At 69.4% G+C, this 113,269-nt stretch carries 109 protein-coding genes, 3 tRNA genes and 1 pseudogene (2 of these 113 running past the window's edge); 54 read left to right on the top strand and 59 right to left on the bottom strand.

Translation table 11 applies throughout. From position 1 onward, the window contains the following. The 4 genes from SROS_RS00800 to SROS_RS00790 form a co-directional block, all read right to left on the bottom strand. Positions 1-1,117: the 5' portion of a tyrosine-type recombinase/integrase gene (locus SROS_RS00800; RefSeq protein ID WP_012886964.1), read on the bottom strand. 308 nt of this gene lie to the left of the window's left edge; the window shows 1,117 of its 1,425 coding nt (coding positions 1-1,117); the start codon lies at positions 1,115-1,117; the stop codon falls past the left edge of the window. Between the two features lie 366 nt (positions 1,118-1,483). After that, positions 1,484-2,446 (bottom strand): ankyrin repeat domain-containing protein, encoded by a 963-nt coding sequence (locus tag SROS_RS00795; protein ID WP_012886963.1) that lies wholly within the window; start codon positions 2,444-2,446, stop codon positions 1,484-1,486. Positions 2,447-2,778: 332 nt separating this feature from the next. Beyond that, positions 2,779-2,931: an Imm32 family immunity protein gene (locus tag SROS_RS54310; protein WP_012886962.1), complete on the bottom strand. Its 153-nt coding sequence runs from the start codon at positions 2,929-2,931 to the stop codon at positions 2,779-2,781. 348 nt (positions 2,932-3,279) lie between these two features. Further along, complete coding sequence (locus SROS_RS00790; protein WP_012886961.1) at positions 3,280-3,636, bottom strand: hypothetical protein; 357 nt, start codon at positions 3,634-3,636, stop codon at positions 3,280-3,282. A 706-nt stretch (positions 3,637-4,342) separates the two neighbouring features. Here SROS_RS00790 and SROS_RS00785 point away from each other — a divergent pair. The 3 genes from SROS_RS00785 (at position 4,343) to SROS_RS49020 (ending at position 10,097) form a co-directional block, all read left to right on the top strand. Next, positions 4,343-4,666: a hypothetical protein gene (locus SROS_RS00785; protein ID WP_043651045.1), complete on the top strand. Its 324-nt coding sequence runs from the start codon at positions 4,343-4,345 to the stop codon at positions 4,664-4,666. A 1,826-nt stretch (positions 4,667-6,492) separates the two neighbouring features. After that, complete coding sequence (locus tag SROS_RS49025; protein ID WP_148268905.1) at positions 6,493-8,781, top strand: hypothetical protein; 2,289 nt, start codon at positions 6,493-6,495, stop codon at positions 8,779-8,781. A 53-nt stretch (positions 8,782-8,834) separates the two neighbouring features. Continuing rightward, the gene (locus SROS_RS49020) at positions 8,835-10,097 is read left to right on the top strand and encodes an SEC-C domain-containing protein (RefSeq protein WP_012886958.1); all 1,263 of its coding nucleotides are present in this window, start codon (positions 8,835-8,837) and stop codon (positions 10,095-10,097) included. 415 nt (positions 10,098-10,512) lie between these two features. On the opposite strand, the gene SROS_RS00775 is transcribed toward SROS_RS49020, so the two are convergent. Further along, positions 10,513-10,962, bottom strand: a complete 450-nt coding sequence (locus tag SROS_RS00775; protein WP_012886957.1) for an NUDIX hydrolase — start codon at positions 10,960-10,962, stop codon at positions 10,513-10,515. A gap of 72 nt (positions 10,963-11,034) precedes the next feature. Between SROS_RS00775 and SROS_RS00770 the strand changes: the two genes are divergently transcribed. From SROS_RS00770 to SROS_RS00730, 9 genes are all read left to right on the top strand, one after another. Then, positions 11,035-11,820 carry a GntR family transcriptional regulator gene (locus SROS_RS00770; RefSeq protein WP_012886956.1) on the top strand — a complete coding sequence of 262 codons (786 nt, stop codon included), beginning with the start codon at positions 11,035-11,037 and terminating at the stop codon, positions 11,818-11,820. Between the two features lie 292 nt (positions 11,821-12,112). Next, positions 12,113-12,427: a hypothetical protein gene (locus SROS_RS00765; RefSeq protein ID WP_012886955.1), complete on the top strand. Its 315-nt coding sequence runs from the start codon at positions 12,113-12,115 to the stop codon at positions 12,425-12,427. Between the two features lie 450 nt (positions 12,428-12,877). Then, a complete protein-coding gene (locus tag SROS_RS00755) occupies positions 12,878-13,615 on the top strand; it encodes a GntR family transcriptional regulator (protein WP_012886954.1) in 738 nt (245 codons plus the stop codon). Positions 13,616-13,727: 112 nt separating this feature from the next. Beyond that, on the top strand, positions 13,728-14,159 hold the full coding sequence (locus SROS_RS00750) for a hypothetical protein (protein ID WP_012886953.1): 432 nt from the start codon (positions 13,728-13,730) through the stop codon (positions 14,157-14,159). An 89-nt stretch (positions 14,160-14,248) separates the two neighbouring features. Next, a complete protein-coding gene (locus tag SROS_RS00745) occupies positions 14,249-15,694 on the top strand; it encodes an FtsK/SpoIIIE domain-containing protein (protein ID WP_012886952.1) in 1,446 nt (481 codons plus the stop codon). Continuing rightward, the gene (locus SROS_RS50640) at positions 15,694-15,870 is read left to right on the top strand and encodes a hypothetical protein (protein WP_012886951.1); all 177 of its coding nucleotides are present in this window, start codon (positions 15,694-15,696) and stop codon (positions 15,868-15,870) included. The genes SROS_RS00745 and SROS_RS50640 overlap by 1 nt, the downstream gene beginning before the upstream one ends. Then, positions 15,867-17,600 (top strand): replication initiator, encoded by a 1,734-nt coding sequence (locus SROS_RS00740; protein ID WP_012886950.1) that lies wholly within the window; start codon positions 15,867-15,869, stop codon positions 17,598-17,600. The genes SROS_RS50640 and SROS_RS00740 overlap by 4 nt, the downstream gene beginning before the upstream one ends. A gap of 20 nt (positions 17,601-17,620) precedes the next feature. Beyond that, positions 17,621-17,791, top strand: coding sequence for a helix-turn-helix transcriptional regulator (locus SROS_RS00735; protein WP_043654382.1), 171 nt, complete (start codon positions 17,621-17,623; stop codon positions 17,789-17,791). Next, a complete protein-coding gene (locus SROS_RS00730) occupies positions 17,788-19,158 on the top strand; it encodes a tyrosine-type recombinase/integrase (RefSeq protein WP_012886948.1) in 1,371 nt (456 codons plus the stop codon). The genes SROS_RS00735 and SROS_RS00730 overlap by 4 nt, the downstream gene beginning before the upstream one ends. 212 nt (positions 19,159-19,370) lie before the next feature. Here SROS_RS00730 and SROS_RS00725 read toward each other — a convergent pair. Together SROS_RS00725 and SROS_RS48500 are read right to left on the bottom strand one after the other, a co-directional pair. Further along, a tRNA-Ser gene (locus SROS_RS00725) sits at positions 19,371-19,459 on the bottom strand. A gap of 120 nt (positions 19,460-19,579) precedes the next feature. Further along, positions 19,580-22,279, bottom strand: a complete 2,700-nt coding sequence (locus SROS_RS48500; protein ID WP_012886947.1) for a nucleotide-binding protein — start codon at positions 22,277-22,279, stop codon at positions 19,580-19,582. 115 nt (positions 22,280-22,394) lie between these two features. Between SROS_RS48500 and SROS_RS00715 the strand changes: the two genes are divergently transcribed. Next, positions 22,395-23,351 (top strand): NAD(P)H-quinone oxidoreductase, encoded by a 957-nt coding sequence (locus SROS_RS00715; RefSeq protein WP_012886946.1) that lies wholly within the window; start codon positions 22,395-22,397, stop codon positions 23,349-23,351. Between the two features lie 5 nt (positions 23,352-23,356). Further along, the gene (locus SROS_RS00710) at positions 23,357-23,866 is read left to right on the top strand and encodes a bacterial proteasome activator family protein (RefSeq protein WP_012886945.1); all 510 of its coding nucleotides are present in this window, start codon (positions 23,357-23,359) and stop codon (positions 23,864-23,866) included. Here SROS_RS00710 and SROS_RS00705 read toward each other — a convergent pair. Then, the gene (locus tag SROS_RS00705) at positions 23,857-24,654 is read right to left on the bottom strand and encodes an HAD family hydrolase (protein WP_012886944.1); all 798 of its coding nucleotides are present in this window, start codon (positions 24,652-24,654) and stop codon (positions 23,857-23,859) included. The two genes, SROS_RS00710 and SROS_RS00705, sit on opposite strands and share 10 nt — an antisense overlap. Positions 24,655-24,891: 237 nt before the next feature. Here SROS_RS00705 and SROS_RS00700 point away from each other — a divergent pair, with 237 nt between their 5' ends. After that, positions 24,892-25,095 (top strand): cold-shock protein, encoded by a 204-nt coding sequence (locus tag SROS_RS00700; protein ID WP_012886943.1) that lies wholly within the window; start codon positions 24,892-24,894, stop codon positions 25,093-25,095. Positions 25,096-25,520: 425 nt separating this feature from the next. Here the strand turns inward: SROS_RS00700 and SROS_RS54305 are convergent. From SROS_RS54305 to SROS_RS00680, 5 genes and pseudogenes are all read right to left on the bottom strand, one after another. After that, a pseudogene (locus SROS_RS54305) lies at positions 25,521-25,622 on the bottom strand (FAD-dependent monooxygenase); the annotation flags it as partial. A 91-nt stretch (positions 25,623-25,713) separates the two neighbouring features. Further along, entirely contained in the window at positions 25,714-26,976 is a 1,263-nt protein-coding gene (gene serS / locus SROS_RS00695) for a serine--tRNA ligase (protein ID WP_012886942.1), read from the bottom strand. Positions 26,977-27,115: 139 nt separating this feature from the next. After that, positions 27,116-28,036 (bottom strand): prephenate dehydratase, encoded by a 921-nt coding sequence (gene pheA, locus SROS_RS00690; RefSeq protein WP_012886941.1) that lies wholly within the window; start codon positions 28,034-28,036, stop codon positions 27,116-27,118. A 156-nt stretch (positions 28,037-28,192) separates the two neighbouring features. Next, on the bottom strand, positions 28,193-28,609 hold the full coding sequence (locus SROS_RS00685) for a DUF4446 family protein (protein ID WP_012886940.1): 417 nt from the start codon (positions 28,607-28,609) through the stop codon (positions 28,193-28,195). Between the two features lie 22 nt (positions 28,610-28,631). Further along, entirely contained in the window at positions 28,632-29,945 is a 1,314-nt protein-coding gene (locus tag SROS_RS00680) for a glycosyltransferase 87 family protein (protein ID WP_012886939.1), read from the bottom strand. Between the two features lie 67 nt (positions 29,946-30,012). Between SROS_RS00680 and SROS_RS00675 the strand changes: the two genes are divergently transcribed. After that, positions 30,013-32,226, top strand: a complete 2,214-nt coding sequence (locus SROS_RS00675) for a hypothetical protein (RefSeq protein ID WP_012886938.1) — start codon at positions 30,013-30,015, stop codon at positions 32,224-32,226. On the opposite strand, the gene mptB is transcribed toward SROS_RS00675, so the two are convergent. From mptB to SROS_RS00665, 3 genes are all read right to left on the bottom strand, one after another. Continuing rightward, on the bottom strand, positions 32,108-33,517 hold the full coding sequence (gene mptB, locus SROS_RS49010) for a polyprenol phosphomannose-dependent alpha 1,6 mannosyltransferase MptB (protein WP_245564531.1): 1,410 nt from the start codon (positions 33,515-33,517) through the stop codon (positions 32,108-32,110). The genes SROS_RS00675 and mptB overlap by 119 nt on opposite strands. Before the next feature lie 108 nt (positions 33,518-33,625). Next, the gene (locus tag SROS_RS00670; protein ID WP_012886936.1) at positions 33,626-34,306 is read right to left on the bottom strand and encodes a glycosyltransferase family 2 protein; all 681 of its coding nucleotides are present in this window, start codon (positions 34,304-34,306) and stop codon (positions 33,626-33,628) included. Beyond that, the gene (locus SROS_RS00665; RefSeq protein ID WP_012886935.1) at positions 34,303-34,656 is read right to left on the bottom strand and encodes an STAS domain-containing protein; all 354 of its coding nucleotides are present in this window, start codon (positions 34,654-34,656) and stop codon (positions 34,303-34,305) included. Before SROS_RS00665 ends, SROS_RS00670 begins: the two co-directional genes overlap by 4 nt. Positions 34,657-34,940: 284 nt before the next feature. Here SROS_RS00665 and SROS_RS52565 point away from each other — a divergent pair, with 284 nt between their 5' ends. Then, complete coding sequence (locus SROS_RS52565; protein WP_012886934.1) at positions 34,941-35,492, top strand: hypothetical protein; 552 nt, start codon at positions 34,941-34,943, stop codon at positions 35,490-35,492. Between the two features lie 89 nt (positions 35,493-35,581). Here the strand turns inward: SROS_RS52565 and SROS_RS00655 are convergent, their stop codons facing one another. Beyond that, positions 35,582-36,709: a sensor histidine kinase gene (locus SROS_RS00655; RefSeq protein WP_012886933.1), complete on the bottom strand. Its 1,128-nt coding sequence runs from the start codon at positions 36,707-36,709 to the stop codon at positions 35,582-35,584. Next, the gene (locus tag SROS_RS00650) at positions 36,706-37,401 is read right to left on the bottom strand and encodes a response regulator transcription factor (protein WP_012886932.1); all 696 of its coding nucleotides are present in this window, start codon (positions 37,399-37,401) and stop codon (positions 36,706-36,708) included. Before SROS_RS00650 ends, SROS_RS00655 begins: the two co-directional genes overlap by 4 nt. 115 nt (positions 37,402-37,516) lie before the next feature. Here SROS_RS00650 and SROS_RS50635 point away from each other — a divergent pair, with 115 nt between their 5' ends. The 3 genes from SROS_RS50635 (at position 37,517) to SROS_RS00640 (ending at position 38,713) form a co-directional block, all read left to right on the top strand. Further along, positions 37,517-37,684 carry a hypothetical protein gene (locus tag SROS_RS50635; protein WP_165781303.1) on the top strand — a complete coding sequence of 56 codons (168 nt, stop codon included), beginning with the start codon at positions 37,517-37,519 and terminating at the stop codon, positions 37,682-37,684. After that, entirely contained in the window at positions 37,681-37,947 is a 267-nt protein-coding gene (locus SROS_RS00645; protein ID WP_012886930.1) for a DUF6412 domain-containing protein, read from the top strand. Before SROS_RS50635 ends, SROS_RS00645 begins: the two co-directional genes overlap by 4 nt. A gap of 70 nt (positions 37,948-38,017) precedes the next feature. Continuing rightward, positions 38,018-38,713, top strand: coding sequence for a YidC/Oxa1 family membrane protein insertase (locus SROS_RS00640; protein WP_012886929.1), 696 nt, complete (start codon positions 38,018-38,020; stop codon positions 38,711-38,713). 78 nt (positions 38,714-38,791) lie between these two features. On the opposite strand, the gene SROS_RS00635 is transcribed toward SROS_RS00640, so the two are convergent. Further along, on the bottom strand, positions 38,792-39,229 hold the full coding sequence (locus SROS_RS00635; protein ID WP_245564697.1) for an ATP-binding protein: 438 nt from the start codon (positions 39,227-39,229) through the stop codon (positions 38,792-38,794). Positions 39,230-39,403: 174 nt separating this feature from the next. Further along, positions 39,404-41,326, bottom strand: a complete 1,923-nt coding sequence (locus SROS_RS00630; RefSeq protein ID WP_012886928.1) for a sensor histidine kinase — start codon at positions 41,324-41,326, stop codon at positions 39,404-39,406. Between the two features lie 74 nt (positions 41,327-41,400). Between SROS_RS00630 and SROS_RS00625 the strand changes: the two genes are divergently transcribed. Further along, positions 41,401-41,985 (top strand): methylated-DNA--[protein]-cysteine S-methyltransferase, encoded by a 585-nt coding sequence (locus SROS_RS00625; protein ID WP_012886927.1) that lies wholly within the window; start codon positions 41,401-41,403, stop codon positions 41,983-41,985. A gap of 56 nt (positions 41,986-42,041) precedes the next feature. Here the strand turns inward: SROS_RS00625 and SROS_RS00620 are convergent, their stop codons facing one another. The 4 genes from SROS_RS00620 to SROS_RS00605 all read right to left on the bottom strand — a co-directional run bounded on the left by SROS_RS00620 (position 42,042) and on the right by SROS_RS00605 (position 45,370). After that, complete coding sequence (locus tag SROS_RS00620; RefSeq protein WP_012886926.1) at positions 42,042-43,388, bottom strand: purine-cytosine permease family protein; 1,347 nt, start codon at positions 43,386-43,388, stop codon at positions 42,042-42,044. A gap of 175 nt (positions 43,389-43,563) precedes the next feature. Next, a complete protein-coding gene (locus tag SROS_RS00615) occupies positions 43,564-43,896 on the bottom strand; it encodes a rhodanese-like domain-containing protein (protein WP_012886925.1) in 333 nt (110 codons plus the stop codon). 274 nt (positions 43,897-44,170) lie between these two features. Then, a complete protein-coding gene (locus SROS_RS00610) occupies positions 44,171-44,776 on the bottom strand; it encodes a TenA family protein (RefSeq protein WP_012886924.1) in 606 nt (201 codons plus the stop codon). Between the two features lie 15 nt (positions 44,777-44,791). After that, positions 44,792-45,370, bottom strand: a complete 579-nt coding sequence (locus SROS_RS00605) for a DM13 domain-containing protein (RefSeq protein WP_012886923.1) — start codon at positions 45,368-45,370, stop codon at positions 44,792-44,794. Positions 45,371-45,480: 110 nt separating this feature from the next. Between SROS_RS00605 and SROS_RS00600 the strand changes: the two genes are divergently transcribed. Then, positions 45,481-46,140 carry a GOLPH3/VPS74 family protein gene (locus SROS_RS00600; protein WP_012886922.1) on the top strand — a complete coding sequence of 220 codons (660 nt, stop codon included), beginning with the start codon at positions 45,481-45,483 and terminating at the stop codon, positions 46,138-46,140. 940 nt (positions 46,141-47,080) lie between these two features. Here the strand turns inward: SROS_RS00600 and SROS_RS00595 are convergent. Further along, positions 47,081-48,052 carry an LCP family protein gene (locus tag SROS_RS00595; protein ID WP_148268904.1) on the bottom strand — a complete coding sequence of 324 codons (972 nt, stop codon included), beginning with the start codon at positions 48,050-48,052 and terminating at the stop codon, positions 47,081-47,083. 598 nt (positions 48,053-48,650) lie between these two features. On the opposite strand from SROS_RS00595, the gene SROS_RS00590 reads away from it, so the two are divergent. After that, positions 48,651-50,111, top strand: coding sequence for a hemolysin family protein (locus SROS_RS00590; RefSeq protein ID WP_012886920.1), 1,461 nt, complete (start codon positions 48,651-48,653; stop codon positions 50,109-50,111). Then, entirely contained in the window at positions 50,108-51,142 is a 1,035-nt protein-coding gene (locus SROS_RS00585; RefSeq protein ID WP_012886919.1) for a hemolysin family protein, read from the top strand. The genes SROS_RS00590 and SROS_RS00585 overlap by 4 nt, the downstream gene beginning before the upstream one ends. Positions 51,143-51,476: 334 nt before the next feature. Here the strand turns inward: SROS_RS00585 and SROS_RS00580 are convergent. Next, positions 51,477-51,559 (bottom strand) — tRNA-Leu (locus SROS_RS00580). 156 nt (positions 51,560-51,715) lie between these two features. Between SROS_RS00580 and SROS_RS00575 the strand changes: the two genes are divergently transcribed. The 7 genes from SROS_RS00575 to pknB all read left to right on the top strand — a co-directional run bounded on the left by SROS_RS00575 (position 51,716) and on the right by pknB (position 60,446). After that, positions 51,716-52,456 (top strand): FHA domain-containing protein, encoded by a 741-nt coding sequence (locus SROS_RS00575; RefSeq protein WP_012886918.1) that lies wholly within the window; start codon positions 51,716-51,718, stop codon positions 52,454-52,456. A 17-nt stretch (positions 52,457-52,473) separates the two neighbouring features. Beyond that, positions 52,474-52,941 carry an FHA domain-containing protein FhaB/FipA gene (locus SROS_RS00570; RefSeq protein ID WP_012886917.1) on the top strand — a complete coding sequence of 156 codons (468 nt, stop codon included), beginning with the start codon at positions 52,474-52,476 and terminating at the stop codon, positions 52,939-52,941. Next, positions 52,938-54,263, top strand: coding sequence for a PP2C family protein-serine/threonine phosphatase (locus tag SROS_RS00565; RefSeq protein ID WP_012886916.1), 1,326 nt, complete (start codon positions 52,938-52,940; stop codon positions 54,261-54,263). The genes SROS_RS00570 and SROS_RS00565 overlap by 4 nt, the downstream gene beginning before the upstream one ends. Before the next feature lie 4 nt (positions 54,264-54,267). Then, complete coding sequence (locus SROS_RS00560) at positions 54,268-55,647, top strand: FtsW/RodA/SpoVE family cell cycle protein (protein ID WP_012886915.1); 1,380 nt, start codon at positions 54,268-54,270, stop codon at positions 55,645-55,647. Continuing rightward, positions 55,644-57,101, top strand: a complete 1,458-nt coding sequence (locus SROS_RS00555; protein WP_012886914.1) for a peptidoglycan D,D-transpeptidase FtsI family protein — start codon at positions 55,644-55,646, stop codon at positions 57,099-57,101. The genes SROS_RS00560 and SROS_RS00555 overlap by 4 nt, the downstream gene beginning before the upstream one ends. Continuing rightward, positions 57,098-58,507, top strand: a complete 1,410-nt coding sequence (locus tag SROS_RS00550; protein WP_012886913.1) for a serine/threonine-protein kinase — start codon at positions 57,098-57,100, stop codon at positions 58,505-58,507. The genes SROS_RS00555 and SROS_RS00550 overlap by 4 nt, the downstream gene beginning before the upstream one ends. A gap of 82 nt (positions 58,508-58,589) precedes the next feature. After that, positions 58,590-60,446 carry a Stk1 family PASTA domain-containing Ser/Thr kinase gene (pknB, locus tag SROS_RS00545; RefSeq protein ID WP_012886912.1) on the top strand — a complete coding sequence of 619 codons (1,857 nt, stop codon included), beginning with the start codon at positions 58,590-58,592 and terminating at the stop codon, positions 60,444-60,446. A gap of 425 nt (positions 60,447-60,871) precedes the next feature. On the opposite strand, the gene SROS_RS00540 is transcribed toward pknB, so the two are convergent. Genes SROS_RS00540 through SROS_RS00535 form a run of 3 tightly spaced genes read right to left on the bottom strand, consistent with a single transcriptional unit; the run spans position 60,872 to position 62,233 of the window. Continuing rightward, on the bottom strand, positions 60,872-61,444 hold the full coding sequence (locus SROS_RS00540) for an anthranilate synthase component II (protein ID WP_012886911.1): 573 nt from the start codon (positions 61,442-61,444) through the stop codon (positions 60,872-60,874). Further along, positions 61,444-61,599, bottom strand: coding sequence for a hypothetical protein (locus tag SROS_RS50625; protein WP_012886910.1), 156 nt, complete (start codon positions 61,597-61,599; stop codon positions 61,444-61,446). The genes SROS_RS00540 and SROS_RS50625 overlap by 1 nt, the downstream gene beginning before the upstream one ends. A gap of 10 nt (positions 61,600-61,609) precedes the next feature. Continuing rightward, the gene (locus SROS_RS00535; protein ID WP_043651032.1) at positions 61,610-62,233 is read right to left on the bottom strand and encodes a class E sortase; all 624 of its coding nucleotides are present in this window, start codon (positions 62,231-62,233) and stop codon (positions 61,610-61,612) included. A 209-nt stretch (positions 62,234-62,442) separates the two neighbouring features. On the opposite strand from SROS_RS00535, the gene SROS_RS00530 reads away from it, so the two are divergent. Then, the gene (locus SROS_RS00530) at positions 62,443-62,688 is read left to right on the top strand and encodes a cell division protein CrgA (protein WP_012886909.1); all 246 of its coding nucleotides are present in this window, start codon (positions 62,443-62,445) and stop codon (positions 62,686-62,688) included. Positions 62,689-62,737: 49 nt separating this feature from the next. On the opposite strand, the gene SROS_RS00525 is transcribed toward SROS_RS00530, so the two are convergent. Next, complete coding sequence (locus tag SROS_RS00525) at positions 62,738-63,613, bottom strand: rhomboid family intramembrane serine protease (protein WP_012886908.1); 876 nt, start codon at positions 63,611-63,613, stop codon at positions 62,738-62,740. A gap of 153 nt (positions 63,614-63,766) precedes the next feature. Further along, the gene (locus SROS_RS00520; RefSeq protein ID WP_012886907.1) at positions 63,767-64,303 is read right to left on the bottom strand and encodes a peptidylprolyl isomerase; all 537 of its coding nucleotides are present in this window, start codon (positions 64,301-64,303) and stop codon (positions 63,767-63,769) included. A 286-nt stretch (positions 64,304-64,589) separates the two neighbouring features. Between SROS_RS00520 and SROS_RS45540 the strand changes: the two genes are divergently transcribed. Next, the gene (locus SROS_RS45540) at positions 64,590-65,075 is read left to right on the top strand and encodes a hypothetical protein (protein ID WP_052316832.1); all 486 of its coding nucleotides are present in this window, start codon (positions 64,590-64,592) and stop codon (positions 65,073-65,075) included. 390 nt (positions 65,076-65,465) lie between these two features. Here the strand turns inward: SROS_RS45540 and SROS_RS00510 are convergent, their stop codons facing one another. Next, a complete protein-coding gene (locus tag SROS_RS00510) occupies positions 65,466-66,134 on the bottom strand; it encodes a hypothetical protein (protein ID WP_012886905.1) in 669 nt (222 codons plus the stop codon). Positions 66,135-66,258: 124 nt separating this feature from the next. Between SROS_RS00510 and SROS_RS00505 the strand changes: the two genes are divergently transcribed. Together SROS_RS00505 and SROS_RS00500 are read left to right on the top strand one after the other, a co-directional pair. Next, positions 66,259-66,927 carry a response regulator transcription factor gene (locus SROS_RS00505; protein ID WP_012886904.1) on the top strand — a complete coding sequence of 223 codons (669 nt, stop codon included), beginning with the start codon at positions 66,259-66,261 and terminating at the stop codon, positions 66,925-66,927. A gap of 1 nt (position 66,928) precedes the next feature. Further along, a complete protein-coding gene (locus tag SROS_RS00500) occupies positions 66,929-68,347 on the top strand; it encodes a sensor histidine kinase (RefSeq protein WP_012886903.1) in 1,419 nt (472 codons plus the stop codon). Positions 68,348-68,496: 149 nt separating this feature from the next. Here SROS_RS00500 and SROS_RS00495 read toward each other — a convergent pair whose 3' ends face one another. The 7 genes from SROS_RS00495 to SROS_RS00465 form a co-directional block, all read right to left on the bottom strand. Further along, on the bottom strand, positions 68,497-69,459 hold the full coding sequence (locus tag SROS_RS00495; protein ID WP_043654363.1) for a GNAT family N-acetyltransferase: 963 nt from the start codon (positions 69,457-69,459) through the stop codon (positions 68,497-68,499). 104 nt (positions 69,460-69,563) lie between these two features. Next, positions 69,564-70,004, bottom strand: a complete 441-nt coding sequence (locus tag SROS_RS51895; RefSeq protein WP_012886901.1) for a hypothetical protein — start codon at positions 70,002-70,004, stop codon at positions 69,564-69,566. After that, entirely contained in the window at positions 69,982-70,593 is a 612-nt protein-coding gene (locus tag SROS_RS00485; protein ID WP_012886900.1) for a PadR family transcriptional regulator, read from the bottom strand. Before SROS_RS00485 ends, SROS_RS51895 begins: the two co-directional genes overlap by 23 nt. Before the next feature lie 112 nt (positions 70,594-70,705). After that, positions 70,706-71,929 (bottom strand): hypothetical protein, encoded by a 1,224-nt coding sequence (locus SROS_RS50620; protein ID WP_012886899.1) that lies wholly within the window; start codon positions 71,927-71,929, stop codon positions 70,706-70,708. Continuing rightward, positions 71,926-72,438 (bottom strand): SigE family RNA polymerase sigma factor, encoded by a 513-nt coding sequence (locus tag SROS_RS00475; RefSeq protein WP_012886898.1) that lies wholly within the window; start codon positions 72,436-72,438, stop codon positions 71,926-71,928. Before SROS_RS00475 ends, SROS_RS50620 begins: the two co-directional genes overlap by 4 nt. Before the next feature lie 135 nt (positions 72,439-72,573). Then, entirely contained in the window at positions 72,574-73,110 is a 537-nt protein-coding gene (locus SROS_RS00470; RefSeq protein ID WP_012886897.1) for a DUF6609 family protein, read from the bottom strand. A 50-nt stretch (positions 73,111-73,160) separates the two neighbouring features. Beyond that, the gene (locus tag SROS_RS00465) at positions 73,161-73,370 is read right to left on the bottom strand and encodes a hypothetical protein (protein WP_148268902.1); all 210 of its coding nucleotides are present in this window, start codon (positions 73,368-73,370) and stop codon (positions 73,161-73,163) included. Here SROS_RS00465 and SROS_RS00460 point away from each other — a divergent pair. Further along, positions 73,369-73,716, top strand: coding sequence for a VOC family protein (locus SROS_RS00460; protein WP_012886896.1), 348 nt, complete (start codon positions 73,369-73,371; stop codon positions 73,714-73,716). The two genes, SROS_RS00465 and SROS_RS00460, sit on opposite strands and share 2 nt — an antisense overlap. Positions 73,717-73,862: 146 nt before the next feature. Here the strand turns inward: SROS_RS00460 and SROS_RS45535 are convergent, their stop codons facing one another. Further along, the gene (locus SROS_RS45535; protein ID WP_012886895.1) at positions 73,863-75,425 is read right to left on the bottom strand and encodes a serine/threonine-protein kinase; all 1,563 of its coding nucleotides are present in this window, start codon (positions 75,423-75,425) and stop codon (positions 73,863-73,865) included. A gap of 193 nt (positions 75,426-75,618) precedes the next feature. Here SROS_RS45535 and SROS_RS53660 point away from each other — a divergent pair, with 193 nt between their 5' ends. Beyond that, positions 75,619-77,799 (top strand): sensor histidine kinase, encoded by a 2,181-nt coding sequence (locus SROS_RS53660; protein WP_012886894.1) that lies wholly within the window; start codon positions 75,619-75,621, stop codon positions 77,797-77,799. 133 nt (positions 77,800-77,932) lie between these two features. Here the strand turns inward: SROS_RS53660 and SROS_RS00445 are convergent, their stop codons facing one another. Then, positions 77,933-78,541, bottom strand: coding sequence for a response regulator transcription factor (locus SROS_RS00445; RefSeq protein WP_043654351.1), 609 nt, complete (start codon positions 78,539-78,541; stop codon positions 77,933-77,935). 97 nt (positions 78,542-78,638) lie between these two features. Between SROS_RS00445 and SROS_RS00440 the strand changes: the two genes are divergently transcribed. Both SROS_RS00440 and SROS_RS00435 read left to right on the top strand, forming a co-directional pair. Then, positions 78,639-79,370, top strand: coding sequence for an ABC transporter ATP-binding protein (locus SROS_RS00440; RefSeq protein ID WP_012886892.1), 732 nt, complete (start codon positions 78,639-78,641; stop codon positions 79,368-79,370). Next, positions 79,370-81,793: an FtsX-like permease family protein gene (locus tag SROS_RS00435; RefSeq protein ID WP_012886891.1), complete on the top strand. Its 2,424-nt coding sequence runs from the start codon at positions 79,370-79,372 to the stop codon at positions 81,791-81,793. The genes SROS_RS00440 and SROS_RS00435 overlap by 1 nt, the downstream gene beginning before the upstream one ends. Before the next feature lie 55 nt (positions 81,794-81,848). On the opposite strand, the gene SROS_RS00430 is transcribed toward SROS_RS00435, so the two are convergent. The 3 genes from SROS_RS00430 to SROS_RS00420 all read right to left on the bottom strand — a co-directional run bounded on the left by SROS_RS00430 (position 81,849) and on the right by SROS_RS00420 (position 84,477). Next, positions 81,849-82,802, bottom strand: coding sequence for a CU044_5270 family protein (locus SROS_RS00430; RefSeq protein ID WP_012886890.1), 954 nt, complete (start codon positions 82,800-82,802; stop codon positions 81,849-81,851). Continuing rightward, positions 82,799-83,422 (bottom strand): RNA polymerase sigma factor, encoded by a 624-nt coding sequence (locus SROS_RS00425; protein ID WP_012886889.1) that lies wholly within the window; start codon positions 83,420-83,422, stop codon positions 82,799-82,801. The genes SROS_RS00430 and SROS_RS00425 overlap by 4 nt, the downstream gene beginning before the upstream one ends. Positions 83,423-83,535: 113 nt before the next feature. Then, a complete protein-coding gene (locus tag SROS_RS00420; RefSeq protein ID WP_012886888.1) occupies positions 83,536-84,477 on the bottom strand; it encodes an LLM class flavin-dependent oxidoreductase in 942 nt (313 codons plus the stop codon). A gap of 75 nt (positions 84,478-84,552) precedes the next feature. Between SROS_RS00420 and SROS_RS00415 the strand changes: the two genes are divergently transcribed. Then, positions 84,553-85,278, top strand: a complete 726-nt coding sequence (locus SROS_RS00415) for a helix-turn-helix domain-containing protein (protein WP_012886887.1) — start codon at positions 84,553-84,555, stop codon at positions 85,276-85,278. Between the two features lie 125 nt (positions 85,279-85,403). Here SROS_RS00415 and SROS_RS00410 read toward each other — a convergent pair whose 3' ends face one another. Beyond that, positions 85,404-85,826 (bottom strand): hypothetical protein, encoded by a 423-nt coding sequence (locus tag SROS_RS00410; RefSeq protein WP_012886886.1) that lies wholly within the window; start codon positions 85,824-85,826, stop codon positions 85,404-85,406. Positions 85,827-86,114: 288 nt separating this feature from the next. Between SROS_RS00410 and SROS_RS45530 the strand changes: the two genes are divergently transcribed. Next, entirely contained in the window at positions 86,115-88,376 is a 2,262-nt protein-coding gene (locus SROS_RS45530) for a serine/threonine-protein kinase (protein WP_052316830.1), read from the top strand. Positions 88,377-88,481: 105 nt separating this feature from the next. Then, complete coding sequence (locus SROS_RS00400; RefSeq protein WP_012886884.1) at positions 88,482-88,892, top strand: hypothetical protein; 411 nt, start codon at positions 88,482-88,484, stop codon at positions 88,890-88,892. A 7-nt stretch (positions 88,893-88,899) separates the two neighbouring features. Here the strand turns inward: SROS_RS00400 and SROS_RS00395 are convergent, their stop codons facing one another. Further along, positions 88,900-89,751 carry a DUF72 domain-containing protein gene (locus tag SROS_RS00395; RefSeq protein WP_043651012.1) on the bottom strand — a complete coding sequence of 284 codons (852 nt, stop codon included), beginning with the start codon at positions 89,749-89,751 and terminating at the stop codon, positions 88,900-88,902. A 525-nt stretch (positions 89,752-90,276) separates the two neighbouring features. Further along, positions 90,277-90,729: a MarR family winged helix-turn-helix transcriptional regulator gene (locus SROS_RS00390; protein WP_174435241.1), complete on the bottom strand. Its 453-nt coding sequence runs from the start codon at positions 90,727-90,729 to the stop codon at positions 90,277-90,279. Between the two features lie 110 nt (positions 90,730-90,839). Here SROS_RS00390 and SROS_RS00385 point away from each other — a divergent pair, with 110 nt between their 5' ends. Together SROS_RS00385 and SROS_RS00380 are read left to right on the top strand one after the other, a co-directional pair. Continuing rightward, positions 90,840-91,688, top strand: coding sequence for an alpha/beta fold hydrolase (locus tag SROS_RS00385; RefSeq protein ID WP_012886880.1), 849 nt, complete (start codon positions 90,840-90,842; stop codon positions 91,686-91,688). Between the two features lie 120 nt (positions 91,689-91,808). Beyond that, a complete protein-coding gene (locus SROS_RS00380; RefSeq protein ID WP_245564530.1) occupies positions 91,809-92,519 on the top strand; it encodes a tyrosine-type recombinase/integrase in 711 nt (236 codons plus the stop codon). Positions 92,520-92,634: 115 nt separating this feature from the next. Here SROS_RS00380 and SROS_RS00375 read toward each other — a convergent pair. Then, positions 92,635-92,710 (bottom strand) — tRNA-Ala (locus SROS_RS00375). Positions 92,711-92,979: 269 nt separating this feature from the next. Between SROS_RS00375 and SROS_RS51890 the strand changes: the two genes are divergently transcribed. After that, positions 92,980-93,735 carry a thermonuclease family protein gene (locus SROS_RS51890; protein WP_012886879.1) on the top strand — a complete coding sequence of 252 codons (756 nt, stop codon included), beginning with the start codon at positions 92,980-92,982 and terminating at the stop codon, positions 93,733-93,735. Positions 93,736-94,174: 439 nt separating this feature from the next. Here SROS_RS51890 and SROS_RS00360 read toward each other — a convergent pair whose 3' ends face one another. From SROS_RS00360 to SROS_RS00330, 8 genes are all read right to left on the bottom strand, one after another. Next, on the bottom strand, positions 94,175-96,412 hold the full coding sequence (locus SROS_RS00360; RefSeq protein ID WP_012886878.1) for a family 2 encapsulin nanocompartment cargo protein terpene cyclase: 2,238 nt from the start codon (positions 96,410-96,412) through the stop codon (positions 94,175-94,177). A 258-nt stretch (positions 96,413-96,670) separates the two neighbouring features. Then, positions 96,671-97,294 carry a response regulator gene (locus SROS_RS00355; RefSeq protein WP_012886877.1) on the bottom strand — a complete coding sequence of 208 codons (624 nt, stop codon included), beginning with the start codon at positions 97,292-97,294 and terminating at the stop codon, positions 96,671-96,673. After that, positions 97,291-98,520 carry a sensor histidine kinase gene (locus tag SROS_RS00350; RefSeq protein WP_012886876.1) on the bottom strand — a complete coding sequence of 410 codons (1,230 nt, stop codon included), beginning with the start codon at positions 98,518-98,520 and terminating at the stop codon, positions 97,291-97,293. Before SROS_RS00350 ends, SROS_RS00355 begins: the two co-directional genes overlap by 4 nt. Before the next feature lie 13 nt (positions 98,521-98,533). Continuing rightward, a complete protein-coding gene (locus SROS_RS00345; RefSeq protein ID WP_012886875.1) occupies positions 98,534-99,676 on the bottom strand; it encodes a DUF418 domain-containing protein in 1,143 nt (380 codons plus the stop codon). Positions 99,677-100,011: 335 nt separating this feature from the next. Then, positions 100,012-100,752: an HAD-IA family hydrolase gene (locus SROS_RS00340; protein WP_012886874.1), complete on the bottom strand. Its 741-nt coding sequence runs from the start codon at positions 100,750-100,752 to the stop codon at positions 100,012-100,014. Between the two features lie 29 nt (positions 100,753-100,781). Further along, positions 100,782-100,901, bottom strand: a complete 120-nt coding sequence (locus SROS_RS51885; protein ID WP_211264163.1) for a DLW-39 family protein — start codon at positions 100,899-100,901, stop codon at positions 100,782-100,784. 153 nt (positions 100,902-101,054) lie between these two features. Beyond that, positions 101,055-101,465 (bottom strand): VOC family protein, encoded by a 411-nt coding sequence (locus SROS_RS00335; protein ID WP_012886872.1) that lies wholly within the window; start codon positions 101,463-101,465, stop codon positions 101,055-101,057. 168 nt (positions 101,466-101,633) lie between these two features. Further along, positions 101,634-101,918, bottom strand: coding sequence for a GNAT family N-acetyltransferase (locus SROS_RS00330; protein ID WP_012886871.1), 285 nt, complete (start codon positions 101,916-101,918; stop codon positions 101,634-101,636). 612 nt (positions 101,919-102,530) lie between these two features. Here SROS_RS00330 and SROS_RS00325 point away from each other — a divergent pair. The 3 genes from SROS_RS00325 (at position 102,531) to SROS_RS00315 (ending at position 103,996) form a co-directional block, all read left to right on the top strand. Next, the gene (locus tag SROS_RS00325; protein WP_012886870.1) at positions 102,531-102,902 is read left to right on the top strand and encodes an STAS domain-containing protein; all 372 of its coding nucleotides are present in this window, start codon (positions 102,531-102,533) and stop codon (positions 102,900-102,902) included. A gap of 171 nt (positions 102,903-103,073) precedes the next feature. Beyond that, positions 103,074-103,472, top strand: a complete 399-nt coding sequence (locus tag SROS_RS00320; RefSeq protein ID WP_012886869.1) for an ATP-binding protein — start codon at positions 103,074-103,076, stop codon at positions 103,470-103,472. Positions 103,473-103,585: 113 nt separating this feature from the next. Beyond that, positions 103,586-103,996, top strand: a complete 411-nt coding sequence (locus tag SROS_RS00315) for a GNAT family N-acetyltransferase (protein ID WP_012886868.1) — start codon at positions 103,586-103,588, stop codon at positions 103,994-103,996. 42 nt (positions 103,997-104,038) lie between these two features. Here SROS_RS00315 and SROS_RS00310 read toward each other — a convergent pair whose 3' ends face one another. Then, a complete protein-coding gene (locus tag SROS_RS00310) occupies positions 104,039-104,512 on the bottom strand; it encodes an NUDIX domain-containing protein (protein WP_012886867.1) in 474 nt (157 codons plus the stop codon). A gap of 190 nt (positions 104,513-104,702) precedes the next feature. On the opposite strand from SROS_RS00310, the gene SROS_RS00305 reads away from it, so the two are divergent. Beyond that, a complete protein-coding gene (locus tag SROS_RS00305) occupies positions 104,703-105,776 on the top strand; it encodes a polysaccharide deacetylase family protein (RefSeq protein WP_043651008.1) in 1,074 nt (357 codons plus the stop codon). A 225-nt stretch (positions 105,777-106,001) separates the two neighbouring features. Here SROS_RS00305 and SROS_RS00300 read toward each other — a convergent pair whose 3' ends face one another. Continuing rightward, positions 106,002-107,258 carry an MFS transporter gene (locus SROS_RS00300; protein ID WP_012886865.1) on the bottom strand — a complete coding sequence of 419 codons (1,257 nt, stop codon included), beginning with the start codon at positions 107,256-107,258 and terminating at the stop codon, positions 106,002-106,004. A gap of 538 nt (positions 107,259-107,796) precedes the next feature. Between SROS_RS00300 and SROS_RS00295 the strand changes: the two genes are divergently transcribed. Both SROS_RS00295 and SROS_RS00290 read left to right on the top strand, forming a co-directional pair. After that, complete coding sequence (locus SROS_RS00295; protein ID WP_012886864.1) at positions 107,797-108,813, top strand: alpha/beta fold hydrolase; 1,017 nt, start codon at positions 107,797-107,799, stop codon at positions 108,811-108,813. A gap of 213 nt (positions 108,814-109,026) precedes the next feature. Continuing rightward, positions 109,027-109,782: a class I SAM-dependent methyltransferase gene (locus SROS_RS00290; protein ID WP_012886863.1), complete on the top strand. Its 756-nt coding sequence runs from the start codon at positions 109,027-109,029 to the stop codon at positions 109,780-109,782. A gap of 89 nt (positions 109,783-109,871) precedes the next feature. Here SROS_RS00290 and SROS_RS00285 read toward each other — a convergent pair whose 3' ends face one another. Then, complete coding sequence (locus SROS_RS00285) at positions 109,872-110,354, bottom strand: metallophosphoesterase family protein (RefSeq protein ID WP_012886862.1); 483 nt, start codon at positions 110,352-110,354, stop codon at positions 109,872-109,874. A 167-nt stretch (positions 110,355-110,521) separates the two neighbouring features. On the opposite strand from SROS_RS00285, the gene SROS_RS00280 reads away from it, so the two are divergent. The 3 genes from SROS_RS00280 to SROS_RS00270 form a co-directional block, all read left to right on the top strand. After that, positions 110,522-110,959, top strand: coding sequence for a DUF6153 family protein (locus SROS_RS00280; protein WP_012886861.1), 438 nt, complete (start codon positions 110,522-110,524; stop codon positions 110,957-110,959). 84 nt (positions 110,960-111,043) lie between these two features. Continuing rightward, positions 111,044-111,670: a DUF305 domain-containing protein gene (locus tag SROS_RS00275; RefSeq protein WP_012886860.1), complete on the top strand. Its 627-nt coding sequence runs from the start codon at positions 111,044-111,046 to the stop codon at positions 111,668-111,670. A gap of 1,206 nt (positions 111,671-112,876) precedes the next feature. Further along, positions 112,877-113,269: the 5' portion of a hypothetical protein gene (locus tag SROS_RS00270; protein WP_012886859.1), read on the top strand. It continues 48 nt past the right edge of the window; the window shows 393 of its 441 coding nt (coding positions 1-393); the start codon lies at positions 112,877-112,879; its stop codon lies off the right edge, out of view.

The raw sequence follows: 113,269 nt of genomic DNA, 5'->3' as shown, positions 1-113,269 counted from the left end.
GCGGGTGCGTTGACACGGTCAGGCCGTGTCGACGGCAGCGTCGGTTGGCGTCCTTGAAGAGCTCGCGGTAACCTGCGGCCGATCCGGGCAGCCCAGACTCGTTCAACCACAACGCTGCCGGCTCCCACCCGTGATCGGTGCGGACCAGGACCCGGGCGCGTTCGGCTTGCCTGAGTTTGGTCAGTGGCAGGCGGCGGCCACCGATCCGCACCACCGGTTGGGAGGGATCCTCGATCAGCAGCGGCTCCACGATCCGCTCGTAGAGGCCCAGATCTCGAGCCCGCTCCACCGCGTCCGCGCGCTCGATCTCCACGTAGTCCCAGATATCGCGCAAGACCCCGGTCGGGATGTAGACGTAGCGGGCTGAACCCCATTTCGCGATCGGCGCGGGCAGCCAGGTCCGGCTGTTCAGTATCCCGGCCTGCGTGCGGGGCAGTTCATAGAGCGACAACCCGATCTGCTCGCTGATCCTCAGCCCGGTGCGGATCATCAGGTCGGTGAACGCGGCGTTCCGCGAGGCGAACCTGCCTCTAAACGATGGGTCCAAGGCCCCGTCGGGGGTGTGGCCGCGGATCCCGATGTCCCGCCATCGCCGATACATGCCCGGCGTCAGCCACTCGACATGACGGCGCGCTCCGGTATGCGAGGCCTCCGCCGGGGTCGTCTGCGTGGATCTCCGTCCTGGGCGGGAGCGACGATCCCGGCTCTCCCGCTGCACGATCGGACTGACTTCGATGTAGCCCTGCCGAACCACCCAGGCGAAGAACGCGTTGACCGTTGCGACCTCACGATCCCAGGTGGTGGGCTCTACCCGCGGCCCTGCAGGATCCTTCCGTCGCCACCGCTCATAGGCAGCCCGATCCTCCGGCGTAGCCTCGCGCCACGGCCTTCCACCGCGGTTCGCCCACAGAAAATCCAGGAAGTTCCGCAGGTCCCGGGCGTGCGCCGCCTGTGTGTTCCACGGCGCCGTCGCCATCCCGATCTGCTCGAAGTACCGGTTCAACGCCACGTCGTACTCGCCCTGGGGGCTGAGCAGGAACGGCTGCCCATCCAGCACATCCCGCCGGTCCAGCCACTCGTCCAAGTCGCCGAGCGATCCCAGCAGCGGATCGTCCATCCGTGGCCGGGGCAGCCTCCGCTCCGTGAACACGACACGCCACCCAGTGGTCACCATGAGTGATCATAGTACTGTGGACAACGTCCGTTCCCGCATAAGTAAGCCAGGCCGCTACCTCGATATCACTCTTGAAGTGATCGCCTTCCCGATCGGGACATAGGGGCTCTTCGAAGTGACGCGGGTCGAGCCACCCGCGATGCATCCGGGTGATGGCGCAGCGGGTGTGCAGCCGTCCGCACAGGCGAGGCCCAGCCCGGGACAATCGATATCTCATGGACCCGGGCCTCTCGTTGTCCGGGGGCCACGCAGCCGGTCTCTCTCCGGAGGAAGACCGTACGGCCTCCGCATATGGAAGATCGGTTCTCCTCAGTGCAGGTGTTCGGGCAGTCTCAGCCACACGTCGACCTGGTCGGTGATCGATCGGTTGTCGATCGGCCGCAGCCCCGCTCCGGCATAGCAGTAGGCCTCGGCCTCGCCGTGGTAGAGATAGGTGGCGAGGATCTCCTCTGCCGATTCTTCGGAATAGACGCTGCCACCGCCCGGGTGGGTGTCCCACTCCTCGATGACGCCGTCGCGGGCGACGGCCCCCTGGTTGCCGCTCTTGGGGTTGGCGAACAGCCCGTAGCAGACGGTGCCCACCGACAAGCGCTCTATGACGCCTGGGGTGGAGGCGGCGTATCCCCACGGCTGAACGACGACGCATCCACCGGGCACGTCCGTGACGCCGACGACGGCCAGGCTGTCGTCGAGATCCGACCAGGGATCCTCCATGATCTCTTCAACGTCGGCGTGATCGGCCGGTACGGCCTCCAGGCGCCGTACCGCCTCGGCCGCGGTGATGTCGGCCGTACAGGCGATGCTGTAGCCGTCGTCGTCGAGGCGCCCCAATGCGGCGATCAGACGCCTGGCCTCCGCCACGGCGGCGGTCTCCGGGGTGGACAGGCCGGCCTCGCCGTCGGGAAGAGTGAACAGGCCAGGAGTGGCAGTGGCCAGGCTGAGCCGTCCGGGGGACCAGCCGTTCATCATCGGCCGCCACGGGTCCGCCCCGGCGGCGACCAGGGCGCGGGCGTTGCCGGGGCGGTTGTTGAAGACGGCTTCCCAGAGCGCGGTACGGCCTTCGTGCTCCGCGTCGACGTCGTCGACGCGCCGGACCAGCTCCGCGAGCACCTCGGGTGAACCACGCTCGGCCGCCGCATGAAGCGGCGGTGCGTGAAAGAACACCCCTGAATTCGGGTCGGCGCCCGCGTCGAGCCGGGCGCGGATCAGGCCGAGGTCCGTCCAGCCGTCCCAACCGATGCCGGACCACCCGGATCCATCGTTGACGATCATGGCTCTCCTTGAGGGATATGCGGGATCACGAACGCCGATCATGGCGTACAAGGCCGACAGATTCGGGCCGCGGCCACAGTCGGTCCACGGAGGACGGCGCCCTCCGACGATCGTGGTCCTACCGGCCGGCGAGAGCTGGGCGGAGCCGGCGCAAAGTCAGCGGGCTCTCGGCGCAAGGGCCCGGCCGAGGGCTACAGATGTCATCGTCACGGCACCGGCCGGTATCCGGTGAGCGGACCCGGTGCGTTCCACCAGGGCTTTACCGGAGCGACCCGGGGAAACGCGACCAACATCACTCCGCGCATATCCCGCGAGCCACAGACACCCATCCTTCAGTCGCTGTGGTCGAGGATGAGAGGCATGGACTCATCGTCGATCTCTCCCGGGTCGAGGTGCGCGTGATAGTACGTCGGCCCGTCCGGCTCTGACAGGGCCAAGAGGTGCACCGCGAGAGCTCGTAGTCCGGCTCTGTCAGCTCTGATCATGACCTTCCCATGCGCAGCCGAGACGTGCACGGAGTAGTCCGCCGGCCATGGACGGGCCGGCCCGCCATCAGGCCGATGATCAGGGTCTTGGTCGGCTACTCGCTCACGATTCGCTCACGATGTAATTGTGGCCCATGGCTTCACCAGCGACCTGCAGGGGAAAATTATCAATCGCCCGGTCACACATCCCCGAAACCCGCGGATCAAAAGATCGACCTTACGCTGTTCCAGACAGTTCAATGCAGGACAGCGGATATGTGCGGTCCATCCTGGACGGCTCTGAACGACCTTGTATTGCAACCCGAAGTGCAACGCCGGTATCCGGCGACCTACTGTGATGACTCACCCTCAGCGCTTGGGAACCTCGACTGTGTAGCCGTCCGGAAGCTCGGCCTTGTCGAGCTCTTCGGCAAGCTCCGAGCGTTGATCGCCGGCCTCGCTCCAATAAGAGTGAAAGTGCTTCTTGTCGATTGTAATGATCTCGATTCTCCGCTCGGCCTCGACGAGCTTGGCAGTCGAGACCTTGCCCGAACCGATCTGGTTGAGCACGGTGGACATTTCTGTCTGCCGAGAATCGTCACGATTAAGCAAGAACAGGCCGCCGACGAGTATCGAGCCTGCAGTGACGGAGCACACAATGAACGTCCTGAACCGCGAGGCTTTCTTCTGGTGCTGGTGGGAGGGTGCGGGCTGCTTATCGATCATGCCTACAGAATGCCAGTCCACTCGCTGCGCTTGAAGGCCGTGGGGTCATTCCCGTAAATGGACATGCCGGCATGCATGGCGGTCATGAGAGCAGTCTCGGCTCCAGTGGCACATCACCAGTTCGGCAGATTTCGGCTCATGATCCACTGACGTGCTCTTCCTCTGGTCAGAGGCCGTACGGCCCTGCCCGCGAGTCCCCGCCACTCTCCCTTGATCACCGCCCCATCGGGCACGCGACGGGCACGGGCGTCCACTGGCGACGGTTCTCCAGGGCGTCGCCGTTTTCCCACCGCCCCCTTCCGGCCGCCGAAGCCGCTTCACCGCCCCCGCCTTTACAGGCGAGTCCTCTTCAAGAAGATCAGCAGGAGGCATTCTGGACCGAGCTCGGCGGCTCGGCCACGATGAGGGCATGACGGAGAACGGATCAGCGCAGCCGCCGGCGGCGGGCGGAGGAGCAGGTTTGCGCCTGAACTGGACGGCAGTGAGCGCTCTGGCGGCTGCGGTTGCCACCGTGGTCGCGCTGATCGCCTACCTGATGCCGCCGGTCCCGCCTCCCCAGCCCCAGCCCCAGCCCGACGCGCTAGTCCCCAGCCCAGCCCCGCAGTCATCGTCACCAGATCCGGTCATCACCCGGCCCGCACCGCCGACCCCGAGTCCATCGCCTGAGTCCAGCACGCCCCAGCCACCGATGCCAAGTCCCACGCAAGTGGTCCCGGTTCCCTCCGCACTGCTGTCTCCGGTCCGGCCCGGCGGCTGCGACGAGGCGGCGGCGGCGCTGACCGCATACCGCCGGAACGGCGGGACCATTCGCAGCAGCCAGGCAGCTGCGGCTCACCAGACATACCTCGACCTGATGGGCGCGGTCCTCGACGCGCAAGGAGTCGTGGGGGCGAAGATCAGTCGGCTGGCCGCCGAATTCCGGGAACTGAACTTCCGCTTGACCGGCATGACCGGCGGCGATCCCAACCAGGTGATCGCGGATATCAATACAGACGTCGCGGAGCTCAAGAGGCTGTGCGGATCCGTCTGACCTGACGACACGTCACAGCCGGACTGGCGCGCGACGGCTGCGGAGCAGCGGGGGTCACCGGGTCCGCGCTGGAGCGCCGTTCCCGCGTGCTCATCGCCTCCGCCAGGGCAAACCCGACTCGGTCCCGGGCCGCGTCCAGTTCCGACCCGTCCCGCTGAAGACGCTGCAGGAACGGCAGCGTCGAATGATCGACACGAGGACGGCTGACGTGCGGCTCAGTCTCACCACCCGATCCACCCGATCCACCCGATCCGCCCGCCCCGATCGGCCCGACGAGGACTTCATCGGGACCACCTCTGACGTGGTGGTCCTCCTGGACGGCGCCGGGACCCCGGCGGGACCGAAAACGGGCTGCTCCCATGGCGTCGCCTGGTACGCCCGCACTCTCGGCTCAACCCTGCTGGCCGCGGTCACCCAAAGCGCCGGCCCCCTGGCCGAGATCCTGTCCGAGTCGATCAGGAACGCGGCAACCGCTCGACCTCCTCGGCCAGGACGGTCCCGACGAACTGATCCGCCGTGTCCGAGAGCCCGAACACAGCGATCCGGACGGCTCCCGCCGGCCTCGGGGCAAGATCCATGACGATGCCACTGCGGCGCTCTGGAAATTCTCCTCAGGCATTTCGTCGACCCCCTGAACAGTTCGGCGTTCACGGGGACGGCCGGCTGTTCCGTAACTCGCGCGGTGGCGTGATCCCCATCGGGACCTGCTGCGAGGTGTGGAAGACGGCTCGGACCTTCGCCCCGGCTCCCGAACAGCAGGTCTCACCTTGGCGGCCCGGCCGTACGACCTGCGGCACGCGGCTGTCTCGCTCTGGCCCAACGCCGGTGTTGCCGCTCCCGGCGTGGCCGAGCGGGCAGGGTACGGGGTGGACGTACTGCCCCGGGTCTATGCCAAGTGCATCGACGGAGGCGCGGACATCGCCAATCAGAGGATTGAGGATGCGCTGGTGGCGTGAGTCCACCGGTTACGGTGAGAGGGTCTCGGTCATCCTGGGGCCCTCTCTTTTTGCCTTGCTGAGCTGGGCAAACACGACCGGTTCCATCCCACAGATATCCCACGACCAGCGACATGCGGCGGCTCAGAGCGGCATACGGCTGCGCACCCCGGAAACGATCAACGGCGCCCGGTCCGGGGGAATCCTCTGGTCAGACGCCGTTTCGCGAGCCTGGCGGAGAGCGTGGGATTCGAACCCACGAGGAGCCGCAAAGCCCCTAGCGGTTTTCAAGAGGGCTGCGTTCCAAGCCGCGACAGCGCCTCTGACCAGCGCAGAAGCATCTTCGTTGGCCTTTCTCATAGAAGATCATCCCGCGCATATCCCGCAAAGGCTGCGCGAGCTGCCTTACGCCGAACCACGGCCATCAGATTAGAAGTGGAACGGCTCTCCAGACAAAACCTGGGCGCTTGACCTCGTCGTATGCCTTGAGGAAGCCGAGCGGCCTCGTTAGCTATACCGCGCATAATCCGGATCTTGCCCTGCGGAACCTTCTGCTGTGTATGTCGCAGCCAAGTTGGACATTAAGCCCTAAAGGGCTATGACGGCTCCCCACGCAGCATGGAAGGCACAGATGCCGGACTCGGGAGTAGGATCTATCTCACTAAACAGCACCTGCAGATTGTGCAGCGGAACGTACACTTCGATCATGCAGCCGTAGCAGTGGACTCCGAGATGGGGAACCGGATGGGTAGAAGACGTCGCGCTGACCGTCAAATAGTTACCGGCGACACGGAAATATCGCATGCCCTCTTCGAGAAAATACAAACGATAGTCGGTCGCCTAAATCCAGGGGAAGACTTTCTACAGTATGCGAGGCGGAGAGACTCTATCTTGCGCGACAAGGTGATGACTATCTCAAACCTGGTGGCCCCTTATGACGCCTTTGATGTTATTGACTTAATGCGCCAAAGGGAGATGCCTTTAATTCTCGACGGATACCGAGAAAGTCTCGATGAAGGAAGGGCTGCCGCCATCGAGATCGTCGCTCTGATCCTCCTTGCAAGGGGCCGACGGGAGGGTGGCAGCCCAAATCTCGCAGATGCGCCGAACAGTATCATCCAGGAGTTGCATCACCACACTTTGGAGATGCTCGACGTTGGCACTTTCGCTCTTCTTGCGGAGGGGACGGAGTCCAGTCACGGCCCCTTGGCTCCACTAGCAGCCGATTATCGTAGCAGTGAGCTGAATATTCGCAATAAGCAATACGCGCATATTCATGACCGCTTCAACGAAGCACTATTCGGTTCGCCTGTTTGCGGCAGCCTTATATTGGATGCACTTGGTTTCACATACGAGGAATTTATTGCTGTTCGTGAGTCGATTCGTGATATATATGTGGACGGAATCACATCGAATCTGGACGCACTTGGCGAAGTGGCAATGAACTGGAATGGCGGCAAAGATGGTTATGAGCAGAACGCCGAAGAGATTGAGACAGGGCGAGCTGCGGCGACAAGCATCTTCTTCTTTCCCGGAAATCGCGCCTCAACAAATCCAGAAGCCGTATCACAAAAGAGCGGTGTAGGAATTGATCAAGTAAGGGCGATTCTGCGACTGTTTAGCGTCAGTTTTGAATCTGCAGATCCCGTTCACAGCGTACAAGAATTCTTCGACGGCAAAAACGTCTTCTCTCGCGCTGCTCTCATTTGCGATGGAGCAGATAATTTTCTCACGCTCAGTTCGCCGATCGGAAATGACTGCTTTCGACACGTTGCAGAAGATGCGCTTAAACCTAGCCCCGCATGGAACAAGTATGACCGTCTGAGAACACGAGTAAGTGAGGGGCTCGCCACAGATTATCTCCAATCCCTTCTGGATTGCGAGGCATCCTACACTCAACTTAAATACTTCCGGCCTAAGAAAGGTGTCGAAACTGCTGCACTAGGCGCGGCCGCCGTAGGGCTTACCGAGCTGGCTGATGAGGCAGAAGCCGATGCGCTCTTCCTCATTGAAGATGTAGCCATATGTGTAGAGGTCAAGGGGCGAAGCGTCTCTGAACGTGCAAAGCTTGGCATGGTGAAGAGACTAGCGACCGATTTAGAGGTGACTGTCGGTGAAGCGGCCTCGCAGGCACATCGATTGGAGGAACTTATAACAACCAATGGGGGCATATGGATTTCAAAGGATCAATGGCTTGCGCTTGATCATATAAGCGAGGTTCGGTCTATCGCAATTTGTCTTGACGATATGGGGCCGCTGGCAGTTGCCCTTGATCAGTTGGTCCGTAGTGGAATCCTACAAACTAAGAAGCTCCCTTGGATAGTATCTCTGCATGATCTAGCCGTTATAGCAGAAACACTAGACCGCCCAAGTGAGTTTCTCCTTTATCTGCGGCGGCGATCCGATTCGGATATATCAAAGCACTACATCGCCGTCGACGAGTTGGATATGTTCATGCTTTTTCTGGCCGGCGGTCTATATATCGAACCGGACCCTGAGCTCGTCTATAAACTGCATCCAACGGCAGGCAAACCTACTGGTGCCGCGAGGGCGCGGTATCGAGCGCAAGCTATTCCCACCCGCGTTGGCACACACACCGATGAACTAGACGCTTGGATATATTATCAAGAGGGTGCAAGTACAACCGAACAAACAAAGCCGAGATTCCGGTCAAATGATGACGTTCTAAGAATCGTTGATTTTTTGGCTGATGGCCACAAGCCGGGCTGGCTTCGCTTTGGTGCTGATTTGTTGAATCTTTCTTCCGAAGCGCAGGAGAATTTGTCCACGGGAATGTTAAAGACAATTCGGCAAACGCAAATTGATCACCAGCGACACTCATTGGCTCAAGGCTACGCCGGCGCTTGGGGCTTTCCGTCGCTTTTCATTTGTAGCCAACCTATTGGGTCGAGCCAAAATGATTGTCTTCAATGGATGTCCACCTATATGGTGGCGAAGAAGCATCAGCTACAGTCGGATAGATGTCTTGGCCTTCTCATGTTGGAGAGAGGCGACATATCTGCGGTCAGATACGACAACTCTCCAGTTCGGCAATCGGCTGAGCTTGATCAGCTTGTAGTGGATATGCAGTTGCAGCCGCTCGATAGAATCGGAAGGACCATTCCGCCATCAGCTCGGCGAGCAAAGAAACAGTTGCGAGGAAGTAGGGGAAAGGGCTGATGTAACGCCCTCTAACGGAGTGTTTGATTTAGGTCAGATGAAAGAATGGTGCTGTGAGTGCGGAGACTGCTGGGGATAAGGCAGAGAAGCGGGCACAAGAGGTCGCTGCTCACCTGGGCATAGCAGACTTCGTCTATGGACAGCCTCTTGTACGCAAAGGGAAAGGCTGGCGGGAGGTTGGAGACGGGCTGCTGGTCATTGGAGATCGTGGTGCCATATTGCAGGTGAAATCACGAGAGCCAGCGCCGGGTTTGCGTGACTCCAAAGATAAAGCCGAACGCGTCGTAAGAAAGTATATCGAAGCGGCGATCAAGCAGGGCTATGGGAGCAAGCGCACGATTCAGTTACACCTGGCTAGCGGTAAGCCTTTGAGTGCAACCCCGGTTCGCGCCCTCGATTTTCCTAGTGTGCATAGCTCGATTTTCGCGCTCAAGCTTTCCCGTTCATGTGAGCAGTGGCCAATTATCGTTATCGTGGATCATCCGCGAAATCCGATATTCAGCTTGTCTGTTCCTCCTGGGGTTTTCTGTATATCTCTACTGGACTGGGAGCAACTGCATGAGCATACCCGATCAGTGAGCGGCATTCTGCGCTATATTGACTTGGTGTTCAAATCGCGACTGCCGACAGTGATTGGAAGGGAGGAGGAGCGCTTTTCTAAGCTCGCTGGTTTTGTCCGCCAACCTAATATACCGAATCAATGGGAATCTCATCCATGGTTCTCGACGGCGGCCCGCGATGACCCTCTAGGCGTGAGCGTTTACCGGGAACTTCTGACCAAGGTGTGGACCGGTCTTCCCCGAGGTCCAGGGATCAGCCCTGAAGACATTCGCACGATGCTTGCATTTCTCGACGATGTACCGACGAGCGTAATGGTCGTCATCGGGCGATGGATCCTGCGGAAACGCCGCGAATTCAGAGAGACCGGCAATCTGGCCAGCGGAGGCATGACCACTGGCAACAAAATTCTAGTTTACCTTCACGGTTCAGAGCAGCAATGCTCCGACCAGGCGCAGTGGACGTCGGAGCTCACCTTTTTAACTCTCACTCGTTTGCATGAGTGGACAGAGACTTATAGCGCCAAGGCTGTTGCGCTTGGGGTAGGTACACGTGAAACTGAAAATGGGATCGAGTACACGCATGTCTACCTTGAAGGCGCAGGAGGTTTAACAAAGGAGATTCGAGATATGATCGAATGGAAATATGGCGTGCACAACTATAGGCTCGGCCACGTGCACCACCTTAAATATGGGCGAAATGAAACATGTCCTTGTGGTAGTGGAATGAAGTACAAGCGATGCCACGGTAGCCGATGAACTACCATCCAATAGCCAGCCCGGTGGTGCAGAGCTTGTCTTTCTCCGCTTTACGAGCGATGGATCTCATCACCGCCAATGCCCCGGGCAGAACTTGGCTATGGTGCTCAACCACACTGGTTCAGTGAGCCAGGGTGAGGAACGAACCCTGGATCGTCGATCGCCCCCAAGCACGTACGGCGACCGGCCATGCCGTGGCGATCGTAAGGGCTGCATCTGTGTGGCGGCGCGGCATCTCCGGTCGGAGCGTTCGGCTGGTACGGCGGGGCGGGAGTGCAGCGCCCGGCCCGGGGTGCCGCCGCCGTTCGGGACCGGCCCCCAGGCCGCATGCCCGGACGGCGGGCGGGCGGAGGGCCGGAGGTGCGGCGGCGCGCCGCGCCGCCGCCTTGATACCTATAAGAACAATTCGGCAATGTCACTCGTGGAGCTGTGACGCTCCGAGTAGGCGGGTGCCGTCGTGGTGGCGGATGGCCGGTGCCTGGTCGCGGTGCATGGCGTCGAGGACGCGGATGGCGAATGCCTCGGATGCGAGTTCCTGGACCTCGTCGGCGGTGACCCAGCGGAAGGCGCGGGTCTCGTCGGTTTCGGTAAGACGGCCGCCGATGACCTTGCAGCGGAAGACCAGGGCGACGATGCCGCGGGTCATGTTCTTGTAGACGCCGGTCAAGGTGACGGGCTCGACGTGCAGGCCGGTCTCTTCCTGGATTTCTCGGAGCAGGCCGCTGGTGATGTCCTCGTCGCGTTCCAGGACTCCGCCGGGTGCTTCCCAGTGGCCGTTGTCTCGGCGCTGGGTGAGGAGGGCACGCCCCTGGTCGTCGATGATCACGCCTGCCACGCTGACGGAGTGCGTGTTGTGGTGATCCATCGGATTACCTCCGGGGCTGCTGATCGCTATTGTCGAACTGCGGTACATGTATGTACGAGTTGAGGAGTGGTCGTGGCCGAGCTGCCGTTGCCGGATCTGGACCCGACCAGCGACCGGGCCGTCTTCCGGCAGATCGCCGATCACATCAGGCATGCGATCGAACAGGGCACTCTCGCCGAAGGTGACAAGGTGCCCTCAGAAGCTCAGCTCATGCAACATTACGGCGTCGCGCGGATGACCATCTGCAACGCGCTCCAGGTCCTCCAGGGCGAGGGCCTGACCGTCGCCGAACACGGGCGCGGTGTCTTCGTCCGCTCTCATCCTCCGGTCCGCCGGCTGGCCTCCGACCGGTTCGCCCGTCGCCATCGCGAGCAGGGCAAGGCCGCGTTCATCGCGGAGACCGAGGGAGCCGGCGGGAAACCGACCGTCGACTCCATCAAGATCACCGAAGAGCGGCCCTCGGCGGACGTGGCCGAGTTGCTCGGGATCACCTCGGAAGATCATGTGATCGCCCGGTCGCGCCGATATCTGATCAACGGTCAGCCGGTGGAGACGGCCGTGTCGTACATCCCGGCGGAGATCGCGCGGGACACGCAGATCGCGCAGCCGGACAGCGGCCCGGGCGGGATCTATGCCCGGCTGGAGGAGTTGGGTTACCGGCTGGATCACTTCGTGGAGGAGATCCGTTCGCGGATGCCGCTCCGTGACGAGGTGCGGGCGCTCAAGCTCGCGCCGGGTGTTCCGGTGTTTCACCTGGTCCGTACGGCTTACGCCACCGATGGTCGCGCCGTGGAGGTGTGCGACACGGTGATGTCCAGCGATGCCTACGTGCTCTCGTATGAGCTTCCCGCCCGATAACGCTTGACGAACTCCTCTAGAGGAGTCATAAAGGAGTCGCACCCAAACTCCTATAGACGAGCAGACGTCTGGAGGGGCTGTCTCTGGTGCTGTAGGAACCGGCGGATTCGAAGGGGCGAAGCCTTATGGCCGACCTGTGTGTGTCCTGTGAGGGGCGGGGGTGGAAGTACGTCAGCCCCCGGCGCGGACTGATCGCCGGCCCCGGCGAGGCTGCTCCTTCTCTCCGTGTGCGCGATGACTGCTCCACATGTCAGGGATCTCGCGCCCAGGAGACCCCGCAGAGACGACCGTCATGAATGCGGCCTTCGTAGCGGGAGGCATCTCGCCCCTGGAGACGGCCGAGTCGTTACGGGCCGAGCTCGATCGCTGGAAGATCTCCGCTGATGTTCACGGCGGTTACGGCCTGGCGCTGGTGTCGGTCTGGGTGGGACTGGTCGTCTGGTGCGACGGCGACCGGTTCTGGTGGCGCACCGGCTGGGACGATCGGCGTGAGCGCTTCACCTACGCCTGGCATCCGGCGATCGAGCCGGCCCGCGCTGCTCGTCGGGTCGCGTTCCGGTACAGAGACCTCCGCGACGCGCCGCCGCCGTCTGAGCCGATCGCCTAGAGCGCACCGTGCTCCCGCTCGACGAGTGCCTGAGCCCGCACGTGGCCATGGCCCAGCGCGATCATGTGCGGCTGGACTGGCGGGAACCGCATCGGGCGCTTGAGCGGGTGCGGTCGAGAAGATGGACCTGCGCGTGCCGGGCCACGGTGTACGAGCTGTGTGAGGGCGGGGGACAGGCGTTCATCCGGAGAACCCTCCAGCTCGAAACCGGCCACCAGATCCACGAGACCCACCGATGGTCGATCGCTGAAGCTCGGGCGGCCTGGACAGAGCTACTGTCCGGACGAGCCCGGTAGAACGAGTGTGGCGGTGCGGCTGACGAGGCCGAATGGATGAGGGGGGTCTCAGAGTCCCGCACCGTCACACTCTCCACCCACGCAGTTTGATCAGCTATGCAAGCCAGGTATCCGTGTCTATGCTGACGATAAGTCGAGTAGTTGGGTTGTTGTCATGTCCGTATCTGATGAGGAATATGCCCCGCCGAAGTACGCGCAGATCGTCACAGCGATCCGGCGCAAGATCGCGGACGGCACCTATCCTCCCGGTTCGCAGTTGCCATCCGAGACGCAGCTCGTTCGGGAGTTCGCCGTCAGCCGTCCCACCGTGGTGCGGGCTCTCCAGGTGTTGCAGCTTCGCGGGATCATCGACCGCGAGCACGGCAAGGGCTCCTATGTGAAGACTCCGCCACCGGGTTCTGACGACGCTCCTTCTCGACCTGGCCGCGCCGTACTCGATCGAGTGGAAGCCGCCGAGGGCGGAGCGGTCATCGAGGTGGGATCGCACCCCGCGCCGGCCAATGTCGCGGCGATGCTCTCCCTGCCTGAGAGGACGCCGGTCATGATGCGCCGTGTCCTGCTCAGCGAGGCGGATGAGCCCTGCGAGCTGATCACCTTCTGGTGCCCGATCGAACTGGCCGAAGGAACCGACCTCGGCCGCCAGGTGCCGCTGACGGTGAGCGTTCGCCAGCACCTTCAAGGGGCCAGAGGGCTACGGCTGGATCACGTCGTGGAGCGCCTGGCCGCCCGTCACCCCTTGCCACACGAGGCCAAGGTGTTGGGGCTGGGCAAGTCGGCCGCCGTGCTGGGCGTTCTGGCGCGTGTCTACGACGCTTCGGGCCGTCCTGTGCTGGTCATCGACATCGCGCTTCCCGGTGCTCTGCATGAGTTGGAAGACGCCTACACCTTGTGATGTGACCTAAGTCACATCGACTCTCGGAAACTCGTATTGTCGAGTACTCGTTTCCGAAGTAGCTTGTAACTCGACAGTACGAGTTAGCGACAGCACGACTGGAGAACAGAACATGGCTATCCAAGGCCCCATCCCCGTCAGCTTCGACCAGGTCTTCCCGCACGGCTGCTACATCGTCGGCGAGGTCGAGCAGGTCAAGGACTTCGACGCCTCCTCCAAGGGACGCACCGTCTACGCCAAGGACAAGACCACCGGCGAACCCGTGTGGCAGGTCGCCGTGATGGACGCCGACCCGACCGTCAAGGCCGGCCAGAAGACCGTGTCGGTCAAGATCCTGTCGGCGGTGCAGCCGGTTCCCCCGGCTCCGCTTCCCGGCCTGCCGTTCGTGCCAGTCGAGTTCGACGCCATGACCGTCACGCCGTACGTCGGCCAGAACACCGGCCGCCTGGCCTGGTCCATCCGCGCACGAGCGATGCGCGCTCCCCGCACCACTGCGGCTCCGGCCAAGCAGAGCGCTGCAACCAGCAAGGACATAGCGGCCTGACACGTAAGCGGGGCCGCCAGAAGGTGCAACTTCCGGCGGCCCCTCGGCTCTCCCCGGACAACCACATCAAGGAAGAAGGCTCAAGCCTAATGTTCAAAAAACTGCCCGGCGACGAGGCGCAACAACTCGTCTCCACGACCCCTGACACGGCTGTGGTGTTCCGCCCGGCCGTCGTTCGCACTCCGGCGTTCATCACCATCGTCATCTTCGCGTGGCGGGTGCTGTCCGCTCTGGTGCGGCTGGTCTGGCGTCACCCGATCGCCTCGACCGCCACCGCCGTACCCTGCGCGCTCGGCTGGCTGTACGGCTGGCAGTGGGGCGTGGTCCTGGTCGCCCTGGTCCTCGTTGGCCTCACCGCGTGGCGCTTCGTCGATCGGGCTTCGTTCCTGCGGTTGGCCGGCTGGCGGCTGCTGGCCTGGTGGAGGCTGGTGTGGGTCTACCGGCGGCACTGGCAACCCGTAATGATCATCTCCGGTCTCGGACGGCACGTACGCGGCCGGGACTACCTGCCCCGCCTGGTCGGCGTCTCCTGCACCTCATGGGCCGACCTGGTCACGGTGAGGATGCTCACCGGCCAAGCGGTCACCGACTGGTCCGACCGGATCGAACACCTGGCCCATGGGTTCGGCGCGACCTCCTGCCGGGTGACGGTCTCCCGGCCGGGCCGGCTGCTGCTGGCCTTCCCCCGCCGTGACCCGCTGGCCGTCCCCTTACCCGCCCTGCCCATCCCGGCGGCAGCCTCGGTGGGGCCGGTCGAGATCGGCAAGCGGGAGGACGGCACCCCGTGGTGGCTCAAGGTCCACGGCACACATGTTCTCGTCGCGGGCGCCACCGGGGCGGGCAAGGGCTCGATCATCTGGTCCACGATCCGCGGGCTGCTACCTGCGGTGCGGGCGGGCCTGGTGCAGATCTGGGCGCTGGATCCGAAACTCATGGAGCTGTCCTTCGGCCGGAACCTGTTCGACCGCTACGCCGCCGACCCGGCCGCCTGTGCCGAGTTGCTGGAAGCGGCGGTGAAGGTGATGCAGGAGAGGGCGGGCCGGTTCGCCGGAGTCCAGCGCAACCACATCCCCACCGTCGATGACCCGTTCGTCCTGGTCGTGGTCGACGAGGTGGCGTTCCTGACCGCCTACCAGTCCGACAAGGGCCTCAAGCTCCGCATCTCTGCCGCGCTGGCCACCCTGACCACGCAGGGCCGCGCGGTCGGGGTCGGTGTCCTGGCCGCGTTGCAGGACCCGCGCAAGGACGTGCTGAGCATCCGCAACCTGTTCCCCGACAAGATCGCGCTGCGACTGGACGAGTCCGAGCAGGTGGATATGGTCCTCGGCGACGGTGCCCGTGACCGGGGCGCGCTGGCCGACCTCATCTCCCCTGACCCGGAGCTCGGCGCGGGCATCGCCTACGCCCGGCTGGAGACCTCGCCCGAGCCGATGCGCGCCCGTGCCGGCTACGTCTCCGACGCCGACATCCGCGCCATGGTCGCCGCCTTCGCCGCTGACACCGTGCCCCTGCCGCAGACGGGCGAGGTGGCCTGATGAGAGTCGTCTTCCACGCCACGCTCGCCGAACTCGGCGCGTACGGGCTGCTCGACCTTCACGAGGCAGAGATCCCACCGTGCTTCGAGCTGGCCAATCTCCGGCTCCGCAAAGACCCCTACAGCGACGCCTACCGGCTCTGCGCCGACGTGCTCGACCGAGAGGAGGCCATGTGACCGACACCCTCGTTCACCCGCCCATCCCCTCGACCACCGACCCCGTCAACGCCTCCGACCGCACGCTGCCCCGCCTGGTCCGCGACACCCTGCCGCTGGCCCTGGACGTCGCCGTAGAGGTCGCCAAGCTCAACGGGGTCTGCATCCGCCCCATCGAGATGCGGCGCATGGACACCCTCACCGGCACAACGGAACCATTCGACATCCCCTGCGGGACCACCCATGAGGCCAAATGCCCGCCGTGCGCCAAGCGCAACAAGCAACTGCGCATGGCCCAATGCCGCGAGGGCTGGCACCTCGACCACGAGCCCGTCGCCGAACCTCACCCCTCCACCGAGGATCAGCGGTGGCTGATTGAGTTCCGGGCCGACGTGCAGGCCAAACGTGATCAGGCCGAACGTGACGGCGAAGAGGTCGCCGACTGGGACGAGGCCATCGCGGGCATCGACGCGGAGATCAACGCCGCCGGGATGCGTGGCAACGTCCTGGGCGGACGGACGGCTCCCAAGCGTTCCCGTTCGACGAGGCGGCGCCAGGATGCGCCGGACCTGCCCAAGCGGGCCAAGCAGGACACCACCCTCGGCCGGACCTTCATCGCCTCCGATGGCAGGGTGTACCGGCCGTCGCTGTTCGTCACCCTCACCCTGCCCTCCTACGGCAAGATCCGCTCCGGACACGGCGTGCCGGTCGACCCGGCCAGCTACGACTACGCCCGCGCGGCCCGGGACGCGCTGCACTTCTCCAAGCTGGTCGACCGGTTCGTGCAGAACCTCCGCCGGGTGGCCGGCTACGACGTGCAGTACTTCGCCACCGTCGAACCGCAGAAGCGGCTCGCCCCGCATCTGCACATGGCGATCCGCGGGACCCTGCCCCGTGCGGAGATCAAGCAGATTGCCGCCGCGACCTACCACCAGGTGTGGTGGCCGTCCGTGGATGAGGTTCGCTTCGACGGCGATCACCTGCCGGTCTGGAGCGCACGGGCCGACCTCGGCGACGGGGCCGCCTACCCGGACGGGCAGAGCGGCGACTACCTCGACCCGGCCACCGGGGAACTGCTTCCCACCTGGGACGAGGCGCTCGACCGGCTCGACGCCGACGAGGACGCCGAACCCCTGCACGTGCTCCGCTTCGGTGCCCAGGTCGACGTTCAGGGCATCGTGGCCGGCTCCCCGGACGCTCACAAGCGCATCGGCTACCTGACCAAGTACCTCACCAAGAGCCTCGGTGACCCCCTTGACCCCACCGACGTCGGCAATCACGCCCGCCGCGACCACGCCGCCCGGATGGTCGAGGCGCTGCGCTACGAACCCTGCTCGCCCACCTGCCCCAACTGGCTGCGCTACGGCATCCAACCCAAGGGCGCCAAGCCGGGAATGCTTCCCGGCCGGTGCAAGAGCAAGGCGCACAAGGCCGAACACCTCGGCTACGCGGGCCGGCGTGTCCTGGTCTCCCGCAAGTGGTCGAACAAGACCCTGCGCGAACACAAGCAGGACCGTCGCGCCTGGGTGCTCGACATGCTCGGCCTGCACGACGAGACCACCGACCCGCACCGCTACGTGTGGCGACCGGTCTCCACCAAGGACCCGAACCGAACCCCACTGGCCAAGCGGCTGCTGCGCGGCGTCGCCGACCGGCACCGCACCCGCGCTCGCTTACGCGAACTCGAAGCCAGAGCAGAGGGATTACCCGTCACAGATCTTTCGGCAGTCGAGATGCGGGAGGCAGCGTGAGCAAGGGCCGTGATCAGCTCATGACCGTTCCGGAGATCCTCGACGAGCTCGGCGGAGTGTCCCGGCGTACCTTCTACCGCTGGCGGGAGATCGGCCACGCGCCCCAGGGCCTCAAGCTCCCGAACGGCGAGATTCGCATCTACCGCAGCGAGTTCACCGCCTGGCTTGAGACCCTCCGGGAGGCGGCGTGAACACCTCCTATGACGTGAAGTTCTGGGAGATCCGCCGGAATGCGTCCAGTAAGACACCGTCTTATGTCATTCGCTGGAAAGTCGGCGGGCGGGAGAAGTCCAAGACCTTGCGAACGAAGGCGCTCGCCGAGAGCTTCTTGTCGGACCTGCGGCAGGCGGCCAAGCGAGGTGAGGCGTTCGACCTGGAGACCGGGCTCCCCCTGTCTCTGCTGGCTGTCAAAAGTGCTGTGACATGGTTCAGCTTCGCCATGGCGTATGTGGACATGAAATGGCCTCACGCGGCGGCCAAGACTCGTGACAGTCTCACCGATGCTCTGGCGACCATTACTCCTGCTCTCGTCAATGAGGACGTCCCGGACAAGCCTGATGTCCTGGTCCTGCGGGAGGCTCTTCGGCAGTTCGCCTTTCCCCCGGCCGCTCGGCGGTTTCCTCGCTCGGAGGAGATCCGCTCGGCTCTCGTCTGGCTCGAACGCCACTCTCTCCGGGTGACCGATCTGGCCAAAGTCCGGAACGTGCGGCTCGGCCTCGACGCGCTGACACTCCGGCTCGACGGCGGGGCCGCGGCGGCGACCACGATCGCGCGTAAGCGGTCGGTCTTCTACAACGCCCTGCAGTACGCGGTGGACTTGGAGGAGTTACCCTCCAACCCGATCGACAAGGTGAAGGCATGGAAGCCTCCGAAGGTCCGGGAGGTTGTGGACCGGCGCGTAGTGGTCAATCCGACCCAGGCGCGAGAGTTGCTCACCGCAGTTACCTATGTGGGCCGTCTCAACCGAGGTCGGCACCTGCGGGGCTTCTTCGCCTGCCTCTACTTCGCTGGTCTCCGCCCGGCTGAGGCGCTCGGGCTCCGCCAAGAGGACTGCCATCTTCCGGTTACCGGGTGGGGCCGGCTGATCCTGGCCAAGTCCAAGCCGCAGACCAACAAGAAGTGGACCGACAGCGGGGAAGCCCACGACGATCGGGGACTCAAGCATCGTGCCGAGGACGAGGGCCGTCCGGTGCCGATCCCGCCGGAGCTGGTGGCGATCCTGCGGGAGCACATCGACGAGTTCGGTGTCCACGAGGACGGGCGGCTGTTCCGGACCTCACGCGGGGGTGTGATCTCCATCGGGACCTACTGCGAGGCATGGAAGGCGGCGCGGGCCTTCGCCCTTACTCCCGAACAACAGGCATCCCCGTTGGCGGCACGGCCGTACGACCTGCGGCACGCGGCTGTCTCCCTCTGGCTCAACGCGGGCGTTGCCGCTCCCGACGTGGCCGAGCGGGCAGGCCATGGGGTGGACGTACTGCTCAAGGTCTACGCCAAGTGCATCGACGGTGGTACGGAGGTCGCCAACCGCAGGATCGACGGTGCACTGGTCGCATGATCGAACGTACGGTGAAGGGGCCTCGGGAGCACCGGGGCCTCTTCTGCTTTCCCGGCGCGACCTGGGGAAACGCGACCAACATCATTCCGCGTATATTCCGCGAACACCGGCTGAGAGCCGCTCACGGTGGCGTACGGCTGCGCAGGCCGGAAACGATCAACGGCGTCCCACCGAGGGGAAACCCCTGGTCAGACGCCGTTTCGCGAGGTGAGCGGAGAGCGTGGGATTCGAACCCACGAGGAGCCGCAAAGCCCCTAGCGGTTTTCAAGACCGCCGCCATCGTCCACTAGGCGAGCTCTCCTGGCGACACGCTTCGAAGAACGTGTCAGATTGCACCTTAGCCTCTCACCGCGCGAGGCGTGTACGGGACTCGGCAGGCGCCCGGTCTCCAGGTGGAGACCGGGCGCCTGCCGTACCGGATTCAGAGTTGCGTGCCGGCGAAGCCGTCGCCTACCGAGGCCGCCAGGCGGAGGTAGGACTCGCGGGTGGTGGACTGCAGCCTCTCCAGGTCGATCTCCGCGCCCTCTTCGAGATGGGGGTCGTATGGGATGCGGATCACGGCACGGCACCGGGCCGCGAAGTGGGCCTCCAGGCGGTCGAGGTCCACGGTGGACTTCGAACGGGGGCGGACGCTGCACAGCACCACCGTGGCGGAGCGGACCAGTTCCTCGTAGTGGTGGGCCTCCAGCCAGTCCAGGGTGGCCGAGGCGGCGCGGGCGCCGTCCACGGACGGGGAACTGACCAGGACGAGCTGGTCGGCCAGGCCGAGAACGCCGGACATGGCCGAGTGGAGCAGGCCGGTGCCGCAGTCGGTGATACAGATCGAGTAGAAGTTCTCCAGGACCTGGGCCACCGACTGGTAGTCGGATGAGCTGAAGGCCTCCGATACCGACGGGTCGCGGTCGGAGGCGAGGATCTCCAGGCGGGACGGGGCCTGTGAGGTGAAGGCCCGGATGTCGACATAGCGCTTGATCTGCTGGCGCTCGTTGAGCAGGTCGCGGACGGTGGCGGAGGTTTCGAGCTCCAGCTTGTCCGACAGGGTGCCGCGATCGGGGTTGGCGTCGACCGCGATGACCCGGTCTCCGCGGACCTGGGCGAGGGTGGCGCCGAGGCCGACCGTGGTGGTGGTCTTTCCGACACCGCCCTTGAGGCTCAGTACGGCGACCCGATGGTGACCCGTGGCGACGGGGGTGCGGGCACGGCCGACCAGTTCACGGCGGCGGCGGACCTCGGGGGACTCACCAGGCTTGATCAAGCCTGCTGACGCCTTGTAGATCAGTTTGCGCCAGCCGCCTGCGGGGCCGTTGCGGCGGCCCCTGAGCAGCGATTCGGGATCCAGGCTGTCGGCCGACGGCCTGGGGGCGCCCGGCACCTGCTGCCGGGAGGGAGCGCTGAAGGCGGGTGGTGGGACCGACTGGCGTCGGCGTGCCTGGTACGGCTCCCGCGCCGGCTCGGCCGTATCCCCGCCTGACGCGGAAGGCGTGTCCCGGTCGGCGGCGAAGGGCCTGTCCCGCTCGGACGTGAAGGCCGTCTCCCTGCCCGATGCGGAAGGCGTGTCCCGGCCGGACGCGAAAGGCCTGTCCCGCTCGGCGGTGAACGGCGTCTCCCGCTCGGACGTGAAGGCCGTCTCCCTGCCCGACGCGGAAGGCGCGTCCCGGTCCGGCGTGAAGGGCCTGTCCCGCTCGGACGTGAAGGCGGCGCCCCTGCCGGAAGCCGGGGACGTGTCCCGGCCGGACGCGGAGGCCGTCTCCCCCTCGGGCGTGAAGGCCGTCTTCCCGGCCGGCGTGGAAGGCGCGTCCCGGTCCGGGCCGAAGGGCCTGTCCCAGTCACGTGCGAAGCCCGGGGAGCCGGAGGAGTCCGAGCCGAACGAGCCGGGGGCCCGTTCCGGCGGCGTGGCCTGGTTCGGGCGGTCGGCGCCGAAGGACTCGGGCACCCGGAACGGCTCGGCGACCTCGGGGTCGGAGCGCTCCGGAGCCGGCCGGAGGAAATCGCCACCGGTGAACGGTTCGGCCTTGAAGACCGGCCGGTCGCGGTCGCGATCGTGCTCGGCACCGGCCTTGAAAGCCTGCCGGTCGCGGTCGTGCTCGGCACCGGCCTTGAAGACCGGCTGGTCACGGTCCTGCTCGGCGCCGGCGGAGGCGGACCGGTCCTCGGGCGACTCGGCGCCGGAGCGGGGGGCATCCTGCTCGGCGCCGGAAACGGGCCGGTCCTCGTGCTGTTCCGCACTGCCGGAGCGGGGATCGTCTCGCTCGGCGGAACCGGACCGGTCGTCGCGCTGCTCGGTGCCTCCGAAGACGGACACCTCACGCTCGGCCCCGGCGTTCGGCAGCGCGAACCGGTCACGGTCGGCACCGCCGAAAGTGAACGCGTCACGGTCAGAGCCGGCGTTCGGCAGCGCGAACCGGTCACGGTCGGCACCGCCGAAGGCGAACGCGTCACGCTCGACCCCGGCGTTCGGCAGCGTGAACCCGTCGCGGTCGGAGCCCGTGCCGCCGAAGGCGAACCCCTCGGGTTCCGGGGCCGGGGGCTTGAACGGTTCGAGGGTGGGACCGGCGGGCTCGTCGGGGAGGAACGTGAAGGACTCCGCCGGCTCATCCGGGCGGCGGGGCTGCTCGAACAGGCCGCGAGAGGGCTCCTGCCGGGGCTCGGACTCGGCGCGCGGCGCACGGGCCTCGGGACCGGTGAACTCGCCCGTGGTGTGGCCGCCGCCCTCGTCCTGCTCCTGGCGGGGCAGGGGCTTGAGCGGGGCCAGGAAGCCGTCGTTGTCCTGGCTCGGGGGCGCCGTGACGGAGGGCAGGGTGAAGGCTCTCACCGTGTCGCCCGCCGCCATCCAGTCGGCCGCGTCGGCTTCCTCGGCCGGCGGGTCCGCCATGGTCACGGGCGCGCCCGCGGGGTCGTACGCCGAGTCGACGGCCGTGCGGAACAGCGGCGACGAGGCCACGTCGGGCTCCGACGGCACCGAACTCCACGGGTCCTTCGGGTATGGCGAGATGGCGGCGTCGTCCACCGTGTCCATCGCGGCGCTCTTCACCGTGACGGGAGGCGTCTCCTCCTGCTCCTTGATAGCGTCGAGCCAGGCGAGCTGCTCCTCAAGAGACTCCTCACGATCGTGTCTCGCCACCGTGTTCCCCCTCGGGATGGGCATAAAAGGGCAGCAAACACATAGCAGGTTAACGCCCTGTGTTCTCGTCAATGCGGGCAACCACCAAGTTGAGCCCACCGGATACTTTGGTCACATGCACGCCATCGTGATCGATAAACCTGGTGGACCTGAGGTGCTGACCTGGCGGGAGGTCCCCGAACCCCGCCCCGGACCGGGCGACGTCCTCATCGACGTGGCCGCCTCGGCGGTCAACCGGGCCGATGTGATGCAGAGGCAGGGGCTGTACGGCCCGCCTCCGGGCGCCCCGCCGTACCCGGGGCTGGAGTGCTCCGGCGTGGTCGCCGAGGTGGGCTCGGACGTCGAGGACTTCAAGCCGGGCGACCGGGTGTCCGCGCTGCTCGCCGGAGGCGGCTACGCGGAGCGGGTCGCGGTGCCCTGGCAGCAGGTCATGCGCGTGCCCGAGGGCGTGGACCTGGTCGAGGCGGCCGCCCTGCCCGAGGTGGCGTGCACGGTCTGGTCCAACGTGTTCATGACCGCGCGCCTGAGGAAGGGCGAGACGCTTCTCGTTCACGGCGGCGCCAGCGGGATCGGCACGCTGGCCGTACAGCTCGCCAAGGCGTTCGGCTCGCACGTGGTCGTCACCGCCGGGTCTGCCGAGAAGATCGCCCGCTGTGTGGAGCTCGGCGCCGACGAGGGGATCAACTACCGCGAGGAGGACTTCGCGGAGAGGGTCCGGGCCGATGTGATCCTCGACATCGTCGGCGGGAGATACCTTCCCGGGAACGTGAAGGCTCTCAAGACCGGCGGCCGGCTGGTCGTGATCGGGATGCAGGGCGGCTCGAAGGGCGAGCTGGACCTGGGTGCGCTCCTTGTCAAACGGGCCTCCGTGCACGGCACCACGCTACGCTCGCGCCCGGTCGACGAGAAGGGGGTCATCGTGCGCGGTGTCGTCGAAAACGTCTGGCCCCTGGTCGAGGCGGGGGCGATCCGGCCGGTGATCCACGCCCGGGTGCCGATGAGCGACGCCGCCCAGGCGCACAGGATCCTGGAGTCCGGAGACCACGTCGGGAAAATCCTGCTAGTAAGTTGAGTGCTATGAACGCTGAGGAGAGCACTCCGCACATAGTGGTCATGGGTCCCCAGGGTGCCCAGGCCGAGGAGGACGGCGAGGGACGGTCGATCACCGATCTGGTCGAGCAGCCCGCCAAGGTGATGCGGATCGGCAGCATGATCCGCCAGCTCCTCGAAGAGGTCCGGGCGGCCCCGCTGGACGAGGCCAGTCGCAAGCGGCTCAAGGAGATCCACCAGAGCTCCATCAAGGAGCTCGAAGACGGTCTGGCGCCCGAGCTGGTCGACGAGCTGGAGCGTCTGTCGCTGCCGTTCACCGAGGACGACAACGGCACCCCGCCGAGCGAGGCGGAGCTCCGGGTCGCCCACGCGCAGCTGGTCGGCTGGCTTGAGGGCCTGTTCCACGGGATACAGACCACCCTCTTCGCCCAGCAGATGGCGGCCCGCGCCCAGCTGGAGAACATGCGCAAGGCGCTGCCCAGCGGCATCTCCCTCCCGCAGGAAGGCCACCAGGGCAGCTCGGGCCCCTACCTGTAGAGGTCCTCAAGGACTCTGGCGACCCCGTCGTCGTTGTTGGCCGCGGTCACGTGATCGACCGCGGCCAGCACCTCGGCGTGGGCGTTGGCGACCGCGTAGGAAGTGCCCGCCCACCGCAGCATCGGCAGGTCGTTGGGCATGTCCCCGAACGCGATCACGTCGGCCGACGTGATCGCGTGTCCCTCGGCGAGCGTGGCCAGAGCCGAGGCCTTCGTCACACCGTGGGCGCTCATCTCGATCAGGGCGCGGCCGCTGGAGTGGGTGGGCGTGACCAGGTCGCCGACCAGCTCGCAGACCGTCTCCTGAAGGGCGTCGGGGTCCATCCGGGGGTGCAGGGCCAGGAGTTTGGCACACGGCCGCGAGGTGAGCGTGGACGTCCCGACGCGGAGCCCGGCGACCGCCTTGCCGTCCCAACGACCGAGACGGAAGTCCGATTCGTGGGCGAATCCACCTTCGTATTCCACGGAGAACGCCAGCTCGGGCACCTTTTCGCGGAGCCGTCTCACGACCTCTTCAAGGACATCTGAGGCGATGAGGTGTGATTTGACGATCTGCTCGGTGTGCAGGTCGTAGACAAGGGCGCCGTTGGCGCATATGGCCAGCCCTCTGTGACGTACGGCTCCCGCGACCGCGTGCATCCACCGGGGCGGCCGGCCGGTCACGAAGACCAGCGTGGCCCCGGCTCTCTCCACGCGGGCGAAGGCGGCCGCAGTACGGGGGGAGACGGTTCCGTCCGAGCGCAGGGCGGTGCCGTCGAGGTCGGTGGCGACGAGCCGGGGGCTTCCCATAACAGGTTCCAGTCTGCACTGTGATCCCCGGGGCACCAGACCCGGGATCCGTCTACGAGGAATCTTCCTCATGGCGGGAACACGGGTGCGCCAGATAGTGTTAGATGTGATGGCGTTGTATTAGCTGAATCCCGTTGTGAAAACCAGTTTGACTGAACCACCCCGGGGCTTGCTGTACGACACATGGGGTTCACGAGGTGTGAATCCCAAAGTTTCAAATCCTGAGGGAGAGCTTTAATGGCTCAGGGAACCGTCAAGTGGTTCAACGCTGAAAAGGGCTTCGGCTTCATCGCACCGGACGGCGGTGCACCGGATGTGTTCGTGCACTTCTCCGAGATCCAGGGCAATGGCTACCGTAGCCTCGAAGACGGCCAGCGGGTCGAATTCGAGATCACGCAGGGCCAGAAGGGCCCGCAGGCCTCGCAGGTCCGCGCCGTCTGACGCATAGACCTCTGGTTAGCGAGGGAGGCGGGGTTCGCTTAACGCGAACCCCGCCTTCTTCGCTTTCCGGCAGACCGCCCCGTTCCCGACAGACCATCCCTTTCCCGACAAGCCACCCCTTTCCTGGCGAGCCAGACGGCTTCCCGGCGGGCTAGATGGCTTCCCGGCGGGCCAGACGGCTTCTCAACGGGCCAGACGGCTTCCCGATGGACTAGATGGCTTCCCGGCGGGCCAGACGGCTCCCGGCGGGCCAGACGGCGGCGGAAGCCGGGTCGCGCGCCAGGGCCCGCAGGACCGGAGTTCCGGTTCGGGCGCGGGTGGCGGTTCACGGTGGCCGGCCGGGTTGCACGCCCGGCGAAGGCGACTACCCGTCCGCGACGGGGCCGCGGGCCGCGCGTATGCCTCCAGAGCGCCCTGATCGGCCCTCAGAGCGGCGAGGAGGGCCTCGCCGGGGGCGGAAGTCGCTTGTTCGCTCCCTGGCCGCCTGCGGGGCTGTGGGCGTGTGCCGCGTCGCCCGCCGGTACCGCCCTCCCGCAGGGACCGCTGGTAGCGCCCGTCCCCCGGGGAGAAGACGCAGGCCCCCGCCGGGGTGCGGCGGGGGCCTGCGTCGTGCGGCGCTTACTTGACGGGTTCGAGGACGTCGAGGCCGACGTAGGGGCGCAGGGCCTTGGGGACCACGACGGAGCCGTCGGCCTGCTGGTGGTTCTCCAGGATGGCGGCGATCCAGCGGGTGGTGGCCAGGGTGCCGTTCAGCGTGGCCACGTGCTGGGGCTTGCCGTCCTTGTCGCGATAGCGCACGGCGAGGCGGCGGGCCTGGAAGCCGGTGCAGTTGGAGGTCGAGGTGACCTCGCGGTACTGGCCCTGGGTGGGCAGCCACGCCTCGCAGTCGAACTTGCGGGCCGCCGAGACGCCCAGGTCGCCGCCCGCGATGTCGATCACCCGGTAGGGCAGCTCGACCTTGGCGAGCATCTCCTTCTCCCAGTCGAGCAGGCGCAGGTGCTCCTCGTGCGCGTCCTCGGGGCGGGTGTAGGAGAACATCTCCACCTTGTCGAACTGGTGGACCCGGATGATGCCCCGGGTGTCCTTGCCGTACGAGCCGGCCTCGCGGCGGAAGCAGGTGGACCATCCGGCGTAGCGGTACGGCAGCGAGCCGCCGTCGAGGATCTCGTCGGCGTGGTAGGCCGCCATCGGCACCTCGCTCGTCCCGACCAGGAACAGGTCGTCCTCGGGCAGGTGGTAGACCTCGCTGGCGTGCTCGCCGAGGAAGCCGGTGCCCTTCATCGACTCGGGCTTGACCAGCACCGGGGGGATCATCGGGATGAAGCCCGCCTCGATCGCCTGCTGCATGGCCATGTTGAGCAGGCCGAGCTGGAGCCGCGCGCCGACGCCCCTGAGGAAGAAGAACCGCGAGCCGGAGACCTTCGCGCCGCGCTCCATGTCGATCGCGCCGAGCAGCTCGCCGAGCTCCAGGTGATCCTTGGGCTCGAAGTCGAAGGACGGCTTCTCGCCGACCTCCTCGATCAGCACGAAGTCGTCCTCGCCGCCGGCCGGAGCCCCCTCCTCCACGAGGTTGGGCACCGTGTAGAGCAGGTTGTCGAGCTCCCCGGCGAGCTTCTCGGCCTCGCTCTCGGCCGACTTGACCTGCGCCGCGAGATCCTTGGCCCGGTCGAGGAGGGCGGCCTTCTCGTCCCCGGAGGCACGGGAGACCGTCTTTCCGATGCTCTTCTGCTCGGCGCGCAGCGTCTCGAACCGGCTCAGCGCGCCGCGCCGGCGGCTGTCGAGGTCGAGCAGCGTTTCGACGACGGAGTCGTCCTCACCGCGGGCACGCTGCGACGCCCGTAGCCGGTCGGGATCCTCACGAAGGGTACGCAGGTCAATCACAGATCAAGGCTACCGATGCGAGGCTTGAGCTCGCACCCGCATTCCGTCTCGGCCGGGGCGCCCGCGGGTCGAGGAGCCGTGACACGCCCGTCGAAACCCCTGCCAAGCCACCGCGGGGACCCGCCGGCCGGGCGCCCGATCAGACCTGGCCGGTGCGGATCCTGGAGAGCCAGCCCGTGGCCTCGGTGAAGTCGCCGTTGGCCGTACCGCGCTTGACCTGCGGCGAAAGGCCGTCGGCGCGCGGGTAGCTGCCGAGGAAGCGCACGTCGGCGCAGATCCGGTGGAGACCGGAGATCGCCTCGCCGACCCTGGCGTCCGCCACATGGCCCTCGAAGTCGAAGTGGAAGAAATAACGGCCGATCCCGTCACCGGTGGGCCGCGACTCGATGCGGGTCAGGTTGACCCCGCGCACGGAGAACTCGGTGAGCATCTCCAGCAGCGCGCCCGGGTGGTCGTCGGTGAGGAAGGCGACCAGGGTGGTGCGGTCGGAGCCGGTGGGCTCGGGCAGCGGACCGGGGCGGGACACGCGGACGAACCGGGTCACGGTGTCGGAGCGGTCACCGATGCCGGTAGCCAGCTCGACCAGCCCGTAGTGCTCTCCGGCGATGCGCGCGGCGATGGCGGCGTCGTACGGCGAGCCGGGGAGGGCGACCTCCTGGGCGGCCGCCGCGGTCGACGGGGCCGCGACCACCACGGCGTCGGGCAGCTCGCGGGCGATGAAGGTGCGGCACTGGGTGATGGCCGCCGGATGGGTGAAGACCCGCTTGATGCGGCCGATCCGGGTGCCGGGCCGCGCCAGGAGCGAGAACTCGACGGGGAGCAGCAGCTCGGCGGTGATGAGCAGCGGCCCTCCCCAGGCGAACTCGTCCAGGGTCGTGGTGATGGCGCCTTCGAGCGAGTTTTCCAGGGGCACGACGGCGCCGTCGGCCTCACCTCGCCGGGCGGCGTCCAGCGCCGCGCTGACGTTCGCGCGCGGCAGGCGCTCGGCTTGCGGTGCCAGGATCCGCAGGGCCTCTTCGGTGAAGGTGCCCTCCGGTCCCAGATAGGCGAGTTTGGGCATGACACCAGGCTATCCGGCGCCCATCCGAAAGTGCGCGTAAAGCCGCACATTCGCGCAGCTCACCTCCGCCCGCTCGCGGCCCGCCTCCGCCCACGCGGCCCGCCTCCGCCTGCGCGGCCCGCCTCCGCCCGCGCGGCCCGTCCCCGCCCACGCGCCTCACTCCCTGCCGAAGTGGGGCTCCGCTTCGGGGCCGAGGCCGAGCCTGGCGGCGCGCACCGCGTGCTCCTCCTCCGGGGACAGGGGCTGGCGGCCCTTGCCGCCGCGGAGCGGCCGCACGTAGGTCCGGGCCTCCGAGTGGCCGTTGATCGAGGTCAGGACGATCCCGTCGCCGAGCCCGTTCATCAGCGCGACCGAGAAGGAGAGCTGCCCGGTCATCTCCTCCACCGCGTCGTAGCGGAACACCGCCACGTCCCTGATCGCCCTGAGGTCTCCGGGGCTCCCCGCGCCCTCGACGGCCTGCATCCGGCTGCGGTCTCCCACCGCGCCGCGCGTCTGCCACAGCGCCAGAGCACCGATCACGACGCCGGCGACCCCGGCCACGACACCCACGACGATCCCCACGGTAACGAACACGGCACCCAGAGTAATCGTCAGGTCAGGGGAGTGTCCGGAAAACCTCTCGCCGTCTCGGCAGCCACACCCCGAGCAGCCAGACCAGCGCCAGCGCGCCCAGCCCGAACCCGTTCTGGACGATCTTGCCCAGCACCGGGCTGAGCACCGGGATCTCCGCCGCCTTGATCGTCACCCCCCACCAGGGGATCGGCACCACGTAGTAGAGCCAGACACCGGCCGCCACCCGGACCCGCACCGGGTCGCGCCCGTCGCCGGCCAGCGCGCCGAGGACCACGACCACCCAGGCCAGGTGGTGGATCCAGGCCACCGGCGACAGCAGCACGGCCATCAGGCCGACCAGCGCGACACCGGTCACCGGGTGCCCGTCGAGCAGCGCCCTGCGCGCGTGGCGGAAGCCGTACCAGGCGACCACCGCGACCAGCGCCAGCCAGAGCAGGCTGGTCAGCCATTCGGGCAGGTAGAGCCGGATGAGCATGCCGCGCATCGACTGGTTGGTGGTCGCCGCGTTGGCGCCGAGCCGTTCGGGATCGAGCAGCGCGTGGAACCAGAACTCGGCGGCGTCGGCGGGGATCACCAGGAAGGGCAGCAGGGTGAGCAGCGCGGCGGTGAAGGCGGCCATGAAGAAGGTCCTGCGCTGCTCCGGCCGCGCGCCCGGGCCGAAGCCGGTGATGAGCAGGTAGATCAGGAACACGCCGGGGGTGAGCTTGACGGCGGTGGCCAGGCCGATCAGCATGCCGCGCGGCCACACGGGACGCCGGGCCACGCAGTCGGCCAGGCAGAGCGCGACCAGCAGGATGTCCACCTGGCCGAAGCGGACCTGGTCCCTGACCGGCATCAGGTAGGTGCAGGCGACCATCAGGAGCGCGAAGGCCATCGGAAGGCCGGGGCCGCCCGCCCTGCCCGGCGCGTCCCGGTCCCGCGCCACCCTCCGGCCCAGCGCGCGGCCCAGCACCGCCCGGTACGGCACGGCGTGGCCCAGCAGGGCGCGGAAGCCGTATCCGACGCTGACCGCCAGCGTCACGAAGACGAGGGCCGTCCACGCCCACTGCGCCGCGGGCCAGGACATCGCGGCCAGCGGGGTGGCCAGCAGCGCCGCGATCGGCGGGTAGGTGAACGGCAGAAGCTGCGGCGCGGGCGTGACGAAGTCGTAGACCGGCCGCCCCTCCAGGATCGCCTGGCCGCCGGTACGGTACACATCCAGGTCGACCAGGCGCTGGTCGTCGACGTTGCCGAGCCACTGGAACACCAGCGGGGCCACCGCCACCGCGATGAGCAGCAGTGCGAGCGGCCACCCCCACAGGGGCCGCTCCGTCGTGGTCGCCTCGCCAGTCGTCACGACCAGGCAGGTTACCGTGGGCCTGAAGGAAAACGGCCGCCAACATGTACGGATACGGGAGAACCGGATGGGCGCAGCACACGAGGGCAGGTCACGGCGCACCCGCCACCGGGCGGCCTGCGTGCTCCTGGCCGTCGTGCTCCTGGTCCTCTCCGGCGCCGGTACGGCCGCCGCCTCGGCCCGGTCGCTCCCCGCCGGGGTCGTGGTGGTCGGGGTGCCGGGACTGCAGTGGAGCGACCTGGACCGGGCCCGGACGCCGAACCTGTGGAAGCTCGTCGAGCAAGGCGGGGCCGCGTCGCTGTCCACCCGGGCGGTGCCGCTGCCCGACCGGGGCGTCACCTGCCAGGTCGCGGGCTGGCTGACCGTCTCCGCCGGGCAGCGGGCGGGCGCTCCCGGGACGGACTGCGCGCCGCCCGCGCCGCCGCTTCCGGCGCCGGACGGCGGGGCGAGCGTGCCCGGCTGGCCCGGGTTGGTGACCTACAACACCGAGGAGACCTCCTACAAGCCGACGCTGGGGCTGCTCGGGCAGCTCGTGGCGGACGCCGGGGGGAAGGTGGCGGCGGTCGGGCCGGGAGCCGCACTCGGCGCCGCAGACAGGTCCGGAAAAGTCGGGAAATATGCGGCGACCATCGACGGGCTCGGCGACCTGGCACCGTACCGGCTGGTCATGGTGGAGGCCGCCGACCTCGCACGGGCCCTGACCGGGACGGGCCGCGACGACGGTCCGGCCCCGGCGGGCGGGCAGGACAGGCAGGCCGCGGTGGCGGGCGCCGACCGCCAGGTGGGCGCGGTCCTCGACCGGCTCCCGCCGGAGACCACGGTCCTGCTCGGCGGCCTGTCCGACACCTCGGCCGCCCCCCACCTGCACGTGGCCGTCGCCCGGGGCCCGTCCCCCGACGGCGGGCCTTACCCGCGCGGCTACCTGACCACCACCTCCACCCGCCAGGACGGGCTGGTCACCAACACCGACCTGACCGCCACCGTGATCGCCCTGCTCGGCCTGGAGACCCCGAACGGCGTCGTGGGCCACGCGTGGCAGAGTGCCGGGCCGAGCGGGGAGCCGGCCGCCGCCACGGTGCGGAACCTGGCCGGAGAGGACCTCGCGAGCCAGGTGCTGCGCAAGGTGCGGGGGCCGTTCTTCACGGTGTTCGTGGCCGTGCAGATCCTGTTCTACCTGCTGGCGGCGGTCGCGATCCGGCGGGGCTGGGGCGGTTCCCGGGCGCTGACGGCCACCCGGGCCGTCGCGGTGGTCAGCGGTGCGATCGCGATCGCGACCTTCCTGGCCCAGCTCATGCCCTGGTGGAGCCTGCCCGCCCCGATGGCCGCGGTGATCCTGACCATCACCGGCATCGCCTGCGCGATCGCCGGGATCGCCTTCGCCGGGCCGTGGCGGGCGCACGTGCTCGGCCCGCTGACCGTGGTCGCCGCAATCACCTCGCTGGCCCTGCTGGTCGACGTGATGACCGGCTCCAGGCTCCAGGTGAACGCGGTCACCGGCTACGAGCCCGTCACCGGCGGGCGCTTCTACGGCTTCAGCAACATCGCCTTCGCCGTCTACTCCGCCGGGACGATCCTGGCCCTGGCCGGGATCGCCCAGTGGCTGATCTCCCGGGGGCGGCGCACGCTCGCGCTGGCGGTCTGCGCGGCCTACGGGCTGTTCGCGGTGTTCGCCGACGGCTGGCCGGCGTGGGGCGCCGACTTCGGCGGGGTTCCGGCGTTCCTGGTCGGGGTGGCCGTCTTCCTGATCCTGCTGTCCGGCAGCCGGGTCTCACCGGTGAAACTCGGCCTGATCGGCCTGGTCGGCGTCCTGCTCATCGGGGCGATCGCGGTGGCCGACTGGCTCAAGCCCGCCGCGCAACGCACCCACCTGGGCTCCTTCGTCCAGCAGGTGCTGGACGGCGAGGCCTGGACCGTGATCGGGCGCAAGCTCGGCGCGATGGTCGGGGTGACGGTCGGCAACTGGTCGCTGACCCTGCTGTCGCTGGTCGCGCTGGCGTTCCTCTTCCTGGTGCTGGACCGGCCGTCCCGGTGGGGCGCCTCCGCCCTGGGCCGGGCCTACCTGCTCGCGCCCGCGCTGCGCGCCGGGCTGATCGGCGCGCTGACCTGCGCGCTGATCGGGTTCCTGATGAACGACTCGGGCATCGCGATCCCCGCGATGGCGCTCACGGTCGCGGTGCCGCTGACGCTGGCCTCCTGCGTGCGCGCGCTCCAGCTCTCGCCGCCCACCACGCCAGAACGAGCGTCAGCGCCAGCAGGGACCACGGCACCGCCCGCTCTCTGACGACGGTCTTCAGCCAGAGCAGGTCCTCGGGCCGCAGGGCCTCCCTGGCCGGCAGATACCCCAGGGAGAGGATCACCACCCTGGCCACCATGAAGCTCTCCAGCGCGGGCCAGGAGGCCATCGCCAGCAGCGCGAAGGCCAGCCCGTCGTACCAGGGCAGCGCGTACGGCGCGGCGAAAAGCCAGGCGACCACCATCACCGCGGCGATCACCGGAGCCGTGTCCCGGGGCGCCGCCCGCAGCATCAGCCAGGCCAGGACCGCCAGCAGGAGCAGTGAGCCGGCCTGGATCCAGGCCGAGTACGCGCCGGGCCCGAACGCCTCCTGGAGCCCGATCTTGATGAGGTGCCAGGGCGTGCCGTACGAGACCATCCTGCTGGCCACGCCGACCCGGTCGAGGACGTGCGGCCCGGCGAGGCCGTAGACCACCAGCACGGTGGCCGTGGCGGTGCCCGCCACGACGGCGAGCCTGCCGGGCGAGCGGCGCAGCTCCCAGGCCGGGCCCAGCGCGACCAGACCGGCGTTGAGCTTGACCCCGATCCCCACCCCGAGCAGCAGCCCGGACCCCGCGCCACGGGCCATGAACACCGCGACCATGCAGGCGACGGCCAGGGTGTCCACGTGCATCCCGGCGGCCAGGTGGTAGATCATCAGCGGGTTGGCCGCCCACAGGAGTGCCGCCCGCCGCTGCAGGTCCGCGTCGCCCCTGGTGAAGCGGTGCAGCAGCAGCGCGGTCGCGATGAACGCCGCCGCGTTGAACGCCGCCATCACGAACACCGTCAGCCTCACCGAGTCACCCCCGGCGAAACTCGCCAGCGCCTGTACGGCGGTCGCCACCGGGCCGTAGACGCTCGTCACACCGGCCCATTCCTCCACCGCGCCGGTGACGGGGTCGCCGGGCAGCATGGCGGGGGTGACGGCGTAGGGGTCCCGGCCGAGCGTGACCAGGCGGCCGTAGGCGGCGTAGTTGAGGTGGTCGGCCGATCCCGACGGCGGCAGGAGGGCCGCCAGCGCGGCGGCCACGCAGCCTGCCACGAGCAGCAGGCGCGGATCCGGTCCCCACCGGGACCGCAGGGCGACGGCGAGCCCGAGCCCGCCCAGCACGATCGCCGCCGCGGCCATGGCGATCACCAGATGGCCGTCGGGGCGCAGGTCAAGGGAGTAGGGCGGCTGCCAGGAGGGGCCGGGCAGCCGGGGCACCATGGCCGAGGGGCCCAGCAGCCCGATCAGGATCGTCAGCGTGACCGACAGCCCGACGGCCGCGAACGCGGCGGCGCCGAGCCCCCGCGGCACGCCGGATACGGGAACCCGCCTCTCATCGACAGCCAACGGAACCCGAGTCACCCGCAAATTCCAGCACATCCGGCACAGTGCCCGGTGCGGCGCGACCGGGAGGAGCGCCTACCGGCGGGCCAGCAGGGCCCGTGCGACGTCACGGAACTGCCTGGCCCGGTGGAGCTGGGCCTTCCAGTCGGTGCCGGTGGCCCGGTGGGACATCTCCACCTCGACCTCCCGCACGCGGAACCCCCTGCGGAGCAGATCGATCGTAAGAGCGGTCTCCACGCCGAAGCCGTGGGCCAGGGGCCTGGCCGCCTCGAACGCGGCTCTGGTCAGACAGCGCTGGCCGTTGAGCGGCTGGGTGGGCGTCCATCCGGTCGCGCGCTCGATGCCCTCGCGTGCGAGCCTCACCACGAGCCCGTGACCGCCCAGCTTCACGCGGGTGACGAACACGGCGATGGTCATGTCCGCCTCACCTGCCATGACCGGTTTGATCAGGGGCGCGGCCGCGTGCGCGCTCTCGCCCAGGTCGGCGTCGAGGAACAGCAGGTGCCGAGGCTCCTCGCCGTCGAACAGGCGCACGGCCTCGGCGCCGCTCTCCATGGCGGCGGCCTTGCCCCGGTTACGGCTGTGCCGCACGACACGGGCCCCGGCAGCCTTGGCCACCCGGCCCGTCTGGTCCGTCGATCCGTCGTCCACGACCATGACGAGATCCACACCGGAGAGCGCCAGGGCCGCGGCCACGGTGGCGCCTATCCGGTCGGCCTCATCCTTGGCGGGGATGATCACCGCTGTTCCGGTCATCCCTTGGGTTCGGCGGTCAGCAGCTTCCCGGGCACCGCCTCGTGCACGGTGAACACCGAGTCGAGACCGGTGACCTGGAGAATCTTGCGTACGGCGGGCCGCGGTGCCGCCAGCTCCAGGGTGCCGCCGCGCTCTTTCAGACGCTTGAGCGCGGACAGTAGCACGTTCATACCGGTGGAATCACAGAACTCCACCCCGGACATGTCGATGACCACGTAGGTGGTCGGGCTCTCCTGGAGCAGCCGAGTGAACTCGGACTGCAGGCCAGGCGCGGTATATAGGTCGATTTCCCCGACAATGGTCATGACGGTGTGCCCGGCATGAGATCGAGTTGAGACTTTTAGCTCCACAGCGGGCACACTAGCGGCGCGAAGGCCGCTGGTCACGTTCTCTCGCCCAACCCGAGTCGTCGGCCCTTTGTCCCCCGTTTCGCCCTCACGGAAACCGTGAGTGCGCGAAACTTGACACTGTGCAACACCGGCTCAGCCGGAAAGGGGGGAGACCCGGAATCTCCCGACCGTCCCTGCGCTACGTCAGTGGCGGCCGTTGAGTAGAAACGGGCTCGAACGCATCAATGAACACCGACCTTCCTGAGGATCCCCAACGGCAGCGACTCCGGGAGCACCTGGAGTCAATGATCACCCGCACCGAGAAGGCCACCTCGTGGCACGATGCGGCCAACTCCCTGCGCGGCCTGGTGAACCGTGAGGGCTACGTCCCGATCAGAACCCGCCTGGCGACCGAGGACCTCGACTTCCTCGAAGGAGCGCGCGAGGAGCTGCTCGGCTTCGCCGCACTCGGGGTCAGGCTTCTCGACCTGCACCAGCCCCGCGACGCGGGTGGCATCACCAGCGACGCGGCGCACCCGATCCTGCGCTGCCGCAGCTGCATGTGGCGGTGGCCGTGCCCCACCTTCCGCGCCATGGCCGAGTCCTTCGGCAGTCCCAGGACCCCCACCTCCTGCCAGCACGTCGAGCCCGACGACGGCGAGAACGACGAGGACGCCCAGGTGACCCTCGTCGTCCCCGGCCGCTCGCAGAGCCCCGGCCACGCGAAGGGGCCCGGCCGGCCAGGAGAGGGCGGCCGGGTCGAAGAAGCCGGCCGGCCCGGAGAGGCCGGTCGGGCCGGGGAGGAGATCCGGGTGCTGATGACCCCCCACGGGGTCGTGGGAGACATGACCGTCTGATCTCGTGCGGGCCTCCCTCCGGCCTGTGAAGAACCCTCCCGGGAGTCCCGCGGGTCCCGGGAGGGCCCCGCACTGCCGCGCACCGCTCCTCAGGTGGACAGCGGGAGGCGGATCTCGAAGCGGCAGCCGGGCCCGGCGTTGACGACGTCGATGGCCCCCTCGTGTGCCTCGACGATGCCGCGGGCTATCGCCAGGCCGAGCCCGGCCCCCGCGCCGTCCGCGCTGGGGGTCCGGGCCGCCTCGCCGCGGAAGGCCACGTCGAACACGCGGGGCAGGTCGTCCGCCGGGATGCCGCCGCAGCAGTCGGCGACCTGCAGGCAGGCCAGGCCGTCCTCCACCAGCGCGCGCACCCGGACCGTGCCGTCGCCCGGGGTGTGCCTGATCGCGTTGACCACCAGGTTGCGCAGGGCCCGGGACAGCTCTCCGGCGTCGGCCTGGACCGGGACCGCCTGGTCGACCTGGCCCGCCAGCCGTACTCCCTTGGCCCGGGCCAGCGGTTCCACCCCGGCCAGGGCGTCGGCGACCAGGTCGCTGAGGCCGATCCGCCGCCGGGACAGGCGCAGCGCCCCCGCGTGGATCCTGGAGAGCTCGAACAGGTCGCCCACCATGCCCGACAGCCGTTCCACCTCCAGGCGGATCTGCGTGTGATAGCGGCGCACGGTCTCCGGGTCGGCGACCACGCCGTCCTCCAGGGCCTCGGCCATGGCCCGCATGCCGGCCAGCGGGGTGCGCAGGTCGTGGCTGACCCAGGCGACGAGCTCGCGGCGGGCGCTCTCCAGGGCGCGTTCGCGTTCGTGGCCCAGGCGGAGGCGCTCGTAGGCCTCCTCCAGGGTCCTGGCGATGGTGTCGAGCTCGGCGGGGAGACCGCGGGGCGGGGCGAACTCGCCCGAGGGCGGGACGGCGTGCACGGCGGCGACGAGCTTGCGGCTGGCCGCCACGACGCGGCGGGCGAGCACCGTCGCGACCCCCAGCCCGACCAGGCCGCCGACCGCGACCACGCTGAGCACGATGTCCCTGGGCGTGCCCTCGATGATCATTTTCAGGGTGATGGCGACCACACCTCCCACCGTGGCCAGGACGGTCACCACGGCGACCACCGCGAGCATCACCCCGATCGACCGCTCCCGCAGCAGCCGCATCGCGCCGAGCCCGGCCAGCGCGACCAGCAGGCCGAGCCCCGCCGTGACGGCGACGATGAGCAGGATCTCGGGGATCACGGCTGCGTCAGGGGTTCGTAGCGGTAGCCGACGCCCCAGACCGTGACGATGCGCCGGGGGGCGGTCGGGTCCGGCTCGATCTTCTCGCGGAGGCGGCGGACGTGGACGGTCACCGTGGAGGAGTCGCCGAAGGACCAGCCCCAGACCTGGTCGAGCAGGGCGGAGCGGCTGAAGGCCTGGCGGGGGTTGCGCATGAGATGGGCCAGGAGGTCGAACTCGCGGGCGGTCAGCATGATCTGGCCGTCGCCGAGCCGTACCTCGTGGGCGCCGACGTCGACCACGAGGGTGCCGTCCCTGAGCACGCCGGTTCCGGCCGGCGTCGAGGCGCCGCGCGCCCGCCGCAGCACGGACTGGACGCGCAGGGCCAGCTCGCGGGGGCTGAACGGCTTGGTGACGTAGTCGTCGGCGCCGGTCTCCAGACCGACGACCCTGTCGATCTCCTCCCCCAGGGCGGTCAGCATGATCACCGGAACCGGCCAGCGCTCCCTGAGCTTCCTGCAGACCTGGAGCCCGTCCATCTTCGGCAGCATGAGGTCGAGCACCAGCAGGTCCGGCGGGTCGGACAGCGCGCGCCTGAGCGCTTCGGCGCCGTCTCCGACGCATTCGACCACGTGGCCGTCGCGTTCCAGGTAGCGGGCCACGACCTCGGCCACCGTCGGGTCGTCGTCGACCACCAGAATCCGCGCGCTCATGTTTCCCACGTTAGGCCCGGTGGTGGCCGATCCCTACGCGCGTCACCACTCCGTAAGCACTGGATCGTTATGGTTCGGGCTCCCAACCGGCCGGTCCCGGACGTACGGTGGGATCATGAGTCGTACCGTCATGGCAGTCCTGGGCGTCGTCCTCGCGCTCTACGTCGTGTTCGGGCTCGTGCTGCCCGCTCTGTTCGGGCTGTTCAAGTTCCTGATCGTGCTGGCGCTGGTCGCCTTCGTGGTCGTCGCCGTGGTCACGGTCGCGGGCAAGTTCGCCAAGTGAGCGTGCTGCTCGCCCTCCAGACGCTGTCCGTCTGGATGTTCGACGGCGGCGGGGCCGTGACGGCGACCGCGGTGGTCGGGCTGGGCGTGCTCCTGCTCGCCTGGGCGCTGCGCGCGCTGCCCCTCACCTCGGAGGCGGGCCCACGCTCGGCGCTGTCCCGCCGGGACCGGGCCAGGCAGACCATGTTCGTCCGGCAGCGCGACCCCGACGCGGCCGGGCGGTCACGGCCGAGAGCACCCTCACCGGGCCCGGCGCCCGCGTAGAGCCACGCTCGGACACGTCCGGATCGCGGGCGCCTTCTGTGCTGATTCCATTCCAGTCAGAAGGGCTCCCATGTTCGACCCCGTCATCGAGTTCACCGCCGATCTCATCACCGCGCTCGCCCAGCCGCTGGGCTCCACCGCACTGGCGATCGTCCTGTTCACCCTCGGCGTCCGGCTCCTGCTGCTCCCGCTCAGCGTCATGCAGGCCAGGGGCGAGCGGGTCAGGGCGCGGCTGGCGCCCGAGGTCCAGGAGCTGCGGAGGCGGCACGGGCGCGACCCCGAGAGGCTCCACCGGGAGCTGACCGCGCTCTACGCCGGGGAGAAGGCCTCACCGCTGGCCGGCTGCCTGCCGGGCTTCGCCCAGATGCCGTTCTTCATGCTGATGTACCAGGTCTTCGCCTCCTCGGTGATCGCCGGGCACGCGAACGCCCTCCTCACCCACGGGCTGTTCGGCGTGCCGCTGGGACAGCAGTTCGCGGGCGCGGTGGCCGGGTTCGGACTGCTCAGCGTGCCCACCCTGGTCTTCGCCGGGCTCTTCCTGCTGCTGCTCGCCGTGGCATCGGTCACATCGCGGCGGATGCGCCGCACGATGGGCGAGCAGGTCCAGCCGGAGCTGCTCCGCAGGGTGATGCCGCTCCTGCCGTTCGGGACGCTGCTGGCCGCGGCCGTGCTCCCCCTCGCGGCGGGGCTCTACCTGCTGGTCACCACGGCATGGGCGGCCGGCGAGAGGGCGGTGCTGTACCGCGCGGCGCCCGCCGGAGGGTGATCATGCTGTACGGCGCGGCGCCCGCCGGAGGGTGATCAGGACCTTGTCCCGCTTCACCGGGGTGAAGCGGGACGGGACCTATCCGCATTCCCTCAGGATGGGTTCGGGGATGGAAACCTGACCGTTACCGTTACTCACAGTGCTGACAGTCGTCACCACCGCCCAGACAGTGGTGATCTCACCGTCGTGTCTGACCCCCCATTTCGCGGCCAGATACTCGACGATGCCAAGGCCCCTGCCCCCCAGGGAGGAGAGCGTGGGCCGACCGGCCCTCGGCTCGGTGGCGGCGCCTCCGTCACTCACCGCGACCTCGACATGCCCGTCAGTCCAGCGCCACGCCACCCTGATCTGACCGGACGGTAAAGGATGTGCGTGCCGCAGCGCGTTGCTCAGCAGCTCGCTCACCACGAGGACCGCATCATCTATCGCGGTCTCGTAGACCCCCCATTCCTGCAGGTCAGAGCAGAGGCGTTGGCGTGCGACAGCGACGCTGGACGGTGCATACGGCAACAACACGACGCTCGACGCACTCACCTCCCCGTATCCCTGTTCCCCCTGAGGAACACACCCCAGTACGACCGAAATGCCCCGTTAGATGGTCTTAGAAACCGAGCGCCAATTACAGCTTGTGCACATTCGACAATAGATCAGCTCATCCGTTACCGGGTCGTTACCGCATCGGCGTGTCACTTAGGTAAGGGCGCCTGGCGTGTCGGCAATGCGCAGGGCCAGTCTCATGCGGGTGCCGCCCCCCGGACGAGGGTGGGCCGACACCTCGGCTCCCTGGGCCTGGGCCAGGCTGCGCACGATGTAAAGACCGAGGCCGACCCCGCCGAACCGGCGGCGGTCGCCGCTGTCGCCCTGGACGAAGCGTTCGAAGACGCGCTCCCTGCTGGCCGGGTCGATGCCCACGCCCTCGTCGTCCACGACCACTATCACCCGCTCGCCGGCGGCCCAGGCCTCGACCCTGATGAGGCCGCCGTCCGGCGAATACTTGAACGCGTTCTCCAGGAGCTGGCCGAGCATGATGTCGGTGGCGAGCGCGTCGCCGGAGACCGAGGGCAGATCCTCGGGGATGCTCACCTCGACCCGGTGCAGGTCCGACAGGACCGGCAGGCCCAGCGTGGCGGCCCGGAGCAGCTCGCCGAGGTCGAACCCCTCGATCCTGAGGGTGAGCTCACCCGCCCCGGCACGGGAGCCCAGCAGCAGGTGGTCCATGAGCTGGCCGAGGGAGCGAGCCCGCTCGGCGATGGTGTGCACGGCCGCGCGCCGCTCGGCGTCGGTCATGTTGTCCCAGCGCGAGTCGAGCGTGCCGGCGAAGCCGCGGACCACCGTGATCGGGGTGCGCAGCTCGTGACTGGTGGTGGCGAGGAAGAGGTCCTTGGCCTCCTCCAGCTCCTTGGCCCGGGTGATGTCGCGGAAGTCGACCACGATCTCGCCCGTCTCCACGATCTCGGCGCAGAGCACGTCCAGCCAGGCGCCCGAGGGCAGTTGAAGGGTGAGCTTGTCGCCCGGCTCCGGCAGCTGGAACGGCGGCGGCCCGCCGATCACCTCGGCCGCGTGGAAGCCCGTCAGCTCGGTGGCGGCCGGGTTCCACTGGATGACCCGGCCCGCGCCGTCGAGGACCGCGATGCCGTCGGCGCTGGCGTCGAACACGGCCCGCTCGTGGGCGCGCTGCCGTACGGCCTCCTGGTAGGCCATGGCGTTGGCGACGGCGATCCCGGCGTGCCCGGCGAGCAGTTCGAGCAGCTCCAGCTCCACATGGCCGGCCTTGCGCTTGGCGAACAGGGCGTACAGCGCGCCGTACGGCCGGCCGCCCACCGCGGCGACGCCGAGCGCGATGGTGTGCAGGCCGGGGAGCTGCGACCAGATCAGCTCGTCCAGCCGGGCCTGGTCGCCGGTCTCCAGCATCACTGTCCTGCCGGTGCGCAGGAGCTTGCCGACCAGGCTCGTACGGAGGTCGGCGGTGGAGTCGCGCAGCGAGCCGGGGAGCCGGTGGCTGGCCACGAGTCGGACCCGGTCGCCCTCGATGAGCACGAACCCGCCCGCGTCGGCCCCCGTCAGCTCGGCGAGGCTGGCCGCGATCCGGTCGAGCACGGCGGGCAGCTCCCGCTCCGCGTTGATGTCGGCGACCACGTCGGTGAGCCTGCGGACGAGCTGCGCCCGGCGGGCCACCCGGTCGTGGGCGGTCTCGTCGTCCTGGGTCAGGTGGTAGACACTGACGTAGCCGAGCAGGACCCCCGCCTCGGAGCGGAGCGCGCTGGTGTCGACCCGCACGTCGATCAGGCTGCCGTCCCGGCGGAACCGCTTGGTCCGCAGCGAGACCTGGCCACCGGTGCGGACCCGTTCCAGGACCGCGTTGTGCTCGGCCGTCAGCTCCTCGGGGACCAGCGGGACCCGGCGGCCGAGCAGCTCCCCGGCGGACCAGCCGAACAGCCGCTCGGCGGCGGGATTCCACGTCAGGACCGCCTGATCCCGGTCGATGGCGACGATCGCGTTGGGCGCACCGGCGATGACCGCACGGCCGATGCCGTCGTCACTGGCGGCCCTGTTGTCACCCACGCATCCATAGTGCCGCGTCAACCAGCCTGATCTTGGCACTTTCGTCCGCATGTGCTGACACTCGTTGGGGTGATCCGTCCGATACGCTGCGGTCACCACACACCTGGATACGAAAGGGTGGGGCCATGTCATCCGGTGACATCGACGCACTGCTACGGGTGACCTCGCCCGACTACATAGGGAAAACCCACCCCGACATCGCGTTCGGCACCCTGGACGGCCCTGTGGGGCGGCTCATCCTGGCGGTGACCAACCGCGGCGTCGTGGCGTGCAGCTACGAGGACGAGAACGTCGTCTTCGAGCGCGTCAGCCGGGAGGTCGGATCGTTCATCGGGCCGGACCCGCGGCGGCTCGATCCGGTCCGCCGGGAGCTGGACGCCTACTTCTCCGGGCGGCTGCGCGCCTTCACCATCACGGCGGACCTGCGGCTGGCGACCTCTTTCGCCAGGACCGTGCTGCAGATGATGATCGCCGTGCCGTACGGAACGGTGACCACCTACCGCGAGATCGCCGAGCGGATCGGCAGGCCGAGGGCGCTGCGGGCGGTCGGCAACGCGCTGGGGAGCAACCCCGTCTGCGTGATCGTGCCCTGCCACCGGGTGGTCGAGAACGAGGCCGTCCTCGGCGGTTACGCGGGGGGCGCGACCGCCAAGGGGCGACTGCTGCGTGTCGAGGGAGCCAACGGGAGCCGCTCACCCGGCGGCTCGTAGGCCGCGTTCACGAGAGCTCTGCACGCCCGCGACCGGCGCGCCCGTGGCGCGCCGGTTCACCTGCGGCGGCGGAGCGCGCCGAGGCCGAGGGTGACCAGGCCCGCGACCAGGAACGCGCCGACCGCCGCGCTCATCCACGGCTGCGGGGTGAAGCCGACGGCCTGCCGGACGCCGTTCCAGATCGCCGCCCACCACGGCACGGCCGAGGGCGCGGCGAGCAGCCACCAGGTGGCGAAGCCGAGCACCCACGGGATCACCATGAGCCAGCGGGAGGGCGCGTTCTCGGAGGTGTCCCAGTCCCTGCCGTGGCCGAGCAGGAAGTAGTCGACCGCCAGCACGCCGAGCATCGGCACGAACACCGCGCCGATGATGCCGAGGAACGCCCCGTAGGAGTTGACGTCGACGACGAGGGCGACGCCGGTGGTCAGCACGCCGATGGCCACGGAGAAGATCCGGCGGTCCACCCGCGGCATCAGGTTCTGCAGCGACATCGCCGTGGAGTAGACGTTCGCGAACGACTGGTCGGTCTCGCGCAGCACGAGGATGCCGAAGAACAGCGCGCCGAGCGGAGCCGCCACGAACGGCGCGAACACGGCCGTCGGCTGATCGGACACCGCGCCGTGACCGGCGAGCGCGACCGCGTAGACGCCGACGGCCAGGCAGGCCACCTGGGCGATGGTGTAGCCGCCGACGACGCCGCCGAACGCCGCGCGGCTGGAGCGGGAGTATCTGGCGTAGTCCGCCGCGACCGGCACCCATGACACCGACAGGGCGATGACGAAGTCCACGGCCGGCGCGAAGGCGTCCCAGGAGCCACCCGTCTGGGCGGGGGTGTCACGCAGGAAGACCACCGCGAACCAGATGATCGAGATGACCACGCCGACCGTGACGAAGCGCCGCAGCAGCCTGATCGCGCCCAGCGGGTAGATGGTCAGCGCCGTCGTCAGGACTCCGGCCGCGATCGCCCAGGCCGCGTAGGGGACGGACGTCCCGAAGATCGCCTGTGCGCCCATGGCGACGACCCACAGCTCGAACGCGCCCCAGCCGATCATCTGGATGATGTTGAGCACGGTCGGGACGGCGGAGAGCCGCGCGCCGAACAGCCCCCGCAGCAGCACCATCGCGGGCTGGCCGGTCTGCGCCCCGGGCACCGCGGCGAGACCGACCATCGCGGTGCCGATGAGGCTGCCGACGAGGGAGGCGACCAGCGCCGCGGTGAAGGTGAGCGGGTTGTCGTCGTTCAGCGGGTTGATCAGGAAAAGCGCGAAGGAGAAGCCGAGCAGGCTGACGCCCAGATTGGCCCAGAACGCGCCCTGGTCGAGCGCGCCGAGGGTCTTCGGCGGAGCCTGGTCGAGAGTGAGGGGGGCCTCGGCATGCTTGGCATCGATGACGTCAGACGTCATGAAACGCTCCCTACGCCGGCATTACCCGGACAGGTTCATGCGGTCGGCGGCGCGTCGGAGGGGCCACATGCCCCTCTGCCTGGTTCCGCCCTCTCAGCCCGGTTCCGCCCGAGCTCCCGCGGTAGATAATTCGCCCCGAATTATGTCATCCCTTCCCTTTTCCGCAAGGGCCGGGTCAGGCGACGAACGGATCCTGCCCGCTCTCGCTGACCATGGGCCGACCGGCGACCTCCCAAGACTGCATGCCTCCGCCCACGTTGATCGCGTCCCAGCCGACATGGCCGAGCCAGGCGGCGGCGTGGGCGGAACGGCTGCCGGCGCGGCAGACCACGTAGACGGGCGCGTCCTTGGGCACCTCGCCGACCCGGGCCTGCAGCTCACCGAGCGGGATGTGGACGGCCGCGGGCGCGTGCCCGGCCCGCCACTCGTCGTTCTCTCTCACGTCAAGCAGGAACGCGCCATCCGGCACGTCCTGCACCTCGACCTCAGGAACACTCATGGCATCCATTCTTTCAAGTCCGTCACCGGATGGGGCGCAAAGCGGCTGGACCGCCCGCAACCTCATCAACATATGCGCGCGGGCGCTCATGAGCGGACTCGGGCGCTCCCCGCCGAACGCGCCGGCCTGGCGCTCTCCGCCGCAGGTCAGAGCCGACCGGCGCGGAGCGAGGGCGGAGCGCCGGAAGAGGGCGGGGCACCGTCCGGCCGGGTTCGGGGCATGTCCGTGAGGAGCCGGGCCATGGCCGGAAAGGCCTCCCGGGGCGCGTGCCCGAGCGGCCGGGTCAGGGCACGTCCCAGAAGGCGAGCTCGTGGGCCATCCCCTCGGTGAACAGTGCCCCGGCCCTGCCGAGGTCCGGCACGGCCTCGTCGATCATCACGGCGATGCGACCGGTCAGCTCGGCGAAGCCGGGATGCGCGTAGGTATCGACCCAGGCCCGGTAGCGCGGCTCGGCCGGAGGGTTCTCGGCGAGGACGCGTCCGAGGGTGGAGTAGCCCCACATGCAGGGGTAGAGCGCGGCCAGGCCGTCGGCGTAGTCCGCCGCGGAGTCGAGCAGGAAGGAGGTGTAGGCCACGCAGGCCGGCCCCTTCTTCGCTCCGTCGAGGTCGGCGCCGAACTCGGCCGACAGGGACCGGTGCAGGGCCAGCTCCTCGTGGAAGGTGGCGTGGGCCAGGTCCACCAGGTCGCCCAGGTGCCCGTCCGGGGCCTGCCAGGCCAGCCGTGAGAACACCCGCACGTAGTCGAGGAGGAACAGGTAGTCCTGCTCCAGCCACGACCGGAACACCGGCTCCGCCAGGTTCCCCTTGGCGATCCCCACCACCGTCGGGTGGGCGAGCTGCGCCTCGACGAGCGGGCGGCCGATGGCATGGAGTTCTGCAGAAATGCTCATAAGCCGAGCATTGTCTCAGGTCAGGGCAGCGGCGCCGAAGGAGACGCCGAAGCGCTTGCACCAGATGGTGGCGGTCCTCAGGCTGTCCAGGTCGGCCCCGGCCGGGATGGCGTAGTTGGCGTTGCCCCTGTTGCCCTTGAGCTCGCCCAGTTCGAGGTGCTTGCCGTCGTCGAGGTTGAACCACCCGGCCCTGCCCTCCTTGACAGGCTGGTCGCTCAGCCAGACCCGGAGGTCGGGACCGTCTGAGGTCTCCAGGCCCTCGATCCTGAGCACCCGGCTGCCGTCGGCCAGCTCCAGCACCCTGGCCCTGCCCTCGGTGCTGTGCTCGTGCGAGACGAACGTGCCCGCGGCCAGGGTCCTGGGCCCTTCCGCGGCCTTCGCCCGCCCGTCCGGCGGCCGGGTGGCGGTGGTCCGCCCGCCCGCCTCCGGGGTCGCCCTCGGGGTCACGGCGGCGACCGGTACGGCCTCGTCCACCTCGACCGTGGTGAACAGGCGCCAGGGCTGGAACAGGTACAGGGCGACGCCGAGCGCGACGGCGCCCAGCGTCATGACCGCCCAGGCGGCCGGGTGGCGGAGCAGTCTCCTGATACGCATGATGTCCTCCGGACCCTGTGGTCGTCACGATGTCCAGGGCCTTGGGGCGAAGGTATCCCGGATACCCGCCACCAGCGCTTACGTGGTGCTTACGGCATAGGGTCGGAGGAATGACGACCATCATCGCCGAGGAAGTCCTCCTGCTCGCCTACAGCGAGGTGGAGGGCAAACAACTGATCGGCTCATCGGAGCTCGACGCCGCGCTCGGCGGCGCCCTGCTGGCGGAGCTGGCCATCGACGGCCGGATCGACCTGGCCGACAAGAAGGTCACCGTCCTGGATCCCACGCCCCTCGGCGACGAGGAGCTGGACGCGGCGCTGGCCCGGATCGTCGGGGAGCCGAAGGAGCGCAAGCCCGACTGGTGGGTCTACAAGCTCCACTCGGCCAAGCTCCGCAAGCGCCTGCTCTCCCGCCTGGCCGAGCGGGGCGTGCTGAGCGAGGAGCCGCGGAAGATCCTCGGGATCTTCCCCAGCACCCGCTACCCGGAGCGTGACCCCCGTGTCGAGCAGGGCATCCGGGAGAGCGTCCAGAGCGTGCTGTCCGGGGCCGTCCCCGACGAGCGGGCGGCCGTGCTGATCGCCGTCCTGCACGCGGCCAAGATCGACCGCAAGGCGTTCCCCGGCGCGAGCAAGGAGCGCATCAAGGAGATCACCGAGGGCGAGTGGGCAGGCGCGGCCGTCGCCAAGACGATCGCCGCCATCAACTCCGCCGTCATGACCGCGGTGATCGCCGGATCCATCGCCGCGAGCACCGCCGCCACGAGCGGCTGAGACGCCGGGAGCCGGCGCCCCGCCGCCGATACGGCGGGCCCGGCGGGCGTTCCGGCCGGACCGCCGCCCGCCGGGAGACCCACGGAGCCGGCCACGTCCAGTGGTGTGGTGTACGAGTATCCGATGCCGATGCTGGGCCGAGGGTAAGGCCGGGGGCCGGGGTGGCGTCGGGGCCATTCGCCGTCAACCGGCGCGGCTTCGCCGGGCTGGCAGGTCAAAAGCGCAGCGAGGGCAGGCGGAGTGGCCCGGGGACCGGTTCTTTCGTGCGGCGCCGTACCGGGTGGAAGGTCAAAAGCGCAGCGAGAGGTGAGTGGCGTGGCCGGGGGCCGCTCCTTCCGTGTTCCGTGTGGGCCGGTTTCTCGTGGTCTGGGGGCGGTGCTCAGGAGGGGCGTTGGGCGGGTGGGAAGGCCTGGTGAGGGGGGCGGTGGTGGACCGGGCGAGGCAGGGCGGGCGCCGATGAGCCCCGAGAGCAGCAGGGATCAGGAGTTTTCCTTGATCTGTTGGGATTGGGCGTCCATAGCGCCGCCAATCCCAACAGATCAAGGAAAAACCCCGCACCGCCCCCTCCCGCCCGCGCAGCGGGAGCACTCCGTACGGCGCCGCGCGGATGGGCCGGTCCCCGGCCACCCCACTCACCCCTCGCTGCGCTTTTGACCTTCCACCCCCGTACGGCGCCGCATGGATGGGCCGGCCCCCGGCCACTCCATCCACCCCTCGCTGCGCTTTTGACCTTCCACCCCCGTACGGCGCCGCACAGATGGACGCCTCCTGGGCCGGAACGGAGGTGAACGGAAACCGCTACCGCCGCCCGCCACCGGCGGAAGCCGTCCGCCACATCCGTGGACGCAACCCACGGGCCCCCGCGTGCTCCAGCCGTGCCACGACCCGCCGAGACGCCGGTGGAGCGGTGCGGTGCCCCGTCAGCCTTCAGGCCGGGCCGCTACTTGCCGAGAGCGTCCTTGGGGACCGGCCTGTCCTCGGCCAGGGCGTCGAACATGCGCAGGGCCTTGGCCGTGTCCCACTTGACGACCGCCTCCCCGTTGATGGTCGGCAGGGAGCCGACCGGGACGACCGTGGTCACCGGGTTGTCGCCCATGGCGAGGCCGAGGGAGAGCAGGTTGAAGGCGCCGCTCTCCTCCCCGACGGCCACCGAGTCGGTGGCGCTCAGCGCGAGGGGGATGGAGCGGAAGGGGTTGATCAGGACTCCGGGGCTGGCCGCCTTCTTCACCACCGCGGAGAAGAACTGGCGCTGGCGCTGGGTCCGGTCGAAGTCGGGGATGGCGCCGGTGGCGCGGGTGCGGACGTAGCCGAGGGCCGTGCCGCCGTCCATCGTCTGCAGGCCCTTCTTCAGGTCGATGCCCGCCTTGGGGTCCTTGATGGCCTGCTTGACGTTGATCTCGACCCCGCCGATGGCGTCCACGATGCCCACGAAGCCGCCGAAGCCGATCTCCATGTAGTGGTCGATCCGGAGCCCGGTGACCTTCTCCACGGTCTTGGCGAGGAGCTTGGGACCGCCGTCCTGGTAGGCGTAGGCGGCGTTGAGCTTGCCGCTGCCGTGGCCGTCGATCGGCACGTAGGAGTCACGCGGGAGGCTGACCAGGGTCGGGCGGTCGCCGGTGTCGGGGATGTGCAGCAGCATCATCGTGTCGGTCCGGCGGCCGACGGAGCTGCCGGTGGCGAGTTTCCTGCGCTGGGCCTTGGTCAGGCCGGCGCGGCTGTCGGAGCCGACCAGCAGCCAGTTGGTGCCGGGGGTGTCGGCGGGCCGGCCGTCGTAGTCGGTGAGCGCCTCGATCCGGGTCAGCCGCGAATTGATCACGAAGTATCCGCCGACGGCGAGCACCAGCAGCACGACGAGCAGGCCGATGAGGATCCGTGCGATCAGCCTGCCCGGCCGCTTCGGGCGCCAGGTCATGCTCGGCATCCGGGTCCCGCCTTTCCCTCCGGAGGAGCCGCCGGAGGATCCGTCTGGAGATCCGGCGGGAGGAGCGTCCGTACCGGGGAACGGCCTGACCGGGCCGGAGCCCTCCCTGGCCTTGCCGTATACCCGTGAGGTCGCGCGCGGTCGCGTGCCGTCGGTCGGCGCCTCCTCGTCGGGCCCCGCCGGCCGGCCCCGCCCCTGTGCCGGGTAGGCGGGCTGCCCCGCCGCCCGGGGCGGCGCGGGCTGGGGCGATCGCAATGCCCGTGTGCGATCGTCGTCTTCCGGCCAGTCAGCCACGTCGTATCCCCGCCACTTCTTGAACCCTCGATGAGAACGCCATTATCGACGCTACGTCGTGGCTCCGTCGCGCGCCGACGCCTCTTAAAGGTTTCCCTATGTAAATGTACGCAGAAGGGTACTTAGCCACCAACGATGTGATCGTCGGCCGATCTGGAAACATCGACCCCCACATGGATCGTTACGGTAAGGGACGACCCCTACGCGAAAGGATGATCGTGTCCACTCCGGACTCATGGAGTACCTGCCCGTGCGGACGCACGGGAATAGATGACTCGACCGGGAGAGCCGCCCGGTGAACACGGCTCTCGGCCTGCTGGCCGTACTGCTCCTCACTCTTGCCACCGGCTACTTCGTCGCCCAGGAGTTCGCCTTCGTCGCCGCCGACCGCGGCGTGCTGCGCGAACAGGCCGAAGCCGGGGACGCGGCGGCCAAGCGGGCGCTGGAGGTGACGGGCCGCCTGTCGTTCATGCTGTCGGGCGCGCAGCTCGGCATCACCGTGACCGCGCTGCTCGTCGGCTTCATCGCCGAACCCGCCATCGCCACGGTCATCCGTCCGGGGCTGGAGGCCGCGGGCGTGCCGGAGGCGGCGGTCCCGGGCATCGCGGTGGCGCTGGCCATCGCGGTCGCCACCGTCGTCCAGATGGTGCTCGGCGAGCTCGCCCCCAAGAACCTGGGCATCGCCCGTCCCGAGCCGGTGGCCAAATTCCTCTCCGGCTCGACCATCGTCTACCTCAAAATCGCCGGGCCCGTCATCCGGCTGTTCGACTCCGCCGCCACGGGCCTGCTGCGCCGGGTGGGAGTGGAGCCGGTGGAGGAGGTCGAGCACGGCGCCAGCCCCGAGGAGCTGTCGCGGATCATCTCCGAGTCGGCCACGGCCGGCGACCTTCCCCCGCGGCTCTCGGAGCTGCTGGAGCGGGCGCTGGAGTTCGGCGACCGCACCGCCGAGGACGTCATGGTGCCGCGCCCCCGCGTGGTGCTGCTCCGGGCCGAGCGCCCGATCTCCGACCTGCTCGACGCCGTCCGCGAGCACGGCCACTCCCGGTATCCGGTGCTCTGCAAGGACAACGGCGAGGACGTGGTCGGCGTCACCGGCGTACGGGAGCTGCTCAAGTCCGGCCTGACCGACGGGTCGCTGGAGGAGATCACCCGTCCCGCGCTGCTGGTCCCCGACTCGCTGCCGCTCCCGGTCGTGCTGGAGCGCATGCGCGCCGCCGGCGACGACCTGGCCTGCGTCATCGACGAGTACGGCGGGCTCGCCGGTGTGGTCACCGTCGAGGACCTGGCCGAGGAGCTAGTGGGCGAGCTGATCGACGAGAACGACCCCGAGCCCGCCGGCGTCGTCGCCAACGACGACGGCACCTGGGACCTGCCCGGCACGCTCCGGCTCGACGAGGTCGAGCGGGCGACCAAGCTGGAGCTCCCCGAGAGCGACGGCTACGAGACCATCGCCGGCCTGGTGCTCGCCACCCTCGGCCGGATGGCCGAGCCCGGCGACCAGGTCACCGTCACGCTGACCCTTGAGACCGACCTGCTGGAGAACGACAGCGCCGACGAGGCCGACGCGGTGCTCACCGTGCTGTCGGTGCACCGCAGGGTCCCCGAGTGGGTACGGCTGGCACCGGCCGCGGCGGAGGTCCCCGGGAAGGCGGAGGTCCCCGGGAAGAACGGCGAGCACGCGATGGCCGCGCCGCGGATGATCGACCGCGGCGCCGACAGACCCATGATCGAGCGAAGCGTGGTGGACGGACGATGAGCACCACAGGAGCTTTGCTGCTCGGCGTGGCCCTGCTGATCGGCAACGCCTTCTTCGTCGCCGCCGAGTTCGCGGTCATCTCGGCCCGCAGGCATCGCCTGGAGGAGCTCGCGGGCAAGGGCGGCCGGTTGACCCGGGTCTCGGCCCGCGCCGCCGTGCGCGGCGGCAGGGAGCTCTCCCTGATGCTCGCCGGCGCCCAGTTCGGCATCACGCTGTGCTCGCTCGGCCTGGGCATGGTGACCGAGCCGGCCATCGAGCACCTGCTGGAGCCGGTCTTCGCGCTGGTCGGCCTGCCCGAGTCGCTGCAGGTCCCCATCTCGCTGGTGATCGCGCTGGCGCTGGTCACCTTCCTGCACATGGTGATCGGTGAGATGGCCCCCAAGTCGTGGGCGCTGACCCATCCGGAGATCGCCGCGATGAGCCTGGCGCTGCCGTTCCGCGGCTTCACCTGGCTGATCCGGCCGGTGCTGTCCTCCCTCAACGGGCTGACCAACGCGCTGCTGAGGGTGTTCGGCGTGCACGCCAGGGACGAGCTGGCCACCACCAGGACCCCGGTCCAGCTCGCCATGCTGGTCGGCGAGTCCGGCCGGATGGGCCTGCTCGACCGGGACGAGCACGACCTGCTCACCCGGGCCCTGCGGGTCCACCAGCAGCCCGTCGAACGCCTGATGCTGCCCATCGGGGAGGCCACCTGCGTGACCGGGGACGCCACCGAGACCCAGGTGCGCCGCGCGGCCGCCGACAGCGGGCACCTGCGCCTGCTGGTCAACTCCGGCAGGCCGGCCGACGTCCTGGGCGTGCTGCACGTCAGAGACGTCCTGGTCCGGCCCGGCGCGAGCCCCGCGGAGCTCGCCCGGCCGGTGCCCCGGCTGGAGAAGAGCACGACGATCCCCGAGGCGGTCTCCGTCCTCCAGGAGGCCCACGCCCACGTGGGTCTCGTCACAGACGGAGGCGGCGAGGTGGCCGGCATGGTGAGTCTCACCGACCTGCTCGGCGAGCTTCTGGACGTCCGGATCCTCGCCACGCGCTAGCGGAGAGAGCGGACGGGCCGGGGGAGAGACCTCCCCCGGCCCGATTTCTCTGTCAGCGTAATCGAATTCATGATCGCCCGATTTCCTGCAAGTGCCCGGAAAGCGCCCGGCAAGCGCAGGTGAGTAGAACGTGGATGCATGCCGTACCGGCCCAAAACCCGGAAGTCCCCTACATAGCGGCTGGGACTTCTCTATAAGGGAGCGAACGACTACTTTGATCGATGATCGAACCGAGCGGCACCAGACTCCACGGACGGCCCCGATGAACGCGCGGATCCCCCGGAAAACAAGAAAGCCCCGGTGCGCTGTCCGCGCGGCCGAGGCTCTGTTTGAGTGGGCGAGGAGGGATTTGAACCCTCACGTCCTTTCGGACACACGGACCTGAACCGTGCGCGTCTGCCGTTCCGCCACCCGCCCTTTTGGGTGCGGTGGAAACATTAGCACGGATCAGCCGGTACCCACGAACCCGGATACGATCCTCCTAGACGCGGAGCGGAACGGCTGGGTGCGAGAGAGCGAGGAACAAGCCCCAAGCGGCCGTGACCTAGGTAGACGGAGGAAGGGAGGTACCCGGTGGGAGTCCTTCAGCGCTTCGAGCGGAGGCTCGAAGGCTTGGTTGAGGGAGCCTTTGCGCGGGCGTTCAAATCTGACCTTCAGCCGGTCGAGGTGGCCAGCGCGGTTCAACGCGAGATGGACGAACGTGCGGCGATCGTCGCCCAAGGGCGCACGCTCGTGCCGAACGACTTCGTGGTCGAGCTGTCCACCACGGACAGCGAGCGACTGGAGGTCTACGCGGACAGCATCAGCCTTGAACTGGCCAACCTCGCCAGGGAGTACGCCAAGGAACAGGGCTACTCCTTCGTGGGACCGGTCCGGGTGCGTTTCGAGACGGCCGACGATCTGGCGGTCGGTCTGTTCCGGATCCGCTCCGGCGTGATCCGCGGCGCGACCGTCGAACAGGACGAGATCCGCCAGCCGGTGAGCGACGTGCCGGCGGCCAAGCCGCACGCCTTCGGGGGCCGCCCCCGCCTGCTGGTCTCGACCCAGGACGACCCGCAGGGCCAGCGGTCCTACGACCTGACCACCCCGGTGACCCTGCTCGGCAGGGGCACCGACTGTGATCTACGGCTGGTCGATCCGGGTGTGTCACGGCACCACGCCGAGCTGCGCGTGGAGGGCCCCCAGGTCGTGCTCGTCGACCTCGGCTCCACGAACGGCACCTTCGTCAACGGCCAGCCGGTCCGCCGGGTCGAGCTCCAGAACGGCACTCGCGTGACGCTGGGGCGGACGACTCTGGTTTTCCGGCGCGATTAAAGGTAAACAAACGGTCCATGTCCGAGCTCACGCTGCTGCTGATCCGGCTCGCGTTCCTCGCGTTGCTGTGGTTCTTCGTGATTGCCGCGGTCGGCGTGATCCGGACGGACTTGTTCGGATCACGCACGACCACCGCCGCCCCCGCGCGCAAGGCTCCCAAGCCGGTCAAGCCCGCGGCCAAACCCAAGAAGGGGGAGCCGCGGCAGATGGTCGTCATCGGTGGTCCCCTGCAAGGCACCACCATTACCCTCTCGGAGACGCCAATCACCATCGGCCGGGCGAACGACGCCACTCTGGTAGTCAGCGACGACTACGCTTCCAGTCGGCATGCCCGGCTCTTCCCCCAGGACGGTCAGTGGATCGTGGAAGATCTCGGTTCGACCAACGGCACATACCTCGACCGCTCCAAAGTCACCCGTCCGACCCCGGTGCCGCTCGGTGTTCCGATCCGCATCGGCAAGACCGTCATCGAATTGCGCAAATGACCATCGCACTCCGTTACGCCGCCCGCTCTGACGTCGGCCTCCTCCGCGAAGGTAACGAGGACTCGGCGTACGCCAGCGGTCGTCTGCTCGCCGTCGCCGACGGTATGGGCGGCCACGCACACGGTGAGGTGGCCAGCTCGGTCGCCATCGCCGCGATGTCCTCCCTCGACGAGGACCCGCAGGGGGGTGACCTGCTCAGCGCCGTCGAGGCGGCGGTCAGAGACGCCAACCGCAGGCTCCACGAGATGGTGGGACGGGACCCGAGCCTCAAGGGCATGGGCACCACCCTGACCGCCATGCTGTGGTCGGGCACGAGGGTCGCGCTGGTCCACGTCGGCGACTCCCGCGCCTATCTGCTGCGCGCCGGGGAGCTCTACCAGATCACGCACGACCACACCCTGGTGCAGTCCCTGGTGGACGACGGCCGGATCACCCTGGAGGAGGCCGCCACCCACCCGCAGCGGTCGATCCTGCTGCGCGCCCTCGACGGCAGCGGCGAGGTCGACCCCGACCTGTCGCTGCGCGAGGCCCAGGTCGGCGACCGCTACCTGCTCTGCTCCGACGGGCTGTCCGGCGTGGTGAGCGCGGAGACGATGCACCACACGCTCTCCACGATCGAGGACCCCGAGACGGTGGTCCGCACGCTCATCGACCTGGCCAACCGCGGCGGCGGCCCCGACAACATCACCTGCGTGCTCGCCGACGTCCTGGAGGTGGACGAGGGTCTCGCCCTCCCCGTCGAGGCCGCCGTGGTGGGCGCCGCCGGGTCCACCCGGCCGCGGACCCAGCTCCCGGACACCCCGGCGGGCCACGCCGCGGGGATCACCATGCCCCAGCCCGTCATCACGGACGACGATCTCGAGGAGCCGGTCGCCAGGGCCACGGGGCGGCCGGCCAGGCGCCGTCGACTGTGGCCGCTCATGGCCTCGGTGGGAGGCGTCGTCCTGGTCGGCGGCGGCCTAGGGTGGTACTTCGGGAGCCAGTGGCTCGACGACCAGTACTTCGTAGGGGTGAAAGGGGATGAGATCGTGGTTTTCCAGGGCGTGAAGACCAACCTCGGCCCCATCGAGCTCTTCGACGTCGCCCGGAGCACCACCGAGTCGGTCACGGCCCTTGGCGCGTTCCAGCAGGGCCAGGTCCGCGACGGCATCCCCGTCGCCAGCGTCGACGAGGGCCTGAAGAAGATCGAGGAGCTCAAGACGTCCGCGGCGAAGCCCGCGACGAAACCGACGGCGAAGCCCGAGTCCAAGCCTGACGGGAAGGGCAAGCAGACCTCCCAGCCGAGCGGCACCGCATCCCCGGAACCCACAAGGTCGCAGTAGACACATGAGCACCCCAAGCGTCGAGCCCGTCCCCCTGCCCGCCAAACGGCGGCTGGCCCAGTTGGCGATGCTCGCCTTCGCGGTCGTGATCGTGATGTTCGCGTACGCCAACGTGGGGCTGGCGATCGACAAGCAGATCCCCTCGGGCATGCTCACCTACGGCCTCAGCCTGGGCGGGTTCATGCTGGCCGCCTACCTCGTGCTCGCCAGGTTCGCCCCCTGGGCCGACCCGCTGATCCTGCCCCTGGTGACGCTGGTCAACGGCCTCGGCCTGGTGATGATCTACCGCCTCGAACAGTCCAAGGCGTTCGGCGCCTCGGCCAACACCCAGCTGCTGTGGACGGCCGTCGGGGTCGTCCTGTTCAGCGTGACGCTGATCGTGCTGCGCGACCACCGCGCGCTGCAGCGGCTCACCTACACCGCCGGAGCCGTCGGACTCCTCCTGCTGATCTCGCCGCTGCTGCCGTTCATCGGCAAGAACATCAACGGCGCCCGGATCTGGATCGAGATCCCCGGGGTGGGCCAGCTCCAGCCCGCCGAGTTCGCCAAGCTCGCCCTGATCGTCTTCTTCGCCGGCTACCTGGTCGCCAAGCGCGACGTGCTGGCACTGGCCGGCCGGCGGCTGCTCTTCATCGACCTGCCCCGCGCCCGCGACCTCGGCCCGATCCTCATCGTCTGGGGCTTCAGCCTGGGCGTGCTGATCCTGCAGAAGGACCTCGGCTCCTCTCTGCTGATCTTCGGCACGTTCATCGCGATGCTCTACATCGCCACCCAGCGCACCTCCTGGGTCCTGATCGGCATCCTGCTCTTCGTCGGCGGCGCGATCCTCGCCGGGATGGTCTTCGACCACGTGCACGCCCGCTTCGAGGTCTACCTCAACCCGGAGGACCCGGAGCTCTTCCAGAAGGTCGGCGGCAGCGAGCAGCTCATGCAGGGCCTGTTCGCCATGGCCGCCGGCGGGATCCTCGGCACCGGGCTCGGCCAGGGCCATCCCGACAAGATCCCGCTGGCCATCTCCGACTTCATCTTCCCCGCCACCGGCGAGGAGCTGGGCCTGACCGGGCTGATGGCCCTGCTGATGGTCTACGCGCTGCTGGTGCAGCGCGGCCTGCGCACCTCCATCGCGGCCCGCGACCCGTTCTCCAAGCTGCTGGCCGGCGGTCTGTCGTTCATCCTGGCCTGGCAGGTCTTCATCATCGTCGGCGGCGTCACCAACCTGATCCCGCTGACCGGCCTGGTCACCCCGTTCATGTCACAGGGCGGCTCGGCACTGCTGGCTAACTGGATCCTTATCGCCTTGTTGGTACGCATGTCGGATGCGGCGAGGAAGCCGCCGCCCCAGGCCATCCAGGACGAAGGAATGACGCAGGTGTTCCAGCGATGAACAGTACTCTCAAGCGCGTCGCCCTGGCCTGTCTGCTCATGTTCGGCCTGCTCATGCTCAACGTGAACTACCTGCAGGGCGTACGGGCGGACGACCTGCGCGCGGACTCGCGCAACGTCCGCAACTTCTACGACCGCTACGAGGTCGAGCGGGGCCGGATCACCGCGGGCGACAAGGTGCTCGCCGAGTCCGTCGACACCGGCAGCAACACCTTCCGCTTCGAGCGGCGCTATCCCGAGGGCAAGGTCTACGCGCCCATCACCGGGTTCTTCGCCCCGGAGAGCGAGCGCGACATGGAGCTGGCCAAGAACAGCCTGCTCAACGGCACCAGCGCCGACCTGCTGATCCGGCGCAGCATCGACCTGTTCACCGCCAAGAAGACCAAGGGCGCCAACGTCGACCTGACGATCAACCCCAAGGCGCAGGAGGCGGCCTACAAGGCGCTCGGCGCCAGCGGCAAGAAGGGCGCGCTGGTCGCGATCGAGCCGAAGACCGGAGCGATCCTCGCCATGGTCTCGATCCCCAGCTACGACCCCAACCCGCTGTCCAGGGCGAACAAGGCCGAGGTCAACAAGGCCTACAACAAGCTGGCGGACGACAAGGACCAGCCGCTGCTGAACCGGGCGATCGAGCGCACCTACCCGCCGGGCTCGACCTTCAAGGTGGTCACCATGGCGGCCTACCTGGAGAGCGACGACACCCTCGGGCCGCAGAGCCAGGTGGACGCCCCGCAGCGGCTCGACCTGCCCAACACCACCGCCGACCTGCCCAACTACGGCGGCGCGGCGTGCGGCTCCGGACGCGTGACGCTGTCGTTCGCGCTGGAGCGCTCGTGCAACACGCCGTTCGGCAAGATCGCGATCGACCTGGGCTACGACGCCGTCAACGACCAGGCCCGCAAGTTCGGCATCGGCGGTGACGCGCTGACCATCCCGATGCCGGTCGCGGCCAGCGACTTCGGTCCCGAGGAGGACAAGGCCGCGCTCGCCCAGGCCTCGATCGGCCAGCGCAGCAACCAGATGACCCCGCTGCAGATGGCCATGATCGCCGCGGGCATCGCCAACAACGGCGTGGTCATGAAGCCGTACCTGGTGAACAAGATCGCGGACGCGGAGGGCGGCGAGATCGAGGGCGCCGACCCCGAGGAGTTCACCACCGCGATCAGCGAGGACACCGCGCGCAAGCTCCAGGAGATGATGGTCAACGTCGTCAACAACGGCACCGCCGGCGCCGCGAAGATTCCCGGGGTGACCGTCGCCGGCAAGACCGGCACCGCCGAGACCGCCGAGGGCCGGGACCCGCACGCGTGGTTCATCTCCTTCGCCCCCGCCGAGGACCCCAAGGTCGCCCTCGCGCTCATGGTCGAGTCCGGCAGCGCCGGGGACGATGCCTCCGGAGGACACACCGCCGCTCCCATCGCCAAGAGCGTGATGGAAGCGGTGCTGGGTAGATGACCGCGTTGCTCGGGGGCCGATACCGTCCGCTGGGGCGGATCGCGACGGGCGGCATGGGCGAGGTCTGGCGGGCCAAGGACGAGCTGCTCGGCCGCGAGGTGGCGGTGAAGCTGCTGCGCCGGCACGTGGCGGCCGATCCGGCCTTCCGCGAGCGGTTCCGCAGGGAGGCGCGGATCGCGGCGAAGCTGGCCGACCCCGGCATCGCCCAGGTCTTCGACTACGGCGAGGCCGACGGCGTCGCCTACCTGGTGATGGAGCTCGTCCCCGGCGAGTCCCTGGCCGGCATCCTGGCGCGAGACGGCGCTCTGAGCGTCGAGATCACCCTCGACGTGGTTTACCAGACCGCCAAGGCCCTGCGGGCGGCGCACGGCGCCGGGATCATCCACCGGGACATCAAGCCGGGCAATCTCCTGGTCACCGGGGCCGGCGTGATCAAGATCACAGACTTCGGCATCGCCAGGGCACTGGAGGCCTCGTCGATGACCCAGACGGGCACCGTGCTCGGCACCGCGCAGTACGTCAGCCCCGAGCAGGCCTCGGGAGACCCGCTGACCTTCGCCACCGACGTCTACTCCCTGGGCGTGGTCGCCTACGAGTGCCTGGCGGGGCGCCCGCCGTTCGTCGCCGAGACGCAGGTGGCGATCGCGCTCATGCATCTCGGCGAGACGCCGCCGCCGCTGCCCGGGAGCGTGCCCGCGGCGGTGCGCGAGCTGGTCATGGCCTGCCTGTCGAAGGACCCCGAGCGGCGGCCCGCCGGAGCCGGGGAGCTGGCCGGCCGGGCGTACGCGCTGCGCGAGTCGCTCGCCACCGCGGGCGCCGCCGACCTGGCCATGCTCACCGACCCGGCGGGGTGGCGGGTGGAGCCCGCGGGCGAATGGCCGCGGGAGGTCGCCCCCGCCCTGGCGTCGGCTCCGGGCCCGGGTTCCGGCCCGGCCACGGGCTCCGGTCCCGCTCCGGTGCGGACGGCGCGGATCGCCCCGAGGCGCCGCGGCCTGGGCCGGAAGACGGTGATCGTCGCGGTCGCCGCGGGGTGCGCCGCGGCCGTCGGACTGGGCACGCTGGTGGTCCACGACCTGACGGAGCGGAACGGCGAGAGCAAGTCGGAGGAGCCGGTCGTGCCGCTGAGCCCGGTCACCAAGACCCCCACGGTCCGGCCGAGCAGAACCAAGCCGGTGACGACCAGACCGCCTGTCTCGCCGACGAAGCCGCTCCGCCCTTCCCCCACGCCGTCGGCTACGGTAAGCACATCGGTCAAACCCAGCCCCCGGCCGACCACGTCGCCATCGCCCAGCCCCAGCCCGACTACTTCGACCCCGACGCCCACCACCCCGACGGCGACACCGAGCCTCACACCGAGCACCACTCCCGGCCCCGGCGACACAGAGCCTCCGAACGGGGAGACGTGATGCGGCAACGGGTCGATGATGGACACCGGTGGCTCAAGAGCTCACCGGCACCCAAGATGAACGGTAAGGGACAGTGCAGGAAATGACTCAGCCCCGACGCCTCGGCGATCGCTACGAGCTTGACGGCGTCGTCGGGCGTGGCGGCATGGCCGAGGTATATCGCGCCCGAGACATCCGGCTGGATCGGATCGTCGCCATCAAGACCCTCCGCGCGGACCTGGCGAGAGACCACATCTTCCAGGCCCGTTTCCGTCGTGAGGCGCAGTCCGCCGCGTCGCTGAACCACCCGTCCATCGTCGCGGTCTACGACACCGGCGAGGACGTGGCGGGCAGCGCGCCGGTGCCGTACATCGTGATGGAGTACGTCGACGGCCGCACGCTGCGCGACCTGCTCCGGGCCGACCGGCGGCTGCTGCCCGAGCGGGCGGCCGAGCTGGTCGACGGGATCCTGCGGGCGCTGGACTACAGCCACCGCGGCGGCATCGTCCACCGGGACATCAAACCGGCGAACATCATGATCACCAACAACGGTGACGTGAAGGTCATGGACTTCGGCATCGCCCGCGCGATGGCCGACTCGGCCGCGACCATGACGCAGACCGCCCAGGTCATCGGCACCGCGCAGTATCTGTCGCCGGAGCAGGCCAGGGGCGAGCGGGTGGACGCCCGCAGCGACATCTACTCCACCGGCTGCGTGCTGTACGAGCTGCTGACCGGGCAGCCGCCGTTCACCGGCGACTCCCCCGTCGCGATCGCCTACCAGCACGTGCGCGAGGACCCGATCCCGCCGTCGCAGATCGACCCGGAGATCCCCAAGTGGGCCGACGCCATCGTGCTCAAGGCGATGGCCAAGGACCCCGCGCACCGCTACCAGAGCGCCGGGGAGATGCGGGCCGACATCCAGCGGGCGATGTCCGGCATCCCGATGGACGCCCAGACGATGGCGCTGGCCAACAACTACGGCTCGGCCACCCGGACCATGCAGACCCCCGGTCCCGGCGGGCCGGCCACCCAGCGCACCACCTCCGTCCCGGCGTACGAGTACGGCACGGAGGAGGGCGGGCGTGGCGAGCGGGGCCGTCGCCGGCAGCAGAGCAGCGGCAACACCGCGGTCAAGACCGCCGCGTGGATCCTGGTCCCGCTGCTGGTCATCGGTGCCTTCATCGGCGTGGGATACATGTTCCTGAGCTCGCCGGGCGACTCCAGCGCGGCGAACAAGATCAAGGTTCCGGCGCTGACCTCACGGACCGAGGCTGCGGCGACCAAGGCGCTGACGGATCTCGGCCTGACCGTCAAAACGGTCGAGAAGTTCGACGAGGAGTCGGAGAAGGGCACGGTCATCGAGACCAGCCCGGCGGCCGGCACCGCGGTCGACAAGGGCGCCGAGGTCACGCTCACGATCTCCAAGGGTGTGGAGAAGGCCGAGGTGCCCAACGTGGTCAACATGACCACCGACGAGGCCAAGGCCGCCCTTGAGGAGGCGGGCTTCGTGCCGAGCGTGCGGACCAAGGCCTCCAGCGGCCCGCAGGACAAGGTGCTGGAGACCAACCCCCCGGCGGGCAAGAAGGCCCCGAAGGGCAGCACCGTCCAGATCTACGTCCCCAAGGAGGCCGTGGAGGTCCCGGGCGTGGTCAACCTCACGGTGGGCGACGCCAAGAGGATGCTCAAGGAGGCGGGCTTCAAGTACAAGGTCGTCGAGCAGGAGAGCGACCTGCCGGAGGGCACCGTGCTCAGCCAGGCCCCTGAGGCCGGCGCCAAGCTCCAGCAGGGCACCACGATCACGCTGGTCGTCTCCAGCGGGCAGGCGCCGCAGCCGACTGAGCCGCCGACGACGGACCCGACCCAGGAACCGCCGATCACCGAGGAACCGGAGCCCGATCCGACGGAGACCGAGGACCCGATCTTCAACGAGGCACCCAGCGACGACCTGGGCGGCTGATCCCCGGCTCTGAGAGGACGACCCCCGCCGACCGGCGGGGGTCGTCCTGTCTCCGGAGGTCTTCTCTCCAGGGGTCTTCGAGGGCGCAGGGGCTTCTGAGGGCTCCGGGCCTTTTCGAGTGCTCGCCGGAGGCAGGTTCGAGGGCTCTCCGGGATCCGAGGTTCTCCAGGGCTCTCAGGGCTCTCCGGGATCCGAGGTTCTCCGGGGCTCTCAGGGCTCTCCGGGGTCCGAGGTTCTCCGGGGCTCTCGGGGCTCTCGGGGCTATCCGGGATCCGGCGCTCTCAGGGCTCTGGGGGGGGCTCTCAGGGCGCTGAAAGCCGGCGGGCCCGGTAGCCGATCCGCCCGAGAACGGATAAGAGCCCTTCCGCCACTCGGGGGCGATGGCGGAAGGGCTCACTGGTTAGTCGTTCAAGAGGGTTCCGGTGTTACACGATTCCCGCGAGCCAATTTCCGAGCAGCCGGTGGCCGTGTTCGGAGATCACCGATTCGGGGTGGAACTGCACTCCCTCGATGGGGGCGGTGCGGTGGCGCAGGCCCATGACCAGGCCGTCGCCGGTGGTCGCGCTGACTTCGAGGATCTCCGGGACCGTCTCCGGCACGACCGCCAGCGAGTGGTAGCGCGTCATGGTCACCGGGGACGGCAGCCCGGCGAAGACGCCGCGGCCGTCGTGCGTGATCGCGCTGGTACGGCCGTGCATCAGCTCCGGAGCCCGTGCCACGGTGGCGCCGTGGGCGATCGCGATGGCCTGGTGGCCGAGGCAGACGCCGAGCAGCGGAAGGCCGCGGGCCTCGCAGTAACCGACGAGCGGGACGCTCACCCCGGCGTCCTCCGGGGCGCCGGGACCCGGGCTGACCAGGACCCCGTCGAAGCCGGCGGCGTCCTCGGCCACGACGTGGTCACGTGGGCGCACGTCGCAGGTGGCGCCGAGCTCGCGGAGATACTGGACGATCGTGTGGACGAAGCTGTCGTGGTTGTCCACGACGAGAATGCGGGTCATCAGCCCACCGTGGTGTGGTCGAGGGGGACGCGGGGTTCGAGCCAAGGGAACACGACGTACCAGAGTACGGCCGCCGCCAGCCCTGCCAGCACCACCGCGATGAACACCTTGGTCGCGAGGCCGCCGGGGAGCAGCCGCCAGATCCAGCCGTACACGGGACTCTCCTCATCTGCGACGGTCCTCACTCCTGTCCAGCTCTCCGAAGACGATGAGCCGCTGGGCGGCGGAGTACTCCGGATGGCAGGTCGACAGGGTGATGAGGGCATCGGTGGGCTTGCTGCCGGGCTTGCCGGGGACCGGGGCGATCACTCCGACCTCGGTGGGCTCGACGACGCGCTTGCCGGTGACCCGGTAGGTGTAGCGGGCCTCGCGGGCGTCGACCACGATGTCGTCGCCCCGGCGGAGCTCGTCGAGCCTGCTGAAGGGCGCGGCGTAGGTGGTCCGGTGACCCGAAAGAACGAAATTTCCTACTTTTCCGGGCATGGCTGAGCCCGGATAGTGGCCGGGCCCCATCCGCAGCTCCTCCGAACCGACGCCCTCCACCACGGCGTACCGGTAGTCGCGCCCGAACCGGGGGATCCTCAGCAGCGCCATCGCCCCGCCCAGCCGGATACGTGTGAGCTTCGCGGGCTCCTTGGCGGCGAACTCCTTGAGGAGCTGCTCGCGCAGCGTGGTCTGCTGCCGGTCGGTGTAGGCACCGGTCCCCCAGAGGAGGTATGCGCAGAAGAGCAGAATGATCACCCCGGCGGTGATGCTCAGCTCCCCGAAGGCTCTCAGCGCGGCTCTCATGGGCTCAGGCTAATGACGGCGGATCATCCCGGCCTGGCGCGGATCACGCGGTTGATTCAAGGTTTGCGCTGCGATGATCGCTTCTGGGATCGCCATGTCCCGTGTGTGGAGACTATTCTTACTCGGGTCTTCGCCCACCAGCGATTACGCTAGCTGACATAACCTGCGCACGGTCCGGATCGCGCAGGGTCGACGCAGGAGAGACCCCAGTGCCCAAGCCCAAGACTCGCAAGAAGGCGGTCTACACGCCGCCGCAGACGACCCAGCAGGTCAAGATGAGCCCGCGCTGGCTGGCGCCGGTCATGGTGGCATCCTGGATCATCGGCATCCTGTGGATCGCCATCTACTACGTGGCGCCCACCGCACCCTTCATCGGTGACCTGGCGAACTGGAACCTGCTGATCGGGTTCGTTTTCATCATCTTCGGTGTGGTGTTGTCCACCCGCTGGCGTTAGTTTTTTCCACAGATTTTATCCACACCCTGGGGAAGCATCAGGGTGTGGATCAGCTGATGATGCCGTACTGGAGCTGGAAGGCGTACGGCGGCAGCAGCGCGACCAGCGCGACGAGCACCACGAGCACCGCCACGCAGCCTCCCCACTGGACCGCGTTACGGCTCTTCGGCGGGGCGTAGGCGAGGATCCCGCCGACGATCGCGCCGGTGATCAGGCCGCCGAGGTGTCCCTGCCAGCTGATGCTGGGGACCGTGAAGGTGAGCACCACGTTGATGCCGATCAGCCAGAGCACGCCGCGGGCGTCGTAGCCGAGCTTCTTGGAGACCACGAACAGCGCGCCGAACATGCCGTAGATCGCGCCCGAGGCGCCTACCGCGGCGATGCCGAACAGGTAGATGGCGACGGATCCGCCGAGCGCGGAGAGCAGGTAGAGCACCAGGAAGCGCAGCGAGCCGAGGCGTCGTTCCAGCTCGGGGCCGATGGCGTAGAGCGCCCACATGTTGAACAGGATGTGGGTGAGCGCGAAGCCGCCCGCGCTCAGCGGCATGTGCAGGAAGGCCCCGGTGATCAGACGCCACCACTCGCCACGGAAGGCGACGTGTCCAGAGCTCATCTGGAAGGCGCTCACCACGCTGGGGCTCAGGCTCTCCGCGGCGTAGGCCAGGATGTTGACGATCAGCAGCGCCCAGGTGACCCGGGGCACGGTGACGGCCCGGCCGCCGAAGGTCGACTGCGCCTGCCGTACCGTCTTGTTTCCCTGGGCCACGCACTCGGGGCACTGGAAGCCGACGGAGGCGTCGCGCATGCAGTCGGGGCAGATGGGGCGCTCGCAACGCTGGCAGCGCACGTAGGTCTCACGGCCCGGGTGCCGGTAACACGTGGGAACGGCGGTGGTTTCAGGCTCGCTGGGTGGCTGAGTGGTCATGGCGTGTCGCTGGCCCCTTCGACCGTGCTGTTATCCACAGACTGCCAGCCTATGCATGATCCCGAGCACCTGGACACCTGAAACGGCGGCCTCCGTGCGGAGGCCGCCGTTTCGAGAGCGCTCAGCCCTGCACGCGATCGGTTTCGAGAGCGGTCAGCCCTGCACGCGGTCGATGGTGACCGACTCCAGCACGACCGGCTCCTTGGGCCGGTCACGGGCGTCGGTGTCGGTCTTGGCGATGGCGTCGACGACGTCCTGGCCCTCGATGACCTCGCCGAAGATGGAGTGCTTGCCGTTCAGGTGCGGCGTGGGCACCACAGTGATGAAGAACTGCGAGCCGTTGGTGCCCTTGCCGAACTGGATGCCGGCGTTGGCCATGGCGAGCAGGTAGGGACGGTTGAAGTAGAGGTCCGGGTGGATCTCGTCGTCGAACTTGTAGCCCGGACCGCCGGTGCCCTGTCCGAGCGGGTCGCCACCCTGGAGCATGAAGCCCTCGATGACCCGGTGGAAGACCGTTCCGTCGTAGAGCTTGTCGGTGGTCTTCGCGCCGGTCGTCGGGTTCACCCACTCGCGGGTGCCTTCGGCCAGCTCGACGAAGTTGCGCACGGTCTTGGGCGCGTGGTCCGGGAAGAGCTGGATCTTCACGGTGCCACGATTGGTCTTCAGGTTCGCGATCAACTTCTCAGCCACGATCGGATTGCCCCCTTCTGGTCTTGGCTAAAGCCTGTGCAACATGATGCTCTTGTGGTGTTTTGATGGTTGCGGCCGTAGCCGGTCCATCTAGCATCCTCCCACGACTGGTCATGATTGAGCCGCCTTCGAGCGGGCAGGGGTGGCAACGGGGCCCCGACGACCTGGGGAGGATAACGTGCCTCTTGCACAATTTGGAAAGCGTCACATCGAGATAGTGATACCGGAAACGCGCCTGAACCAGGTGAAGGCTCAGGTCGCGCGCGCCGCGGATCGGGTAGGCCCGATGGCCACTCACGCCCGGGACGCGGCCGCTCACGCCCGCGACGCCGCCACCCACGCCCGTGGGACGGCCAACGACAAGGTCTACGTGGCCAGGGGGTGGGCGGCACCGAAGCTGGACGCCGCCGCTCACTCTTTCGAGGAGCAGCTCGCGCCGAAGATCAGCGCGATGCTGTCGCAGGCGGCGACCAGGATCGATCCGGCGCCGGCGGCCAAGTCCCGCAAGTGGCCGATGGTCCTGCTGTTCACCGGTCTCGCGGTCGGAGCCATCGGCTTCGCGATGTACCGCAAGAGCGCCGACCAGTGGACCGAGGCGATGAAGGAGAGCACGGCCGACGCGTCCCGCTGGGTGGGAGAGAAGGCGCATTCCGCGACGGACAAGGCATCCGAGATGGTGCACGGCGTCAGATCGAAGACCGAGTCCACCGCCGAGGATGCCGCGCACAAGGCCGACGCCCAAGCGGATCAGGCCTCCAAGAGAATGTCCTGATCTATAGCGGTACAAGTTTCATCGGAGTACGGCCCGCCCCCGGATGGTGCGGGCCGTACTTCCATGTATCGGCTCTCTCGCCAAACGCCGGCCGGAAGGTATTCCTCGGCGGCCTCTTTCTCGCCGGGTGGGAGCTCCTTCGGCGTGCGCTGCGGTCCGGTCCTCCCGGCGCGCCTGATGGCGGGCACCGGATATGGCCTGGGACCGGACCGCAGGCACGGCATGCGGCTCGGATCACGGGGTTCACGCGACCCGAGCCCACAGGGCTTCACGGATCCGCGCGGTCCCGGCCCGTGAGTGCCGCTGCGGCGTGAACTCACGGACCGGGGCCGCGTGCCCGAGCCCGTGCGGGCCGGACCGGTCCCCGTCCGGTACGGCCCGCACCAGGGGCTACTCGCCGGCCTTGGCGGGCTCCTGCGCCCTCTCCGCCTTCTGCGCGCAGGCGACGACCACGCCCTCGGAGAGCGGCGCTCCCGGCACGTCCTTGGCCGCCGCGGCCCTCCCGCTCTGCCGGACGTCGTCGGAGATCACGTCGAGGCGGGTCTCGCCCTCCTCCAGCGGGGAGACCGTGACCGTGGTGGCCCTGGCGACCTCGGCCTCGGCCTGCTTCGACGGGTCGAGCGGGGTGGCCGGGACGGCGGGCGTGGCCGGCACCCAATCGGGGGCCTCGGTGGTGGACGGCACCCGATCGGGGGCCTCGGTGGTGGACGGCACCCGATCGGGGGCCTCGGTGGTCTCGGTGACCTTCACCGGGCCGGGCCCGGTGGCCTCGGTGACCTTCACCGAGGCGAGGTGCCCGGTGCCCCCGGTGACCTTCACCGGGCCGTGCCCGATGGCCTTCCGCCAGTGCCCGGCCTTGGCCTGAAGGTCCTTCAGTTCGGCGTCGGTGAGCTTGCGCACCGCGACGGCGCCCTGATCGTCGCCGGCCTCGCACACGATGGTGAAGGCCGCCTCCGGCGTGGCGGGGGCGGGGTCGTCGGAGGCGTTGGCGGCACCGGTCAGGGTGGCCATCAGGGCACCTGCGGTGACCACGGCTGCGGCGAGAAAACGGATGCGCATTCTGTTCTCCTCGATCGGTCGGATCTGACGCTCACACCGTCCCGCGCACTCCCTGAACCCAGCCTGAACATCGCCGAAGCCGTCTTCAGGTTGGCTTTAGGTGGTTTGCGGCACGCTGGGCGGCATGCGCGTGCTGCTGGTTGAGGACGAGAAGCGCCTGGCCGATCTGCTGAAGGGCGGGCTGGCCGGCGAGGGGTTCGCCGTGGACGTCGCCCACGACGGGCGCGACGGCCTGTGGATGGCGAGCGAGAACGTCTACGACGTGATCGTGCTCGACGTCATGCTGCCCCGGATGAACGGCTACACCGTCTGCGCCAGGCTCCGCGACGCGGAGAACTGGACGCCGATACTGATGCTCACCGCCAAGGACGGGGTGCACGACGAGGCCGAGGCCCTGGACACCGGCGCCGACGACTTCCTCTCCAAGCCGTTCTCCTACGTGGTGCTGCTGGCCCGGCTGCGCGCGCTGATCCGCCGGGGCGGCCGGGCCAGGCCGGTCTCCATCACGGTGGGCGACCTGACCGTCGACCCAGCCGGGCTCCGCTGCCGCCGGGGCGAGGTGGAGATCGCCCTCACCCCGAAGGAGTTCGCGGTCCTGCACGGCCTGGCGCGCAGGCCGGGCGAGGTGGTCTCCAAGAGCGAGCTGCTCGCCCAGGCGTGGGACTTCTCCTATGACGGCGACCCGAACATCGTCGAGGTCTACATCAGCGCGCTCCGCCGGAAGATCGACTCTCCGTTCGGCCGGTCGTCCCTGGTGACCGTGCGCGGTGCGGGATACCGGCTGGAGTCCTGAGATGTCCCATCTATCGGTCAGGGTCCGGGCGACCCTCGCCGCCACCGCCATCGTCGCGGTCGCGCTGGGCGTCGCGGCGGTGGTGCTCGTCGGCGTGCTCAAGGGCAGCCTCGTGGACAGCGCCTCCGCCGAGGCGACCCGGCGCGCCTACGGCACCGCCGGCATGATCACCGCCAGCCCCGGGCTCATCGCCGGCAGGGTCGCCGAGCCGCTGGACCCCGACGTCCAGGTCATCGAGAAGGCCGAGCTCTCCGAGGCGGAGTGGCGAACGGTCTTGGCCCAGCCCGCCCAGCCCGCCCTGCCGATCACCTCCGGACAGGACACCCCCGGAACGGGAGCGATCCGATCGGACACCACCCGGTCGACCGCCACCCGAGGAGAGACAGCCCGATCGGACGCCGCCAGGCCGGACAGCACTGGACCGGCCGCCGTACGCGCCGAGCGGTGGGCGCCCGCCGCCTCGTTCACGGTGGCCACGATGCCCGTGTCCACCGTCGACGGCGTGGTGCTCGTCCAGGCCAGGGCCTCCCTGGAACCCGCCGGCGCCGCCCTGCAGACCCTGCAGGGGCTGCTGATCCCCGGCATCCCCGGGCTGCTCCTGCTGGTCGCGGCCCTGACCTGGCTGGCGGTCGGCCGCGCGCTCGCACCGGTCTCGGCCATCCGCACCGAGATGGCCGACATCACCGCCAGTGATCTGCACCGCCGGGTCCCGGTGCCGCGGTCCCGCGACGAGATCGCCCGCCTCGCCGAGACGATGAACCGCACGCTCGACCGCCTGGAACTCGCCGTCGACCGGCACAAGCGCTTCGTCGCCGACGCCGCCCACGAGCTGCGCAGCCCGCTGGCCATCCTGAGGACCCGCCTGGAGCTCGCCCCGCCCGGACCGCTGGCGGCCGAGGCGCTGACGGACGTGGAGCGGATCCAGGCGCTCACCTCCGACCTGCTGCTGCTGGCCCGCCTGGACGCCGGTGAGCCCGCCTGTCACGGGGAGGTGGACCTCGGACAGGTCGCCGCCGAGGAGGCGACCCGGGCCCGGCCCAGGCCGGAGATCCGCGTGGAGCTGGAGGTGGCCGCCGACGTGGTGGTCCGCGGATCGGCCGAGGAGCTGCGCCGCCTGGTCGCCAACCTGGTGGACAACGCCGTACGGCACGCGGACTCGACGGTCACCGTCCGCCTGGCCCGGGACGGGGGCGGGGCCGTACTCGACGTGCGCGACGACGGGCCGGGGATCCCGGCCGAGCACCGTGAGGCGGTCTTCGACCGGTTCACCCGGCTGGACGAGGCCCGGGGCCGGGACGCGGGCGGGTCGGGGCTCGGCCTCGCCATCGCCCGGGACATCGCGGTACGGCACGGCGGCGGCCTGAGTGTCGTCGGGGGAGGTCCGGGAGCGCGGCTGCGGACCCGTCTTCCCGCGCCGTGAACCGCGGGTGTTCCGCGGACGGAGGTGATCCGCGGAGGCCGATGGTCCGCGGAGGCCGATGATCCGCGGCCGGAGGTGTTCCGCAGCCGCAGGTGATCCGCGGGGGAGTCCCGCACCGGGGGACGAGGGGCTCCGGGGGAGCGTCCGTCTCAGCCGAGCGGGAGGGCGTAGGTGGTCGTGCGGTGCTCGACCTCGAATCCGGCGCGGGTGTAGACCCCCAGCGCACCGGTCGGGTTGTCGGCGTCCACCCCCAGCCCGGCCTTCTGGTAGCCCTGGGCGCGGAACTCGGCGAGGGCGTGGGCGAGCAGCGCGCTCGCCACCCCCTTCCCCCGCCATTCGCGCAGGGTGCCGATGATCTGGATCCACGCCTCCCGGACCCCGGTGGCCTCGGTGTCGGCCTCGAAGTAATGGGTGAGCAGCACCGCCACGTTCCCGCCCGACCCGTCCTGGACGAGGAAGGACCCCTCGGGCCGGAAGGCCTGCACGCCGACGATGGCGTTCTTCCAGCTCTCCGGGGTGTGGGGGACGCTGCCCCAGTGGTCGGTGAAGGACGCGTTGCGCACCTCCCGGGCGGCCTCGGTGAGGTCCTCGCCGTAGGCGACGACCGTCAACCCGTCCGGCAGGCCGATCGCGGGCGGTTCGGTGCCCAGGTCGCGGGTCATGCCGTAGAACCACCGGACCGGAGTCATCCCCGCCCCGGCGACCAGCGCCGCCGCGCCCTCGTTGCTGTCGAACGCGTGGACGTGGAGTTCGAGGGGCCGTCCGGGGAAGCGGCGCCCGTGCAGCACCGGTGTGTTGCGGACCGCCCAGTCGAGCAGATGCCCGCCGAGGCCGCGACGGCGGTGGTCCGGATGGACCGCGCCCCACAGGGTCATCTGGTGGACCGGGTCGGCGGCCGGGCGGCAGGCGGTGACGCCGAAGGCCACCATCCTGTCCCCGTCCCACGCGGCCAGGGTGCCCTCGGCCAGGTCGAGCAGGGGGTTGTCCAGATCGTCCGCGAGGTCGTCGGCCCCGTAGTTCTCCCCGACCCGGTCGGCCCTCTCGACCTCGGCGAGCAGCTCCGCCCACTTGCCCGTGTCGTTCTTGGTCAGCGGGGTCCAGTCGAACGTCATGACCTGGAGCATACGAACACGTGTGACCGGACAGCGAGTGTTTTTCTCCGCACGGAGCGCCGCCGCGGAGCGCCGTGGAGAGCACCGGGCGGCCCGGGACGGGATCAGAGCAGACGCACCGGGCAGCCCAGCTCCCGGCCGATCCGCTGGAGTCCCTCGGCGAAGCCGTCGCGCGTCTTCGCGCCGAAGCCGACGAAGAACCGGTTGGCCGCCGGGACGGCCCAGCGACCCCGGCTCGCGACGTTGAAGACGCGATGGGTGAGGAGCGCGCCCTCGGGATGCGGCTCGACGGCGTACTCCCCGCGATACCACCAGCCGCCCTGGGCGGCGAAGGTCCGGCCGGTCACCTCGACGGTCATCACATGACCCGCCGCCCGCAGGGTGAACCGCCCGGGACCGCCCTCGACCGTGCCGCCCGTCGGGGAGAGCAGCCAGGCGTTGTCCTTCCCGACCGGACCGGGACGGATCGTGAGCACCAGCCGCTCCACCCGCTCGACCGGGGCCGCGATCACACCGGCGGCCTCATACATCAGCGTCTTTCCCATCCGGCCCTCCTGACAGGTCCGCTCTGAGCTGGTCGGTCCAGGCGAGCTCCCCGGATCCGAGCCGGTCCAGGACGCTCCTCACCCAGGTGAGCTCGGCGCTCCGGAGCGCACGCTCGCACTCCAGTTCGAGCACGAGCATGCGGGGCAGCCCGCTCTCCTCCAGGCCTCTCATGTGCGCGTCGCAGGCGAAGACCGCGCTCTCCAGCGCGGCCGCGCGGGTCAGCAGCGCCCGCTCGGCCTCGGGCACCGGCAGGCAGCCGACCAGCGAGATCGCGGCGAGGAAGCCCCGCGTGTCCGGCCCCGGCTCGCTCAGCAGCCGCCGAAGCCTGGTCGCCAGCTCGGCCCGGCCCTCGTCGCTGAGCTCGTAGACCGTGCGCTCGGGACGGCGCCCCTCCCGGCTCGTCTCCACAGGCACGATCAGCTCGTCCCGGGCCAGGCGGTCGACCGCGTGGTAGAGGCTGCGGGGCAGCCCGGTCACGTAGTCCTTGTGCGTGTCGAGAACGAACCGGTGCATCTCGTAGGGGTGGCTCGGCTTGACCGAGAGCAGCGCGAGCACCGTGAGCCCGACCAGATCGGGACCCTTCGCCATCGACGCTCCCTCGCATTCTTGAGTGCAGATTTCTATATTGCATTCTGCACTATAACGATATGATGCGAGCCGTACAAGATTGAAAATCTCGTACGGCTCGCGTGGGGCGGGCTCAGCGGCGGGAGAAGACCGGCGTCCAGGTTCCGGGATCGTTGGTGCTGGAGCGATAAGCGCTGAGCGGCACGGTCTTCCCGCCGTCCACGTCGACCAGGATCAGCCGGGTGCGGAAATCGCTGATGGAACAGCTTTGGATCCCCTTGAGCTCGCACGCCCAGGCGAACAAGTGGCCCTCGTCGGCCCACGCGGCCAGCCTCTCGATCCGGTACCCGCCGACCGGCCTGAGCGGCTTCACCTGGCCTGTGCTCACGTTCTTCACCGCCATGGTCGCGATCGTGTCCGAAGTGCCGGTCGCGACCCACCGGCCGCCAGGCGACATCCCGGCTTCCTGGTAGGTCCGGGCCACCTCCGGCGGCGCCGGACGCGGGTTGCCCTCCAGGTCGTAGAACTTCTTGGTGGCCGACGGGTCGACGCCCGGCTCCCAGACGAGCGTGCCGTCCGCGCTCCAGGAGAAGTCCAGCCGGCCGAGTGTCATGAGGTCACGATCCGGCTGACCCACCGGGTGGAAACCGGCCCGGCCGCTCTCCAGATCGATGACGGTGTAGCCGGTCCGGGACGGGGACGTCGCGCGCCGGCCGCCGCTCGCGGGAGCCTGAGCCTCGTCAGGGTCGCCGTCATAGTTGGTGACCAGCAGCCTCCTGCCGTCAGGGGACCACCGCACCGCGCCCGCCAGGCGCTCCAGTTCGATCCACCGCACCGCACCCCCCCGGCTGCCGGTCACCCCGACCCTGCGGGCCGCGACCCGCTCGAGCACCGCGATGGACTCCCCACCCCCCGCGACGTCGAGCCACGCCCACGGCGTCTGCTCGTAGACCTTCTTGTCCTTGTCGTAGAGGCGCCAGGTCCGCTTCAGCACTCTCCGCCCGCCGGACTCCTTCACCTGACTCATCGTGAAATAGGCGTAGATCGCCGTGTCACCCGCGGCCACCAAGGTCGTGGGCCGTACGGAGTCCGGGTCTCCCACCGTCTCCGTGGACGGGCTCGGATCGGTCATGACGACGACGGCGGGCCGGCTGTCATCCACCTGCTCCCCCTGGACCAGGGCCGGGACCGTGAGCGCACCGGCCACGACGGCCGCGGTCGCCCCCGCGACCACCGCGAACGCCCTGACCCTGGCACGCCGCCGCCTCCGGAGAACCCTCGACGCCAGGTCGGAGGGGACCCGCGCCTCGTCGGACCAGTCACGCAGGGTCCGCCTGACGAGCTCGTCGATGGTCATGCCGACGCCTCCCCGAAGATCGTGTACGGCTCCCGCAACTCGGGCGCGAGTTCGCGCAGCCTGGCCAGGGAACGGTGGGCGGTGCTGCGGACCGTGCCCACCGAGCAGCCGAGGATGCCGGCCACCTCGGCCTCCGGCAGATCCTCGTAGTACCGCAGGACCAGCACGGCCCGCTGCCTGGCCGTCAGCCTGGCCAGCGCGCGGCGCATGTCGATCCGCAGATCGGTTCCGTGCGTGCCGTCGGCCAGGGCCCGGCCGGGCGGCTCCGCGACGACGGTCTCCCGGCGTCGGCGCCACCAGGAGACCTGCTGGCGGTACATCGCCTGCCGGACGTATGCCTCGGGCGCCTCCACGCTCCGCCACCTGGCGACCGTCCTGGCCAGCGCCGTCTGCAGCAGGTCCTCCGCCGCGTGCTGGTCGCCACCGGTCAGCAGGTAGGCCAGGCGCATCAGCGCGGGGGATCGCGCCGAGACGAATTCGCGGAACCGTCGCTCCTCTGCGGCGTCCACGATCACCTCCCTGTGTGGTTACGCCCTACAGACGCACCGGAGGGGACGCCACTATGCTCCGCGAGCCGTACGGAATCAGCCGGGACGCCGGCGCGGCCGGTCCTCTCCCACGGTCGCGCCCTCGTTCCCGCCGGATCACGTGTAGGTGAGCGCGGGGTAGAGGAACAGCATCCAGGAGCCGATCCCGATCTTCAGAAGCGCGTCGAAGCCGCCGACCAGCCGGAGCGGCAGCTTCGGCGCCACCTTCAACCCGATCCAGGCGTTCAGCGACGTCACCACGCCGAGAATCGCGATCAGCGGCCCGTGCGCCATTCCCATGATGATGAAGTGCAGGCCGACCACGAAGAGGATGCTCAAGATCATGGTCCGGTCGTCCCGGTCCTTGAACGTGGTGATCACGTAGTAGAGGAGACCGGCCTCGACGACGAACGAGACGACCAGGGCGGCGATCTGCACCAGGGAGGGCGCGCCCAGGGACGGCTTCAACAGCGCACTGAGGCCGCTCGCGGTGAATCCGGCGATGAACCCGCCGATGCCGAACGGTATCCACCGGCTGGGGAAGATCCAGCCGAGCAGGAAACCGAGGCCGACGAAGATGAGGAAGAGGCCGCCACCGCGGATCAGCGGATAGGGATGGGGCAGGACGGAGTCCAGCGCGAGCAGGGGGGTCATGGCGCCCTTTCGGTCAACACGTTAGCTCAGACGAGATATGACTTAAAGTCTCAAGTCGAGATATATCGCGCTTTCGTCTGAAGTGCGAGCCGGACTGCGCCGATCGCGACCTTCATCCCTTCGAACCCTTCATCCCCTTCGGACCCTTCGATCCGCTCGGACCGGTGGCAGGCGGCAGTGTCGGTGCCGTCGGGCAGACTGTGGCCGTGCCGGGCCGCCGCGGCGTGGAGGCGGCCCTCCGAGCGGAAGGAACCGTCCATGAGCATCCGCCGCGTGGTGCCCGACATCCGTTCAGAGGACCTGGAGGGGAGCCGGGAGTTCTACGGCCTGCTGGGCCTCGTGGAGGTCATGAACCAGGGCTGGGTCATGACCCTGGCGTCGCCGTCCAACCCCACGGCACAGCTCACCCTCATGGGCGCGGACTCCACCGCGGCCGTCCAGCCTGACCTGAGCATCGAGGTGGACGACGTGGACGCGGTGTACGCGGCCGTGACCGCCGGGGGCGCGGAGATCGTGCACCCCCTGCAGGACGAGGCCTGGGGGGTGCGCCGCTTCTTCGTCATCGACCCCAACGGCCGGGTGGTCAACGTCGTGGGCCACCGGTGATCCGGTGTCCTGTCAGACCCGCGCCCGTACGGCCGGGCACTCCGGGGGCGAGGTGGCGCAGGGCCCCCAGGGGAGATCTGGCGCCTCGCGGATGACCCTCGCCCCTCCGGAGCGCGTGCCGGTGCGGTCGGGCCGCCGGCGGGGGCTCAGAGCGAACCGACCGTGAAGTCCTCGAAGGACGCCTCGGTCCGGTTCACGCCCGCCGGGCCTCGTCCGGCCATGAGGCCGACCTCGGGCCTGGCCGTCGCGTCGGGCGCGTGGCCGTCCACGGCGTCCACGATCTTGCGTCCGCCGACCCAGATGGCCAGCCTGATCTGCCTGTCCTCCCTCGCGCACTCCGCCTGGAATCTCACGTTCCCGGCGTCGAAGCCGGGGATCGGCGTGTCCGCCGTCAGGGACGTGGACGAGGAGATGGCGAACTCCGTGATCCGGGCGTGGCCGTTCCGCGTGACCATGAGGCCGTACCGGCTGCCGTCCTCGGGGGAGAAATCACAGAAGATCCCGCCGCGCGCGTCCGCGTCGCCGGACAGGGAGAAAGTGCTCTCGACCAGAAGCAGGTCCAGGTCGGTCCGTAGCGGAGCCGAAGCCCAGCGGACCTCGTCGGAGTCGACGCCGACGAGGAATCTGCCCGCCCCGGTGTAATTGTCGATCCAGCCGGATTCTTTATTGTCGAACGCGTCGGAATACAGAATCCGCTCCGGGGCGGGCGGTGTTTCGGAGATTCCGTAGAGCGCGGCCGCCCCGGCGACGGCCAGAGCGGCGGCGACCGCGGCCGCGCCGGGCAGGAACCGCCGTACGGGCCGTGGCCGCGCCGGCTCCGCCGTTCTCACCAGGTCGGTCAGATCGAGCTTGATCGCGCCCGACACCGCTTTCGCGTCGGCCTCGTGGTTGCCGGTCAGCCGCGTGAGGAGTTCCTGGGCGGTGGGCCGGTCGGCCGGGTCCTTCTCCAGCGCCGCCGCCACCGTCTCACGCAGCGCGGGGTCCACCGGGTCGAGCGCGGGCCTGTCGTTGACCACCCTGAACAGCGCTTCGGCCACGGTCTTCGACGCGAAGGGCGAGCGGCCCGACGCGGCTGCGAACACCACGCAGCCCCAGGCGAAAACATCCGAGGCGGGACCCACGGCGCCCCCGCTGACCAGCTCGGGCGCCATGTATTCGGGCGTGCCGAGCAGCATTCCTGTCGTCGGCCTGCCGCCGCTCGTGTCGAAGGCCCTGGCGATACCGAAGTCGATCACCCGGGGGCCGAACGGCGACAGCAGCACGTTGGCCGGTTTCAAGTCGCGGTGCACGATGCCGGCCCCGTGAATGGCGATCAGCGCGGTGGCCACGCCGACGGCCAGCGCCTCCACATTCGACCCGGTGAGCGGGCCCTGCTCGCGCAGCACCCGGGCGAGGTCGGGTCCCGGCACGTATTCGGTGACGACCCAGAACGGCTCCGTCTCGAGCTGGGCGTCGAGCACCGGCGCCGTGCAGAAGCGGTGGACGCGCCTGGCCGAGGCGACCTCGCGGCGGAAGCGTACAGCGAACTCGGCGTCCGTCGCGAGGTGCCTCTTGATCATCTTGATCGCGACCGGACCCGAGGGGCCCATCCCCAGATAGACCGTCCCCATCCCGCCCTGACCGAGCCTTCCGATGACCCGATATTGAGATAATTCGACGGGATCGCCATCGTGAAGGGGGAGTACGGGCGGTAAACCATACGCATTCACGCCTGGCCATAGTAACTGGCCCTAATAAATTGCCAAGCCCTTTCCGTTCAGGCTGTCCCGCAGCGGCGCGCCGCCGGCCAAGGCCACCGCGGCCCGGACCCGAATGCGCGTTCGTGAACGCGTGGACGGCGCCGCCCGCTACAGGCCCCACGGTAAGTGCGACAATCATGCCAGCCGTGGCTGTGGAGGTGCGTTGTTCGGAGACTCGGCGCGTCCGCCCGGAACCGATCTGGCGCCGCGCGTCGCACGCGGGACCGTCACGGCCGTCCTCGCGGGGTTCGCCGCCGTGTACGTCCTGGCGGTCAACAGCCGGCAGTCCGGGGCGCTCCAGCTTCTCGCGGCGGCGGCGGTCGCGGCCATGATCTTCGGGATCCAGCTCGTCTACGTGTATCCCGGCCTGAAGCGGCATCTGAGCGTGCGCCTGCTCGGCCTCCAGGCGGCCCTTGCCTACCTGGCGGTGATCCCGCTGGGAACGTCGGTGGGCATGCTCGGCCTCCTCGCGGGTTCGCTGCTGCTGAGCTCGGCCTGGCCGGTGGCGATGGTCGTCGTGGGGAGCGCCGTCCTCATCGAGGCGACCCGGTCGCCGGATCCGGCCGCGACGGTCAGCATCGCCATCGGCACCGCCCTGACCAGCCTGGTGGTCTACGGTCTCGCCCAGCTCGCCGACCGGGTCGAGGAGCTGTCCGCCGCCAGGCTCGCGCTCGCCCTGGCCGCGGTGGCCGAGGAGCGGCTGCGCGTCGCCACCGAGCTGAACGAGAAGATCGGCGTCGGGCTGGACGCCATCAACCGCCTCGCGGCCGAGCCGCCGGACGAGGTGATCGACGAGGTGCTGGAGGTCGCCCGGCGCTCTCTCGCCGACGCGCGTGCCGCGGCGGTCGACTACCGCAGCATGTCGCTGTCCCCCGAGGTGGCTCGGGCGCGGGCGCTGCTGTCGACGGCCGGGATCGAGACGGAGGGACGGACCGGCCATACCGAGCCGCTCGGCCCGCCGGGCGCGCTGCTCGGGGCCGTGCTCAGGGAGACGGTCACCGAGATCCTCGAACGAGGGCGGGCAAAACGGTGCGTCGTCGAGACCGTCGAGGACAACGGTCTCGTACGGCTCCGCGTCGTCAGCGACGCGGCCCTGGACACCGGCCGCCTCGACGGCCTGGCCGGCCCGCTCCGGGACGCGGGCGGCCACTTCACCGCCGGCTCCGAGCCCGGCGGCCGGTCCGTGGTCGAGGCGGCCGTCCCGGCGAGCCCGAAACGGGCCGCGCCGTTGTCCGACTCGGCCTACAGCCTGTCGGTCACGCTCCTGCTGGTGGTGCTCGCCGGGTTCGCAGCCAAGATCCTGCTCTACGTCCCGGTACAGGCGCTGGCGGGAGCCGTCGCCTGCCTGGCCGTACTGGGCGTCCTGCAGCTCCGCGGCACACGGGACCGGCCTCTGCTCTCCCTGTCCGTCCAGGTGGTCCTGAGCTTCCTGCCGATCCTCTGGTACGGGCGGGGATGGCTGAACGTCCCCGGTTTCCTGGCGGGCTCCCTGCTGCTGGCCCTTCCCCCGTCGCTGTCCTGGCCGCTCGTCGTGCTCGCGATGGCGGGCGTCGCGAGTGCCGGCGTGCTGCTCTCGCTGGGTGTGTCCGTGGTCGTCAATCTGACGATCAGCGTGCTCGTGACCGGGCTGGTGGTATCCGGCCTGGCCCGGCTCACTCAGTCGATCAAGGAGCTCCAGGCCACCAGGGAGGAACCGGCGCGCGCCGCGATAGCCCAGGAACGGCTCCGGGTCGCCCGTGACCTGCACGATCTGCTCGGCCACAACCTCGCGGCCATCCTGCTGAAAAGCGAGCTGGTCCGCCGGCTGCTCGACCGGGATCCCGAGCGGGCGCGGGCGGAGCTCGGCGACATCGTCGTGATCTCCGAGCGGGCGCGCGCCGATATGAGGGCCGTCTCCGGAGATCACCTGGAGCTGTCCCTCGAGGAGGAGGCGGCCTCCGCCAGGGCGATGCTCACCACGGCCGGAATCGAGGTCAGGGTCGACCTGGACCACGACCCGCTGCCGATGTTCAACGATCCCGCGGTCAACACGGTGCTGAGCGCCGTTCTCAGGGAGGCCGTCACCAACGTGCTGCGGCACAGCGACGCCCGGCGGTGCCGGATCGAGACCGAGTACGCCCGGGGACTGCTCCAGCTCACCATCGCCAACGACGGGTTCTCCCGCGACGCCGTACGGCCGCCGGCGGGAACCGGACTGGGCAACCTCACCACGCGCCTGGCCATCGTCGGAGGACGGCTCACCGCGGGCCCGGAGGAGGACGGCTGGTTCCGGCTGCGGGTCGTGCTGGATCCGGCCCGTCTCGTGTCGGGCCAGACGCGGGACGGGGTCATGATCCGCCAGTGACCGTGTCCCCGCTCCGGGGACACCGGCCCGGACGCGCCCCCCGGAAGACGGGCCCGGAGCGGACCGTCGGATCCGGCCCGCGTCACACGCGAGTTGTCGGATCAGCCCGCGTCACACGCGATCGGACGGGCGGTCAGATCCAGCCCGCGTCGCCGGCGATGCGGACCGCGTCCGTTCTGCTTCTCGCGTTCAGCTTGCTCACGATCGCGGTGAGGTGGTTGCGCACCGTACCGGCCGACAGGAAGAGCCTGGCCGCGATCTCCGTGGCCTCGGCCCCCTCCGCGGTCAGCCGCAGCACGTCGCTCTCGCGCGGGGTGAGCGGGTTGTCGCCCAGGTCCCAGGCGGTGACGGCGAGGTTGGGGTCGAGCACCCGCCTGCCCGCCGCGACGGCGCGGACCGCCGTGATCAGCTCGTCCACCGGCGCGGTCTTCAGCAGGAAACCGGTCACGTGCGCTCCCTGGGCGCGGCGCAGGTGACCGGGTCTGCCCTGTCCGGTCAGCACCAGCGTGCGGCACCCCGGGACCTGCCGGTGCAGCTCGGCGGCCGCGTCGAGGCCGTCGATGCCGCCGGGCATGTCGATGTCGAGCACGGCGACGTCCGGGCCGTGCTTGAGAGCGGCGGGCACGACGTCGTCACCGGAGCCGACCTCGGCGACGACCGTGAGGTCGGGCTCCAGTTCCAGGAGAGCGACCAGCGCGCCTCGCACCACCTGCTGGTCCTCGGCGATCAAGATCCGAATCACACCCATATGTCTATCAGGGTGCACCCATGACGATGTCATGCGTGGTTGATGATCGCGTCTCTGGCCCGCGTGAGCCCAGGTCAGAAGACTTGTCCCCATGAACGATGTGGTGCGTCTGGACGCGGTCAGCAAGGTTTACGGCAGGGGGCCGAACACGGTGTTCGCCCTGCGTGAGGTGTCGGTCGGCATCCCCCACGGCAGCTTCACCGCCGTGATGGGCCCTTCGGGGTCGGGTAAGAGCACGTTCCTGCACTGCGCTGCCGGGCTGGACCAGCCCTCCTCCGGCTCGGTACGGCTCGGCGGCACGGAGCTGGCGGGGATGAACGAGACGGAACTGACCGAACTACGGCGTAAGCGGATCGGTTTCGTCTTCCAGGCGTTCAACCTGGTCTCGTCCCTCACCGTGACGGAGAACATCACCCTCCCGCTGAGACTGGCCGGAGTCCGGGTGGACCGGGCCTGGCTTGAGGAGATCGTCGACCGGGTCGGGCTGGCCGGCCGTACCGGGCACCGGCCCGGGGAGCTCTCCGGGGGGCAGCAGCAGCGGGTGGCGATCGCGCGGGCCCTGGTGACACGGCCCGAGGTGGTCTTCGGCGACGAGCCGACCGGCGCGCTGGACACGATGACCGCGCGGGACGTGCTCACGCTGCTCCGCGAAGTGGTCACCACCATGAGGCAGACCGTGGTGATGGTCACCCACGACCCGGTCGCCGCCTCCTACGCCGACACCGTCCTGTTCCTCGCCGACGGCAACGTCGTCGACGCGATGGCCGCCCCCAGCGCGGAGAAGGTCGCCGACCGGATGACGCGGCTCGGAGCGTGGGTGTGATGATCGGCTTCGCGCTCAACACGCTGCGGCACCGCAAGGCGGCCTTCGCCGGCGCCTTCCTCGCCCTGGTCTGCGCCGCCGCGCTGGTCTGCGCCTGCGGCATCCTGCTCGACACCGGTCTGCGCGGCGCGGTCGAACCCGTCAGATACGCCGGGACCCCGGTCCTGGTCGCCGGAGACCAGAACGTCCGTGAGACGACCCGCGACGGCGACAAGGTCAAGAGCAAGGCCAAGCCGGTCTCCGACCGGGCCTGGATCCCGTCGTCCCTGGCCGACAGGCTGAGGACGGTCCCCGGCGTCCGGAAGGTCGTCACCGAGGTGACGTTCCCGGCGACCGTCGAGGGACGTCCGGTGTGGGGTCACGGCTGGGAGTCCGCGCCGCTCACCCCCTTCACCCTCCGCGAGGGGCGGGCGCCCGCCGCCGGCGAGGTGGTGGCCGACGCGGCCGCCGGGCTGTCCGTGGGCTCCCGCGTGAACGTCCGGACCGCGACCGCCACCCGCGTCTACCGGGTGGCCGGTGTCACCACCGAGGCGCTCGATCAGCGGACCTCGCTGTTCTTCTCCACCGAGGAGGCCGCCCGGCTGGCCGGACGGCCGGGTATGGTCAGCGTGATCGGCGTCTTCCCCGAGGTCGACGTCGCTCCCGCGCTCGCCGGCACCCCCGGTGTCGTCTACACCGGTGACGAGCGCGGCAGGATCGAGTTCCTGAACGCGGAGAAGGCCCGGATCAAGCTGGTCAGCCTGGGCGGCGCGCTCGGCGGCACCTCGCTGATCGTCGCGATCCTCGTCGTGGTCGGCACGTTCGCGCTCTCCATCCAGCAGCGCCAGCGCGAGCTCGCCCTGCTGCGCGCCGTGGCCGCCACTCCCAGGCAGATCCGCAGGCTGATCGGCGGCGAGGCACTGCTCGTCGGCCTGCCGGCGGGCCTTCTCGGCGCCGGGCTCGGCGTCGGGCTGGCGTTCTGGCTGCGGTCGCAGTTCGTGGGGCTCGGCGTGATGCCGGCCAACCTGTCGCTGGTGGTGGGGTTCTTCCCGCCCGCCGCCGCGGTGCTCGCCGTCCTGGGGGCGGCGTGGACGGCGGCCCGGGTGTCGGGCCGCCGTACCGCGCGGATCAGGCCTGTGGAGGCACTGGGCGAGGCCGCGGTACGCCCGCCGGGCATCTCACCGGGCCGCACGATCGCCGGGCTGGCCTGCCTCGGCGGGGGCGTCGCGCTGACCCTGCTGCTGTCGACGCTGGAGACCGAGGCCGCCTCCAGCCCCGTCACGATGCTGACGGCGCTGGTCTGGACGATCGCGGTGGCCCTGCTCGGCCCGATCATCGCCCGCGCCGCCACGGCGGTGCTCGGCCTGCCGCTGCGCGCCTTCCGCGTCAGCGGCCACCTCGCCGCCGCGAACCTGCGCACCGGCACCCACCGCTTCGCCTCCGTCGTCACCCCGCTCAGCCTGATGATCGCGATGACCTGCACCATCCTTTTCGTCCAGGACACCATGGGCCACGCGGTCGTCGAACAGTCACGCCAGGGCAACCGCGCCGACTACGTGCTCGGCCCGCGACTGCCCGGCGTCACGGCGGACGCCGTACGGAGGCTCGAAGGTGTCGAAGTGGTCACCGAGGTCATGCGCACGTCGGTCAGAGTCGGGCTGGAGAGGTACGGCGCGCAGGGCGTGACCACCGCGGGGCTGGAGCGGACCATGGACCTCGGGGTGAGCGCGGGATCGCTCGGCAGGATGGGCGCCGATACCCTCGCGGTCAGCGAGACGGCCGCGAGAAGCCTCGGGGTCGAGGTCGCCGACGAGGTACGGCTGACGCTCGGCGACGGCACCCCCGTCACGCTCGCGGTCGCCGCGATCTACCGCCGGGGCCTCGGCTTCGGCGACCTGACCCTGCCCCACGCCCTGGTCGCCGCCCACGTGGACGACCCGCTCAACCAGACCGCGCTCGTCTCGGCCCCCTCGGTGAGACGGGACGCGCTCGCGGCGGTGCTCGGCGGTGTCGGCGTCCTGGATCGGGTCGAGGCGACGGCCGAACAGTCCAATGCCGGGGTCAACTACGTGGCCATGGGCCTGATCATCGCCTTCACCGCGATCGCGGTGGTCAACACCATCGCGATGGCGACCTCCGACAGGACCCGCGAGCTCGCCCTGCTCAGACTCGTCGGCACCACCCGCCGCCAGCTCATGCGGATGCTCCGCCTGGAGACCCTCATGGCGGTGCTGGTCGCGGTCACCCTCGGCACGCTCATCGCCCTGGTGACGCTCAGCGCGTTCAGCACGGGCATGACCGGCTCCGCGCTGCCGTACGTGCCCGTGCTCACCTACCTGGAGGTCATCGCCGCCGCGGCCGCCCTGGCCCTCCTCGCCACCGTTCTCCCGGCCCTCCTCGCCCTGCGGAGCAGGCCCGCCGAGGCCATCGGCACCCGCGAATGACCGTTCTCCCGGCCGGAGCGTGCGGGCCCCCGCCCCGCACGCCCGTCATTCCCGGTCAGGGCGTCCGGCCGGGCCCGTCGACGACGCCGGAGTCCAGCACGGACATGGCGAAGGTCCCGTCGGCGTCCACGACCTTCATGCCGAGGTAGTGGTAGTCCCCGGGATCGAGGATGTAGTAGCCCTTGCTCTCCCCCACGGTGAGGACGACGCCGATGCCCTTGCGCCCGTCCCCGTCCGCGGTGTTCTCCTCGATCGTGACATTCGGGATCTTCGCCAGGGCCCGGTACATCGCCGCGGTCTTGTCCGCGGGGATCACGGGTCCGAACTTCATGTACCAGCCGATCGCCCCGAAGGCCCTGACATCCCCCTCGGTCCCCTCCGGGCAGTGGGGCCGGCAGATCGACAGCGGTGTCCGCTCCTCCTTGAGGTTACGGAAGTGCTCCAGCAGCGCGTCCGGATCAGTGGGGAGGCTCTCCAGCTCCCGCTGGGTCCGGGCGGGGTCCGTCCGCGCGTTCGGCTCGCCATCACCGATCTTCAGCTCGCCGCCCTCCTCACGGAGGGCGGACCCGCGCCCGTCCATCCGGCTCCAATGCTCGAATGTCGGCAGGTCATCCCCCATATGCTGAGACTCCTTGATGTAGAACCACTGGTCCGGCCGGATGTCGGCGGTCCTGGTCCGGGTGGCGACGAGCGCGGCGTTCTCCAGCACCACGACCGCGTCGGGGGGCCGGACCGCGGGCTGCCGGTTCCCCGGCTGCGCGGTCCCCCCCGGCTGGGGCACGGCCGCCGGCTGGGCCACGGCCACGGCCACGACGACGGCAGCGGCAAGAGCGCCGGCCCCGCCCAGGGCGAGACCCCAGCGCAGGCGGGCCGCGGGCCGCGCCGGCCGCCGGCGGGACGCGGAGGATCCCTCCCGGATCACGGCGAGCAGCCGATGCTCTTCGGTCCGCAGATCGGGCTGCTCCGGAACCTCGTCGCGCAGGCTCTTGAGGAGTTCGATCTCGTTCAACTGTTCGTTCCTTCGCTCGCGGAGGTTGGATCGATGTCACCGAGCACCCGGCGCAGCTTTTTCCGAGCCCGGCTGACCCGCGAACGGACCGTCCCCACCGGAACACCGAGTGCCTGTGCGGCCTGCTCGTAGGTGAGCTCCGCCCACGCCACCAGCAGCAGCACGTCGCGGTGCCCCCGCGGGAGCCCCGCCAGCGCCGCGGCGAGCCGGCGCCGCGCTCCGTCCGCGGCCACCCGCTGATCGACCTGGTCGGTGAACGGCTCGACCACTGAATCCGCCCCCGTGCGGCTCAGTGCCCGGTACAGGCCGATCTCGCGGCGGCGGTGCCGGCGCATGAGGTTGGTGGCGATGCCGTACAGCCATGGCCGCGCGTCGTCGCGGGCCAGGTCGTACGACTCCAGGCTCTGGAAGGCCACCGTGAAGGTCTCGGCGACGATGTCCTCGGCGGGATCCTGGCCCAGCCGCCTGATGACATAGCGCTTGAGCGCCGGTGCGTGGCGGGTGAACAGGGTGGCGAACTGTTCGGGCTCACGCCGGGACCGTTCGATCACCGCGGCGTCGTCGGCCGCTTCCGCGGCTGCCGGCCGGGGCGGTGCGGCCGTCCGGCTCTCGTGTCGCATCTCTTGCCTCTCGGGTCTCTGCCATGACACCCGTTATTGCCACCCGGAGGATCCGCGGTTCCCGGAAATCGCGCGACGGACACGGCGACCGGCCCGGACCGCGCGGCCGGCCCCTACCGGCTGACCGTGGCCGGGCGGTCGATCCCGGCGATCAGCTCCAGCTGGTCGAGCTGCGCGTCGAGGGCCGGGGCCGCGATGCGGCAGACCACGTGCTCCGCGCCCGCCTCCGCGTAGCGGTTCAGCGTCGCGGCCACCTGCTCGGCGGAGCCCGCGACCATCACCTGGATCGTCCGCACCGTCTCGTACGGCAGGCCGTACGTGGCCCGGCAGTAGGCGTCGAGCTCCCGCTCGCCCCGCTCCACGTCGTCGGTGACCAGCACCGTGACGAACAGCGCCGGGGTGACCGCGGCGGCGGGCCGCCCCGCCGCCCCCGCCGCCCGCCGTACCGTCCGGAGACCCTCGTGGTAGTCGGCGGGGTCGGGCGGGTAGGGCAGCCAGCCGTCGTAGAGCCGCCCGGTGCGCTCCAGCGCCGACGGGCTCGCCCCGCCCAGCCAGATCGGCGGCCCGCCGGGCCGGTAGGACGGTGTGGATTCGGGCAGCCCGTCGAAGCGCAGCACCTTGCCGTGGAAGGCCCGCTCACCCGCCCACAGTGCCCGCCACAGGGCGACCGTGTCGTCCAGCCGCCCGAAACGGCGCGCCCACGGCACCTCCGACACCGCGTACTCGACCTCCGACCGGCCGGGGAAGCCCGCGCCCACGGTGACGACCAGCCGCCCGGCCGACAGGTGGTCGATGGAGGCCAGCTCCTGCGCGGCCATCACCGGACGGCGGAAGGCGGGCAGCAGCGCCGCGGTGCCGAGCGTGACGCGTTCGGTCACCGGCGCGAGGGCGGCGAGCATGGCCAGCGGCTCGACGCGCGCGCCGAGCAGGGTGTCGTTGGCCCAGACCGAGTCGTAGCCGAGCCGCTCGGCGCGGACGCCGAAGTCGACCAGCCGCCGGGCGTCGTTCCACTGGCTGTGGTTGGTGGGGAGCAGGACCCCCAGTCGCGTGTTCACAGGACGGATCGTGCTCCCGTCCGGGAATGACGACAATTCCCTCGACGGAATAGACGGGCCCGGCAGACTGGGATCGTGGACTTTCCCCAGACCCTGCGCGCGACCCGGCAGCGCCGCCACCTCAGCCAGCTCGACCTCGCCCTGCGCGCGGGCACGACGCAGCGCCACCTCAGCTTCATGGAGAGCGGCCGCTCCCGGCCCGGTCGGACCATGGTGGTACGGCTGGGCGAGTCGATGGAGCTGCCGCTCAGGGAGCGCAACGAGCTCCTGCTCTCGGCCGGTTACGCCCCCGTCTACCCGCAGACCTCGCTTGACGACCCGAGCCTGGAGCACGTGCGCGCCGCGCTGGGACGCATCCTGGCCGGGCACCTGCCCTACCCCGCGATCGTCGTGGACGCGAGGCACGACCTGGTGCTCGCCAACGACGCGTTCGGCCTGCTCACCGAGGGCGTCGCGGAGCACCTGCTGCGCCCGCCGGTCAATGTGCTGCGCCTCTCGCTGCACCCCGAGGGCATGGCACCGCGGATCGTCAACCTGGCGCAGTGGGCGCAGCACATCCTCGACCGCATCCCGCACGACGACCTCTACGACGAGCTGTCCGGCTACGTGCCGCACGTCGCCCCGGGACCCGACCACGTGGGCTTCGCCGTACCCGTACGGCTGCGCTCGACGCTCGGTGAGCTGCGGCTGACGACCACGATCACGACGTTCGCGACCGCGCTCGACGTGACCGTGGCGGAGCTGAAACTGGAGGCGTTCCTGCCCGCCGACACGGCCACGGCGGCGTTGCTGGCCGGGTGACGGCTCGGGTGCGGTCCGGGTGCGATCGCAGTACAGGGCGGGTCTGATCGGGCGAGTCGGGCGGGGCGGGTCGGATCTGGTCCGGGGGCGATTTCGGCTCGGGGCGGATCGATCGCGACCGCTTGTCAGATGCCGGGGAACATGTAGTCGGCGGTGATGCGGCCGTTCTCGTCGAGGACGAGGACCTCCAGGCCGCTGCCGACCGCCTCACCGCCGCCGACGGGCACCATCTCCCAGTCGAACTTGACGATGTCGTGAAGACGGACGGCATTGCCCCGCGCCCGGAAGGTGAACTGCCCAGGGGCGACGAACCGCTCATAGCTGCGGGTCACCCGGACGTCGAGCTCGTCATGGCCGTGGGCCTGGAGGGTCGTGGAGTCGAAGCCCAGTCCCGCGGCGATCTCCCGGATCTCCTGGGGCGGCTGAAGGATGTGGGTGCCGCCCTCGACCCACAGTTCCTGGATGGCTCTGCGGCGCGACTCGACGTCCGGCTCGATCCAGAGGGCGATGTAACGGGCGGCGAGGTCCTGGGCATGGATGTCGGTCACTGTTTCTCCTCGGCTGGTGTCGGTGTTCCTGCCAGATCCTGCGAGAAGGGACAATGGGCCGACAATTCCTCAGAGGGAATGGCCGATCCTCAGAGGGAATGGCCGGCTTTCACGCGGGACCGACCGGCGGACGGGGACCAGGCCCGCGGCCCGTCCGGCCGCCGCCGGCCGTACGGCTTCCGTGCTCGCAAAAGCTCCCACTCCCACCAGGGGAGTTATAGCGTTGTCTACCGGATCAGGGGGCGGTCGAGGGGGTGTCCGCCCGTGGCGTCAGGGGAAGGGAATGCCGTGTCCGGTCCGCACCCGCTGGCCGAAGGCGATCCCCGGCAGCTCGGTGACTATCGGCTGACCGGAGTGCTGGGCGAGGGCGGCCAGGGGGTGGTCTATCTCGGTCAGGCGCCCTCCGGGCAGCCGGTGGCGGTCAAGGCGCTGCACGCCCGGATGACCGCCGACCCCGCCGCCCGGGAACGCTTCCTGCGCGAGGCCGAGATCACCCGCCGCGTCGCGGCCTTCTGCACCGCGCGGGTCATCGACGCGGGAATCGCCCGGGACCGGCCCTACCTGGTCAGCGAGTACGTCCGGGGCCCGTCTCTGGATGAGCTCATCACCCACGACGGGCCGCGCACCGGCGGCGGGCTGGACCGGCTGGCGATCACCACCTTGACGGCGCTGGCCGCGATCCATCGGGCCGGCATCGTCCACCGGGACTTCAAACCCAGCAACGTGATCATGGGACAGGAAGGGCCGGTGGTCATCGACTTCGGCATCGCCCGCGTGCTGGGACACTCCACCACGCGATCCGGCCTGATGGGGACCCCCGCCTACCTGTCGCCCGAACAGCTCAACGGACACCGGGCCGGTACGGCCTCGGACGTGTTCGCCTGGGCCGCCACCATGGTGTACGCCGCCACCGGGCATCCGGCCTTCCCTGGCGTGATCCCGGCGGCGGTGATCAGCGCGATCGTGACCCGCGAACCCGACCTGGCGGGCGTGCCCGACCAGCTGCGGCCGCTACTGACCGCCTGCCTGGCCAAAGACCCCGCCGCCCGGCCCGGCGTCGCCGACCTGTTCACCGCCCTCACCCATGGGGCGCCCGTCATGGGCGATTCCGGTGGGAAACATCCCGGCCTGCCTTTCGAGCTTCCACATGACCATGATCAAGTGTCACAGGTCGGCGCGCTGCCCGGCACCTCTGAGCCCCGTACCGTCGCCCCCCACCTCTCCACGCCGGTGTCCACGGCCGGGACACCGGCGATCTCTCCACAGGCGCCGCCACCCCCCAGCGGCTCTTCCCCACAGGCCCCGCCACCCCTCAGCGGCTCTTCCCCAGTGGCGGCACCGCCTTCCAGCAGCTCTTCCCCAGTGGCGACATCGCTCCCCGCCGACTCCTCTCCGCGCCGCACCCGGCGCCGCCTGGGGAGGACCCTCACCGCGGCCGTCGTCGTCATCCTGGTCCCGGCCGCCTTCTGGCTGAAGCCCGTCTTGACGGACATCTTCTCCGGCACCGTTCGCCCAACCGCGGGGACCGGCTCGGACGAGCAGCCGGAACCCTCCGTGACGGGCATCCCCTTCGGCACCCTTGTCGGCGGCCGGCTCGCAGGCCCGCAGAAGTGGATCCTGTCGCTGGCGGTGGGACAGCTCGGCAGCCGCCCGGTAGTGGTCTCCGGCGGCTACGACGGCACCGTGCTGGTGTCGGACCTGGCCACCGGCATCCCCGTCGGCAGCCCCTTCACCGGCCATCGGGGTCCGGTCTGGTCGGTCGCGGTGGGGCAGCTCGACGGCCGCCCGGCAGTGGTCTCCGGCGGCAGCGACGGCACGGTGCTGGTGTCGGACCTGGCCACCGGCGCTCCCCTGGGCAGCCCCTTCAAAGGTCATCGGGGCTCGGTCGAGTCGGTCGCGGTGGGGCAGCTCGACGGCCGCCCGGTGGCGGTCTCCGGCGGCAACGACGGCACCGTGCTGGTGTCGGACCTGGCCACCGGCACCCCCATCGGCAAACCCTTCACCGGCCACCGGCACTGGGTCCTGGCGGTGGCGGTGGGGCAGCTCGACGGCCGCCCGGTAGTGGTCTCCGGCGGCTACAACCGCACCGTGCTGGTGTCGGACCTGGCCACCGGCGCCCCCATCGGCACATCCTTCACCGGCCACCGAGGCCCGATCGAGTCGATAGCGACGGGACAGCTCGACGGCCGCCCGGTGGCGGTCTCCGGCGGCGGCAAAGGCGATCACACGGTGCGGATATGGGACCTGGCCACCGGCACCCCCGTCGGCAAACCCCTCACCGGCCACCGGAGCTGGGCCCTGGGCCTGGCGGTGGGGCAGCTCGGCGGCCGCCCGACAGTGGTCTCCGGCGGCTACAACGATCGCACGGTGCGGATATGGGACATGGCCACCGGCGCTCCCCTGGGCGAACCCTTCAAAGGCCATCGGGGCCTGATCGAGTCGGTCGCGGTGGGGCAGCTCGACGGCCGCCCGGTGGCGGTCTCCGGCGGCAACGACGGCACCGTGCGGGTATGGGGTCTGGGGCCACCGTACCCACCGCCCGGCCTGTGACCGGGGTCCCGAGCGGCAGGCCGGCAGTCGGTCTCCGGCCCCTCGGTTCCGCGAGGCAGGAGATCCAGAGAAGTCAGGCGGTACCGGTTGCGGCAGGATCCTCGTATGGGACGCGATCTGGTAGAGCTGCGTATCCGTGGTGGAGAGCTCACCGACTCCGGATCTTGGATCTATGTCTGGCTGCTCGAAGGCCGCGTGATCTACATAGGCACCACCGGGCTTCCCCCAGAAGTCAGGACCTGGCTGCATCTCCACGACCCCGACCCCGATATCGGCCGTGTGAAGGCCCGCTATCCAGGGATCGGGACCGACTCACTCGATGTGGTCGCCTTCCGGCTGCCCGAATCCATGCCGCGCTCGGAAGTCAAGGTTGCTGTGATCGCCCATCTCAGCGCCATGGGACTTCTCTCCGAGCACTACGTGGGCGATCCGCCACAGCGCACCTCCATCGGAGACGGACTATCTTCCCTGGTACTCCTGATCACCCGTCGGATCGGTCAGCCCGAGACCGGATGAGCGGCGGTCAGAACAGGGTCAGCGGCTCGGTCGGCACAGGCTCCGGCAACGGCTCGATCCCGGGCAGCCGGGTCCGCACCTCCTCATGAAAACGACGGGCGAGCATCGGCGCATCGGCGTTGTCGGGAGTGTGGATGAACACGGTCGGCGAGCGGCCTTCGCGCACCCATTCGGTGACCGTGCCGACCCATTGCCGCCAGCCCTCGATCGTACGCTCCGCGTCGTCCCGGCCGAGGTAGCGGATGATCGGACGGTCGGTGAGAGCGGACGACCGGCGTGGCACGCGCGGTTTCCTCGCCCACGCCTCTCGCTCGGCGTCGCTGGTCGGAGGGCTCTGGAAGAGGGCGGTGGTGTCGAACGGGATCCACTCGGCGTCGACTCGGGCGAGGACCCCTTCGAGAAGCCGCTCGGATCGCGCGTCATCGAAGAACGCGGGGTGGCGGACTTCGACGGCGTATCTGTGCGAGCGGGGAAGCCGGTGAAGAAAGCCCGCCAGGGCGCCGAGGTCGGTCGGCGCGAACGATCCCGGCAGTTGGATCCAGATGGCGTGGGCGCGCGGTCCGAGTGGTTCGATCGCTTCCAGGAACGATCGGAGCTCCTCGTCGATGCCGGTAAGGCGACGCTCATGCGTGATCGACTTGGGCAGTTTGGCCACGAAGCGGAAGTCGGGAGCGGTCTGCCGCGCCCACGACTCCACTGTGCTCCTCGACGGTGTCGCGTAGAACGTCGTGTTGCCCTCCACCGCGTTGCACCACGTCGCGTAGGACCGCAGGCGCTCCCCAGGAGGAAGCGGATGGGGCAGAAAGCGCCCCTGCCACTGCGCGTGTGTCCACATCGCGCATCCCACATGAAGCCGCATGCCTTCGACGCTATCCAAGGCCGGCGGTAGGGAAGACCGTATCCCCTCGCTGGAATCCCGTTGAGAACGGTGTGCGTGCCACGCTTTGATGAGGCAGACGAGCAGAAAGGGAAGACCGTGGTCAACCGTGCCGGAGCATAAGCAGCCCAGGCCATCCAACACGCGCCAGGTCGGAGACCGCCTCAAGCTTCATCGGCATCACCTCCGCGTCGATGGCCGGGACTACAGGGTGATCACACTCCGGCCCGGCACCCGGGCCCGATTCTCCACGAACTTCTACCACCAGACCTGGCATGTCCTCTCCGATCCGCATGGCGCTCTCCTGCTCAGCCGCCTGCTGTGGGGCCTGTCCTTTCAACCCGGGTCCGTTCGGCCAGACCGACCAGGCCCAGCCTTCCGCCGGGCCGGCGGACGTCCCGGACACCGCTTGGACAGCCGTATGGGCCCGCCATGGCGCGGGCCTGGCGCCAAGACTCGCTGGGTGCGGCGGGGCCGCCAATCGTCGTCTGGTGGTTTGGCGGGTGGCTAGCCACGTAGGCGGGTGAGTGCTTGCGGGGTGAGGTGTCGCGCGAGTTCGTCGAGGAGGGCGACGATCTCGGCGACCCGCTGTGGGTCGTCGGTGTCCAAGGCTGCCGCCAGCGCGGTGTCGATGGGGGCCGACCTGACCTCCTCCACCCGGCCGGAGGCCTGGGATGCGGACTGGATGAGGAGACGGCGGCGATCGCGGGAATCGGGTTCGGTGGTGATGGCGCCTGCCTCGCGGAGCCGGGCGACCGCTGCCGACACAGCGCTTTGCGGGAGGCCGGTCCTGGTGGCGATCTCTCCGACGGCGCTGCCGGGATGCGCGCGCACGTCGCTGACCACGATCAGGACTGTTCGGACGCTGGTGGAGTGCCGGCCGATGCCCTCGGTGGGCAGGGCCTCCTCCCCGATCTTCATCAGGGTCCGTCCCAACAGGAACAGTTCGACTCCATTCATGCTGCCAAGATACATCATTTTAGATATATCAAACTTGATGCATCTGTTCTGATGCTTTATGGTCGATCACGACCGGCCGAACCGGCCGCCCGACCGAGAGGACATTGCCGATGGACACCACCACGACGACAGACATGACGACGGGCCTGCTTCGAGTGCCGGGCGCCACGCTCTACTACGAGGTCCGTGGCACCGGCCCGGTGCTGCTGATCTCCCAGAGCGGCGAAGGCGACGCCGGGCGCAGCAAGGACCTGGTCGACCAACTAGTGACCGACTACACCGTGGTGACCTACGACCGCCGCGGCCTGTCCCGCAGCACGCCGGACGCCCCCGCCCGCGGGGTGACCATGGCCGAACACGCCGACGACGTGCACCGACTGCTGACCGCCATCACCGACAAGCCGGCGCTCATGCTCGGCTGCAGCCTCGGTGCCTCCATCGGGTTCCACCTGGCCGTCGACCACCCCGGCCAGATCAGCACGCTCATCGCCCACGAGCCCGTCACCCCGCGGCTGCTACCCGCCGGCCAGCGCGCCCACCACGAGCAGGAACTCGAGCACATCCAGCGGATCCACCGCCGCGACGGCCTGGCCGCGACCTTCAAGGTGGTCGCCGAGGTGCTCGGCATCGACCCCGCCAACCCCGACGTGGAGCCCGGCCTCACCCCGCAACCGATGACCCCCCAGCGGGTGCGCAACTTCGACTTCTTCGTCGAGCACGACTTCACCGCGGTCATCCGCGACACTCTCGACGTCACCGCGCTCACCGACACCCGGACCCGCATCGTGTCGGCCGCCGGCCGCACCACCCCGCGCACCGTCTTCGACAACAAGTGCGCCTTCGCGCTTGCGGACATGCTCGACACCGGCCTGCACTGGTTCCCCGGCGGCCACAACGGCAACACCACCCACCCCAAGGCCTACGCCGCCGCCCTCCGCGACACCCTCAACGCTGCCTGACTCCCGCAATGAAGACCCACGTGCTGCCCGTCCGCGGCACCGGCCCGCTGCTGCTGCTTATCCTTCAGGTCGGCGACGGCGACGCGGACGGCGTCCGAGTGGACCGTCCACGATGCCTACATGACCTTGCGCGCCGCGCTGAGCAGCGCCGTACGCGAGGAGGTCCTCACCCGCAACGTCGCGGCCAACGTCAAGATGTCGGTCCCTCGAAAGCGCAAGGTCAAGCTCCGGTCCGCCGACGAGGCTCGTGCCTTCCTGGAGTCGGCCCGGACACGTGAGGACCCGATGTATCCGGCCTACGTCCTGGTCCTGGTGCTCGGTCTGCGCCCGGGGGAGGCGCTCGGGCTCCGGTGGCAGGACGTCGACCTCGGCAGCGCCGAGATGACCATCGGCTGGCAGCTCCAGCGGGTCGCCGGCCAACTGCTCCACCGGCAGACCAAGACGGACGCCTCGTTACCGTTTCCGGAGATCGTGACGGCGGCGCTCCGTGCCCGTCGACGGGCATGCGACGAAGCCCGTGAAGCCGCGGGGGAGTCATGGCAGGAGACCGGGCTCGTCTTCACCACCGCGAGCGGGCGACCGGTCGAACCATCGAACTTCCGGCGCAGCTTCGCCAACGCATGCGACAAGGCGAAGGTCCGCAAGGTCCATGTGCACGCGACCCGCAAGACCTGCGCGTCTCTCCTCGTCGCACTCGACGTCCACCCGCGCGTGGCGATGCAGATCCTCCGGCACAGCCAGATCTCGGTCACAATGAACATCTACAGCGAGGTCTCGTCGGAGGAGACCCGCAAGGCGCTCAAACGGCTGGGCAAGCAGCTCGGTTCGTAGCCGTTGCTGTATTTCCGTGCTGTACGGCTCCCAAAAGCCTCCCAGCACGCGCGAAGCCCAGGTTGAGGGATCTTGAGAGATCATCCCTGACCTGGGTTTTTGTGTGTCCTGAGGATGGTGGAGCCTAGGAGATTCGAACTCCTGACATCCTGCTTGCAAAGCAGGCGCTCTGCCAACTGAGCTAAGGCCCCGTGATTCAAGCCGTTGACCTGCGCACATGCTCCGCTTACGACTTGCTTCAGTCGTACACCGTAGCAACAAGACCCGCTTCCGCGCCACTTGGCCCCCGCGCCCGCCCTCTGGCGGCTCAGGCGCCGCACGGGCGGGGCGGGGGCGCCCGTTATCTCCTGCCCATTATTGTCATTTAGCGCATTTCTTTTATGTCCATTGATTTCGCATTCAAACGGTCCAAATTCTGCTAGCTTGACGGTCCATCTCCCTCAAGCATCAGGAGTTTCGTGTGAGAAGAGGCATCACGTCGATCACCTTGGCCGCCGTGGTCACATTCGCCACCGCGGGCTTCGCCCTTCCGGCCGGCGTCGCACCGAACGTGCCGGAGGGGACGGTCCGGGCGAAGGTGAAGAAGATCATCGACGGTGACACCCTGGTTCTTCTCATCGGGCGGAAGGAGGCGAAGGTCAGGGTGCTGGAGGTGAACGCGCCCGGCGGAAAGGAGTGCTGGGCGAAGGAGGCGACCGCGCGGGCGGCCAAGCTGATGCCGGTGGGCTCCACGGCGTACACGCTGGCCGACAGGAAACCGCGGGACAGGAATGGCCTGAACCTTCTCTATGTCTGGAATTCCGATGGCGTTTTCGTCAACCAAAACCTCATTCGGTACGGCTATGCGAAATGGAAGTCCATGACACCGAATGACCGGTTCACCGAAAGCCTGAGGAAGATGGAGGCGAAGGCCGCCAGGGAACGTCTCCGGGTCTGGTCCGGAAAGTGCGGCGGCACGGCCACTCCGACACCCGCCCCGACCCCGACCGGGACTCCGAACCCGCCGAAGCCGAGCCCCACCTCGAAGCCGACTCCCACCTCGAAGCCGAGCCCCACCCCGAAGCCGAGTGACACGGGAAGCACCGGGAATGACCCGCGCTTCCGGACGTGCGGGGAGGCGAACGCCGCGGGTTACGGACCTTACCGGCGGGGCGTCGACCCCGAATACGCCTGGTATCAGGATCGTGACGGCGACGGCCTGGTCTGCGAACGCTAGTCGCACCGACCAGGCATCGGGGTGTCCTTGCCCAGGCGGGTTGGTGACGATGCGGATCGACAGGGCGGGCACCGCAAGGCCATGGCGAGAAGCCACGGCACGGTGAGAAGCCGCACCATGCCGTTGAGGGCCGGCACGGGCGACCGGCGACAAGGTCCGCGCGCTCGATGGTGGCGTGGTCGGAGCGGCGGCCATGCCGTGACGGCCCGGCCTGCCCGCTCGCCCGCCGTCCGGAGGGAAAGTGGGAAAAGGGGGACGACCGCCGTCCGGATGGAGGTTCCGGCCCCCACCGGCCTGGAGCCGGTGGGGGCCGGTAGGTGCGATGGGTGTCGGTGGGGACCGCATATCTGTTTCCCAGGCGGAGCCGGGAAGAGGCGCGGCTGGAATTCGACCTGCCCGGCTCCGCTTCACCCGTGGTACGCCCTGCCCGGCCGTCCGTTCAGCCCCGCCTGCCGGCCCCGACCCGCACCGCCGAGGTGCCCAGCCCTGCGGGCAGAAGCGAGAAGCCCGCCGGCGCTCCCGGAAGGCGGCTGCGCCGGAGCTCGGCCTCGGTGTATCGCGCGCACCTACGGTGCCATTCGAGGATTCCCGACATCCACTCCTTGAGGTCGTCGGCATGGCGGGTGAGAATCCTGCGGGCCTGCTCGTCGAGGGCGAAATCGTCGAACAGCGCCGGCAGGCCGTTGGCGACGATGTGCTCGAACTGCTGCATCCGCGCTGTCATCAGGTCGGCCACGACGTCCCGGGCCTTCCACCTGTCCACTTCCAGGAAGTTCTCCACGACCAGGACGAGGTTGTGGACCTCACCCTCGAACTCGATCTCCTTCTGGTAGGAGAACAGGTCGTTGGTGAAACAGGCGTAGTCCTGCGCCGCGGTGTCCAGCTCCCGCATGACCCGTGTCTGGTAGATCTCCGCAGGCATCATGTCCGAGTGCGCGAGCCGGGCCAGGCTCATCGTCATGTCCGACCCGAACGTCTTGCGGCGCATCTCGATGTAGTCGACCGGATCGGGGACACGGTGCTGGGTCTGGTTGACCAGCTCCCACAGCCAGCCGGCGGTCATGTCCTCGACCGCCTCGCGGAACTGCTGCCGGGCGGGCACGCTCATCGGCTCCGCGGTGCGCCGCCACAGGTCCTCCAGCCCCCGCTCGATCGGGTTCGTCGGCTCCGGGGTGGCCCCGGCGTCCAGCGGCATGAACGCCGACAGCCGTTCGTTGCAGAGCTTCGCCGCCACGAGGTCGCGGGGCGCCCCGAACACCGCGGGGAAGTAGTCGTCACCGTACGTGCCCCAGGCCAGCCAGTCAGAGGACAGGTTGAGCTGTTCGGGGCTCGCGTCCGCGTGGATCATCGCGGCGCAGTGGGCGAAGTCGAAGCCGATGAAGCGCCGCTCGTCCCACAACCCGCCGGCTTCCACCCCGGGTATCGCGTCGAACATGCCCATCCGCCGCGCCCAGCCGACTGCGTAGCGTCGCGCGGCGTCCAGGTGGGGGCTGGTGCGGACCGGGTAGGGCATGTAGAGATCCGGCAGCGGCAGATGCCCCACCGGCTGGAACGGCCTGTGGGACTGCTGCTGGGACCTGCGCCGCAGGCCCAGCCGTGCCGGGGAGAGCGTCGGTACGGCGGCGGAGGTGCCCAGGCCGGTCGGGCCTCTCAGCACACCGGCGGGGCCCGAGGCGGCGCCTTCGTTCATGTACCGGCTGGATCTCGCGTGCCACTCGTGTCCGCCGGACTGCCAGTCCTGCAGACCCTTGACGTAGGCGGCGACCCCGAGCTGCTCGTGCACGGGCACGGTGTTCTCGGCCAGCAGGGCCGGGACCTCGATCAGCGTCGTGTTCTCGAACTGCTGCAGCCGGGAGGTCAGCAGGTCGTTGACGAGCTCGGCGGCCTCCTGCGTCGGGCAGTCGAAGAACCGCTCGAAGACCAGCACCGCGTTGGAGTTCTCGCCCTCCTCCTGGACCTCGCGCTGGTAGGAGAACAGGTCGTTGCGCAGGTGCACCGCGTCCGAGAACGTGTCCGACAGGACCCGCATCGGCCTCGTCCCGGCCAGACCGTCGGGGATCTCCGCGCCGACGGCGTATTCGACGAGGTTGGCCGACCAGGGTGCGCCGCCGACCCTCCGCCGCATCTGCACGTATTCGATCGGGTTGGCGATCCGGCCGCGGTCGATGTTGTCCAGCTCCCACATCGACTCCACCATCAGGTTGTGCGTGCTGGTGATGAAGCGCTGCCGCCACCCGTGCGACATCGCCGGAACCGTACGCTCCCAGAGGTCTTTCAGCCCCGCCTCGGCCGGGTTGGCCGGCTCCGGCGGCGTCTCTCCGTCCGCGGTCATGAACAGTTCGAGGTGGTCGAGGTAGGCCTTCGCCCCGAGCAGGTCGCGGGAGTACTTGAACTGCTCAAGGAAGTGGTCGTCGAAGAAGAACACCCAGACGTACCAGTCGGTGATCAGGTCCAGGGTGGGGCCGTCGCAGTCGGGGTGGGTGTAGGCGCACATCAGCGCGTAGTCCATCCTGGCCAGCTCGGCGTCGTCCCACACGACGCCGCCGCCGGGCTTGGGTGCGTCGAGCATGCCCATCTGCCGGGCCCAGGCCGCACTGTGCGCGCGGGAACGCTCCATATGAGGATTGATCCTGGCGGGATATGGCATGTAGAACTCGGGCAATGTGAAAGCCTGCATGAGCGCGCCTACTCTCTTGGGCCGACCGATGCGATTCACTCAGGGTAAAGACATTGCCACCAAGGGTAATTTATCGCAACGCCCGGCCGCGGGATATCCCCGAAGAGATCCGCTCGCCGCCGGGGCCGCGGAGACGCGCTCTTTCATCCGTCAGGAGAAAGGCATCAGGAGAAAGGCCTCGAACGGCGGCGTTCCTTCTCCCAGGTCCGTGGTTCGCCGGCAGAGGCTCAGGTTCTTCTCTGCGGACGCTCCGGATCGTCATGGCAGCAGGCCGCGACTGTAGGCGACGGCCACGGCCGAGGCTCGGTCAGAGACGCCCAGCTTTGTGTAGATGTGTGCCAGGTGGGTCTTCACTGTCGTCTCGCTGATGAACAGTGCCGCGGCCGCCTCCTTGTTGGTGGAGCCACGCGCGACCAGGGCGAGTACGGTCCGTTCACGTCCGCTCAGCTCGGCGGGAGCGGGCGTGCGGACTCGGTTGAGCAGGCGGGCGGCCACGGCCGGAGACAGCACCGTCTCCCCCAGCGCCGCCGCCCGCACGGCGCGGAAGACCTCCTCGCGCGGGGAGTCCTTGAGCAGGTAGCCGATCGCGCCCGCGGTCAGCGCGGGCAGCACGTCATCGTCGCCGTCGTAGGTGGTCAGAACCAGCACACGGGCCGAAGGCACCCGTTCCGCCAGCAGCCCGATGAACTTCGCTCCCCCGAGTCCGGGCATGCGCAGGTCGGTCAGCACGACGTCGGGTCGCTCCCGCAGGGCCACGGCCAGCCCTCGCTCCCCGTCCTCCGCCTCGCCCACGACCTCCAGGTCGGCTTGTTCCACGAACATGCCCCGCAGGCCGTCCCGTACGACGGGGTGGTCATCCACGATCACCAGCCGTACGCTCACGTCGCCTCCCGTTCGGCCTCGGCGGGGATCGCGGGGACTGTCACGCTGACAGCGGTGCCCTGACCGGGTGCGGACTCCACCTCGACGTTCCCGGCGAGCCTGACGACCCGCTGCCGCATGGCGGTGAGCCCGAAACCTCCGCCACCCGCTCCGGAGGAGTCGAATCCCACTCCATCGTCCCGGATATCGGCCACCACTACATCCTCCATGTATGACAGGGTGACGCCGGTCTTGCCGGCTTCGGCGTGCCGGGCCACGTTGGCCAGCGCCTCCTGCACGGCCCGGTACACGGTCACCTCGACCTCGGGATGCAGCAGCCGGGCGGTGCCGGTGACGGTGAGCATGGCGGGCAGCTCATGCGTGGCGCTCCAGCCGGAGACCAGCGCCGACAACGCCTCAGGCAGTCTGGTCTCCGCCAGCGGCCCGGGGCGCAGGTCGTCCAAGGAGCGGCGGACTTCGGCCAGGCTCTCCCTGGCGAGGCTCCGGACGACGGCCAGCCGCCGCCGCACCGCGTCGGCGTCGTTCACGGCCTCCTCGGTGGCCTCGATCTGCGTGACGATGGCCACCAGGCCCTGTGCGACGGTGTCGTGGAACTCCCTCGCCAGCCGGCCGCGCTCCCCGGCGACACCGGTCTGGCGGGCCGCGGCCAGCAGTCTGCCCTGCAGCTCGGCGTTCTCCTCCCCGAGCCGGGCGAGGCGGAGGTTGGCGCTCTCCAGCGCCCGGTTGGCGGCGTGCCGGCGTTCGACCTCGGCCTCCATGGCCCTGATGCTCCAGCCGATGAACGCCGCCAGCACCGCTCCGGTGAGCATCGGAACACTCTGCCAGGAGCTCTCGGCGTCCAGAAGGGCGGACGGGCCGCCTACGGCGACGAGCGCCGTGGTGGCCACTCCGAGGTAGGCGTACCGGCCGGGAAGCGCCGCGAAGGCCATGGGGAAGCAGGCGAACACCAGGAGCCCGTACGCCGGGTGGCGCGAGGACAGCACCCACGCCAGCGCGAGGAGCCCGGCGAAGTAGCACGCCATCGGTGCCAGCGCCCGCTCCGGCCAGTCGGGGTGCGCCAGCACCATCCACCAGTGCCACACCGCCACGGCGGCGGCCAGCGCGATCGTGACGGCCCGGTCGTGCGACGGCACCGACGGGTCGGCCTCCGCGATCAGGGTCGCCACTCCGAGGAAGCCCAGCGGCAGGGCGCGCCACACCCTGTCCCAGTCGTGAATCCGCAGCACGCCGCCCCCGCTCTCATCTGCGCGGATAGGTCAGGCGCCGCAGCAGTGTCTCGGCGGGCCCGCGTACTCCGGCTCTGCGCATGAACTCAGCCGCGACCACCGTCGCGGCCCACGTGCCGGCCGCCAACGCGACCGTGGCGGCGGAGCCCAGCCGCCCGCCGAGCCCGATCGCATAAGGGGACAGAAGCGTCACGAACACCACCGACTGGAGAAGATAACACGTCATCGAGCGCTGGCCGCAGGCCGACAGCGCCGCCACCAGCGGACCGCGCCTCGTCCCGATCCGCCGCGAGACCAGAGCGATCAGTGCCGCGTACCCCAGCCCGCCGGCGATGCCCGACACCACGTGGGCGGCGTTGAGCGCCATCACCGCGGCGGGTCCGTCCGCGCCGAGGAACCCGCCTGCGACCAGCCCCAGGGGGAGCCCACCGAGCGTCCCGGCGAGCGGCCCCCACACCGCGGCCCGCCGTACCAGCCCGTCCGGCACGGTCAGGAGCTCCCGCCGCCCCGCCCAGACGCCCACGAGCGCGGCGGTGACCACGCCCATCATCCCGACCGGGGTCATCACCCACTCGATCGGCCGCAGCGCCAGAGCCGTCAGCGGATCCTCGATTGCGAGCGACCAGAAGAACGACCGCTGTGCCGTGCCGTGCGGTGTGCTGTAGACCAGCGCGGACGACAGGGCGACGGGGACGAGCCAGGCCCCGGCGAGGATCAGCAGGATCCGGTCACGCACCCGCAGCAACCGGCATAGCGCGAGCCCGAGCAGCCCGTAGACGCCGAGCACGTCCCCGGAGAACAGCAGCGTGCCGTGGACCGCCCCGAACACGAGCAGCCACAGGCTCCGCCGCTTCAGGACCCGCCGCCCCTCGTCATCGCTGCGCCGCCGATTCCAGATCTGCACCATGCCGTAGCCGAACAGCGCGGCGAACATCGGGTAGGCCCGCCCGTCCACGAATGTCATGGCCAGTGCCCCCGTCACCCGGTCCGGCAGGTCGTGCTCGATGATGTGCTGCCGGATGCCGTACGGACGGCCGTACAGGTAGGCGGCGGAGTTGGCCACGGCGATCAGCGCCAGCATGGCCCCTCTGGCGAGGTCGGGGGCGAGCCGGCGCTCACCTTCCCCGACCGGTCGCAATCCCAGGGTGGAAACCACGATCTCTCCTCAGCTCGACGGGTTCCCACCGAGTGTGCGAGAAGGGCTCTGGTCATCGAATCGTTCAACCGTGCGCAAGTCATCAGCGGACGGACGACGGCCTCCATCCTCCATTTGGAGGAGGGCGGCACCGGCCGGGCGGTCGACCTGCCTACCGCGGTCAGAGCGTTGGAAGAACCGCGCCGCTCGGCGCAGTCGCCGCGTTCGGAGCGCTGCCTTCGACCTCGTCGGCGAGCGGCCGTACAACGCTCAGCAGGTTCCAGCGGCCCTCGCGGCGGCGGAACTCCTCGCGCGGGGCGGTGTGGATCCGCGCGGCGATGCCGTCGGCCGCCCGCTCAGAGGGCCGAGGCGCACACCGGCGTCTCCACCTGCTCGCTGCCGAGCACCAGGGTGGGGAAGTCGGCGATGGAGTCCAGGATGTGCGTGGCGCCGCCCTTGAGGAGGCGCTCCTTGCTGTGCACCCCGGTCAGGACACCGGCGACCACCGACGCGCCGGAGCGGCGGCCGCAGAGCATGTCGCTCTCGGAGTCACCGGCCACCGCGACCTGACGGACATCCTCGATGCCGAGGCGCAGAACCGCGGCGAGGACCATGTCGGGCATGGGGCGGCCGCGCCCGGCGTCTTCCGGGCAGAGCGCGAGATCGATCTTGTCCGACCAGCTCAGGGCGGCCAGCACACGGTTGAGCGTGATCCGGCTGAAGCCGGTGATGAGGCAGATCTTGACGTCGGCGGCGCGGAGCTTCTCCAGCGTCTCGACGGTGCCGGGCATCGGGACCAGACCCGCGCGCCCGATGGCGCCCTCGTAGGAGCGCTCGAAGGTCAGGTTGGCCGCCTGGGCCTGGGCCTCGTTGTCGGGGAAGATCCCCCGGAAGACCTCGATCGTCGGGCAGCCCCGGGACCGGTGCACATGCACCATGGCGCGTGCGTACGCACCGGTCCCGGGCACGATGCCCTGCGTGGCGATCGCCTCGGCGAACGCCCGTTCGACCATGGCGATATCACCGATCGTGGTGCCTGCCAGATCCAGACAGGCAAGCCTGATGGGTGTTACTCCCCCACCTTGGGCAAGGACCATGAAAGCACCCAAATCGGTAGCCGCGTTGTTCAGTTCTCGCTGCCGGTGGCCTCAGTCCACAGATCCAGCTCGGCACGGTCAGCCTGCACCTTGCGCCAGACCAGCAGTCCCCCAAGCGCGACCAGCGCCAGAACGAGCAGCTTCTTCACGGTGTGACCCCACTTCTTGACGGTCTCACCTGCCGGGGTGAGACAACGCCCGGTTCCAACGGTTCCCTGCAGCCTAGCAAGGGATCGAGCCATGATCTGGCTTGCACCGTAAGCCAACGTGGCAAATCTGCGCTGACCGGGTGATTTTAATCATCATGTCGTACGGCTCTCGCCCGAACGATCGCGATCCGCGACCAGCTCGACCTCGAAACCGTCCTCGTTCTCAAGATAACCCGCGTATTGGTCGGTTCCGCCCGCATGAGGATGCCGATCGGTGAACATCAAGGTCCATCCGTGCTCCGGCGCCGCCGCGACCAGCGCGTCCACCCTCTCCGAGCCGATTACGCGGAACGCCAAATGATTCAGACCCGGTCGGCATCGATCATGAGAGGGGGCCGTCATGGCCGGCGACTGCTCGACGACGATGTACACGCCGTCCAGCGCCCAGCTCCGGCCGACACTCCATTCCTGGAAGCTCTGGTATCCCAGCTCCCCGAGCAACCATCCCCATGACCTCACCGCACGGCCGAGGTCGGGCACCCACAACTCGATGTGATGCAGCATGGCCACAGATCCTGCCACCCCGCCACAGACACCGCGTACGGCCCGGCCGGCACCCGGCCGGCACCGCCGCGTCCGGACGGCCCCGGTCCCGGTCCCGGTCCCGGTCCCGGCCGGACGGTTCCGGCCCCGGCCGGGGGAACCGGAGACGGCCGGGGGAACAGGAGACGGTCAGCCGCCTTCGACGAGGTCGGCGTAGTCGGGATGACGCTCGATCCAGGTCTTCACGAACGGGCAGCGCGGCACGACCTTCACCCCTTCGGCGCGGGCTCCGTCCAGCGCCGCGCGGACGAGCGCGCCGCCCACCCCGTTGCCCTCGAACTCCGTGTCCACCTCGGTGTGGGTGTAGACGATGACACCGTCGCGCCGGACGAACTCCAGCTGTCCGGCGTGCTTGCCGTCCACCTCCGCCTCGAAGAAATCACCACCGGGCGAGAGCTTGACATCCACCTGCATGCGGCCTCCTCCGTCTGGCCGCCGGACGGCGGCGCCTCGATCAGCGGAACTTCTGCCCCGTTCATTCCCGGGAAACGTCCGGGCCCGGGGACGGGAGGCCCGTGGCGTGCGCCGGCGGGCCGCTCGGCGGCGCGGCGGCCGTGGCACGGCTTCTCTCCCCGAGGGCGACGGCGGTCTCGCACCCGGCCCGAGCTGGGCGGGACCGGACAGGACGGTGACCGGCTGCCCGGCGGATACTTCACAAAGAGGATCCGACGAGATTTTGAAGGACAAGTAAACTGAGGGCGATTACGGCGGCACTGATCCACCGGCCCTTCCCGAGGTGGTCGGTGCCCTCACGAAAGACTCGAGATCGCGGGTGAACAACGTCGGCATCCAGCAGGTCACTTCAGCCTCCGAAGCACCGTGCCCGATCGCCGTACAGTTCCGCGGCATCGTGACTCCCCCTGCCGCCGGGAAGCCGTCCCGGGTGCAGGCGCGGATGCCGTCCCGGGTGCCCCGCCGTACGACGGTCACGGTCGGGCAGGTGCCCACCGGGCCCGCTCCAGGTCTTTCCGACGACACCGCCATGCCGACCCCTTCCGCCCCTCGATCGTCTGCAGAGGTTTCCCCGTGAGCACTGCCGTCCATGTCACCGTCACCTCCGACGACACCCTGGAGAACGTGTCCCTGCTGGCCCTGGCCGGCGAGCTCGACTACACCAACGCCGAGCGGCTCCAGCACGATCTCCAGGAATCGATCGGCCCGGATTCGCGCGACCTCATCATCGATCTGAAGGACCTGACTTTCTGCGACTCCACCGGGATCCAGGTGTTCCTGGCCGTTCGGAAGCTCGTCCACGGCCGTGGCCACAGCGTCGTCCTGGCCCAGCTGCATCCCCGCCTGGAACGGCTCTTCCACCTGACCGGGCTCACCCAGGCCTTCGGCATCCAGCCCACCGTCGGCGACGCCGTCGAGGCTCTGCAGGCACGACAGTCGTCATAGGGCCCCGCACGGGCGGCCCTCGGCGAATATCTCCTCTGCACCTATGGTCGTAAGTTGGCAATGACCGGGCAGGTGTTTAGCATCATGTAACTCGTCAGCAACGCCCTGATTCTGGAGCGAGTCGGCTCACCCTCCGGTGACTGCCAGACAAGGCGACGTCAAGGGGGTGTCGTGACCGGCGACAACGGCCAGCACTGGCCGATCGACGACGATCTCACCGCTCTGCGGCAACGTCTCCTCCGCCATGCGGCTCGCGCCGGCATGCGCGGTGAACGTCTGGACGACCTGCTTCTCGCCGTCAACGAGGCCGTCATCAACGTCCTGGAGCACGGCGGCGGCAAGGGCACGCTGAGCATCTGGCACAACGACACCTGCATCACCGTGGACGTCATCGACAACATGGGCGACCTCGCCCCCCAGGACATCCCCCCGGAACGCCCCACCGGCACGGTGCGGGGCTTCGGCCTGTGGCTGATGAGCCAGTTGTGCGACGAGTTCAGCATCCATCAGGCCACAGGGGAGTCACGCGTCCGCCTGCGGATGCTCCTGCACCCCGCTCCCGCCCTGTGACCCCTGCCCCCGCTCCACGCCCGGTCCGGCGGCCGGGCCGACAAACGGATCGCCCGTACCGGCCTCCTGTGGATATCCTGCGCAACTCACACGATCTCCACTCGGGGGGGCGCATGTCCACGATCCGCTACACCGACGCGGTCGACACGATCGGAGCCGACCGGCTTGCGGGCTTCTTCGTGGGATGGCCCACTCCCGCCTCTCCCGAGCAGCACCTGGCGGTTCTGCGGGGGAGCTACCGCGCGGTCGTCGCGATCGACGAGGAGACGGACCGCGTCGTCGGCTTCATCAACATGATCAGTGACGGCGTCCTCACCGCGTTCGTCCCCTGGCTGGAGGTCCTCCCCGAATACCAGGGGCAGGGGATCGGCAGCGAGCTGGTGCGGCGGATCCTCGCGGACACCGAGCACTTCTACTCCGTCGACCTTCTCTGCGACGCGTCGCTCCAGCCCTACTACGAGCGCTTCGGCATGCTCCGGCTCCCCGGTATGACCCTCCGGCACCGCTCCGCCCTCCAGGGCTGAGGCGACGGCCCCGCGAACCCATCGGGCTCCGGGGCGGGGCGCTCAACCGGGCACGGCCCTGCCGTGCTCCAGATACGCCGGCTCGCCACGCTCACGGGCGGTGACCGCCGCCCTGACCCGCCGGGCCAGGCGCTCGTTCAGCAGGTCGTCCACATCCTCGACGGAGTGGAAGCCGAAGCCCGTCAGCTCGTCGTCGGCGAAGACGATCCGCCTGACCGTGTCCGCGCCGAGCACGCCACCGTCGAAGACGAACAGGATCAGGTCGCCTATTCCCGGGTGAGGCGCCCAGTCCACCGCGAGCAGGCGGCCGATCGGCGGCTGGATGCCGAGTTCCTCGCCGACTTCGCGGACACAGGCCTCGTAGGGGGTCTCTCCCGGCTCCACGCCTCCACCGGGGATCTCCCGATCCGTCTTGTAGGACGGCTGGACGATCATGACACGGCCGGCCTCGTCGAAGAAGAGCGCACCCGCCGCCGCCCGGGCACGAGTGCCGGGCGGGCCTCCCTGCTCACTCATGATTTCGACTCTAGGCGAGCGCCGTCCTCCGGCCCACGGGCAGATCGCCTACCGGCCGGCGCCGCGATCCGGCGCCGGCGGCGAGTCCGCGGTTCCCCCGCCCAGGTACGAAGCCTTTGCCTGAGACGGAGATCAATCCGCAGGTCAGTGGGGGATGAGGAGCATATCGTCTGTGCGCTGGGGGGATTCGATGGGCCTTCTTGGAGTGGGCAGGGTCGGTGTGGCGGTTGCGGCGGCGGGCGCCGTGCTCGCCGGGTGCATGCCGTGGCAGGGTGAGGAACCGCAGGACAAGAAGGACACCGGGGTGGCCGCCGCCGCCAAGGCCTCCGCGGCCGCCGCCGGGCAGGCAGCCCTTCTCAAGGCCAGGCTGGCGACCGCCGCGAAGGTCCACGCCAACGAGCTGGGGCAGATCCCCGTGCTCATGTACCACCGGGTGGTGGACAAGCCGACGACCCAGGACGACCGCACCCCGCAGCAGTTCCGCGCGGAGCTGGAGCGGCTGGCCAAGGAGGACTACGTCCCGATCACGGCGGCCGAATACGTCACCGGGCGCATCGACATCCCCGCGGGGCGGCACCCGGTCGTCCTCACCTTCGACGACTCGTCCCCGTCGCAGTTCGACCTGGACGGCATGGGCGCGCCCAAACCGCAGACCGCCGTCGCCATCCTCCAGGAGGTCGCCCAGCGCCACCCGGGGTTCCGCCCGGTGGCCACGTTCTACGTGACGCGCGACATGTTCGGGAAGACGACCCCGGAAGAGCAGGCCCAGATGCTGGTGTGGCTCCGTGACAAGGGGTTCGACATCGGCAACCACACCCGCGACCACAAGAGCCTCCGCGGCAAGCCGGAGAAGCAGGTGAGCTCCGAGGTCGCCGCCGGCCACCGGCTCATCACCGAGCTGCTGAACACCAACCCGGTCACGCTGGCACTGCCGTACGGCAACCAGCCGAACCAGAAGGAGTGGGGCCGCAAGGGCGTCTTCGGTGAGATCTCCTACGACTACGGCGGGGTGTTCCTCGCCGGATACACCCCCGCCATGTCGCCGTTCAGCAAGAAGTTCGATCCGGTCGGCATCCCGCGCATCCGCTCGATGGACAAGACCGGCGACTGCGCGAAGTTCTGCTCCACCGCCTGGCTCGACTGGCTGAAGGCGAACGCCGACGAGCGCTACACCTCTGACGGCGACGCGAAGACGGTCGCCTTCCCGAAGTTCAAGGCGCCGTTCGTGGTCAAGCGTTACACCGACCGCGTCCTCGCCTACTGACCTGCTCGTCCGGGACGGCGATCGCCGGCGGGCGACGGACCCGTACGGGGGCGGGTCCCCGGTCGGAGGGAGGCGGCGGGGGACGCCGGAGAGGTCCTCGGTAGCCGGCGCCCAGCCTCTCCGTGGCCGGTGCCCAGCCTCGGTGGTCGGCGCCCCGCCTCCGTGGCCAGCGCCCGGCCTCGGTGGTCGGTGCCCAGCCTCGGTGGCTGGGCACCGACCACGACGTCAGTGCGACAGAGCCCCGGTCTCCTCCGCGGGTGCCGGGGCACGGAGGCCCCGCACCCCCGGGGAGAGCAGCGCGGCGAGGGAGGACAGCACGACGACCGCGGCGCATCCGAGCAGGGCGGGCCTCGGGCCGATCACGATCGCCAGCGGCCCCGCCACCAGCAGGCCGACCGGGCCGAACATCAGGGATCCGAGGGCGTCGTAGGAGCTGACCCGCGACAGCGACTCGGCCGGGATCTCCCGCTGCATCGTGGTGTTCCACAGCACGCCGAAGATGTCGAAGCAGACCCCCATCACGACCGCCCCGAGGACGATCGTCCACAGCGGGGTCCCCAGGCCGAGCAGCAGGTAGGGCAGCGCCGTGGGCACGGTGAGGATCGTGCCGACCAGGATGGGGCGGCGGGGCCGCAGCCGCAGCGCGACGAAGACGCCGCCGATCATGCCGACCGCCTCGCCGGCCAGGATCGCCGACCAGGCCGCCGCCCCGCCCAGGTGCTCCTTGGCCACCAGTGGCCCGAGCACGCCGTGCGCGGCCTGCACGGCCATCACCAGCACCGAGAACTGCGCGACCACCACCCACAGCCACTGCCTGGAGACGAACTCGCGCCAGCCGCCGCGCAGGTCGGCGAGGACCGAGTGGCTCCCGGCCGCGGAGCGTTCCGCCGGGGTGAGGCGGAGGGCCGCGATGAGCACGGCCGCCACGGCGAACATGGCGCCGCTGACGACGAGCGCCCAGCCGCCGCCGAGCAGGACCACCGTGGCCCCGCTCAGGATGAGCCCGGCGACGCGCGAGCTGTTGGCTCCCAGTCCCAGCAGGGCGTTGGCGGTCTGCAGCCGGTCGGCGGGGACGACATCGGGGATGATGCCGGTCAGGGCGGGGAAGAGGATCGCCATCGCGACACCGCTGACCGCCGCCGCCGTCACCAGGGCGGGGAGCGGTGTCCAGCCGGTGAGCAGCATCGCGGCGAGGCAGAAGAACGCCGCCGCGTTGATCGTCTCACCGGCCATCATCACCCGGTGCCGGGGCAGCCGGTCGGCGATCACTCCGCCCACGAGCATGAACGCCACCATCGGCAACGCCTCCGCGGCGAGGACCACCGACAGCGTCGTGGCCGTCGCCCCCGGCAGGGCGAGGATGCCGAAGGCGAGGGCCACGGGTGCGAACGAGCTGCCCAGGACCGAGATGGTCCGGGCGACGAGCAGCAGGGTGAAGCGCCGATCTCGGAGTATGTCCAGATCGCGGCGGTAGCTGTGCACGTACTGGCTCCTTCACGAAACTCCAAAGAACCTCCATCCTGCCGTTCTTCGGGCAGGATGTCGCTCCAATATGCGGGGCCCGCGCCCACCCGCACCCATCCGCGCCCGGCGACACGTCGGCGGAGTCCCGTACGGCGGAGCCTCAGCGGCGCCGTACTTCGGGGCCGTACGGCGGAGCGCCGGCGGTGGATGCCGCAGCCGCGAGCGGTGCGGCGCGGCGCGAGCGGTGCGGCGCGGCGGGAGCGGTGGAGGCGGTGGGGAAGGGCGGAGGCGGTGGGGAAGGGTGGAGGCGGTGGGGAAGGGTGGAGGCGGGCGCGGCCGGAAAAGTCGCGCGGCGGAAAACCCCCGGTCCGTTATCGAGAGCGCGAAAAGTCCTCCGGACATGTGAAAAGGCCCGGGGCAGAGTGTCATATAGCCGTATTGACCTGCGAAAACGAGGCAACGACATCCTGCCCTCCGTTCGGCCCAGGACTAAAATACCGACTCAGGAACGCGAAGAATCGGGCGATCGAGACCGGTGGTCGGCAAGGAGGCCTCCATGGACTACGACGTCTTCGACCTCGGCGATGTCCGGCTGCAGAGTGGCATCACGTTGCCCGACGCCAAACTGGCGTACAAAACCTACGGCCGGCTCAACGCCGGTAAAAGCAACGCGATCGTCTACCCGACGTGGTACTCGGGCCAGCACTACGACAACGAATGGCTGATCGGCGAGGGCATGGCGCTCGATCCGTCGACGTACTTCATCATCATCCCGAACATGCTCGGCAACGGGCTGTCGTCGTCTCCCAGCACCACCCCGCCACCGCACGACCGGGCGCGTTTTCCGCACGTGACGATGTACGACAACGTCCAGATGCAACACCGCCTCGTCACCGAGCGGTTCGGCGTCGAGCGTCTGGAGCTCGTCACGGGCTGGTCCATGGGGGCCGGGCAGACCTACCAGTGGGCGGTCAGCCATCCGGACATGGTCCGGCGGATCCTCCCCTTCTGCGGCTCGGCGAAGACCAGCCTCCACAACATCGTCTTCCTTGAGGGCGTCAAGGGCGCCCTCACGGCCGACGCGGCGTGGGACAACGGCTGGTACCGCGAGCAGCCGGGCGTCGGGCTGCGGGCGCTGGCCCGGGTCTACGCGGGCTGGGGCTTCTCCCAGCAGTTCTACCGGGAGAGGATCTATGAGCGCGAGCCGCTCGGCTACGGCTCCCTCGAAGACTTCCTCGTCGGCTTCTGGGAGGGATTGTTCATCAAGCGCGACGCGGACAACCTGCTCGCCATGCTGTGGACCTGGCAGAACGCCGACGTGGGCAGGACTCCGGGGTTCGACGGCGTGGCGGAGGCGCTCGCCGCGATCCGCGCGCCGGCGATCGTCATGCCCGCGGAGCAGGACCTCTACTTCCCGCCCGAGGACAGCGAGTGGGAGGTCGCCCACATGCCCGACGCGGAGCTGCGGGTCATCCCCGGCGCGTGGGGGCACTTCGCCGGCGGCGGTCTCAATCCGGTCGACACGAAGTTCATCGACGACGCCCTCAAGGAGCTGCTCGCGAAGGACGTGTAGCCGATGCCCGCCCCTCAGGCCGCCCGTCCGGCCGCCGCTCTCGGCGACATCGCGACCGGCGACCGGCGACCTGCGACCGGCCACCGACGACCGGCCACGGCCACGGCCACCGGCGTCGCCTGAGGGCGGTGTCGCGGTGCCGCGCGGTCGCGGTGCCGTTGAGACGGGGAAAACCCTTGGACAGGCCCAAGGGCCTGCTGGCAGTTTCGGAGGATGGTACGGACATTTGAGGAACTCGTCGCCGAGGCCGAATCCGTTTCCGTCGACGGCTGGGACTTCTCATGGCTCGACGGCCGGGCGACGGAGGAGCGCCCCTCGTGGGGATATTCACGGCTCGTGGCCGAGCGGATGGCGCAGGCGTCGGCCGCGCTGGACGTCGAGACCGGCGGCGGGGAGGTGCTCGCGGGCGTGCCGCGGCTCGCCCCCCTGACGGTCGCCACGGAGTCCTGGCCGCCGAACGTCGCGCTGGCGACCGAACGGCTGCGTCCGCGCGGGGTCGCGGTCGTCGCCACCGGTGACGAGCGGCGGCTCCCGTTCGGCGACGGCGCCTTCGACCTGGTGACCAGCCGCCACCCGGTGACCACCTGGTGGGAGGAGATCTCCCGCGTGCTCCAGCCGGGAGGGACATACTTCTCCCAGCAGGTCGGCCCCCGGACCGCCATAGAGGTGACGGAGTTCTTCATGGGCCCCCAGCCGGTCGGCTCCGGACGCGATCCCGAGCGGGCCAGGGCGGTGGCCGAGGCCGCGGGGCTTGAGGTGCGCGACCTCCGGCTGGAGTCGCTGCGCATGGTCTTCCATGACATCGGCGCTGTGATCTACTTCCTGCGGAAGGTGATCTGGATCGTCCCGGGGTTCACGGTCGACCACTACCGCACCGAGCTCAAGGCCCTGCACGACCGGATCCAGGCCGACGGCCCCTTTCTCGCGCACACGACGCGGTTTCTCATCGAAGCCCGCAAACCGGCCTGACGGCCACGGGAGACGGGAACAAACCGGCCTGACGGCCACGGGAGACGGGAAAGGGAAGGGGACGTCCCCGGGGATCGCCGCCCGGCAGGTCAGATGACCGGGACGATCCCGGCCTCGACGAGGACGCCGTCCTCGATCCGCAGCAGGCCCAGGGTGCCGTGAGGCTGGCGACGCCGGTCCGTCGGCGATCCGGGGTTGAAGACGCGCAGCCCGGCGTCGCTCTCGTCGAGCGGGATGTGGGAGTGGCCGAAGATCACCAGATCGGCCGATGGAAACCGGCGGCGCATGCGGGCAAGCCGTCCCCGCGCCGCCCCGCTGTCGTGGATCATCGCCACGCGCAGCCCGCCGAGGTCGAGTTCGAGCGTCTCGGGCGCCACGATGTCGGGCCCGTCGTTGTTGCCCTTGACGACGTGGACCGGCGCGTAGGCGGCCAGCTCGTCGAGCACGCCGGCGGTGCAGACGTCACCGGCGTGCAGGATCAGGTCCGCGCCCCGGAGATGCCCGGCCACCTCCGGCGGGCAGGACTTCCACCGCCGCGGCGCGTGCGTGTCGGCGAGGACCACCACTTTCACGACACCATTCTCCCGCCGCACCCCGCGGGCCCTGTTCCAGCCCGCCGTACGCCCCGCCTCGCGGGGTACGCGTGCCGGTGGGAGCGGGCGGCCGGAGTATTCTTACTATTGAAGATCGTAGATGGTCGGGCCGGGGGTGGCCCTGCCCCACGCGTACGGAGGCGAGGATGGACGGCCCGGCCCGCCGGCACCCGTTACGGGCGCCTCGCCGGCTGTTGCTGCTCATCACGCTCGTCCTGGGCATCGCGGGAATGCACACGCTGGGCCATGCGGACCATGCCAAGGAGCGGTCCGGCACGGCCGGGCACGGCGTGGCCGCGGAGCACCGGAGCCCTGAGCCGGCCCTCGTGTCGCCACCGGCCCCGGAGTCCGGAGACGGGCGGCGGGTGTCGGACGCGGACGGCGACCTGCCCCGCCTCGACCCGGCCTCGGTCTGCCTGGCCGTACTGACCGCGCTCCTCGCCCTGCTCCTCGGCGCGCTGTGGGCGCGGCGGCGGGCGCCGCGGGCCGGGACCGCCGTCCTCCCGCCGGCGCCGCCCGTCGCCCGGCCGCCGCCCAGGAGAACGGCTCTGCGCCTGGCACGCCTTTCGGTTCTGCGCATATAGGCCGACCCCGTCGGCGGACGGTCCCCGAGACCTGCCCGCAGACGACCGGCACGCAGGTACCACGAACCGGAAAGAGACCAGTCAATGACGTTCACCAACCGATCCGCCGCCCGCAGGCTCGCACTCACCGCCGCGGGGACCGGCATGCTCGTCCTGCTCACCGCCTGCGGCGGGGACGACCGGCCGGCGACCGCGCCCACCGGCACGCCCGGCGGCACCCGGGTCGCCGCCACGAGCCCGCAGCCGTCGGCCTCCTTCAACGACGCCGACGTCACCTTCGCCCAGATGATGATCCCGCACCACGAGCAGGCAGTGGAGATGGCCGAGCTCGCCGAGTCGCGGGCCGGCGATCCCGAGGTCAAGGAGCTCGCGGCGAAGATCAAGGTCGCCCAGGATCCCGAGATCGCCATCATGAACGGCTGGCTGTCGGCCTGGGGCAAGCCCACCGGCCCCGAGGAGGGCCATGAGGGGCACGACATGCCCGGGATGATGACCGGAGAGGACATGGCCAAGCTCCGGGAGTCCGAGGGCGCGGAGTTCGACCGGATGTTCGCCAAGCTGATGATCGCCCACCACAAGGGGGCGATCGAGATGGCCAGGACCGAGCAGGCCCGAGGGAGCAGTCCCGAGGCCAAGGCGCTGGCCAGGAACATCGAGACCACGCAGCAGGCAGAGGTCGAGCAGTTGCAGAGACTGCTCGACCGTCTCTGACGCCCTTGCTCTGACAGCACCTCGCATCGGGCCGGTGCCCGGGGATTCGCGTCCCCGGGCGCCGGTGCCGTCCCCGAGCCGTCCGCCGCGGCCGTCATTCCCGGCCTCCGGGCGAGAAGCAAACGGGCGGACGGACCTTCGGGTGGACGGGCCTTCGAACAGCGCGCCTTCGGGTAGGACGGGCCTTCGGACGGGCGGGCCTTCGGACGGGCGGGCCTTCGGACGGGCGGGCCTTCGGCGCGGCACAGAGCGCGACGGCCCTCAGCGCGCGGGCCGCCGGCCCTCGGCATCCGGGGGCGTCACACCGATCGCCCGTAGTAGCTTCCCGCCGCTCCGGTCTCTCCCATGCCCCGACCTCCCCCTTAGGTCAGATCTCCACGTTACGAGGGGAGGATCACGCGACCGGGCGGCGCTGGCCGGATGGGCGAAGGAGACCTGACCACAGGTGGAGGCACCGCGGCGGCGCTCGGGGCGTGGATCGTCTTTGAAGACGAGGCCGGGTTCTCGATGACGCCGCCGACCCGCCGTACCTGGTCCAGGCGCAGGCACACCCCCGTGATCACCGTGCGTGGTCGCTCCCAGCGCCGCCTTGACCTGTTACAAGCCCGGACACCACGCTCGCCTGATCTATCGGCCCAAACGACATCCCGCTCATAAGAGCGGTCAGCGGCGCAGTTTCGCCTGGAGCGACTACCGCGACCTGCTGAGCGCAGCCCATCGCCAACTCGGCGCCCCGATGGTGCTCATCCGGGACAACTGTGGGATGACCGAAAGTGCCACGCTCGTTTTGGCGAGATCTTCCTAGGTCAGAGGCGTCTTACAGATAGCGAACAGCCACTCTCCTAAAGCGGGTGTCTTTCGAATCGGTCATCTCCGCATGAAGGGGACCGCATAGGAGAGTGAGCCGACCGTTCGTCGCATCCGTTAGGGCATCCTCGGCCAGACGGAGAGTGAAGGCGTTGCCTGTGGTGTGGATCCCAGCCGTGGTCGAGAGCCTTACGGATGGTCGCCGACACGAGTGCGGGTCGTACGGCCATCGCTCGTTCCCCGTACCAGGCGTCCGGCGAGAGCAGGGGTGCGACACCAGGAGGACACGTCCTGCCCGTCGTCGGCCCCACCACGAAGCTCAGCGGGGAGGTCAAGTGGCAGCAGTCGATCATCTGTGGATTGCAGGAGCCGAGTCGAATCGGTTCAGGGAATAGTGGGATGGTGGATCTTTCCCGTGTGGAGCGTCAGCGCTTGGTCGCGGTCACCGCGGCCCTGTTCACCCATGGATCCGATGATCCAAAGCTGGTCGATGTCTGGCTCCATCTGGAGTCGGTGACCGTCATAGTGCATGTCGCAGCTGATTGGACGCTGCGGATCACACTAGACGAGCCCGAGGAGAGTTACACGATGCCGGAGCTCGGCAGCCGTGTTGACGTCGTCCCGGCTTCTGACGAGGTTCCGTTCGTGCGTCACGTCGGTGAACGGCTTGTGCGGGTGATCGAGCGATTCGACGCCGAGGCTTTCGACCAGTGCATGGAGGCGGAGTTCGTCTTCGACACGGGAAGTGTGGTCGCCTGGAGCCTCGGAGGAGATCTTCACCTGGCCAGAGGC

The sequence above is a fragment of the Streptosporangium roseum DSM 43021 genome (genome assembly GCF_000024865.1).
Taxonomy (GTDB): domain Bacteria; phylum Actinomycetota; class Actinomycetes; order Streptosporangiales; family Streptosporangiaceae; genus Streptosporangium; species Streptosporangium roseum.
Note: the sequence above shows the minus strand (reverse complement) of the source record. Positions and strands in the feature narration are given on the sequence as shown.

Coding starts and splice junctions, on each gene's coding strand:
- SROS_RS00795 (WP_012886963.1), bottom strand. CDS start 2,446: ATGATCGTCAACGATGGATCCGGGTGGTCCGGCATCGGTTGGGACGGC.
- SROS_RS54310 (WP_012886962.1), bottom strand. CDS start 2,931: ATGATCAGAGCTGACAGAGCCGGACTACGAGCTCTCGCGGTGCACCTC.
- SROS_RS00790 (WP_012886961.1), bottom strand. CDS start 3,636: ATGATCGATAAGCAGCCCGCACCCTCCCACCAGCACCAGAAGAAAGCC.
- SROS_RS00775 (WP_012886957.1), bottom strand. CDS start 10,962: ATGGATCACCACAACACGCACTCCGTCAGCGTGGCAGGCGTGATCATC.
- SROS_RS00765 (WP_012886955.1), top strand. CDS start 12,113: ATGAATGCGGCCTTCGTAGCGGGAGGCATCTCGCCCCTGGAGACGGCC.
- SROS_RS00755 (WP_012886954.1), top strand. CDS start 12,878: ATGTCCGTATCTGATGAGGAATATGCCCCGCCGAAGTACGCGCAGATC.
- SROS_RS00750 (WP_012886953.1), top strand. CDS start 13,728: ATGGCTATCCAAGGCCCCATCCCCGTCAGCTTCGACCAGGTCTTCCCG.
- SROS_RS00745 (WP_012886952.1), top strand. CDS start 14,249: ATGTTCAAAAAACTGCCCGGCGACGAGGCGCAACAACTCGTCTCCACG.
- SROS_RS50640 (WP_012886951.1), top strand. CDS start 15,694: ATGAGAGTCGTCTTCCACGCCACGCTCGCCGAACTCGGCGCGTACGGG.
- SROS_RS00735 (WP_043654382.1), top strand. CDS start 17,621: ATGACCGTTCCGGAGATCCTCGACGAGCTCGGCGGAGTGTCCCGGCGT.
- SROS_RS00715 (WP_012886946.1), top strand. CDS start 22,395: ATGCACGCCATCGTGATCGATAAACCTGGTGGACCTGAGGTGCTGACC.
- SROS_RS00710 (WP_012886945.1), top strand. CDS start 23,357: ATGAACGCTGAGGAGAGCACTCCGCACATAGTGGTCATGGGTCCCCAG.
- SROS_RS00705 (WP_012886944.1), bottom strand. CDS start 24,654: ATGGGAAGCCCCCGGCTCGTCGCCACCGACCTCGACGGCACCGCCCTG.
- SROS_RS00700 (WP_012886943.1), top strand. CDS start 24,892: ATGGCTCAGGGAACCGTCAAGTGGTTCAACGCTGAAAAGGGCTTCGGC.
- pheA (WP_012886941.1), bottom strand. CDS start 28,036: ATGCCCAAACTCGCCTATCTGGGACCGGAGGGCACCTTCACCGAAGAG.
- SROS_RS00675 (WP_012886938.1), top strand. CDS start 30,013: ATGGGCGCAGCACACGAGGGCAGGTCACGGCGCACCCGCCACCGGGCG.
- SROS_RS00670 (WP_012886936.1), bottom strand. CDS start 34,306: ATGACCGGAACAGCGGTGATCATCCCCGCCAAGGATGAGGCCGACCGG.
- SROS_RS52565 (WP_012886934.1), top strand. CDS start 34,941: ATGATCACCCGCACCGAGAAGGCCACCTCGTGGCACGATGCGGCCAAC.
- SROS_RS00650 (WP_012886932.1), bottom strand. CDS start 37,401: ATGAGCGCGCGGATTCTGGTGGTCGACGACGACCCGACGGTGGCCGAG.
- SROS_RS50635 (WP_165781303.1), top strand. CDS start 37,517: ATGAGTCGTACCGTCATGGCAGTCCTGGGCGTCGTCCTCGCGCTCTAC.
- SROS_RS00640 (WP_012886929.1), top strand. CDS start 38,018: ATGTTCGACCCCGTCATCGAGTTCACCGCCGATCTCATCACCGCGCTC.
- SROS_RS00630 (WP_012886928.1), bottom strand. CDS start 41,326: ATGCGGACGAAAGTGCCAAGATCAGGCTGGTTGACGCGGCACTATGGA.
- SROS_RS00625 (WP_012886927.1), top strand. CDS start 41,401: ATGTCATCCGGTGACATCGACGCACTGCTACGGGTGACCTCGCCCGAC.
- SROS_RS00620 (WP_012886926.1), bottom strand. CDS start 43,388: ATGACGTCTGACGTCATCGATGCCAAGCATGCCGAGGCCCCCCTCACT.
- SROS_RS00615 (WP_012886925.1), bottom strand. CDS start 43,896: ATGGATGCCATGAGTGTTCCTGAGGTCGAGGTGCAGGACGTGCCGGAT.
- SROS_RS00610 (WP_012886924.1), bottom strand. CDS start 44,776: ATGAGCATTTCTGCAGAACTCCATGCCATCGGCCGCCCGCTCGTCGAG.
- SROS_RS00605 (WP_012886923.1), bottom strand. CDS start 45,370: ATGCGTATCAGGAGACTGCTCCGCCACCCGGCCGCCTGGGCGGTCATG.
- SROS_RS00600 (WP_012886922.1), top strand. CDS start 45,481: ATGACGACCATCATCGCCGAGGAAGTCCTCCTGCTCGCCTACAGCGAG.
- SROS_RS00595 (WP_148268904.1), bottom strand. CDS start 48,052: ATGACCTGGCGCCCGAAGCGGCCGGGCAGGCTGATCGCACGGATCCTC.
- SROS_RS00585 (WP_012886919.1), top strand. CDS start 50,108: ATGAGCACCACAGGAGCTTTGCTGCTCGGCGTGGCCCTGCTGATCGGC.
- SROS_RS00570 (WP_012886917.1), top strand. CDS start 52,474: ATGTCCGAGCTCACGCTGCTGCTGATCCGGCTCGCGTTCCTCGCGTTG.
- SROS_RS00565 (WP_012886916.1), top strand. CDS start 52,938: ATGACCATCGCACTCCGTTACGCCGCCCGCTCTGACGTCGGCCTCCTC.
- SROS_RS00560 (WP_012886915.1), top strand. CDS start 54,268: ATGAGCACCCCAAGCGTCGAGCCCGTCCCCCTGCCCGCCAAACGGCGG.
- SROS_RS00555 (WP_012886914.1), top strand. CDS start 55,644: ATGAACAGTACTCTCAAGCGCGTCGCCCTGGCCTGTCTGCTCATGTTC.
- SROS_RS00550 (WP_012886913.1), top strand. CDS start 57,098: ATGACCGCGTTGCTCGGGGGCCGATACCGTCCGCTGGGGCGGATCGCG.
- pknB (WP_012886912.1), top strand. CDS start 58,590: ATGACTCAGCCCCGACGCCTCGGCGATCGCTACGAGCTTGACGGCGTC.
- SROS_RS00540 (WP_012886911.1), bottom strand. CDS start 61,444: ATGACCCGCATTCTCGTCGTGGACAACCACGACAGCTTCGTCCACACG.
- SROS_RS00535 (WP_043651032.1), bottom strand. CDS start 62,233: ATGAGAGCCGCGCTGAGAGCCTTCGGGGAGCTGAGCATCACCGCCGGG.
- SROS_RS00525 (WP_012886908.1), bottom strand. CDS start 63,613: ATGACCACTCAGCCACCCAGCGAGCCTGAAACCACCGCCGTTCCCACG.
- SROS_RS45540 (WP_052316832.1), top strand. CDS start 64,590: ATGGCCACTCACGCCCGGGACGCGGCCGCTCACGCCCGCGACGCCGCC.
- SROS_RS00510 (WP_012886905.1), bottom strand. CDS start 66,134: ATGCGCATCCGTTTTCTCGCCGCAGCCGTGGTCACCGCAGGTGCCCTG.
- SROS_RS00505 (WP_012886904.1), top strand. CDS start 66,259: ATGCGCGTGCTGCTGGTTGAGGACGAGAAGCGCCTGGCCGATCTGCTG.
- SROS_RS00500 (WP_012886903.1), top strand. CDS start 66,929: ATGTCCCATCTATCGGTCAGGGTCCGGGCGACCCTCGCCGCCACCGCC.
- SROS_RS00495 (WP_043654363.1), bottom strand. CDS start 69,459: ATGACGTTCGACTGGACCCCGCTGACCAAGAACGACACGGGCAAGTGG.
- SROS_RS51895 (WP_012886901.1), bottom strand. CDS start 70,004: ATGGGAAAGACGCTGATGTATGAGGCCGCCGGTGTGATCGCGGCCCCG.
- SROS_RS00485 (WP_012886900.1), bottom strand. CDS start 70,593: ATGGCGAAGGGTCCCGATCTGGTCGGGCTCACGGTGCTCGCGCTGCTC.
- SROS_RS50620 (WP_012886899.1), bottom strand. CDS start 71,929: ATGACCATCGACGAGCTCGTCAGGCGGACCCTGCGTGACTGGTCCGAC.
- SROS_RS00470 (WP_012886897.1), bottom strand. CDS start 73,110: ATGACCCCCCTGCTCGCGCTGGACTCCGTCCTGCCCCATCCCTATCCG.
- SROS_RS00460 (WP_012886896.1), top strand. CDS start 73,369: ATGAGCATCCGCCGCGTGGTGCCCGACATCCGTTCAGAGGACCTGGAG.
- SROS_RS00465 (WP_148268902.1), bottom strand. CDS start 73,370: ATGGACGGTTCCTTCCGCTCGGAGGGCCGCCTCCACGCCGCGGCGGCC.
- SROS_RS00440 (WP_012886892.1), top strand. CDS start 78,639: ATGAACGATGTGGTGCGTCTGGACGCGGTCAGCAAGGTTTACGGCAGG.
- SROS_RS00435 (WP_012886891.1), top strand. CDS start 79,370: ATGATCGGCTTCGCGCTCAACACGCTGCGGCACCGCAAGGCGGCCTTC.
- SROS_RS00425 (WP_012886889.1), bottom strand. CDS start 83,422: ATGCGACACGAGAGCCGGACGGCCGCACCGCCCCGGCCGGCAGCCGCG.
- SROS_RS00400 (WP_012886884.1), top strand. CDS start 88,482: ATGGGACGCGATCTGGTAGAGCTGCGTATCCGTGGTGGAGAGCTCACC.
- SROS_RS00395 (WP_043651012.1), bottom strand. CDS start 89,751: ATGCGGCTTCATGTGGGATGCGCGATGTGGACACACGCGCAGTGGCAG.
- SROS_RS00390 (WP_174435241.1), bottom strand. CDS start 90,729: ATGAATGGAGTCGAACTGTTCCTGTTGGGACGGACCCTGATGAAGATC.
- SROS_RS00385 (WP_012886880.1), top strand. CDS start 90,840: ATGGACACCACCACGACGACAGACATGACGACGGGCCTGCTTCGAGTG.
- SROS_RS00380 (WP_245564530.1), top strand. CDS start 91,809: ATGACCTTGCGCGCCGCGCTGAGCAGCGCCGTACGCGAGGAGGTCCTC.
- SROS_RS00360 (WP_012886878.1), bottom strand. CDS start 96,412: ATGCAGGCTTTCACATTGCCCGAGTTCTACATGCCATATCCCGCCAGG.
- SROS_RS00340 (WP_012886874.1), bottom strand. CDS start 100,752: ATGGTCCTTGCCCAAGGTGGGGGAGTAACACCCATCAGGCTTGCCTGT.
- SROS_RS00335 (WP_012886872.1), bottom strand. CDS start 101,465: ATGCTGCATCACATCGAGTTGTGGGTGCCCGACCTCGGCCGTGCGGTG.
- SROS_RS00330 (WP_012886871.1), bottom strand. CDS start 101,918: ATGCAGGTGGATGTCAAGCTCTCGCCCGGTGGTGATTTCTTCGAGGCG.
- SROS_RS00315 (WP_012886868.1), top strand. CDS start 103,586: ATGTCCACGATCCGCTACACCGACGCGGTCGACACGATCGGAGCCGAC.
- SROS_RS00310 (WP_012886867.1), bottom strand. CDS start 104,512: ATGAGTGAGCAGGGAGGCCCGCCCGGCACTCGTGCCCGGGCGGCGGCG.
- SROS_RS00305 (WP_043651008.1), top strand. CDS start 104,703: ATGGGCCTTCTTGGAGTGGGCAGGGTCGGTGTGGCGGTTGCGGCGGCG.
- SROS_RS00295 (WP_012886864.1), top strand. CDS start 107,797: ATGGACTACGACGTCTTCGACCTCGGCGATGTCCGGCTGCAGAGTGGC.
- SROS_RS00290 (WP_012886863.1), top strand. CDS start 109,027: ATGGTACGGACATTTGAGGAACTCGTCGCCGAGGCCGAATCCGTTTCC.
- SROS_RS00280 (WP_012886861.1), top strand. CDS start 110,522: ATGGACGGCCCGGCCCGCCGGCACCCGTTACGGGCGCCTCGCCGGCTG.
- SROS_RS00275 (WP_012886860.1), top strand. CDS start 111,044: ATGACGTTCACCAACCGATCCGCCGCCCGCAGGCTCGCACTCACCGCC.